General features: G+C 33.4%; 82 protein-coding genes and 1 tRNA gene (1 of these 83 only partly in view). 46 read left to right on the forward strand and 37 right to left on the reverse strand.

Annotated elements, in window-relative coordinates; all coding sequences use genetic code 11:
* Both JI750_RS20685 and JI750_RS20690 read right to left on the reverse strand, forming a co-directional pair.
* Positions 1–905, reverse strand: the 5' portion of a protein-coding gene (locus tag JI750_RS20685) for a beta-galactosidase (RefSeq protein WP_202006315.1). Its footprint begins 76 nt before the window's first position; only the first 905 of its 981 coding nucleotides appear in the window; the start codon lies at positions 903–905; its stop codon lies beyond the left edge, outside the window.
* A gap of 6 nt (positions 906–911) precedes the next feature.
* Positions 912–1,337, reverse strand: coding sequence for an adenylyltransferase/cytidyltransferase family protein (locus JI750_RS20690; protein ID WP_202006316.1), 426 nt, complete (start codon positions 1,335–1,337; stop codon positions 912–914).
* Positions 1,338–1,660: 323 nt separating this feature from the next.
* On the opposite strand from JI750_RS20690, the gene JI750_RS20695 reads away from it, so the two are divergent.
* The 4 genes from JI750_RS20695 to JI750_RS20710 all read left to right on the forward strand — a co-directional run bounded on the left by JI750_RS20695 (position 1,661) and on the right by JI750_RS20710 (position 5,961).
* On the forward strand, positions 1,661–2,626 hold the full coding sequence (locus JI750_RS20695; protein ID WP_202006317.1) for a T9SS C-terminal target domain-containing protein: 966 nt from the start codon (positions 1,661–1,663) through the stop codon (positions 2,624–2,626).
* 89 nt (positions 2,627–2,715) lie between these two features.
* Complete coding sequence (locus tag JI750_RS20700; RefSeq protein WP_202006318.1) at positions 2,716–4,578, forward strand: ABC-F family ATP-binding cassette domain-containing protein; 1,863 nt, start codon at positions 2,716–2,718, stop codon at positions 4,576–4,578.
* 101 nt (positions 4,579–4,679) lie between these two features.
* On the forward strand, positions 4,680–5,150 hold the full coding sequence (locus tag JI750_RS20705; protein ID WP_202006319.1) for an FKBP-type peptidyl-prolyl cis-trans isomerase: 471 nt from the start codon (positions 4,680–4,682) through the stop codon (positions 5,148–5,150).
* A gap of 31 nt (positions 5,151–5,181) precedes the next feature.
* Positions 5,182–5,961, forward strand: coding sequence for an O-methyltransferase (locus JI750_RS20710; protein WP_202006320.1), 780 nt, complete (start codon positions 5,182–5,184; stop codon positions 5,959–5,961).
* A 57-nt stretch (positions 5,962–6,018) separates the two neighbouring features.
* Here the strand turns inward: JI750_RS20710 and JI750_RS20715 are convergent, their stop codons facing one another.
* On the reverse strand, positions 6,019–6,678 hold the full coding sequence (locus JI750_RS20715; RefSeq protein WP_202006321.1) for a DUF6565 domain-containing protein: 660 nt from the start codon (positions 6,676–6,678) through the stop codon (positions 6,019–6,021).
* A gap of 293 nt (positions 6,679–6,971) precedes the next feature.
* Between JI750_RS20715 and JI750_RS20720 the strand changes: the two genes are divergently transcribed.
* From JI750_RS20720 to JI750_RS20750, 7 genes are all read left to right on the forward strand, one after another.
* A complete protein-coding gene (locus JI750_RS20720; RefSeq protein WP_202006322.1) occupies positions 6,972–7,664 on the forward strand; it encodes an ABC transporter ATP-binding protein in 693 nt (230 codons plus the stop codon).
* A gap of 82 nt (positions 7,665–7,746) precedes the next feature.
* Positions 7,747–8,316 (forward strand): cob(I)yrinic acid a,c-diamide adenosyltransferase, encoded by a 570-nt coding sequence (locus tag JI750_RS20725; protein WP_095931074.1) that lies wholly within the window; start codon positions 7,747–7,749, stop codon positions 8,314–8,316.
* Between the two features lie 217 nt (positions 8,317–8,533).
* The gene (locus tag JI750_RS20730) at positions 8,534–8,755 is read left to right on the forward strand and encodes a DUF2795 domain-containing protein (RefSeq protein ID WP_007138072.1); all 222 of its coding nucleotides are present in this window, start codon (positions 8,534–8,536) and stop codon (positions 8,753–8,755) included.
* Between the two features lie 87 nt (positions 8,756–8,842).
* Positions 8,843–12,184 carry a preprotein translocase subunit SecA gene (gene secA / locus JI750_RS20735; protein WP_202006323.1) on the forward strand — a complete coding sequence of 1,114 codons (3,342 nt, stop codon included), beginning with the start codon at positions 8,843–8,845 and terminating at the stop codon, positions 12,182–12,184.
* Between the two features lie 206 nt (positions 12,185–12,390).
* Positions 12,391–12,735 (forward strand): hypothetical protein, encoded by a 345-nt coding sequence (locus JI750_RS20740; protein ID WP_202006324.1) that lies wholly within the window; start codon positions 12,391–12,393, stop codon positions 12,733–12,735.
* Between the two features lie 85 nt (positions 12,736–12,820).
* Positions 12,821–14,977 carry a TonB-dependent receptor gene (locus JI750_RS20745; protein ID WP_202006325.1) on the forward strand — a complete coding sequence of 719 codons (2,157 nt, stop codon included), beginning with the start codon at positions 12,821–12,823 and terminating at the stop codon, positions 14,975–14,977.
* 83 nt (positions 14,978–15,060) lie between these two features.
* Complete coding sequence (locus JI750_RS20750; RefSeq protein WP_202006326.1) at positions 15,061–16,656, forward strand: PepSY-associated TM helix domain-containing protein; 1,596 nt, start codon at positions 15,061–15,063, stop codon at positions 16,654–16,656.
* An 88-nt stretch (positions 16,657–16,744) separates the two neighbouring features.
* Here the strand turns inward: JI750_RS20750 and JI750_RS20755 are convergent, their stop codons facing one another.
* From JI750_RS20755 to cysC, 4 genes are all read right to left on the reverse strand, one after another.
* On the reverse strand, positions 16,745–17,407 hold the full coding sequence (locus JI750_RS20755) for a TrmH family RNA methyltransferase (protein ID WP_202006327.1): 663 nt from the start codon (positions 17,405–17,407) through the stop codon (positions 16,745–16,747).
* A 61-nt stretch (positions 17,408–17,468) separates the two neighbouring features.
* Positions 17,469–18,437: a sulfotransferase family protein gene (locus JI750_RS20760; protein WP_202006328.1), complete on the reverse strand. Its 969-nt coding sequence runs from the start codon at positions 18,435–18,437 to the stop codon at positions 17,469–17,471.
* Positions 18,438–18,439: 2 nt separating this feature from the next.
* Complete coding sequence (locus JI750_RS20765; RefSeq protein ID WP_202006329.1) at positions 18,440–19,129, reverse strand: aspartyl/asparaginyl beta-hydroxylase domain-containing protein; 690 nt, start codon at positions 19,127–19,129, stop codon at positions 18,440–18,442.
* A 5-nt stretch (positions 19,130–19,134) separates the two neighbouring features.
* Complete coding sequence (cysC, locus tag JI750_RS20770) at positions 19,135–19,662, reverse strand: adenylyl-sulfate kinase (RefSeq protein WP_202006330.1); 528 nt, start codon at positions 19,660–19,662, stop codon at positions 19,135–19,137.
* A gap of 166 nt (positions 19,663–19,828) precedes the next feature.
* Between cysC and JI750_RS20775 the strand changes: the two genes are divergently transcribed.
* The 4 genes from JI750_RS20775 (at position 19,829) to JI750_RS20790 (ending at position 25,078) form a co-directional block, all read left to right on the forward strand.
* Entirely contained in the window at positions 19,829–20,530 is a 702-nt protein-coding gene (locus tag JI750_RS20775; RefSeq protein ID WP_202006331.1) for an SIR2 family NAD-dependent protein deacylase, read from the forward strand.
* Entirely contained in the window at positions 20,527–21,219 is a 693-nt protein-coding gene (locus JI750_RS20780) for a sterol desaturase family protein (protein ID WP_202006332.1), read from the forward strand. The genes JI750_RS20775 and JI750_RS20780 overlap by 4 nt, the downstream gene beginning before the upstream one ends.
* Before the next feature lie 69 nt (positions 21,220–21,288).
* Positions 21,289–22,635 (forward strand): adenylosuccinate lyase, encoded by a 1,347-nt coding sequence (gene purB, locus JI750_RS20785; RefSeq protein WP_066033777.1) that lies wholly within the window; start codon positions 21,289–21,291, stop codon positions 22,633–22,635.
* Positions 22,636–22,804: 169 nt separating this feature from the next.
* Positions 22,805–25,078 carry a cation:proton antiporter domain-containing protein gene (locus JI750_RS20790; RefSeq protein WP_202006333.1) on the forward strand — a complete coding sequence of 758 codons (2,274 nt, stop codon included), beginning with the start codon at positions 22,805–22,807 and terminating at the stop codon, positions 25,076–25,078.
* Between the two features lie 115 nt (positions 25,079–25,193).
* On the opposite strand, the gene JI750_RS20795 is transcribed toward JI750_RS20790, so the two are convergent.
* Both JI750_RS20795 and JI750_RS20800 read right to left on the reverse strand, forming a co-directional pair.
* Positions 25,194–25,832, reverse strand: a complete 639-nt coding sequence (locus JI750_RS20795) for a peroxiredoxin (protein WP_111363956.1) — start codon at positions 25,830–25,832, stop codon at positions 25,194–25,196.
* Positions 25,833–25,944: 112 nt separating this feature from the next.
* Entirely contained in the window at positions 25,945–26,856 is a 912-nt protein-coding gene (locus tag JI750_RS20800) for an AEC family transporter (protein ID WP_202006334.1), read from the reverse strand.
* Between the two features lie 106 nt (positions 26,857–26,962).
* Between JI750_RS20800 and JI750_RS20805 the strand changes: the two genes are divergently transcribed.
* The 5 genes from JI750_RS20805 to meaB all read left to right on the forward strand — a co-directional run bounded on the left by JI750_RS20805 (position 26,963) and on the right by meaB (position 30,676).
* Positions 26,963–27,529, forward strand: a complete 567-nt coding sequence (locus JI750_RS20805) for a Crp/Fnr family transcriptional regulator (protein ID WP_202006335.1) — start codon at positions 26,963–26,965, stop codon at positions 27,527–27,529.
* Between the two features lie 58 nt (positions 27,530–27,587).
* Positions 27,588–28,052, forward strand: a complete 465-nt coding sequence (locus tag JI750_RS20810; protein ID WP_202006336.1) for a DoxX family protein — start codon at positions 27,588–27,590, stop codon at positions 28,050–28,052.
* A 148-nt stretch (positions 28,053–28,200) separates the two neighbouring features.
* Positions 28,201–28,608 (forward strand): RrF2 family transcriptional regulator, encoded by a 408-nt coding sequence (locus JI750_RS20815; protein WP_202006337.1) that lies wholly within the window; start codon positions 28,201–28,203, stop codon positions 28,606–28,608.
* A gap of 57 nt (positions 28,609–28,665) precedes the next feature.
* Complete coding sequence (locus JI750_RS20820) at positions 28,666–29,307, forward strand: NAD(P)-dependent oxidoreductase (RefSeq protein ID WP_202006338.1); 642 nt, start codon at positions 28,666–28,668, stop codon at positions 29,305–29,307.
* Positions 29,308–29,554: 247 nt separating this feature from the next.
* Positions 29,555–30,676: a methylmalonyl Co-A mutase-associated GTPase MeaB gene (gene meaB, locus JI750_RS20825; RefSeq protein ID WP_202006339.1), complete on the forward strand. Its 1,122-nt coding sequence runs from the start codon at positions 29,555–29,557 to the stop codon at positions 30,674–30,676.
* 159 nt (positions 30,677–30,835) lie between these two features.
* Here the strand turns inward: meaB and JI750_RS20830 are convergent, their stop codons facing one another.
* The 3 genes from JI750_RS20830 to JI750_RS20840 form a co-directional block, all read right to left on the reverse strand.
* Positions 30,836–32,773, reverse strand: coding sequence for an LTA synthase family protein (locus JI750_RS20830; protein WP_202006340.1), 1,938 nt, complete (start codon positions 32,771–32,773; stop codon positions 30,836–30,838).
* 37 nt (positions 32,774–32,810) lie between these two features.
* The gene (locus JI750_RS20835; RefSeq protein WP_072973177.1) at positions 32,811–33,038 is read right to left on the reverse strand and encodes a DUF8828 family protein; all 228 of its coding nucleotides are present in this window, start codon (positions 33,036–33,038) and stop codon (positions 32,811–32,813) included.
* Positions 33,039–33,104: 66 nt separating this feature from the next.
* Positions 33,105–34,490 carry an MATE family efflux transporter gene (locus JI750_RS20840; RefSeq protein WP_202006341.1) on the reverse strand — a complete coding sequence of 462 codons (1,386 nt, stop codon included), beginning with the start codon at positions 34,488–34,490 and terminating at the stop codon, positions 33,105–33,107.
* Positions 34,491–34,679: 189 nt separating this feature from the next.
* On the opposite strand from JI750_RS20840, the gene JI750_RS20845 reads away from it, so the two are divergent.
* Positions 34,680–35,201, forward strand: coding sequence for a hypothetical protein (locus JI750_RS20845; RefSeq protein WP_202006342.1), 522 nt, complete (start codon positions 34,680–34,682; stop codon positions 35,199–35,201).
* 165 nt (positions 35,202–35,366) lie between these two features.
* Positions 35,367–36,302, forward strand: a complete 936-nt coding sequence (locus JI750_RS20850) for a DUF6268 family outer membrane beta-barrel protein (protein ID WP_202006343.1) — start codon at positions 35,367–35,369, stop codon at positions 36,300–36,302.
* 2 nt (positions 36,303–36,304) lie between these two features.
* Here the strand turns inward: JI750_RS20850 and JI750_RS20855 are convergent, their stop codons facing one another.
* From JI750_RS20855 to JI750_RS20865, 3 genes are all read right to left on the reverse strand, one after another.
* Complete coding sequence (locus tag JI750_RS20855; protein WP_202006344.1) at positions 36,305–37,018, reverse strand: LytR/AlgR family response regulator transcription factor; 714 nt, start codon at positions 37,016–37,018, stop codon at positions 36,305–36,307.
* A 218-nt stretch (positions 37,019–37,236) separates the two neighbouring features.
* A complete protein-coding gene (locus JI750_RS20860) occupies positions 37,237–38,286 on the reverse strand; it encodes a sensor histidine kinase (protein WP_202006345.1) in 1,050 nt (349 codons plus the stop codon).
* A 248-nt stretch (positions 38,287–38,534) separates the two neighbouring features.
* Positions 38,535–39,413 carry a PPK2 family polyphosphate kinase gene (locus JI750_RS20865; RefSeq protein ID WP_202006346.1) on the reverse strand — a complete coding sequence of 293 codons (879 nt, stop codon included), beginning with the start codon at positions 39,411–39,413 and terminating at the stop codon, positions 38,535–38,537.
* 209 nt (positions 39,414–39,622) lie between these two features.
* Between JI750_RS20865 and JI750_RS20870 the strand changes: the two genes are divergently transcribed.
* The 7 genes from JI750_RS20870 to JI750_RS20900 all read left to right on the forward strand — a co-directional run bounded on the left by JI750_RS20870 (position 39,623) and on the right by JI750_RS20900 (position 46,445).
* Positions 39,623–40,459, forward strand: coding sequence for a DUF6929 family protein (locus tag JI750_RS20870; protein ID WP_202006347.1), 837 nt, complete (start codon positions 39,623–39,625; stop codon positions 40,457–40,459).
* Positions 40,460–40,718: 259 nt separating this feature from the next.
* Positions 40,719–41,219 (forward strand): RNA polymerase sigma factor, encoded by a 501-nt coding sequence (locus JI750_RS20875; protein WP_008468024.1) that lies wholly within the window; start codon positions 40,719–40,721, stop codon positions 41,217–41,219.
* A 2-nt stretch (positions 41,220–41,221) separates the two neighbouring features.
* Positions 41,222–42,184, forward strand: a complete 963-nt coding sequence (locus JI750_RS20880; protein ID WP_202006348.1) for a hypothetical protein — start codon at positions 41,222–41,224, stop codon at positions 42,182–42,184.
* A 70-nt stretch (positions 42,185–42,254) separates the two neighbouring features.
* Positions 42,255–44,375: a vWA domain-containing protein gene (locus JI750_RS20885; RefSeq protein ID WP_202006349.1), complete on the forward strand. Its 2,121-nt coding sequence runs from the start codon at positions 42,255–42,257 to the stop codon at positions 44,373–44,375.
* A gap of 53 nt (positions 44,376–44,428) precedes the next feature.
* Positions 44,429–45,016, forward strand: a complete 588-nt coding sequence (locus JI750_RS20890) for an LURP-one-related family protein (protein ID WP_202006350.1) — start codon at positions 44,429–44,431, stop codon at positions 45,014–45,016.
* Between the two features lie 114 nt (positions 45,017–45,130).
* Complete coding sequence (locus tag JI750_RS20895; protein ID WP_202006351.1) at positions 45,131–45,847, forward strand: 3-ketoacyl-ACP reductase; 717 nt, start codon at positions 45,131–45,133, stop codon at positions 45,845–45,847.
* A 91-nt stretch (positions 45,848–45,938) separates the two neighbouring features.
* Entirely contained in the window at positions 45,939–46,445 is a 507-nt protein-coding gene (locus tag JI750_RS20900; protein ID WP_202006387.1) for a hypothetical protein, read from the forward strand.
* A gap of 147 nt (positions 46,446–46,592) precedes the next feature.
* Here the strand turns inward: JI750_RS20900 and mtaB are convergent, their stop codons facing one another.
* Positions 46,593–47,927 (reverse strand): tRNA (N(6)-L-threonylcarbamoyladenosine(37)-C(2))-methylthiotransferase MtaB, encoded by a 1,335-nt coding sequence (gene mtaB / locus JI750_RS20905; RefSeq protein ID WP_202006352.1) that lies wholly within the window; start codon positions 47,925–47,927, stop codon positions 46,593–46,595.
* A gap of 486 nt (positions 47,928–48,413) precedes the next feature.
* Here mtaB and JI750_RS20910 point away from each other — a divergent pair, with 486 nt between their 5' ends.
* Positions 48,414–48,938 (forward strand): hypothetical protein, encoded by a 525-nt coding sequence (locus JI750_RS20910; RefSeq protein WP_202006353.1) that lies wholly within the window; start codon positions 48,414–48,416, stop codon positions 48,936–48,938.
* Between the two features lie 77 nt (positions 48,939–49,015).
* On the opposite strand, the gene JI750_RS20915 is transcribed toward JI750_RS20910, so the two are convergent.
* From JI750_RS20915 to hisS, 11 genes are all read right to left on the reverse strand, one after another.
* Positions 49,016–49,546: a GNAT family N-acetyltransferase gene (locus JI750_RS20915; RefSeq protein WP_202006354.1), complete on the reverse strand. Its 531-nt coding sequence runs from the start codon at positions 49,544–49,546 to the stop codon at positions 49,016–49,018.
* 6 nt (positions 49,547–49,552) lie between these two features.
* Positions 49,553–50,356 (reverse strand): Cof-type HAD-IIB family hydrolase, encoded by an 804-nt coding sequence (locus JI750_RS20920; protein WP_202006355.1) that lies wholly within the window; start codon positions 50,354–50,356, stop codon positions 49,553–49,555.
* 75 nt (positions 50,357–50,431) lie between these two features.
* Positions 50,432–50,650 carry a putative signal transducing protein gene (locus JI750_RS20925; protein ID WP_111363916.1) on the reverse strand — a complete coding sequence of 73 codons (219 nt, stop codon included), beginning with the start codon at positions 50,648–50,650 and terminating at the stop codon, positions 50,432–50,434.
* Between the two features lie 98 nt (positions 50,651–50,748).
* Entirely contained in the window at positions 50,749–51,408 is a 660-nt protein-coding gene (locus tag JI750_RS20930) for a DEAD/DEAH box helicase (protein ID WP_202006356.1), read from the reverse strand.
* 99 nt (positions 51,409–51,507) lie between these two features.
* On the reverse strand, positions 51,508–52,671 hold the full coding sequence (locus JI750_RS20935; protein WP_202006357.1) for a sigma-54-dependent transcriptional regulator: 1,164 nt from the start codon (positions 52,669–52,671) through the stop codon (positions 51,508–51,510).
* 97 nt (positions 52,672–52,768) lie between these two features.
* Positions 52,769–54,085, reverse strand: a complete 1,317-nt coding sequence (locus tag JI750_RS20940) for an ABC transporter permease (protein ID WP_202006358.1) — start codon at positions 54,083–54,085, stop codon at positions 52,769–52,771.
* A gap of 77 nt (positions 54,086–54,162) precedes the next feature.
* Entirely contained in the window at positions 54,163–55,092 is a 930-nt protein-coding gene (locus tag JI750_RS20945; RefSeq protein WP_202006359.1) for an ABC transporter ATP-binding protein, read from the reverse strand.
* 161 nt (positions 55,093–55,253) lie between these two features.
* Positions 55,254–56,363 (reverse strand): molecular chaperone DnaJ, encoded by a 1,110-nt coding sequence (dnaJ, locus tag JI750_RS20950; protein ID WP_202006360.1) that lies wholly within the window; start codon positions 56,361–56,363, stop codon positions 55,254–55,256.
* Positions 56,364–56,438: 75 nt separating this feature from the next.
* Positions 56,439–57,017 (reverse strand): nucleotide exchange factor GrpE, encoded by a 579-nt coding sequence (locus JI750_RS20955; protein ID WP_129745002.1) that lies wholly within the window; start codon positions 57,015–57,017, stop codon positions 56,439–56,441.
* A gap of 326 nt (positions 57,018–57,343) precedes the next feature.
* Positions 57,344–57,414: transfer RNA gene (locus JI750_RS20960), tRNA-Trp, on the reverse strand.
* A 117-nt stretch (positions 57,415–57,531) separates the two neighbouring features.
* The gene (hisS, locus tag JI750_RS20965; RefSeq protein WP_202006361.1) at positions 57,532–58,959 is read right to left on the reverse strand and encodes a histidine--tRNA ligase; all 1,428 of its coding nucleotides are present in this window, start codon (positions 58,957–58,959) and stop codon (positions 57,532–57,534) included.
* A gap of 242 nt (positions 58,960–59,201) precedes the next feature.
* Between hisS and JI750_RS20970 the strand changes: the two genes are divergently transcribed.
* Positions 59,202–60,446, forward strand: coding sequence for an ABC transporter permease (locus JI750_RS20970; protein ID WP_202006362.1), 1,245 nt, complete (start codon positions 59,202–59,204; stop codon positions 60,444–60,446).
* 41 nt (positions 60,447–60,487) lie between these two features.
* Here JI750_RS20970 and JI750_RS20975 read toward each other — a convergent pair whose 3' ends face one another.
* The 3 genes from JI750_RS20975 to JI750_RS20985 all read right to left on the reverse strand — a co-directional run bounded on the left by JI750_RS20975 (position 60,488) and on the right by JI750_RS20985 (position 62,446).
* The gene (locus JI750_RS20975) at positions 60,488–60,985 is read right to left on the reverse strand and encodes a hypothetical protein (protein WP_202006363.1); all 498 of its coding nucleotides are present in this window, start codon (positions 60,983–60,985) and stop codon (positions 60,488–60,490) included.
* A 23-nt stretch (positions 60,986–61,008) separates the two neighbouring features.
* Positions 61,009–61,875 carry a peptide chain release factor N(5)-glutamine methyltransferase gene (prmC, locus tag JI750_RS20980; RefSeq protein ID WP_202006364.1) on the reverse strand — a complete coding sequence of 289 codons (867 nt, stop codon included), beginning with the start codon at positions 61,873–61,875 and terminating at the stop codon, positions 61,009–61,011.
* An 85-nt stretch (positions 61,876–61,960) separates the two neighbouring features.
* The gene (locus tag JI750_RS20985; RefSeq protein WP_202006365.1) at positions 61,961–62,446 is read right to left on the reverse strand and encodes a GNAT family N-acetyltransferase; all 486 of its coding nucleotides are present in this window, start codon (positions 62,444–62,446) and stop codon (positions 61,961–61,963) included.
* Between the two features lie 96 nt (positions 62,447–62,542).
* Between JI750_RS20985 and ribD the strand changes: the two genes are divergently transcribed.
* The 3 genes from ribD (at position 62,543) to JI750_RS21000 (ending at position 64,951) form a co-directional block, all read left to right on the forward strand.
* The gene (gene ribD / locus JI750_RS20990) at positions 62,543–63,592 is read left to right on the forward strand and encodes a bifunctional diaminohydroxyphosphoribosylaminopyrimidine deaminase/5-amino-6-(5-phosphoribosylamino)uracil reductase RibD (protein ID WP_202006366.1); all 1,050 of its coding nucleotides are present in this window, start codon (positions 62,543–62,545) and stop codon (positions 63,590–63,592) included.
* Entirely contained in the window at positions 63,585–64,187 is a 603-nt protein-coding gene (locus JI750_RS20995) for an HAD family hydrolase (RefSeq protein WP_202006367.1), read from the forward strand. Before ribD ends, JI750_RS20995 begins: the two co-directional genes overlap by 8 nt.
* 131 nt (positions 64,188–64,318) lie before the next feature.
* Positions 64,319–64,951 (forward strand): IMPACT family protein, encoded by a 633-nt coding sequence (locus JI750_RS21000; protein WP_202006368.1) that lies wholly within the window; start codon positions 64,319–64,321, stop codon positions 64,949–64,951.
* Positions 64,952–64,975: 24 nt separating this feature from the next.
* On the opposite strand, the gene JI750_RS21005 is transcribed toward JI750_RS21000, so the two are convergent.
* On the reverse strand, positions 64,976–65,389 hold the full coding sequence (locus JI750_RS21005) for an acyl-CoA thioesterase (protein WP_202006369.1): 414 nt from the start codon (positions 65,387–65,389) through the stop codon (positions 64,976–64,978).
* Between the two features lie 187 nt (positions 65,390–65,576).
* Between JI750_RS21005 and dnaA the strand changes: the two genes are divergently transcribed.
* The 9 genes from dnaA to scpA all read left to right on the forward strand — a co-directional run bounded on the left by dnaA (position 65,577) and on the right by scpA (position 75,241).
* A complete protein-coding gene (dnaA, locus tag JI750_RS21010; RefSeq protein ID WP_095931847.1) occupies positions 65,577–67,004 on the forward strand; it encodes a chromosomal replication initiator protein DnaA in 1,428 nt (475 codons plus the stop codon).
* Between the two features lie 8 nt (positions 67,005–67,012).
* Entirely contained in the window at positions 67,013–67,480 is a 468-nt protein-coding gene (locus JI750_RS21015) for a low molecular weight protein-tyrosine-phosphatase (RefSeq protein WP_202006370.1), read from the forward strand.
* Positions 67,481–67,540: 60 nt separating this feature from the next.
* A complete protein-coding gene (locus JI750_RS21020; protein ID WP_202006371.1) occupies positions 67,541–68,254 on the forward strand; it encodes an SAM-dependent methyltransferase in 714 nt (237 codons plus the stop codon).
* 52 nt (positions 68,255–68,306) lie between these two features.
* Positions 68,307–69,434, forward strand: a complete 1,128-nt coding sequence (locus JI750_RS21025) for a methionine aminotransferase (protein WP_202006372.1) — start codon at positions 68,307–68,309, stop codon at positions 69,432–69,434.
* 80 nt (positions 69,435–69,514) lie between these two features.
* Positions 69,515–70,396: an SDR family oxidoreductase gene (locus JI750_RS21030; RefSeq protein WP_198858279.1), complete on the forward strand. Its 882-nt coding sequence runs from the start codon at positions 69,515–69,517 to the stop codon at positions 70,394–70,396.
* A 250-nt stretch (positions 70,397–70,646) separates the two neighbouring features.
* On the forward strand, positions 70,647–71,255 hold the full coding sequence (udk, locus tag JI750_RS21035) for a uridine kinase (RefSeq protein WP_008467967.1): 609 nt from the start codon (positions 70,647–70,649) through the stop codon (positions 71,253–71,255).
* A gap of 103 nt (positions 71,256–71,358) precedes the next feature.
* The gene (locus tag JI750_RS21040) at positions 71,359–71,691 is read left to right on the forward strand and encodes an FtsB family cell division protein (protein WP_202006373.1); all 333 of its coding nucleotides are present in this window, start codon (positions 71,359–71,361) and stop codon (positions 71,689–71,691) included.
* A gap of 14 nt (positions 71,692–71,705) precedes the next feature.
* Positions 71,706–73,070, forward strand: coding sequence for a methylmalonyl-CoA mutase subunit beta (locus JI750_RS21045; protein ID WP_202006374.1), 1,365 nt, complete (start codon positions 71,706–71,708; stop codon positions 73,068–73,070).
* A gap of 44 nt (positions 73,071–73,114) precedes the next feature.
* Positions 73,115–75,241, forward strand: coding sequence for a methylmalonyl-CoA mutase (gene scpA, locus JI750_RS21050; protein WP_202006375.1), 2,127 nt, complete (start codon positions 73,115–73,117; stop codon positions 75,239–75,241).
* Positions 75,242–75,377: 136 nt separating this feature from the next.
* Here scpA and JI750_RS21055 read toward each other — a convergent pair whose 3' ends face one another.
* From JI750_RS21055 to dapF, 4 genes are all read right to left on the reverse strand, one after another.
* Positions 75,378–76,016 carry a peptidoglycan-binding protein LysM gene (locus JI750_RS21055; protein WP_202006376.1) on the reverse strand — a complete coding sequence of 213 codons (639 nt, stop codon included), beginning with the start codon at positions 76,014–76,016 and terminating at the stop codon, positions 75,378–75,380.
* A gap of 483 nt (positions 76,017–76,499) precedes the next feature.
* Positions 76,500–77,540, reverse strand: coding sequence for an endolytic transglycosylase MltG (mltG, locus tag JI750_RS21060; protein ID WP_202006377.1), 1,041 nt, complete (start codon positions 77,538–77,540; stop codon positions 76,500–76,502).
* Positions 77,541–77,550: 10 nt separating this feature from the next.
* A complete protein-coding gene (locus JI750_RS21065) occupies positions 77,551–78,084 on the reverse strand; it encodes a GNAT family N-acetyltransferase (RefSeq protein WP_202006378.1) in 534 nt (177 codons plus the stop codon).
* 85 nt (positions 78,085–78,169) lie between these two features.
* Positions 78,170–78,952 carry a diaminopimelate epimerase gene (dapF, locus tag JI750_RS21070; RefSeq protein WP_202006379.1) on the reverse strand — a complete coding sequence of 261 codons (783 nt, stop codon included), beginning with the start codon at positions 78,950–78,952 and terminating at the stop codon, positions 78,170–78,172.
* Between the two features lie 161 nt (positions 78,953–79,113).
* On the opposite strand from dapF, the gene JI750_RS21075 reads away from it, so the two are divergent.
* Together JI750_RS21075 and JI750_RS21080 are read left to right on the forward strand one after the other, a co-directional pair.
* The gene (locus JI750_RS21075) at positions 79,114–80,514 is read left to right on the forward strand and encodes a trypsin-like peptidase domain-containing protein (RefSeq protein ID WP_095931875.1); all 1,401 of its coding nucleotides are present in this window, start codon (positions 79,114–79,116) and stop codon (positions 80,512–80,514) included.
* A gap of 201 nt (positions 80,515–80,715) precedes the next feature.
* On the forward strand, positions 80,716–82,164 hold the full coding sequence (locus JI750_RS21080; RefSeq protein WP_202006380.1) for a glyceraldehyde-3-phosphate dehydrogenase: 1,449 nt from the start codon (positions 80,716–80,718) through the stop codon (positions 82,162–82,164).
* 64 nt (positions 82,165–82,228) lie between these two features.
* On the opposite strand, the gene JI750_RS21085 is transcribed toward JI750_RS21080, so the two are convergent.
* Positions 82,229–82,687 carry an Lrp/AsnC family transcriptional regulator gene (locus JI750_RS21085; protein ID WP_073416996.1) on the reverse strand — a complete coding sequence of 153 codons (459 nt, stop codon included), beginning with the start codon at positions 82,685–82,687 and terminating at the stop codon, positions 82,229–82,231.
* Between the two features lie 201 nt (positions 82,688–82,888).
* Between JI750_RS21085 and ald the strand changes: the two genes are divergently transcribed.
* Positions 82,889–84,007, forward strand: coding sequence for an alanine dehydrogenase (gene ald, locus JI750_RS21090; RefSeq protein WP_202006381.1), 1,119 nt, complete (start codon positions 82,889–82,891; stop codon positions 84,005–84,007).
* A gap of 126 nt (positions 84,008–84,133) precedes the next feature.
* Here the strand turns inward: ald and pafA are convergent, their stop codons facing one another.
* The gene (gene pafA / locus JI750_RS21095) at positions 84,134–85,753 is read right to left on the reverse strand and encodes an alkaline phosphatase PafA (protein WP_202006382.1); all 1,620 of its coding nucleotides are present in this window, start codon (positions 85,751–85,753) and stop codon (positions 84,134–84,136) included.
* Positions 85,754–86,131 lie beyond the last annotated feature (378 nt).

Raw genomic sequence — 86,131 nt, forward strand, 5'->3', positions numbered from 1 at the left:
TTTAATAACATTTGATTAAAGCTATCATTTGTAGTATTTACATTCGAATATATTCGTATGGATTGTAACATTATATCGTTCGGGTGAAGTTGCAAAACCAAATCTGCATATTGATTTCCTTTACTAAACCATTGTTCTTCACTAAAAGCAAAAGCCGCAATTTTTATTCTTTCACTGTATTTTAAATCACAGTAGGCTATAAGCTCTTTTGAGACTAAATCAGTTCGTCTAACCCCATAAACATCATGAATTGCTAATGTTAAAACTGTATTTGGGAAAAGTTTCACAAAAGTATCAATGATTTGCTCCCAATTCTTGATGTATTTTGAATATCTAAATCCAACTCTTTTAAACTCCTTATCTGAACAAATAAAATTAGTTTCAATACCATTGGTATTACTTCCTCCAGTTATTTCAATTGCATTAAGGACATCTTCATTTTGGTCTACAATTATTTTTAATTTTAATAGAAAAACTTCAAAAAAATGATTAAACCTTTTGTCCCAAGGAACAGGAGCCTCCGCTAGGGAAACATTTCCTGCTTCAACATAATCATCAAAATGTTCCCAATATAAATACTTTATTTTTTTATCTTTCAGCCAATTTGGTGACCAGCGACCTGTCAAAACTCCGAAATTTACTTTTTTATTATGTTTTTTAGCCAAATTCAAAATTTTCTTCAAAGATGAGAAATCATAAATATGTTCATCTGGATTAAGTTTAGACCAACCTACATAATATGTTATACCCTCAATGTGGGGATGTTCTAATACTTTAATTAAATCAGAATCAGAAATATTGCTTCTTACAATTGCATAAAGAGGTGTTTTAAATTCACTATTTATGTCTTTTTTTTCATTAGTGAATAAAAAAGAGACTAAAATAATATAGTAGATATTTAGCATAGAGGGCTACTTTACCTTTTTTAACTCCCTAACAGCCACTTCCTTCCTAAGTCCGCTACTTGAAAAACGATGGTCACGAGTATTAAAATAAAATTCAATTCCTTTTTCCTCACAATAATACCTGCCCGTAAATTGTTTATTTCGATATTCATCTCCTAGAATACGAACATCAATTTTAAAGGAGCGCAAAATATCTTCCAGATCTTGCTCTGTCGAATATGGTACAATTTCATCAACATGCTTACATCCTTTAAGCTGAATGTATCTTTCGACGACTGTTTGAGCTGGCTTATTTTTCTCAGGTCTATCTATTGTGGGATCTGTTTGTAGCCCTACTATCAAATAATCACACTTTTGTTTAGCTTCTTCCAACATTTTAACATGCCCTGCATGCAATAAATCAAATGCACTAAAAGTTATTCCTATTTTCATGATTATATAACTCTTTAAATGATTAATTTGTTCCTTCTAAGCACAGCTTCGCTTCTCCCACTCACATAGAATGGGGTCAAATCTGGTTTTGATTATATAATAAACTCGCACATTCATGGTCTGAGTTTACTTTTTTTTATAATTTTTTGCAAAAGTAGCTTATCAAATAAGTGAAGACAAGGCAAAAAGAAAGAAATGTCTTATTTTGATACAAATAAGTCTTATAGTAATCCTACACAAAAAACTAAAAAATGAAAGTCGCTATCGCATTCTATTTAGAGATTAAAAGTTATTTTCACATTAGTAAAAAAAATCTCATACAAATGAGCCAAATAGTATTCTTTTGTGTCCTATTTATTACTTCAACTTATAGCCAAACCCAAGGATGCAGGGACACAAAAGCTAAAAATTACAGTTCTATAGCTGTGGAAAATAACGGAAGCTGTAACTATAAAAAGCTGAAACTAGAGCCCAAATATTCATTTCAATTAAGCGATTCATTAAAAGAAACTTCTGGACTAATTGCCTTCGAAAATCTGCTTTGGACACACAATGATGATCATGACAAAACGATTTACGGATTAGACTCTTTAGGAAAAATTAAAAAGAAAATTGTTTTAGAACGGGCAATGAATCATGACTGGGAAGAAATCTCGCAAGATGATACTCATATTTATATTGGAGATTTCGGAAATAATTATTCTGGAAACCGATCGGATTTGAAAATTCTCAAAATCGAGAAAAAATCTTTTCTGGAAGGTAGCCCAAATATTGAAATCATTTCATTTACTTATTCAGATCAAACTGACTTTTCTTCCACAAAACCGAACAAAACCAATTTTGACTGCGAAGCTTTTATTGTTTCAAAAGACAGCATTTATTTGTTTACCAAACAATGGAAATTGTCTAAAACCAACATTTATGCTTTATCTAAACAAGAAGGGATACAGATAGCACGATTTAAAGCCACGCTTGATACCAAAGGTTTGGTTACTGGTGCAACTTATTTAGAAGATAAAAAACTTATTACTTTGTGTGGTTATACCAAAGTTGGAAAACCATTTTTATATTTGCTTTACGATTTTAAAAATCAAGACTTTTTGTCTGGGAATAAAAGACGAATCGATATAAAACTTCCTTTTCATCAAATGGAAGGAATTGCTACAAAAGATGGACTTCATTATTTTTTAACGAATGAATCTTTAGTTCGAAAACCAATTTTAAATCATCCACAACAAATTCATTATTTTGATTTGAGCAATGCTCTGGATTTGTATCTCCATAAATAATTCGCAAATGCAAGATAATAGTTTACTTTTGCAGAAAGTTATGTTTTAGAAACATCCATAACTCATAATTTATAACTTATACTTACAAAGTGAATTACTTATCTGTAGAAAATATATCGAAGTCATTTGGCGAAAGAGTCCTTTTTGACAACATTTCTTTTGGGATTAACAAAGATCAAAAAATTGCTTTTATTGCTAAAAATGGTTCTGGAAAAACCACTATGATGAACATCATTAATGGAATTGAAGAACCAGATACAGGACAAGTTGTTTTAAGAAAAGGAATTAGAATGGCGTTTCTTTCGCAAGACAATAATCTTCAGGACGAACTTACAATTGAAGAAAGCATTTTCGCTTCAGACAATGAAACGCTTAAAGTTATTGAAGCTTATGAAAAAGCTTTAGAGAATCCTTCTGATGAAGAAGCTTACCAAAAAGCTTTCGACGCAATGGATCAGCACAATGCTTGGGATTTTGAAACACAATACAAACAGATTTTATTCAAATTAAAATTGGAAGATTTTAAACTTAAAGTAAAAAATCTTTCTGGAGGGCAGAAAAAACGTCTTTCATTGGCTATAATTTTAATCAACCGCCCAGATTTATTGATTTTGGACGAGCCAACCAATCACTTAGATCTTGAAATGATCGAATGGCTTGAAAGTTATTTTGCCAAAGAAAATATTACGCTGTTTATGGTAACGCATGATCGTTTCTTTTTGGAGCGTGTCTGCAACGAAATTATAGAATTAGACAACGGAAAATTGTACCAATACAAAGGAAACTATTCTTATTATCTGCAGAAAAAAGAAGAAAGAATCACTTCTGAAAACGCTAGTGTTGATAAAGCTAAAAACCTATTCGTAAAAGAATTAGAATGGATGCGCCGCCAGCCAAAAGCGAGAACAACAAAGTCTAAATCGCGTCAAGACGATTTTTACGTTATTAAAGAAAAAGCACAAAGCCGACGCAAAGAAAATAAAGTTGAACTTGAAATTAACATGGAAAGAATGGGAAGCAAAATTATTGAGCTTCACAAACTTTCTAAAAAATTCAAAGACCGTGTTATTCTGGACAATTTCAGTTTTGATTTTCAGCGTGGCGAAAGAATTGGAATTATTGGTAAAAACGGAACTGGAAAGTCTACTTTCTTAAATCTGCTTACAGGAACAATTCCGCCAGACAGCGGGCGTGTAGTTAAAGGAGATACAATAAAAATTGGATACTATACGCAATCTGGAATTAATCCAAAACCAGGTCAGCGTGTTATTGATATTATAAAAGAATACGGAGAATATATTCCGCTAGCAAAAGGAAAGATTATTTCTGCTTCGCAATTATTAGAACGTTTCCTTTTTGATGCTAAAAAACAATACGATTATGTAGAGAAATTAAGCGGTGGTGAATTAAAACGTTTGTATTTGTGTACCGTTTTAATTCAGAATCCAAACTTCTTGATTCTTGATGAGCCAACAAACGATTTGGATATCGTGACTTTAAATGTTTTAGAAAGTTTCCTATTAGATTATCCTGGATGTTTACTGGTAGTTTCGCACGACCGTTATTTTATGGATAAAATTGTCGACCATTTATTTGTCTTTAGAGGACAAGGAGAAATCGAGAATTTCCCAGGAAACTACTCTGATTTTAGAGCTTATGAAGACAGCGCTGACGTTGCTCAAAAAGAAGAAAACAAAGCAGAAAAGAAAGACTGGAAACAAAATAATCCAACTGGAAATTTAAGTTTCAACGAACAAAAAGAATATCAAAAAATCGAAAGAGAAATAAAAGATCTTGAAGCTGAAAAAGCTAAAATCGAACAGTTATTCTCTGATGGAAAAGTTGCAGATGCAGATATTGAAAAGAAAGCAAACGAACTTCAAAATATAATCAATAAAATTGATGCTAAAGAAGAACGCTGGTTTGAACTTTCTGCGAAGCTTGAAGGATAGTTTTATTTCAGGTCCCCAGTTATGAATGTTAATGTCTAAAAACCATGACTGTAACTAAAAAACTAATTTATATATTTACGCCTTTTTAAAATAAATACCACATGAAGAAATTATTAGTAGCATTTTCTATTCTTACATTTTTCATTTCTTGCTCAAGCGATTCAGGGTTAGAAAGAATTCCAGATAAAATAGACTATAGTGTTGAAAACGAAAAAGAAATTACAGATTATTTGACCAAAAATAATCTAACAGCACAGAAAACAAGTACTGGTTTACATTATATTATTACAGAAGAAGGAGCAGGAAAACAACCTACCCTGCAATCAAATGTTACTATTACTTACAAAGGCACCCTTACCAACGGAACTGTTTTTGACCAGAATGCTTCTGGAGCAACTTTTCCATTAAGCAAATTAATTTTAGGATGGCAACAAGGACTACCATTTTTTAAAGAAGGCGGAAGCGGTATTTTGTTTGTTCCAGCACATTTGGGATACGGAAGTAGCAAGGTTGAAAACATCCCAGGCGGCTCTGTTTTAATTTTTGAAATCAAACTAATTTCGGTTAATTAATCCTCCTGAAAAACCTGACCATAAATTAAGAATGTTTTTTCAAATACAATCTTATCTTAAATTCCTTTGGTATTCTAAAAACGAACACGCGGTTCATTCGCCGTTCGTTTTTAGTCTGCTTACAAAATGCTTCTACGATAAAAAATTCAAACCAGAATATACTATTCTTAAAAAGTACAGAAAAACACTTTTAGAAAATAAAAACTTTATAGAAGTAACTGATTTTGGAGCGGGTTCGAGAATTTTCAAATCAAATAGAAGACAAATTTCCAAAATAGCACAAACAGCGGGAATTTCTCCAAAAAGAGCTGAATTATTATTTCGTGTTACCAATTACTTTCAACCTTCAACTATTTTAGAAATAGGAACTTCTCTGGGATTGGCAACTTCTGCCCTCGCTTTAGGAAATCCAAAAGCTAAAGTGGTTACTATTGAAGGATGTCCAAATACAGCAAATGTCGCCCAAAATCAATTGGCTGATTTTGATTGTAAGAATGTTGAAAATGTAATTTCTGAGTTTGAATCTTTTTTAATTTCCGAAAATATTCAAGCAACAAATTATAATCTAATTTATTTCGATGGAAATCATTCCAAAAAAGCAACTTTAACTTATTTTGACCTTTTACTACCAACGATCGACAACGATTCTGTTTGGATTTTTGATGATATTCATTGGTCAGAAGACATGGAAGAAGCTTGGGAAATCATTAAAAATCATCCTCAAGTAAAAGTTACGATTGATACTTTTCAATGGGGATTTGTATTCTTTAGACGAGAACAACCGAAAGAGCATTTTATTATTCGAGTATAAAAAAAGACGATCATTTCTGATCGTCTTTTTCATTTTCTAATTCAAAATTCTAAAATCTTATTTTTTTGCTTCTTTGTTTTCTTCAGATTTAGCTCCCATCCTATTTATCTTATACATTGGTGCAAATTTTACTTTCAAACCAGCAATTTTACGATTATCTTCAGCTGTTAAACCTTCTTTTTCAACTGTATTTTTACGGCTGTCAAGAGCTTCATACATTAATTTGATTTCATCCCAGTCTTCTCTAGAATATTTATCTTTATTATTTTCTACAGTATGAACAAACTGCTGATAAACGCTATGAATATTTTGGGCATTCACCCAATTAAAACTCATATCGTCACCAATTTTTCCTGTACCAAATAAAGCATCTCTTAATTGCTGTTTTGGACTAGGAGCTGGAGGGGCAAATTGGGCGGTCATTTCATCTCTAAATTCTTCGTACTTAATTTTACTTGTATTTATTTTTTCTGTCGCAGCAGCATTGTCTTTAATATCGGCCAAAGCAGCTTGAGCTTCTTGAGATCTTCTGTCATATTCGGCTTCTACACTTTTCCAATTGTCTTTCAAATCTGCGGCAGCAACATTTTTAACAGAGTCAACATAGATAACATAGTTTTCTACTGTCTTTTGAGCTTTTTCTTGTTTCTCATCTTTACATGATACAAGTCCTAATACTAATAATGCAATTCCTGTGGCTATTTTTATGTTTCTCATAATCTTAGTTATTAATTAATTATACCCAAATTTACTTAATCCCTTCCTTAATAAATTACATTATTCTCACATTTTAAAAATCAAAAACATATTAAATCTGTAAAAAACACAAAACAATGAGAATTATGCAAAACACTTCAAAAATGATATAACCTAATTTCAGATTAAAAAACGTATTCTTTTTGCTTTCTTTATACATTTAAGAACGAAAAACGGATTTTGTAACAAAAACCAATTATCAACTACTTATTCAAAAGTGTTTTGTACTTTTAAATCCAAAATTGTAAAATAAAATGGCTGAACCATTAATTAAAATAACCGACATTAAACGAAATTTTACTTTAGGAAATGAAATCGTTTATGTTCTAAAAGGAATAGATCTCGAAATACAAAAAGGCGAATACGTTGCTTTAATGGGGCCTTCCGGATCAGGAAAATCTACATTAATGAATTTGCTCGGCTGTTTAGATACACCAACTTCGGGTCGTTATATTTTAAATGGAAAAGATGTCAGCAAAATGAAAGATGATGAATTGGCCGAAATTAGAAACAAAGAAATTGGTTTTGTTTTTCAGACCTTCAATCTTTTACCTAGAACAACTGCTTTAGATAATGTTGCCTTACCCATGATTTATGCCGGTTATGGAAAATCTGAAAGAATAGCACGAGCAACTGAAGTTTTAAAGCAAGTAAATTTAGCTGACAGAATGGATCACCAGCCGAATCAGCTTTCTGGAGGACAGCGCCAGCGTGTGGCTGTTGCAAGAGCGTTAGTCAACAAACCATCGATTATTTTGGCCGATGAACCAACAGGAAACTTAGATAGTAAAACTTCTATAGAAATTATGAAACTTTTTGGAGATATTCACGCACAAGGAAATACTGTAATTCTAGTAACTCACGAAGAAGATATTGCTGCTTATGCACACAGAATTATTCGTCTAAGAGATGGTTTAATTGAAAGTGACACAAGAAAATCTGTTTAACCGTTTATTTGGCTAATCGTTTAATCGCAAAAAGAGAAAACTTAGAATCTTAGTATCTCAGAACCTTAGCATCTTAAAAAAAATGAAAGTATATACCAAAACAGGCGACAAAGGCACAACGGCTCTTTTTGGAGGGACTCGCGTACCTAAAGACCATATCCGCATTGACAGTTATGGAACCGTTGACGAATTGAATTCTTATATCGGATTGATTCGTGATCAGGAAATGGATTCGCATTATAAAACTATTTTAATCGAAATTCAAGACCGTCTCTTTACCGTTGGTGCCATTTTGGCAACTCCACAAGAAAAAGAAGTTTTGAAAAACGGAAAACTTCGCTTAGAAAATCTTGGTATAATTGACTCAGATATCGAATTACTGGAAAACGAAATAGATAAAATGGATGAAAGCCTTCCGCCAATGACTCATTTTGTTTTACCAGGTGGTCACCCAACCGTGTCACATTGTCATATAGCGCGCTGTATTTGTCGTCGTGCAGAACGTTTAGCAGTACATTTAAGTCATAATGAACACGTTCCTGAAATAGCAATTACGTACTTAAACCGACTTTCTGACTACCTTTTTGTCTTGGCACGAAAGTTGTCCTCAGACTTAAAAGCGGAGGAAGTGAAATGGATACCGAGAAAATAATCAGTCGCAGTTTTCAGTTTTTTATACTGCAAACTCATACAAAAACTGAACACTAAAAAACACAGTAATTAGTAGCAAATTTCAGCTTTAAAACTGAAAACTGGCACTGAAAACTGAATACTAACAAGGACGTTCTTAAATTTTATTAAAATAAATCAAAATTTACTTGTCTTTTTCAGTAAAAAATTTATTTTTGCACAAACTAAACAGATAACAGATGTATTGGACATTAGAATTAGCATCTTATTTAAGTGATGCGCCATGGCCTGCTAACAAAGATGAACTTATAGACTACGCTATCAGAGCAGGTGCTCCATTAGAAGTAGTAGAAAACCTTCAATCAATCGAAGACGAAGGTGAGATATATGAATCAATGGAAGAAATTTGGCCTGATTATCCAACAGACGAAGATTATCTTTGGAATGAGGATGAATATTAAAAAATAAACCAAAGGAAAAAGTCTCTCATCATAGAGACTTTTTTTTTGGTTCAAATACATATATATAATAAAGAAATACAATAAATCATGAGTTTCATAAACAGTATTATTAAAGTCTTTGTCGGCGATAAGTCGCAGAAAGATGTCAAAGCTTTACAACCTTACTTAAACAAAATTAAAACATTCGAAGCTCCTTTAATGAGTCTATCAAACGACGAATTAAGAGGAAGAACCGTTTATTTTAAAGACAGAATAAAAGAAGCTAGAGCTGATAAAGATGCTAAAATTGCTTCGCTTAAAGCAGAAGTAGAAAACATCGAAGACATCGATAAAAGAGAAGACATTTATGATGCAATAGATGCTCTTGAAAAAGAGGCTTATGAAATCTCTGAAAAAACTTTATTGGAAATTCTTCCAGAAGCGTTTTCTGTAGTAAAAGAAACGGCTCGTCGTTTTAAGGAAAACTCTCATATTGAAGTTACTGCAACTCCAAAAGATCGCGAATTCTCAGCAACAAAATCATACATTACTATAGATGGCGAAAAAGCGATCTGGGCAAACAAATGGAATGCTGCTGGAAAAGACATCACTTGGGACATGATTCACTACGATGTTCAGTTAATTGGTGGTATGGTATTACACGAAGGTAAAGTTGCCGAAATGCAAACAGGGGAAGGTAAAACTTTGGTAGCTACTCTTCCACTTTACTTAAACGCTTTGACAGGAAACGGAGTTCACTTAGTAACAGTGAATGACTACTTAGCAAAACGTGATAGCACGTGGAAAGCTCCTTTATTCGAATTCCACGGTTTATCTGTTGACTGTATCGACAATCACCAGCCAAGTACAGAACAAAGAAAGAAAGCATACGACGCCGATATCACTTACGGAACTAACAATGAGTTTGGTTTTGACTACTTAAGAGATAACATGGCGCACTCTCCTAGCGATCTTGTTCAGAGAAAACACAATTTTGCAATTGTCGACGAGGTTGACTCTGTATTAATTGATGATGCTAGAACGCCGCTTATCATTTCGGGACCAGTTCCTCAAGGAGATCGTCATGAATTCAACGAATTGAAACCAAAAATCGAAAACTTAGTTGCACAACAACGTCAGTTAGCGAATGGTTTCTTAGCTGAAGCTAAAAAATTAATCAAAGAAGGTAATACTAAAGACGGAGGTTTCCAATTATTGAGAGCTTACAGATCTTTACCTAAAAATAAAGCATTAATTAAATTTTTAAGTGAAGAAGGAATTAAACAATTACTTCAAAAAACTGAAAATCAATACATGCAAGATAACAATCGCGAAATGCATAAAGTTGACGAAGCTTTGTATTTTGTGATTGAAGAGAAAAACAATCAAGTAGAATTAACAGATAATGGTATTAAATACCTTTCTGGAGATACAGATTCAGATTTCTTCGTTTTACCAGACATTGGAACAGAAATCGCTGCGATTGAAAAACAAAAATTAGACAAAGACGCAGAAGCTGAAGCCAAAGAAAGATTATTCCAAGATTTTGGCGTAAAAAGCGAGCGTATCCACACTCTTACTCAACTTTTAAAAGCTTACGCTTTATTCGAAAAAGACGTAGAGTATGTTATCATGGACAACAAAATTATGATTGTCGATGAGCAAACAGGTCGTATCATGGACGGACGTCGTTATTCTGACGGTCTTCACCAAGCGATTGAAGCAAAAGAAAACGTAAAAATTGAAGCTGCAACTCAAACTTTTGCAACTGTTACTTTACAGAACTATTTCAGAATGTACAACAAACTGGCTGGTATGACTGGTACAGCTGTTACAGAAGCAGGAGAGTTATGGCAAATCTATAAATTGGATGTTGTTGAAATTCCGACAAACCGTGGAATCGCGAGAATTGACAAAGAAGATTATATCTACAAAACAACACGTGAGAAATTCAACGCTGTAATCGAAGATGTAACAGAATTATCACAAGCTGGAAGACCAGTATTGATTGGAACAACTTCTGTAGAGATTTCAGAATTATTAAGCCGTATGCTTAAAATGAGAGGAATCACACACAACGTATTGAATGCTAAAATGCACAAGCAAGAAGCGCAAATCGTTGAAGAAGCTGGTAAAGCTGGAGTTGTAACCATTGCAACAAACATGGCAGGTCGTGGTACCGATATTAAATTATCGCCAGAAGTAAAAGCTGCTGGAGGTTTAGCAATCGTTGGTACAGAACGTCATGATTCTCGTCGTGTAGACAGACAGTTACGTGGTCGTTCTGGTCGTCAAGGAGATCCAGGAAGTTCTCAATTCTATGTTTCTCTTGAAGATAACTTAATGCGTTTATTCGGTTCTGAAAGAGTTGCGAAAGTAATGGACAGAATGGGATTGAAAGAAGGTGAAGTTATTCAGCATTCTATGATGACTAAATCTATCGAACGTGCTCAGAAAAAAGTAGAAGAAAACAACTTTGGTGTTCGTAAACGTTTATTAGAATATGATGACGTAATGAACTCGCAGCGTGAAGTAGTTTACAAACGTCGTCGCCACGCATTGTTCGGAGAGCGTTTGAAACTGGATATTGCTAATATGCTTTATGATACTTGCGAATTAATCGTAAGCAACAATAAAGTAACTAACGATTTCAAAGGATTTGAATTTGATTTAATTCGTTATTTCGGAATCACATCTCCAATTTCTGAAGCTGATTTCACAAAATTAAATGATATCGAAGTTACTGGAAAAGTATATAAAGAAGCTTTAGCATTCTACACAGAAAAAACTGAAAGAAGCGCAAGAGAAGCTTTCCCAATTATCAAAGGAGTTTACGAAGAGCCAAACAATCATTTCGAAAGAATTGTAGTTCCATTTACAGACGGAATCAAAACTTTGAATGTTGTAACTGACTTGAAAAAAGCTTACGAAAGCGAAGGTGCTCAATTAATCGCTGATTTTGAGAAAAACATCACGCTATCAATTGTTGATGAAGCTTGGAAAAAACACCTGCGTAAAATGGACGAATTGAAACAATCGGTTCAATTGGCTGTTCACGAACAAAAAGATCCATTGCTTATTTACAAATTAGAAGCTTTCAATTTGTTTAGAGGAATGTTAGACAACGTTAACAAAGAAGTTATTTCATTCTTATTCAAAGGTGATTTACCAGCTCAAAACGTTCCTGAAATTCACGAAGCAAGAGAAGTTCGTCAAAAAGAAAATTTACAATTAAGTAAAGACGAAATTCCAAACAGCGAAAGCATCAACCGTGAGGCTGGAGAAACTCAACAACGCCAAGTTACTGAAACTATCGTTAGAGATATGCCAAAAATCAACAGAAATGATACTGTTGTAGTTCAAGAAGTTGCTACTGGTAAAACAGAAACAATGAAGTACAAAAAAGCTGAAGCTTTAATTGCTGAAGGAACTTGGATTTTGATTAACTAATAATTTCTATTTCAAATAGCAAACATAAGTAGACCCGACAGATTTCAAAAATCTGTCGGGTTTTTCTTTTCTAATGCCTCCAGTTGCCCTTTTTTTTTGTATTAAATGACAAAAATCGTTCTTGTAAATAAATTTAAAATGTATTTTTGCTCTCGAAAACAACGAAACCTATTTTGAAACGACTTTTCGTCATATTTCTTTCTTGCATGCTATTAGTCCCTTCTTTTGGCAGTTTCTTTGTTTATACCTCATTCAAATTAAATCAGGAAGAAATTTCTAAAACAATCTGTGTACAACGCAAATTGGTTTTCAATAGCTGTAATGGTCGTTGTGAACTTCAAAAAAGCTTAAAAAAATACGCAGACAACGAAAAAAGAATGCAAAACAATCTGAAAGAAAAAGCAGAAGTGGTTTACATTCAGACTTCAATCTTAAACAATTTCAAATTAACGGCACTTATCGAATCAAAAGCAAAAATTTTTGCTTCATTTGATAAAAAGCCTATTGCAATCGCAAATTCAATTTTTCACCCTCCATCCTCTTTTATATAAATTTTAAAAAGTCAGAATTCTAAGACTTGCAGTTTGCTTATGGCCTAAAGCCTATAGCTTACAGCTTTAATTTATATAATTCAAAATGAAAAAAATATACTTTACCCTATTAATCATAGGGCAATGTGTCTTTGCACAAAACAAAACCGAGCAAGACACAACAAAGCAAGAACTTGAAAATGTTTTTGTAACGGCAAATCGTACAGCAACTTTGAGAAAAGAAACTCCAGTTGCGATCAGTAAATTGACAGCAAAAACTATCAATGAAACCAAGGCTACAGCAGTTTACGAAATCATAAATAAAACTCCCGGAGTCTTAATGGTAAATCTAGGAAACGAACAGCACATGATGTCTATTCGTCAGCCTATGACCACAAATGCCTATTATCTGTATTTAGAAGACGGATTGCCAATTCGTCCAATGGGAATTTTCAACCACAATGCGTTATTGGAAATAAATCAATACAATCTGCAAAGTATTGAAGTTGTAAAGGGTCCTGTTTCTTCTTTATACGGACCAGAAGCTGTCGGCGGAACTATCAATTTAATTTCGATTAAACCTCCTGTTGATCCTGAGTTTAAATTCGGAATTCAAGCTGACAATTATGGCTACAGAAGATTTCAGGCCGCAGGTGGCGCCAGAATTGGAAAAGTTGGCTTTCATATTGCAGGAATTTCAAGTTTACAAGAAAATGGCTGGATGACCTATTCTGATTACAATAAAGATAATCTGAATGCGAGAATTGATTACAACATTTCTCCTTCTACCCGACTGATCAGCAATACGATGTACGGAAAATATTATTCCGACATGAGCGGAACTGTCAATGAAGAAGCTTTCAACAACAGAACTTACAAGAGCACTTCTGATTTTACCTATAGAAAATCTGATGCTTTGCGAACTCGTTTAACATTAGAACACGACTGGAATAGCAATTCTAGCAGTTATATTACCGCTTATTTGCGTGACAATAAATTAGGGCAAAATCCGTCATACGGAATCAAATGGAGTCCAACTGTAAATCCTACAACGGCTAAAGGTGAAGTAAATTCAAACAACTTTAAAAGTTATGGTGCAATTGGACAACATACTCAAAAATTTGATTTTTTAAACACGAAACTTGTGGCTGGAGCTTTGTACGATTATTCTCCTGTGACTTATTGGTCGTATGTAATTGATTTAAAAGCCAATTTGAATCCAGGACAGCCAGGAAAACAAACGGTAGATTCGTATGAAATCATTGCAGAACATCCAGATTCTAAGCTTTCAGATTATACAGCCGATATTTTTAACACTGCTGGTTATGCACAAATTAGTTTTAATCCGATTGAGAAATTAATTGTTACTGTTGGCGGGCGTTATGACAATATGAAAGTGAATTATGATAATGCAATTGATCTTTCTACAGGAAGCAAAGTATATGACAAATTTACTTTTAAGGCTGGAGCTAATTACAATCCTGTAGAATTTGCCGGTTTTTATGGCAATTATTCTCAAGGTTTTGCGCCTCCGGGAATTACTTCAATTTTTAGAGCTAAGCCAGGAACTGGCGGCACATCAGGCGTTCCTGCCGAATTTTATTATAACCTGCAACCAGCAGATTTCGATAATTATGAAGTTGGCGGATGGCTTTCTTTCTTCGAAAATAAGCTAAACCTTGATTATGCTTTTTATTATATGGAAGGTAAAAATGAATTATTAAATATCAAGCTTCCAGATAATTCTACAGATTATCGTTCAGCTGGAGAAACACGTCATAAAGGAATCGAGTTTGGAGCTTCATATAAACCATCAAAACAATTCAATATTCGTCTTGGCGGAACTTATGCACAACATACTTATATTGATTTCAAGCTTTCAGACAAACCATCAGATCCTATTCAGGATTTAAACGGTAAAGAAATGCCGTCTGCTCCAAAATGGTCAGGAAATTCAGAAGTTACTTATTATCCTAATTGGCTTCCAAATCTAAGAACGTCTTTAGAATGGCAACTTGTAGGCAGTTATTATCAAGATCAAATCAATACGGTAAAATATGACGGCTACAATATTTTCAATGCCAGAATTGGTTATCAATGGAAAAAAATTGAGGTTTATGGAAATGTGCTAAATCTTACTGACAAATTGTACGCTTACAATGTTACCAGAACCAATGTTGCCAATGCACAACCAACCTATACTGCTGCTGCGCCAAGGACATTTGTATTCGGAATTCAATATAATTTTTCATTAAAAAAATAATATTTAGCCACTGATTAAAATGATTAACACAGATTAAATAATCTTTTCTAATCTTTTAAATCTGTGGCAAAAAAAATTTAACTATGAATAAAGAAACCAATAAAAAATCTTTGAAAAAAGATTCCAAATTCATCAAAAAAGTCAAACAAAACATGTACAAATGGCATCGTGTTATTGGATTGATTACAATTGTTCCGGTAATTTTCTGGACATTTTCTGGTTTGATGCATCCATTTATGGCGCACTTTTTCAAACCTGAAATTGCTCATGACAAAATCGAACAAGCCACTATCGATAAAAGCCAATTGCATTATTCTATTCAGGAAGTTTTGCTGAAAAATGAAATATCGCAATTCAAAAATTTTAGAATTGTCACTTTTAATAATTCAACATATTATCAGTTAAAAACTATTCTTGGCGAACTTTGGTATTACGATGTTTCGACTGCTAAAAAACTAGAAAACGGAGATCAAAAATACGCTGAATGGCTGTCTCGTTATTTCTTAGATGACCAAAAAAGTCCTGTAAAACACAGCGAAGTTGTAACCGAATTTACTTCGCAATACAAATATGTAAATCGTTATTTGCCTGTTTACAAATTAAGTTTTAATCGCCCAGATGGCATGCAGGTGTATGTAGAAACCTCATCTAGTAAATTGGCGACTTATAACCCAATTTCTCGACAAGCTTTTATCTGGTTTTTCGACACATTTCATAACTGGTCTTTTATAGATGCCATAAGCAATAATAGCATCCGAATCATTACAATGATTTTCTTACTGTCAATTATTGGGTTTTCTGCCTTGAGCGGTATTCTAATCTATGGTTTGCTTTGGAAACAATTCAAAAAAACAGATAGTTTAACGCCAAAAAAAGGATTGAGAAAATACCATCGTCAAATTGGAATCTGGGTTTCGCTTTTCACTTTGACTTTTGCTTTTAGCGGTGCGTATCATGCGACTACAAAATGGGCGCCTTACACGTTATCGCAAATGGTTTACGAACCAACTTTTGTGACCAAAGAAATTCCTAGTGCAAACAATAATCTTATTTTAGATTGGAATCGTTTTCAAAACATCAGTTTAATTACATTGAATGACACTATTTATTACAGATGTCACTTACTTGAAAAAGAAACAAAAAGGTTCAAAATACCAAAATCAGATTCGAAATGGAATAAAAAAGAAGATTCAAAATCTGAAGTGGTTTACATTAATGCAACAACAAATAAAGTTGCACCAAATCTCGATTTGGAATATGCTGAGTTTTTAGCTTATTATTTTACTGACGGAGCTCCAAAAGCTTCTTGTTGCGAAATGATCGACACTTCTGAAGATGATTCCCAACTTTCATTCGAAAATATAAAATTGCTTGAATCAAAAGTTTTAACCGATTTTGATAGCAGAGAATACGGTTTTGTCAACAAGAGACTTCCGGTTGTAAAATTGGCCTATGATACGCCAGAAAAAACAACTTATTTTATTGAAACCTCAACATCAAGATTGGCAGCAGTTGTCAATAATTCAGATCGGATTGAAGGCTATTCTTTTGCCATTCTTCATAAATTTTTATTTATGGATTGGGCTGGAAAAAATATTCGCGATCTGGCAACAGTTTTAGCTGCTTTGTCGATTCTAATTGTTAGTCTTTTAGGTTTTGTTCTTTTTCTGAAAAAGTAAAGAAAAGGTTCTGAGGGACTAAGATTCTAAGGTTCTAAGAAAAAAACTTAGCATCTCAGAATCTTAGTATCTTAGAACCTTAAAAAATTTATCTTGGATTATCTTGATAATAACGCTCTTCAATTCGTTTTATATCTTTTATCGAGTTTTTTGCCCATAATAAACGTTTAACTAAAATTTCTTCTTCAGATAATTTCCAATCAATATCTGATCTACGAAGCCTATTAGTCAAACTTTGAATAATAATTGCAGCAGAAACTGAAATATTCAAACTTTCTGTAAAACCTACCATTGGTATTTTTAAGAAACCATCGGCATTGTCCATAATTTCTTTTGATAAACCTTCTTTTTCTGTTCCAAAGAATAAAGCGCTTGGTTTTGTAATATCAAAATCTTCCAACATGCAATCTTTTTCGTGCGGTGTTGTCGCAATAATTTGATATCCTTTACTTTTCAGATCAGAAAGGCATCCTGAAACCGAATCAAATCGATTGATGTCAACCCATTTTTGAGCGCCTAAAGCGATTTCTTTATCGATTCTTTTTCCAAAACGCTGCTCAATTACATTTAATTCCTGAATTCCGAAAACTTCACAGCTTCGCATTACCGCACTTGTATTATGCATCTGATAAACATCTTCTACTGCAACTGTAAAATGTTTTGTTCTATTTTCTAGTACTTTTAAAAAATTAGCTTTTCTATTATCAGTTAATATGTTTTCTAAGAATGCGAGATAATCTAAATCAATCATTTTATTTATGTTTGGCGCAAAAATACATAAATTAAAGAGAAAGAAGAATCCATCCAAATTTTCAACGTGCTAAATCTTCAATGAAATTGGCATTAAGCTTTTCGTGAAGCAGATTAACTTCATCCAAATTAACAGACAAAATATCATCTTTATAAGAATCTCCGACGAAAGCAACATTTTCATTTTTAGAATGTTTTTTAAGACGTTCCAACATTAGATTTATTTCATTTTCAGAAAAATCGACATCAATAAAACATATAAATCGTTCTATTACATTTTTCATTCCGTCATTATAATTAAGCATAATTATATTGCTATCAGCTTCATAAAAATCTAAAAAACCTTGAAAATATTTTTCTAAAACTAAAGCTTGATATTGCTGGAAACTTATCTCTTGAATCTCTTTAGAAGTAATCCCAAAAACACTCGACGGAATTAAATTTGGCACCATATGCATTCCTGCCATCTTTTGGTGTGATCTTAAAACCTCTCCTGGATTTCGATACAATAAAGCAAAAGGAATTTCTGGAAAAACCGACCTAAGATAAGAAGCCTTAAAAATGCTCCACGCATCCAATTTCACAATAAGATTCTTTTGCTCTGGAAATCTCTTCTGTCCAAGCAATCTGATAACCGATTCGAGCAAAACCGTTTTGGTATGTAAATCAAAAAAGTTACTTCTTAAAATCTCATCTATAATAGGAGCTTCAGACACTATAATATTTTCAGACGACATTGCCAAAGACTGACTCAACATCGTAGATCCGCATCTTGACACATGAAAAACCAAGCCTTTTAATTCTACAAAATCGAGTTCTTTAGACCAATCAATTAGATTTTCTGCTGTGCTTATTAATTTAAACCGTTTTAAGTTATAGCTATGGCTACTGCATATCGCAATTGTTTCTTCAAAAAAAGGTTCTGCAAAAGGGATATCTGACAAATAAAGCCACTCAAAATAGACTTCATTCTCGCTTTCAATCAATTTAATTGGAAGCCAATTAGAAATAATATGTTGCATATTTTCCATTTTTATGAGTTCATTTGTGATTGAAGTTCAGCGATAATTTTAGCATTCGTTTCTGATGGATTTCTTGAAAGCTCTGCAATAATCTGTCGTTTTACCTCATCTGAATGCTGTGTTTTGGGTACAAAATTCACATCAAAACCCATTTTAGAAAACAATTCATCCGACCAATCATTTCTGATGCAATCCAAAGTCAAATGAATTCTAGGTTCTGAACTTTTATTCTCAACACTATGTGGCAATTGAAAATTGGCATACCAGCACTCCCCCATTTTCATTGGAACTAATTTCTTATCTACATAAAAATAAACTTCAGAATTGGTAACAATAGGAACGTGAATTCTAAAAAAACCATCTTCATATGAAGTATCATTATCAACGTGCTCTTTTATCTCGCTATCAGGATCGAGTCTTAACAATCTCACAGCTTCCTTTTCGCACTCAAACCAATCCATTATTTCTTTAAAATATGGACAACTGTCAAGCAAAGACGTATTTTTATATTCTTTATCAGGAAAAGATAAAATATCATTTTCTAAACCAGATTGTGATCTTAAAGAAACGCTCGTCCATTTTCCTTCATACCGATAAGTATTAAAATGCGGTGTCCATAAATTAGTCTCGCAAGTCTGTAAATCGTTTTGCAGTTTTTCTATCGAAAAAGAAATCGGAAGCTGACAGGAAGAAGGGTTCATAAGCCTTAAAATTTTAAATTGCTAATTATAAAATTGTATAGTTTATTGGCAGAAACCGAAACAGTTTCTGAATCTGTTTTTAATATTAAATCTGCTTTTTCTGGAATTTCAAAAACATCACTTATACCGGTAAAACTTCTAATTTTATTTTGATCATGGTCTGGTAACAAAGCTCTTTTGTATAATCCTTTCGGATCTCTTTCTATCAAATTATCAATGGAACAATCTAGAAATACAGTTTTTACAAATTCAAAAGCTCTCAATTCATTTCTAACATTTTCATAGGGATTTATAACCGACATCAGAACAATTTTATTTTCTTCAATCAAGCTTCGGCCAACGTTAAAAAGACGTCGTACATTTTCGCAGCGGTCTTCTTTAGAAAATCCCAAATCTTTAGAGATTGTCTGCCGATAAACATCGCCATCTACTATTTCTGCTTCGTAATTATTTTGAAGCAGCAGATGCCTGACATTTTGTGCCAAAGTCGTTTTTCCTGAACCAGAAAGCCCTGTAAATTGAATTAAAATCATTTTGAATCACTTTTACCAAACCTGACATTAAAATTAAATAATTCAGAAAGAGAGACAAAGCGTATAAACCCCCATTCTTTTATCTAAAAAAGTATAGCTTCTCCTTACCATTTACTAAACATTTGAATAAAGAAATCACTATTTTTATCTTTTAATAAAACTAAGAATGAAAAAGAAACTTGTTGTTTTAACAGGAGCAGGAATCAGTGCTGAAAGCGGCATAAAAACTTTTCGCGACAGCGATGGTTTATGGGAAGGATATGATGTAATGGAAGTTGCAACTCCAGAAGGCTGGCATAAAAATCAGGAATTGGTTCTAGATTTTTATAACAAAAGACGCCAACAGTTAAAAGAAGTAAATCCGAATCTTGGTCACACAATTTTGGCTGAATTAGAAAAAGACTTCGACGTGCAAATTATCACGCAAAATGTTGACGATCTTCATGAACGTGCAGGAAGCACAAACGTTTTGCATTTGCATGGCGAGTTGCTAAAAGTACGAAGCACTCAAAATAAAAACCTGATTTTAGACTGGACTGAAGATTTGTATACAGGAGATTTAGATGCAAACGGACATCAATTGCGTCCGCATATTGTTTGGTTTGGTGAAGAAGTTCCTGCACTCGAGGAAGCCATTGACATTACCGAAACCGCAGATTATTTTGCTGTAATTGGTACTTCTCTGCAAGTTTATCCTGCCGCTGGATTAATTTCTTATACTCCAAATACAACTCCAGTTTTCTATATTGATCCAAAACCTATTTCGATTCCGAATCTTAGAAATAAAGTCGAAACGATTGCCAAATTTGCTTCTGAAGGAGTTGCCGATTTAAGAGAAAAATTACTAAACTTAGAAAAAACAATATGATTTTCGAAAGTTGGTTACAGCAATTATTTCCGTTTAATCTATTCTGGCTCTTTGTTTTCTTTTTAATAGAAAACTCATTGTTAGTTATTTTATCTGTTTTAATTGGAAAAATATTGGAACCAGAAAACACTTTTTTAAAGCATAAAGATCGGAAATGGGTACTTTCTACGCTACTTTGCAACACATTCATCACTTTAATTGGTTTTGAATTGTATCGCTATGGAATTCTAAAAATAGATTTTTCAGCTTCTATTAAACTTATCATTTTTGATACGCTTTTATTGATTCTTTTAATGGATCTTTTCATGTTCGTTTTTCATTTTCTGGTTCATCATTTAAAATGGCTTTACCCAATTCATAAACTGCATCACACGCATGTAGAAACCAACGTTTACAGTTTGTATGTCCTTCATCCGATAGAAACTCTGGGTTTTGGATTTATTTGGCTGTTTTTAATTACGATTTTGAAGTTTAATTATCTGAGCATCATTATTTATCTCATTCTAAATCTGTCTTATGGAATATTCGGACATTTAAAAAAAGACATATTTTCGTCTTTCTGGTACAGCAATTACTTTACAAAATGGATTTCTACTACGAAATTTCATAATGATCATCATAAAAATGAATCTCACAATTACGGTTTTTACTTTACAATTTGGGATAAAATTTTCAAAACCATAATTTAAGCATCAATATAGCTTTCAGAAGTTTTAACAATAGCTTATATTTGCACCTTTCGAAAAAACAACATCACAATGACTACTCTAAACGAATTGAATGCTATATCGCCAATTGACGGAAGATATAGAAATAAAACTCAAAATTTAGCACCTTTCTTCTCTGAAGAAGCTTTAATAAAATACCGCGTTTTGGTTGAAGTGGAATACTTCATTGCTTTATGCCAAATTCCATTGCCACAATTGCAAGGTATTGATTCTAGTTTATTTGAAAGTTTGAGAAACATTTACAAAAACTTCTCAACTGAAGATGCTCTTTGGATTAAAGAAACAGAAAAAGTGACCAACCACGACGTAAAAGCGGTTGAATATTTTATTAAAGATGCTTTTGAGAAATTAGGTTTATCTCAATACAAAGAGTTCATTCACTTCGGATTAACGTCTCAAGATATTAATAACACTGCAATTCCGCTTTCTACAAAAGAAGCGTTTGAGCAAGTTTATATGCCAACTTTAATTGCTGTAATTGCAAAATTAAAAGAATTAAGCGTTGAGTGGAAAGATATTCCAATGCTGGCACGTACACACGGACAGCCTGCTTCTCCTACTCGTTTAGGAAAAGAGATTTTAGTTTTCGTAGAACGTTTAGAAGAGCAAATGCGTTTGTTATTCAATATTCCGTTTGCGGCTAAATTTGGAGGAGCAACAGGAAATTTCAATGCGCATCACGTAGCATACCCGCAAATTGACTGGAAACAATTCGGAAATAAATTTGTTGAGACGGATCTTGGTTTAAAACATTCTTTTCCAACAACTCAAATTGAGCATTACGATCATTTTGCAGCTTTCTTTGATGCTTTAAAAAGAATAAATACGATTATCATCGATTTAGATCGTGACATCTGGACGTACGTTTCAATGGATTATTTCAAACAAAAAATCAAAGCTGGAGAAATTGGTTCGTCTGCAATGCCGCACAAAGTAAACCCAATTGATTTTGAAAACTCTGAAGGAAACTTAGGAATTGCAAATGCTATTTTTGAGCATCTTTCTGCAAAATTACCAATCTCAAGATTACAGCGCGATTTAACTGACAGTACTGTTTTACGTAATGTTGGTGTTCCTTTTGGACATACAGTTATAGCTTTTGAAGCTACTTTAAAAGGTTTAAACAAATTACTTTTAAACGAAAGCAAATTTGCTGAAGATTTAGAGAAAAACTGGGCTGTGGTTGCTGAAGCAATCCAAACTATTTTACGTCGTGAAGCATATCCAAACCCTTACGAAGCTTTAAAAGGATTAACAAGAACTAATGAAGCAATTGACAAAAATGCAATTCATAATTTCATTGCAACTCTAGAAGTTTCTGATGCCGTTAGAGCAGAATTATTGGCTATAACTCCTAGTAATTACACAGGAATTTAAGAAAAACACCAAATATTTTACCAAAAAAAGCTATCTTTATCGAGATAGCTTTTTTTTATTAAATCCAAAGGCAAATCCAGAGTAGACTACTTTATTTTAATAAGAGTCAATGAATTTCATTTGAAATAAAAAGCTGGATCAGCCACTTAAAAAAATACGACATTTTTATATGATTGCATTAAGCGCCGCTGCTGAAAGTACACACCATTTACAACCTCTAATTAGTGATTTAGGATTAATCCTAATGACTGCCGGAATCGCCGTTCTATTATTTAGAAAAATGAAACAGCCTTTGGTTTTGGGCTACCTGATCGCAGGATTTTTAGCTGGAAACCATTTTGATTTTTTCCCATCTATAACCGACATGAAAAGTGTCGAAGTCTGGGCAGAAATTGGGGTTATATTTTTACTTTTTAGTTTAGGACTCGAATTCAGCTTTAAGAAACTAATGAAGGTTGGAGGAACTTCGTCTGTCACCGCCATAACCCAGATTTTGTTTATGACCGTAATTGGTTACGCAGTCGGACAATGGATGGGTTGGGGAAAAATGGATAGTATTTTCTTGGGAGCAACGCTTTCTATTTCGTCCACAACAATTATCATCAGAGCTTTTGATGAATTGGGAGTAAAAGGAAAAAAGTTCGTCGGAATTGTTTTCGGAGCTTTAATCGTTGAAGATATTGTTGCCATTTTGATGCTGGTTTTATTATCGACTATAGCAGTAAGCGATCAGGTTTCAGGCACCGCATTATTACAATCTGTTTTAAAACTTATTTTCTTTTTAATCATTTGGTTTTTAGGAGGAATTTTTATTATTCCAACTATTTTCAAAAAAGCGAAACATCTCTTAACAGATGAAATGCTATTGATTATCTCATTGGCATTATGTTTAATGATGGTAATTTTTGCTTCAAATGTTGGTTTTTCACCGGCTTTAGGTGCTTTCATCATGGGTTCTATTATTGCTGAAACTACGATGGCAGAAAAAATCGAACATTTAATACAGCCTGTAAAAGATTTTTTTGGCGCCGTCTTCTTTGTATCGGTTGGAATGCTAATTAACCCTGTAACACTGATAAATTATGCACTTCCTGTTGCTATAATTACTTTATTGACCATATTCGGAAAAGCATTTAGTTCTTCTATCGGAGCATTAATTTCTGGACAGCCGTTAAAACAATCTGTTCAAACCGGAATGAGTTTAGCACAAATTGGTGAGTTCTCGTTTATTATTGCCACTCTTGGAATGTCTCTAAAAGTTACGAGTGATTTCTTATATCCAATTATTGTGGCAGTATCTGCAATTACTACATTTACAACTCCATTTTTAATTAAATATTCAGAGCGTTTTGCTTTCTTTTTAGAATCAAAAATGCCTAAAAGATGGGTTAAAAATATTAACCGCTACAGTGTGAATGCACAAGCAATTAAATCTGTCAGTACTTGGCAGATTGTTCTTCGTTCTTCGATTACACAAATAATTCTTCACACCATCATTATTACGGCCATTATATTATTGTCATCAAAATTTGTAGCGCCATTAGTTGCCAACACAAGATTCGGAAACACGTTAGCAGCTTTACTGACTCTAGTTGTAATTGCACCTTTTTTATGGGCTCTTTCGCTTCGTCGTGTAAAAGTAGATGAAGTTGAAGCACTATGGGAAGAACGCAAATACCGTGGCGCACTTTTAATGCTTATCTTAATAAGAATGAGTCTTGGTTTATTCTTTGTCGGATTCTTATTGAATATTTTCTTCTCTCCTTTAGTGGCTTTCGTAGCCCTAATAATTGCAATTGGAGCTTATCAAATTTTTCCTAAAAAGCTAAATGAGCAATACCATAAAATTGAAAATCACTTTTTGAAAAACCTCAACGATCGTGAGAACAAAAAGATTGACAGAAGATATGCCAATTTGATGCCATGGGACGGACACATGTCTTTCTTCGAAATTAAAAAAGAATCTAATTTAGTTGGACAGACTTTACAGGAACTCAAAATTCGCGAACAATTAGGAATTAATATCGCCTACATTAAACGTGGTGAAGTCACAATTCCGATTCCTACCAAAACGGAACGTTTATTTCCTGGCGACGAAATTTGTGTAATTGGAACCGACGCGCAAATTGCAGAATTCACAAAATTCTTAACTCAAAACGAAACCGAACCACCTACAAAAGTAGAAGAAACCGATATTGTTTTACGCCAGCTTGAAGTTTCTCAAGATGAGTTTATTCAAAAAAGCATCGGACAATTTAGAGCCAAAACAGACGGAATGGTCGTAGGAATTGAACGAAACGGAAACCGTATCCTAAATCCAGAATCGAGCTTAATCTTAGAGAAAAATGATATTTTGTGGGTTGTTGGAGATAAGAAAAAAATGAATGCTTTGATGGCTTTTGAAGGTGCAAAGATTCAAAGGGACAGAGGTTCAAAGGAATAAAGGTTCAAAGGAGCATAGGCTCAAACGTCTCAAAAAAGAAAAGGCTGAGATTTTTCTATTTGGAAAAATCTCAGCCTTTTAAACTTTGTCCCTTTGAACCTCTGCACCTAAAAAATTACTTATTCGGCTGTGGTGTCAATCTCAAATAAGGTTTAATTGGTGTATGTCCTTTTGGGAATTTTGCTGGAATGTCGCTGTCTGGAATTGCAGGTGCAATTACCACATCTTCTCCATCTTTCCAATTTGCTGGAGTAGCAACACTATAATTTGCTGTCAATTGTAAACTATCAATTACACGAAGCAATTCGTCAAAATTTCTTCCTGTTGAAGCTGGATAAGTCAACGTTAATTTGATTTTTTTATCTGGTCCGATAACAAAAACAGAACGAACTGTAAATTTATCACTTGCATTTGGATGAAGCATATCATATAAATTAGCTACTTTTTTATCCTCATCTGCAATGATTGGAAAATTTACTTCTGTATTTTGAGTTTCGTTGATATCTTTAATCCACTCTTTGTGCGAATCTAAACCGTCTACACTCAGAGCAATAACTTTAGTATTTCTTTTTTTGAATTCTGGCACATAGTTCGCCACAGTTCCCAATTCAGTTGTACAAACAGGAGTAAAATCTGCTGGATGCGAAAACAAAACACCCCACGAATCACCTAGCCATTCGTGAAAATTAATTGGTCCTTGTGTGGTTTCTGCGTGAAAGTCCGGAGCTATATCGCCTAATCTTAATGTTGACATAATTTCATTTTTTTAGTTCATCTAAAATTAACCAAAAAAAGCATATAGAAAACATTGAATTTCTTAAAAAAAGTTAAAATTCTACTTTGTCGATATAATTAGTATTTTACTCCTAAATAAAGCTAAGAACAAAATACCAGAAAGCGAGTGTAATAAAGGAAATAGGAATTCCGAAACCGATCATCATACTGCTTAATTTTGGTTTTAATCCGTATGTTGAAGCTAAGATTGCTCCCGTTATCATGGGTGCCATGGCGGTTTCCATGATCGTAATTTTTATCACTTCAGAATGCTGGTTAAAAATAAAAACATACAACACAAAAATTACAAAAGGAATCAACAGCAGTTTAAAGAAAAGTCCAAGTCGTAAAAATTTCCAATGCTGGCTTTTTCTATCAAAAGTCAATTGCAAACCAACAGAAAGCAAAGCTAAAGGCGTTACCAGACTTCCTATTTTTAATAATACAGATTGAAAGTTTACATTTAAATTATAATCGAAAATATTCATTAGACACGCCAAAACAAACATCAGAAATGGCGGAAACGTGATGATTTTTTTTATAATCCCTAATGCATTCGGACTTCCTTTAGAATAAAAAGCGGCAGTAAAAACGCCAAGTGTTGAAACCACCACAAAAGTTCCGGGCTGATCTACCAATACGGCCGTTTCCAAGCCTTTCTTTCCAAACAAAGCTTCAATAATTGGATATCCAAGAAAAGAACTATTGCTTAATCCTGCTGTCAAAATCAGACATCCAATCAATTTATTAGACCAGCCATTTCTTCTTCCTAAAAAATGAAAAAAAATAAACGCCAAAATATAAGTAATCCACCCTGCTCCTATCGGAAATAGCAATTCACTGCTCCATTTTATTTTAGGAATATGATATAAAGTAATCGCAGGAAGGCAGAAATAAATAACAATTTTATTGAGCGTCTTATAAACATGAGTAGGAAATTGTTTTACGTGCTGCAAAACTAAACCCAGCGAAAGAAAGAGAAATATTAGTATAAAGTTGTTCATATCATGGCTTCAAGACAAAAATAGGAAATTATAAATTGATGCACTGAACAAATTATCTCCTCTCTTCGAGTTTTTTGTTACTTTTAATATGTAATTCTAAAAATCTATGCAGCAAATAAGGGATAATTTGGAACTAATGGCTAAACTTTCTGATGAAGATTGGAACATCTTTTCGTCAAAACTCATTCGACAGGAATTTTCAAAGAAAACAGCAGTACTTCAAACTGGTCATATAGAAAATTACCTTTCCTTTATAGAAAAAGGAATTCTTAGATATTATGTTCCTTCTGAAAATAAAGATCTAACTTTTACTTTTGTATTCGATGGCGAATTTACAAGCGGATATGATTCATTTATTACCAGATTACCTGTAAACTATACTATCGAAGCTCTTGCTGACACCATACTTTGGCGCATTTCTTATAATGACCTTCAGGACATTTATGCCGAAACTAAAATTGGTAATACCATTGGCCGACTAGCAAGCGAAGGATTATTTCTTAAAAAATCAAAGAGAGAACTGTCTTTGCTAAACGATTCTGCTGAGCAGCGATATCTCAATTTATTCACAGAACAGCCACATCTAATACAAAAAATTCCACAAAAATATCTTGCCTCTTACATTGGCATTACTCCGCAAGCTTTAAGCCGAATCAGAAAACGTATTTATTAACCCAGGTTCATTGTTTTAGGTTTCTTTACTGTGCAACTTTGTACAATAAAAAAAAGATATGGAAACCTTAATCGTGCTTTTTGGAGTTTTTATCGCCATACTACTTATTATTTGGCTTACAACTAAACGATTTGAATTAGCATTTGCTGGCAGAGTCGCTATGGCAGTTATGCTAGTATTTACTGCTATTGGACATTTTGTTTTTGCTAAAGGAATGGCAATGATGATCTCTTTTTTGCCTTGGGCAAATGCCATTGTGTTTATCACAGGAGTCATAGAATTAATTGCCGCAATTGGATTGCTACTTCCGAAAACCAAAGTCCTTACAGGAAAACTGCTAATTTTATTTTTTATTTTACTGCTTCCAGCTAACATCTATGCCGCAATCCACAATGTCAATTTACAAACAGCCGATTATACTGGCAAAGGTTTATCGTATTTATGGATCAGAATACCAATGCAACTTCTTTTTATAGCATGGGTATATTTTTCTTCACTAAGAATCAATCAAAAATCAAAATAGTCAATACGAAAAAAGCACATCTTTAATATGAATGATGTGCTTTTTCCATTAGTTTATTTTGTAAATTTAATTGCTTTAATTAATTTTTAGTTAAAATTGTTTTTTGAGTTACAAAAAGATGTAAATTTGTAACATATTTTATTACAGTATGATTTCAGGTAAATTTGCCATAACGATTCACATTCTTACTTTGCTCCATAAATTCCCAAATGATTATATGTCATCGGAATATATTGCGGGAAGTATTAATCTAAATCCGGTTTTGGTTCGAAAAGAAATTGCCAACCTAAAAGCACATCATATTGTAGAAAGTAAAGAAGGAAAAAATGGCGGTACAAAATTGGCAGTAAACGCTGCTGAACTGACTTTAAAACAAATATTCGAAATGACCTTTGAAACTATTGGTTTAGGTTTCGCAAAGAATCAGCCAAATCCTGATTGCCCTGTTGGCAAAAACATCAATCAGCATTTGGAGAATTTATATAGTGAAATGAATCAGAAAGTCAGCGCACAGCTTGAAGGGATTTCATTGGAAGATTTTTCGAATCAATTTTAAAACTATTTTTTTATCCAAAACTGTAACATTTTTTATTACTAAATAAAATTATATATTATGAAAATCGCACTTATCGGAGCTACAGGATTTGTTGGCTCAGCAATTTTAAACGAATTAGCAGACAGAAAACACGAAATTACTGCAATTGCAAGAACTCCAAAAGATACAGCAAATGCTAAATGGGTTGCTGCAGATATTTTTAATGTTGACGCTTTAGCAGAAATTTTAAGAGGTCACGATGCTGTTGTCAATGCTTATAATCCGGGTTGGACTAACCCTAATATTTATGATGACTTTTTAGCAGGTTCAAAAGCTATTCAAGAAGCGGTTAAAAAATCAGGCGTTAAACGTTTCATTACAATCGGTGGAGCTGGAAGTTTATATGTTGCTCCAGATTTACAAGCAGTTGACACTCCAGATTTTCCAAAAGAGATTTTCCCTGGTGCCAATGCTGCGAGACATTATTTAAATATCATTAAAGAAGAAAAAGATTTAGATTGGGCATTCTTCAGTCCTGCTTTCGAAATGCATGCTGGAACTAAAACTGGAAGAACTGGAAAATATCGTTTAGGATTAGAAAATCCTGTTTTCAATGACGAACAAAGAAGTATTTTATCTGTAGAAGATTTGGCAGTTGTTATTGCTGATGAAGTAGAAACTCCAAAACATCACCAAGTTAGATTTACTGCTGGCTACTAAAAATATTTTAAGTTTTTTTGCCACGAATTCACGAATTTTCTTTTTAAAATCTTTATCTAATATTATTCGAATTAATTCGAAAAAATAATCTCAAAGATTTTAAAAAGAAAATTCGTGAATTCGTGGCAAACTTTTTTTTACTCCTTTTGAGAATAACAAATTAGCGGAAATTCGTGTAATTGGTGGCAAACTAACTTTTTGAAACTGTTTTTGTTTTCTGTACTTTTACATTTCTAAAAAGTGCGTTTTGTCAAATTCTAATAAACAAACTAGCAGCATATCTGAAAAAGCTGGAATTTCACCTCCCGAAATCACCAATATTTCGGCTATCAATCAAATTAAAAGTAAACGCAAGCAGCAGCCCACTTCTCAAGAATTAATTGATGGCATTTTAGACGGAAATCGAACTTCCCTTAGTCGCGCCATTACTTTAATTGAAAGCACCAATCCAGACCATTTTGATAAAGCTGGCGAAGTTATTCAAGGTTGTTTATCTCATGCCAACAAATCAATTCGAATTGGAATTACAGGAGTTCCTGGCGTTGGGAAAAGTACTTTTATTGAGGCTTTTGGAAAACATTTAACACAATTAGGAAAAAAAGTAGCGGTTTTGGCAGTTGACCCAAGCAGTTCACTTTCTCATGGAAGTATTTTGGGTGATAAAACCCGAATGGAAGAATTGGTGAAAGATGAAAATGCTTTTATTCGTCCAAGTGCTTCTGGAGAAACTTTGGGTGGTGTAGCTCGAAAAACCCGAGAAACAATTATTTTGTGTGAAGCTGCAGGTTTTGATACCATTATTATCGAAACAGTCGGTGTTGGCCAAAGCGAAACTGCCGTTCACAGCATGGTCGATTTCTTTTTACTTTTAAAGATTTCTGGCGCAGGCGATGAACTTCAAGGGATTAAACGTGGCATTATGGAAATGGCAGATGCAATTGTCATTAACAAAGCTGACGGTGATAACGTGAAAAAGGCAAATCAGGCGAAAGTAGAATTTAATCGCGCTTTGCATTTATTTCCTCCAAAAAAGTCAAACTGGCAACCCAAAGTGACTACTTGTAGTTCAATAACAAAAGATGGTATTTCTGAAGTTTGGAATACAATTTCAGATTATTTTGAAATGACTAAAGAAACGGGATTTTTCCAAGAAAAAAGAAATGAACAAAACCATTTCTGGATGATGGAAACCATCAACGAACAGCTAAAACAAAACTTCTATAACCAACCAGAAATCATTTCGCTTTTAGAAGAAAACAAAAAAGCAGTACAAAACAATGAGATTTCATCTTTTGCAGCTGCTTCTGAGTTATTAAAATTGTATTTTAATAAAGGAGCAAAGGTTCAAAGTGACAAAGGTTCAAAGTAGAAAAAAGTCGCTTTGCTCCTTTTAATTCCTCAATAATCTCGATACACAATCTTGTCAGTTCGAGCGGAGTCGAGAACCCGCAAAGCATTTCAATTTCACTAAAAAAGAAAAAGGTCCAAAGTAAAACCTTTGAACCTTTGTCGCTTTGTGCCTTTGAACCTATTTTTTAGGCCTAAGTTTATACTTACTTTCTTTATACAAATTTCCTGCCGTAATCACGTGTGCTAAAGCATCTTTTGCTAAATCTTCGTTCAGTTTCACAGGAACTAAAGTTGTATCGTTTTTAATTTCAAATTGAAGCGGTTTCAAGTTTGGTTGCATAATCACAACCTGATTTTCAACTCTAAACGCATTGATATCATTAAATTGCATAATAGATCTTCCTTGCACTTTTGGATCAAGTTTACTTAGATTTCTACCTACCATTGGAGTTTCGAATGGAAGTCCTAAATAACTTAGTAATGTCGGCGGAATATCAATTTGACTTGCCAATCTATCATAAACTGCTCCTTTTGGAACTCCTGGTCCCATGATAAATGCTGGAATATGGAATTTATTAATTGGCACTAAATTTTTACCATATGTTCTAGTATTGTGATCAGCAATTACAATGAAAATCGTGTTTTTAAAGTAATCTTCTTTTTTAGCCAATTCAAAGAATTTCCCTATAGAGAAATCCGCATATTTCATGGCGTTATTTACCGTTGCAGGTTTTTTATCATAAGGTTTAATTCTTCCCGCTGGATATTCAAAAGGCTCATGATTAGAAGTCGAAAACATTAAAGAGAAAAACGGTTTGTTACCTTTTGACTTAAAATATTGATTGGCTTTAGTTACCAAATCTTCATCAGAATAGCCCCAAGTTCCTTTAAAAGCATATTTATTTCCATCAGAATCAAAATCAGTTTGGTCTACGATGTCTGTAAAACCATTTCCGTTGAAAAATGAAGCCATGTTATCAAAATTGGCCATTCCGCCATAAATGAAACTCGTGTCGTAGCCTTTTTGTTTTAATGCGTCTGCCAATGTAAAAAATCCTTGCTGAGAGTTTCCAAGCTTTACAACACTTTCTGATGGCGAAGGTAAAAATCCCGTTACAACTGCTTCAATTCCGCGGACACTTCTAGTTCCTGTGCAATACAAATTCGTAAACAGTAATCCTTCTTTAGATAATTTATCAAATTCAGGAGTTAATGGTTTTCCTCCTAAAATCCCAACATATTCTGCACCTAAACTTTCTTGTAGAAAAATCACCAAATTGTATGGCTTTTTCATGACAGAATCTGGTTGCTGAACATGCAAAAACGGAATATCTTTATCTGTAAAATCGTTTGGACCAGCAATCATGTATTTTTTTACACGAGCAATAGCTTCAGCTTCATCCATTTTACCATACATTTTAGTATTTCCTTCATTTTTGATTGAATACGCTGCAAAAGCAACAGTGTAAAATGAATTTAATCCCAACGTATTGGTTAACTGATCTGTAGAAAAAACAGCATTACTGGCATTAATAGGACGTTTTGAAGTCAGACTTGAACGTGCTCCGAAAAACAATAAAAAAGCCACTAATGGAAATACCATTAATTTGAATTTATAATCTGTACTTGTGGTATAGAATAATTGTTTCCCTTTTTTGAAAGCAAAATAAATTACAACTCCAAGAATTAAAAAAGTCACAATAATTGAAGTCAGATAGCTTTTTAAAAGCATTCCAACTACTTCTTTGGGATAAATAAGATAATCTAAGAAAATCTTATTTGGGCGCGTATCATATTGTTTTACAAAATCTGGTGAAGCTAATTCTACAAAAAGAATTAAAAACAGAAACAGAAAACTGTAAATTACCAGAAATTTATTGGTAAACTTTATCGCTTTATTCGGCAGAAAAGTAATTAACAATGCTGGAAGAAACGACAAATAACAAAGCAATATCAAATCCATTCGAAGACCGATTGGAAAAATATACCAGAAATCTGGCGTCTGCACTACTCTTTCTTTAAAAAGAAAAAATAAAAAGATTCGGCTTAAAGTGGTTATCAATAATCCGATTAATATAAAACTGAAAATAGGTTTTAAGAAACGTAAATTTTTCATTAAATATAGTATAAGAACGTAAGATTAGAAAAACAAATTACTCTTCGTAGCGGTTGATTTCTCTGTCATAGAACTCGTTAGCTTTTTCAATTAAACCTTCCATTTCGGCGTTTAATTCAGCTTCGTCTAGATCTTCTGCTTCTTCTAAAAATTCAACCTCATCATCTTTCAAATTGATAATGAATCTTGGATAATCTAGGTGAATGATAAAAATATCATCTGGAAAATCAGTATTATCTCCAAGTAAAAATTTAGGTAATTCCATGTTTATTTATTTTTTAATGGTTATTATTTTCAGCCACAGATCTGTGGCTTATTTTTCTATTCAAATTTAGTCATTTGAAACTGAATCGATAATCAATCTCTTTGTCAAGTAATGAAAACGAATGTACAGACAAATCGCTGCCGCGGTTAATCCTGCCAAAAGTCCAACCCAAACACCTTGAGCCTTCAATTCGGTGTGTTCTCCTAAGTAATACGAAATCGGAAAACCAATAACCCAATAAGCTACAAAGGTAATATACATTGGAACTTTTACATCTTGTAATCCGCGTAATGCTCCTAAAACCACAACTTGAATTCCGTCAGAAATCTGGAAAATTGCCGCAATTAAAAGCAGTTTTGAAGCAATGGCAATTACTTCTTCATTATCTAAAATCTGTCCTGTATTTTCCATATTCAAGAAAATATACGGCAGATAATCATGAAAAGCAATAAAGAAAATTGCAAAAACAGTTTCTAAAATTATAGCAAGGAGGAAAATAGAACGCGCTACAACAATCAGCTTTTTATAATCCATCAGCCCTCTTTGATTACTTACACGCACCATAGAAGTCACGCTTAATCCCATTGCAAACATAAAAGTCATCGATGCCAAACTCAAAGCTATTTGATTTGCTGCCTGACTTGTTTTCCCGATATTTCCGCAAAGCCATATTGAAGCCGTAAATAAAACTACTTCAAAAAGCATCTGCATCGCAGAAGGAAATCCGATACTGATAATCTTGTTTATGGTTGCCTTTTTTATTTCATTAAAACTAAAACCTTTAAAAAAACGCTTTAAGTCGTCTCTTCTTGAAAGCATAATATGCATGAACATTACCAAAAATATTCTTGAAATCACAGTTCCTAAAGCGGCACCGATAATTCCCATTTTTGGAAAAATCCAAATACCATAAATCAAAACATAGTTTATACCAACGTGAAGAACGTTTGCCATTACCATGGCATACATTGAGTATTTGGTCAATGACATTCCGTCTGCAAATTGTTTATAGCCCTGGTACATTACCAACGGAATCAAAGAAAAAGCTACCCAGCCTAAATAGGGTTTTGCCAACACAATTACATCCGCTGGTTGTTTTAGCAATTCCATAATTGGTTTGGCAAACATAATTACAGTAAAAAGCAGCAATCCTAGAATTGTACATAGAAATAATCCATGATGAAAAGCAGAGCGAATTTTAGTATCATTTTTCTCTGCATCACCTTCGGCAACAATTGGCGTAATTGCTGTAGAAAAACCAATTCCTAAAGACATGGCAATAAAAATCATACTATTTCCAAGCGAAACCGCCGCCAGTTCTGTACTTCCGATTTTACCAACCATTATATTATCGACAATACCAATTAAAGTATGCCCGACCATTCCTAAAATAACAGGATATGCCAGTCTTAAATTATACGAAAACTCTTTGGTGTACTGCTTTAAATTCACTTCTATTCTATTTTGTGCGCAAAGATAGTCAGAAGCTTCGAATTCTATCCTATCTATAAAAATATATCCCAATTTTAAGACAAAAATAAGACGAACTCAATATTATGTAACGATTTTTAAAAATTGTATAACAAACTCCAAACGCCTCCAATATAATTTTACATTATAGAAATTTCAAAAATATAAGCCATGAAAAAATTACAGATGTTATGCCTAGCTGCTTTCACATTTTTATTTGCCAACACCACATTTGCTCAAGAAACAGAAGCAACAAATTACGATCAAGGTTTTAGATTAGGTTTTGGCTTAAATGGGGGATTGCCAACCGACAATGATTACGACTGGTCTCTTGGGGGAGACGTTCGTTTACAGTATGATCTTTCCAAAAAAACATCTTTGACCTTAACTACAGGATTTACGAATTTATTTAACGGTAAAAAAGATGCTGCCGGAAATGACATTAAAGATCTTGGTTTTATTCCAGCCAAAGCAGGTTTTAAGGCTTTTGTCTTAAAAGATCAATTTTATGTTTTAGGAGAACTGGGTGCCGGTTTTGCAGTAACAAATGGTTACAATCAAACCACATTTTTATGGGCTCCAGGAATTGGCTATGCCAATAAGTACATTGATTTAAGTGTTCGTTACGAAGATTATCATGACTTTAGAACCAATCAAGTAGCATTGCGTGTTGCTTATGGTTTTAAACTATAAAAAATAGGTTTAATTTATTATTTTGTTTTTGGTAAAAACCCGACAGCTTATACAGTTGTCGGGTTTTTTATTTTATGCCATTGGTCAAAAGAAAAGTGCTAGTAGTCAAATGATTTTTTGGGATTGATTTAGAACGCGGTAATTCGCAGAAAAATTAATCAAATCATGAACAAAACAATCTTTTATCTATCGCAACTTTTTCTTTTTTTACTGGCTACTCTTGCTGCACGTTCACAATCGGGAATTTCAGGTGAATTTAAAGTCGATTATGTGCCTTTTTCTAAATATGTAAGGCCAATCGACAGTACTAAGACAAATGCCGAAAGTAATTTTAAAAGAGTGCAACTAGCTTTTGAAGTACCACTATCTTTAAAAATGGATAAATACGATCACCCCAAACTATGGTCGGTATTTTTTAATAGCAGTTATGCCAAAATGGAAAACAGAAACTACAATATTCAAGATCTTCCAGTAACATTTCAAGGCGGATTTCCAGATGAATTGCTCAATACACAAATTGGAGTCAAGCATTTGCGTTCCATTTCTTCTTCTTGGTCGTTGTTAATAATGGCTTCTGTAGGCGTTTATACAGACATGGTCGAAATTAATAAAGATGATGTCCTGCTCCAAGGAGGAATTCTTTTTATCAAACAATTTAATCCTAAACTGGCTTTGGGTGCAGGTCCGGTATTGACTAATAGTTTTGGTGTGCCGATGGTTCTTCCGGGAATTTATTTTAACTGGGAATCTACTGGAGCTCTACATTTTAAAGTTGCTTTTCCAGAAGGTTTAGAAATAGGCTATCGAATGTCTGATAGTTTTGACTTAAAAGCAGTAGCCGAAATAAGCGGAATGACAGCTGAAACCAAAATTGGAAATAAATCTACATTACTAGGTTATCAGCAAATAATTGCAGGTTTAAGACCTCAGATAAAATTTGGAAAACACTGGATTTTAGAACCAACTGGTGGAACTACTCTTGTTCGAAGCTTTTCGACAACAAACCGAAAAATTAAAGAAATCTTTAAAGAAAAAGATATTGCAGATCCAAGATTCACCACTACTTTTTATGGCGCAATAGCTCTAAAATGGAAATTCTAGAGCTATCTGCTAAGTAAGTTTTTATAGACTACCTCTTTCAATAATTCCTCACGGCGTGTTCTTGAAATAGGTAGTTCTTGTCCTTTTATAAATAAGCGTCCGCCAGAAATAGAATCTATATGCGTAACATTTACCAAAAATGATTTATGGATTCGAAAGAAAATTTCTTTAGGAAGTGTTTCTTCTAATGAAATCATCGTCTGATGAATAATCAGCACTTTATCTTTAAAATGAAGTTTGGCGTAATTTTGCATTCCTTCAATATACAAAATATCGATCCAAGAAATTTTCTGAAATCCATCTTCCTGACGGACATATAAAAAAGGATCTAATTGACTTTGCTTTGGCGAATTCAACATTTGATACCATTGCTTTGCTTTTAATGAAGCCTGATAAAAACGCTGAAAAGTAATCGGCTTTAATAAATAATCTACAACCTGAAGGCGATATCCGTCTAAAGCATGTTCCGAATACGCGGTTGTAAAAATCACCAATGGTGGATTCTCTAAAGATTCTAAAAATTCCAATCCAGACAAATACGGCATGTTTATATCCAGAAATAATAAATCTATCGCTTTTTCTTGAAGAAATGAAGTTGCTTCAAGAGCCGAAGCGCAAGTTCCAACAGTTTCGAGGAAATCAATTTTAGAAACAAAATCTGCTATTCCGTTTCTTGCTATAGGTTCGTCATCTATTATGAGGCATTTCATGTTCATAGTTTTTTTATTTCTGGTTTGATGATTTTTGTAAATCCTTTTAATCCTTTAATCTGTGGCTAAAAATTTAACCGCAAAGAGCGCAATCCCGATAGCTATCGGGATACGCAAAGTTCGCAAAGTTTTAAGTCTTAAAAGGATGCAAAGATCACAAAGCAGTATGTTAAGATTCTACAGATAAAAAATTCGTGCTAATTCGTGCAATTAGTGGCAAAAAATCATTTCAAATCTAGAGTCACTTCAACGGTAAAATCAGAATCGGTTTTGTGGATAACTAATTTGTGTTTTTCAGGATATTGTATTTCTAGCCTTTTCTTTACATTCTCTAAACCTAATCCTTGATTTTTTGACGGTATTTTATATTGCTCCGTATACGAATTTTCAATTTTAAAATTTAGCTGATGATTTACTTGCTCGCAAGACAAATGCACAAATCCTTTTTGATTTGGAAGTCGGGAAACGTGTTTAAAAGCATTTTCTATCAAAGGAACTAGAAGCAATGGCGCGATTTGAAGTTGTCCGTCTTCAATATTCCATTTACTTTTTACTTCCAATTCATTTCCCCAACGGGTTTCTTCAACAGCAATTAAATCTTTTAAATATTTAATTTCAAGATGCAAGGACACATATTCCTTATTACATTCGTACAATTGATAACGCAAAATATCCGAAAACTGAACCAATAAATCTGAAGCTAACTTTACATCGCTTTGCATCAGAATATGAATATGGTTCAAAACATTAAACATTAAATGCGGATTGATCTGATCTTGCAAAATCTTGATTTGAGCTTCTAAATGAACCTGCTGCAATTGCGCGTGATTTTTTTCGATAACGCTGTGTTCCTGATAAAATCGAAGTCCGCAAGCAGTGCCACAAATTAAAATCGCTGATGGAATATTACCATAAAATCGCGCCCATAAAAAATGAAGAGAGTCAACATCTGCTGCTTCAGGATATGCCCTTCTTCTCATAGCCGAATCTGAAAAAACAATATAAATCAATGACAGACAAAATGCTAAAAGAAGCACAACAACAACGCTTTGTACTGCAAACCAACTCATCTTATTTTGTTTTAGCGCTTTAGGAAGTATAACATCACTTAAAATATGAGCTAAAACGGCAGAAGAAAACAAAACTAAAATAGCCTGAATCGTAGCCGTCAAAAAATCGTAATCTTCGATCATCTGCGCCCAAATCGTGATGCCTAATAAGCTCCAAAAAAAGACTAAAAATATCCAATGCCTATTTTTACTGATTGCAATCATTTAATAATAATTTATTGAGAAAATTTAACTCCAAAAGTAGTCCTATATTTTTTAAACAAACAGCAAAGAAGCACAAACCATAAGTATTATTGAAATCAATTTGACGAACTACATTTTTCTGTTGACCAATGGAATTTATAAAAGCAGTTTAAAAATTTTCGGATATAAAATAAACCCGACAGGTTTTAAAAAACCTGTCGGGTTTACAAAAAAAATTATATCATTGACTAATTATCTCAATTATCAAATTATTTCTCTCCTAATTCTTTCTTATACAACTCAATATTAATTGCTGTTTTTTCGTCTAGTTCTGGCTCTTTAATATCAGTGTGTTTCTTCATTTCTTCCCAGATAATTTTTGCTACAATATAGCGCGACATTTCTTTGTCATCGGCTGGAATAATGTACCATGGCGCATGAGCTGTAGAAGTTTTATTAATGGCTTCTTCATAATATTTCATGTATTCATCCCAATAGCCACGTTCTTTCAAGTCTCCAGGCGAAAATTTCCAGTTGTGTTTTTCTTCTTCCAAGCGACGCAACAAACGCTGGCGCTGTTCTTCTTTGCTCAAATGCAGATAAAACTTCATTACGATTGTTCCGTTTTGGCAAATGTGCTTTTCAAAATTATTAATCTGTTCAATTCTATTTTTCCAAAAATCGGGCGTAATGTCATCGACAGAATTAATTTCTGGCAAGTTTTCAGACAGCACATATTCTGGATGAACACGTGTTACAAGAACATTTTCATAATGTGTTCTATTGAAAATGGCAAACTTTCCTTTTTCTGGAAGTGCAATATAATGGCGCCATAAATAATCATGTTCCAGTTCTGTAGAAGTTGGAGTTTTAAAACTATGCACTACTACTCCACGCGGATTAAATTCTTTAAAAACTTCTCGAATCAAACTATCTTTTCCCGAAGTATCCATTCCCTGCAGACAAATCAAAACGCTGTATTTGTTGTGCGCATACATTACATCTTGCAAATCGCTTAATTTAGCTTGAACTTTATCCAGTTTCTCTTCTTTTTCATCGTCATCTGCTTCAATATTTAAAACAGTTGGAATTTCTTTGAGCTTTATTTTATCTACAACTTTAAAATCTTTCGGATCTATTGATTTCATATCTTTTCCTTTTTTGTCTTATAAATATAGTATTTTTACGAAGCATATTCCTGCTATTCATTGCAATACTTTTCAATAAATTGCTTTTTTCCAAAGCCATAACAAGAGCTTCCTTCGGTCGCTTTGTTCTGTCAGGAAAAAAAATCAATTTCTTTTCAAAGTATTTCCATTACTATCAGGGCTAGACACTTATTTTCAAAACAAAATTCATGGAAAAATTTACATTAGAAATATTATTTCAAATCATCGGAATCGGTTCGGCATCGGGATTATTTTACAATAACGATGCTCTTTACGTAATTGGCGACAACAGCGGATTTCTTTACGAATACAATATGCAAAATCAGCAACTGAATCAGCATGCTTTAATTGATAATCCGACACAAAATATTCCAAAAAACTTAAAACCCGATTTTGAATCACTTACACATCATAACGATACACTTTATGTTTTTGGTTCTGGTTCAACCGAAAACCGAAACAAAATGATTGAATTTGACACAAAATCGAAAACTGTTTTACAGAAAAATAATTTAGTCGATTTGTATGCGGTTATGCAGAATTTTGGAGAAATAAAACCAGAAGATTTCAATCTAGAAGGCGCTATTTTTGATGGCGAAAACTGGTATTTATTCAACCGCGGAAATGGCGTTTCTAACAAAAACACGATTTTTACCATTCACGCCAAAAATCTAGGAGAAGAATTTGCTCTGATTTCGGTTAATTACAAACTACCAAAAATAAAAGGTGTTCGCTCTAGTTTTACCGATGCTATTTTGGTCGACGATAAAATCTATTTTCTCTCAACTGCCGAAGACACGAAATCAACTTATGATGACGGAGAAATCTTAGGAAGTTTCATCGGCAGAATCGACGTTAAAACCATGAAAATCGATTTCACTCAAAAAATCACTTCAACCAATAAATTTGAAGGTTTGACTTTCTATAAAAAAGAAAATAATAAAATTGAGTTTTTGCTTTGCGAAGATAATGACACAGAAGTTTTGGAAACTAAGATTTATAAATTGACCTTACCAATTAAATAAACATTGTGAATCTCCGTGCAGCTTTGTGAATCTTTGCGAAAGAATTATTACACAGAGATTCGCAAAGGTTTTTCGCAGAGAAACACAAAGTATTTTGATTACGTTTCTACCATAAAACCTTTGCAACTTTGAATCTTTGCAACTCTGAACCTTAAAAAAAAAATTTCACCCCCGTCCCAACCTTTTTATCTTTTTCACTCTCTATACAAGAAAGACAACAATTGTGATAAACGAGACTCAAATAGCAAACTGTAAAAAAATGCACCGCGATGCCCAGCGTCAAGTGTACGAATACATGGCGCCAAAGTTGTACCGCCTTTGCAAAAGATATTTAAAAAAGGAAGAGGAAATCGAAGAAGCTTTGGCAGATTCTTTCTTTACTATTTTCACCAAATTAGAACAGTTAAAAGAAGCTTATGCTTTTGAAGCTTGGGCAAGACGCATAACTGTAAATCATTGTTTGGCGACGATTAGAAAAGAAACCAACTTTAATATGTATTTAGACGATGTGAAACTGCTTTCGCAACCTTCTGTTGACGAACTAAATACATTGGAAGAAGAAGATTTACTTAATTTATTAAACCATATTCCTGATGGCTGTAAAACTGTGTTTAACCTTTTTGTAATTGAAGGTTTCTCACATAAAGAAATAGCCGAAATGCTGAAGATCTCTGAAGGCACCTCAAAATCACAATTGAATGCCGCTAAGACCAAACTGAAAGAACTGGTTAATAAACTGTATTATCAAAAAGCAAAATAGTCATGGACAATCAAGATAAATTATTCGATAAAATAAAAGAAGCTTCGCAAAAAGCCGAGTTTCAAGACTTTCCAGGAATGGAAAAAGTCTGGGCGCGCGTAGAAGAAAAACTGGATAAAAAAGAAGACAAAAAAACAATTGCATTATGGAAAAAAATAGCTGTTGCGGCTTCTCTGCTATTATTGCTTTCTTTAGGATTTCAGTTTTTACATTCTAATAAAGAACCTGTAACAGAAACTCCGAAAGTAGTTTTTGAAGAAAAAGAAACAAAACAGTCCCAAATTGAAGCACCAGTTGTAAAACAAAATGATGCAGCTTCTTCAGAAATAGTTTCAAACGAAGAAGCAGTTAAAATTTTAGAGAATCATACTAAAAACAAAGAACGAGTTGCTGTTCAAGAAGTAGCAACTCCTCAAACAAGGCCAATTTTGTCTGCGCCATCCCCAAATATTGCGGCAGAGGCTATTGTTTCTGCAAATGCGCCTCTTAAAAGTGAATCTTATGAAGAAGATAACATCGTTTCAAAAAAAGAAATGACTCCAGAAATGGGTTATTCAAGCTATCCTCAAAGAGAATCTGCAAAAGTTGCTTACGCTGCTGCACCAACACAGCGAGCTAAAAAAAGCAGTCCTTTAGTAGTTCTTAACGGAAATGCATTAGCGCACAGCGACGACGCAAAAAAAGATAAAATGATGCAAGATGAGCTTCCAAACCTAAATCCTGAAAATGTAGATTCGCTGGTAGTTTTGGATGAACCATTATATATCATCGATGGGATTTATTATTCAGAAAATGATTTATTTGGTAAAAATCCAACAAGCCCTTATGCGCCTCTTGACAAACAAGACATTAAAACCATAACAATTCTACAAGACCTTGAAGCGACCGAAAAATATGGCGAAAGAGGTAAAAAAGGAGTCGTTATAATCACTACAAAAAACGGAAAACCGGCTCCGAAAAAATAACATAATGCTTTGTCAAAGTCTGCAGCTTTGACAAAGCAAAACCCAAACATTAATTCTAAAACTTATTATCATGAAAAGTCTAAAACTTATTTCATCAGCCATTGCTATGCTTATATGTTTCGTAACCATGGCGCAAGAAAAAACAATTTCTGGAACTGTTACAGATAAATCTAATTTACCGCTTCCTGGAGTTCAGATAACGATTAAAGGAACTAAAAAATATAGTCAAACTGATTATAATGGAAACTACTCTATTCAAGCTAAAAAAGGAGACGCTCTTGTTTTTAGTTACGTAGGAATGGATTCTCAAACTATTTACGTTAAAGATTCTAATATAATTAATGTAGTCCTAAAAGAAAATAGTGCTCAACTCCAAGAAGTTGTAGTTGTTGGATATGGTGTCCAAAAAAAATCAATGCTAACCGGTTCAGTCTCGGAACGCAAAGGAAAAAGAGCAAAAGTTCAAGCTGAAAGTAATTCGCTTTACGCTCCAAGCCCAACTGTTTCTATTCGCGTAAATGAATCAGTTTCTCCAAAAAATGAACCGATGTATATTATTGACGGAGTACCAGCAAAAGCCAATCAAATGGCAAAAATAAATCCGAACGATATTGATAATGTTTCGGTTCTAAAAGATAAAGATGCGACTTCAATTTATGGAAGCAAAGCATCAAACGGTGTTGTAGTAATTTCAACCAAAAATGAAATCTATAAAAACCTTTCTGAAAAAGAATTGGACAAAAAATTAAATATTATGCCAATTTCAGCTGAACCACCCCAGGAAGATTATGATGCTTTTGTGGAAAATGCTTTCGAAAGTCCAAAAACAGCTCCGCTTTCAACTTTTTCTATAGATGTCGACAATGCTTCTTATACCAATATCAGACGTTTTTTAAACAATGGGCAGGAAGTTCCGAAAGATGCGGTTCGTGTAGAAGAAATGGTTAATTTCTTTAAATACACTTATCCGCAGCCGAAAAATGAACATCCGTTTTCTATCAATACAGAAGTGAGTGATTCGCCTTGGAATAAGAATAATAAAATCTTGAAAATTGGTTTACAAGGAAAAAACATTCCAACCAATGATTTACCTGCTTCTAATCTTGTTTTCTTAATTGATGTTTCTGGATCAATGGGCGATATGAATAAATTGCCTTTATTAAAACAATCTTTAAAAATATTGGTAAACGAATTACGCGCAAAAGACAAAGTTGCAATTGTAGTTTACGCGGGTGCTGCGGGAATGGTTTTGCCTCCAACTTCTGGAGATGAGAAAAAAACAATTATCGATGCTTTGGATAAATTAGAATCTGGCGGAAGCACAGCAGGTGGCGCAGGAATTGAGTTGGCTTATAAAACAGCGACAGAAAATTTCATTAAAGGCGGAAATAATCGTGTAATCCTGGCAACCGACGGAGATTTTAACGTTGGAAGTTCTTCTAATTCTGATATGGAAAAACTAATTGAAGAAAAAAGAAAAACAGGCGTTTTCTTAACTTGTCTGGGTTACGGAATGGGCAATTACAAAGACAGTAAAATGGAAATCCTTGCCGATAAAGGAAACGGAAATTATGCTTACATCGACAACATTCAGGAAGCAAATCGTTTTTTAGGAAAAGAATTCAAAGGTTCGATGTTTGCTATCGCGAAAGATGTAAAAATCCAGATTGAATTTAATCCAAAACAAGTTCAAGCATATCGTTTGATTGGCTATGAAAACAGAAAATTGCGTCCAGAAGATTTTAAAAATGATGCGATTGATGCTGGCGAATTGGGAAGCAATCATACTGTGACGGCTTTGTATGAAATTATTCCAGCTGGAGTAAAAAGTAATTATTTAACTGAACAGCCAGATCCTTTAAAATACACTAAAACCGAAACCAGTTCAAACAATTACAGCAACGAATTGGCAACGATAAAATTCCGTTACAAAAAACCAGATGGCGATAAAAGCATCGAAATGGTTCAGGTAATCGATAATAAATCTATTGCCTTGGATAAAGCCAGCGATGATATGAAATTTAGTTCTGCCGTAGCTTGGTTTGGTTTGAAATTGAGAGATTCAAAATTAATTGCCAACAAGTCTTCTGAAGAAATTGTAAAACTGGCGAAGCAAGGAAATTCAAACGATGGCGAAGGTTATAAAGCTGAATTTATTCGTCTAGTTGAAACTTCCAAACAGTATAATTAATAAATATTGTATTACATTTGCGGCTTTATTTTTAATACTTATTTTACACACGCATGAATCCCATTTTAAGCCAAAATCTATTTTTAGTAAAAGAACATGTTGGAATGTTCAAAGCCGCAAACAATTACGATATATATCATCCAGAAACCAATCAAATCATTATGAACTGCCGAGAAAACAATCTTGGTTTTTTCACAAAAGTATTTCGTTTTACAGATTATAAAAGAGCAACTCCGTTTAATGTTGAAATTACAACTGCCTCTGGAGAAAAGTTAATTACAGTAAGAAGAGGTGTTGCCATCTTTAGATCTACTGTTGAAGTATTGGATGAAAAAGATCGTTTGATTGGAACTTTCAAACAAAAATTCTTTTCGATTGGAGGAAAATTTAACATTTTGGACAAAAATGAAAAACCTGTGGCTACTCTGCAAGGAAAATGGACAGGCTGGGATTTTAAATTCTCACACGAGAATAAGCAATTGGCTCAAGTAAACAAAAAATGGGCGGGATTAGGAAAAGAGTTTTTTACAAGTGCCGATAATTATGTTCTTCAAATTGAAGATACAGTTGCAACAGACAGTCCGTTGAGACAATTGATTTTAGGAGCTGTCATGTGTATTGACATGGTTCTAAAAGAATAACAAAAAGTTGTTAAACTTAGATTAAGAATACCTTTTAAAGCATCATTTTAGTTTTCAAAACCTTATTTTTGTAAGACTTAAAATGATGCTTTCTGCATTTCTAAAAACACAATCATGACCGACTTAAAAAATAAAAACGCCTTTATTACGGGCGCAGGAAAAGGAATAGGAAAAGCTGTAGCAATTGCTTTGGCAAAAGAGGGTGTAAACCTAATTTTGGTTTCTAGAACCAAAAGTGATATTGACCAATTGGCAGAAGAAACTTCAAAATTGGGTGTAAAAACTTTGGCTCTGTCTGCAGACGTCTCTGATATTAATTCTATAAACGCTGCTGCTGAAAAGGCAATCGCTGAATTTAAAAGTATCGACATTTTAATCAATAGTGCTGGAATTGCTTCTTTTGGAAAATTCTTAGAATTAGAACCAGAAGCTTGGGAAAGAATTATTCAGGTGAATTTAATGGGAACTTATTTCACAACTCGTGCGATCATCCCAAACATGATCGAAAGACAAACTGGAGACATCATCAATATTTCTTCGACTGCCGGATTAAACGGAAATGCTTTGACAAGTGCGTACAGTGCTTCTAAATTTGCTGTTTTGGGTTTAACCGATTCTTTAATGCAAGAAATGAGAAAACACAATATCCGTGTTACAGCACTAACGCCAAGTACGGTTGCAACCGACATGGCAAAAGACTTAAACCTAACTGACGGAAACCCAGAAAAAGTAATGCAATCTGAAGATATGGCAGATTTGATTATCGCTCAGTTAAAACTAAACCGAAGAGTCTTTATTAAGAATAGCAGTATTTGGTCTACTAATCCTTAAAAAATAAATTCCAATAATTAAATTCCAAATTCCAATCTCAAAGCAATTGGAATTTGGGATTTTAAAAAATTGGAATTTTAAAAAAAATATGATGGAACAATATTTAAGACAATTGGTCGAAATAGAATTTCAGGATAAAAAGGAAATCTTCAGCGGATTTTTAATTGATTATTCTGATGAATGGATTTTGCTTCGAAATAATCCTGTAGATTTTGTTTTGGATGGTTTTGTTATTTTGAGAAATAAAAATATTGAAGCTGTAAATCGAGATCATGATCTGGCGTTTACAGAAAAAGTAATCCGTTTGAAAGGGTTAAAAATTAATTCTGATGATATTATCCCAATCAAAGATTTAGCATCAATTATTAATTATGTTTCAAAGAAATATGGTATTTTTCAAATTGCAAAAAAATCTTCTAAATCTGCTTATTTAGGAAAATTAATAGAATTGAATAACGAAGAATTGACCATTAACTTCTTAGATACAAAAGGAGAATTTGGCGGAGAGTTAGGTTTTAATCCTGAAAAAATTCGTGTTATTGAATTTGATACTGATTATATTAATTCTTTGAAATTAGTTGTTCAGGATAATGAGTAATAAAAACAGAAAAAGCCTCTCATAAGAGGCTTTTTTTGTCATTCCGAGGAACGAGGAATCACACTAGCAATTCCATATGCTATAATTGCCAATCTTTGTCGAGTTTCGAGTGTGATTGCTCATTCCTCGGAATGACAAACTTTATTTTTAAGCTTCCGCCAGTTTATTTAAAAACTCAATGCGAACACTTCCGTCTTCGTCAATTTTTGTTAAATTGATTTCTTGTAAAGTATTTACCAATTCTGGATTCCATGGCGTTTTTACTTTTACATAGTTTTCAGTAAATCCGTGAATGTATCCTTCTTTGTTTTCACTTTCAAAAAGAACCGTTCTGTTGGTTCCTAATTGGCTTTCGTAGAATGCACGGCGTTTTTTAACCGATAAGCCACGAAGCATTTTACTGCGTTTAGCTCGAACATTTGAAGGAACTACGCCTTCCATATCTGCCGCTTCTGTATTATCTCTTTCTGAATATGTAAAAACGTGCAAATATGAAATATCTAGCTCATTTAAGAAATGATACGTTTCTAAGAAATGCTCATCTGTTTCTCCAGGAAAACCAACAATAACATCAACACCAATACAAGCATGAGGCATTACTTCGCGAATTTTAGCAACTCGATCAATATAAACTTCACGTAAATAACGGCGTTTCATTAATTTCAAAATATCATTGCTTCCCGATTGCAACGGAATATGAAAATGCGGTACAAAAGTTCGGCTTTTCGATACAAATTCAATTGTTTCGTTTTTCAATAAATTTGGTTCGATAGACGAAATTCTCAAACGCTCAATTCCTTCTACTTTATCCAAAGCCTGAACTAAATCTAGAAAAGTATGTTCATGTTTTTTATTTCCGAACTCCCCTTTTCCATAATCACCGATATTTACACCCGTTAAAACAATTTCACGAATATTCTGCGCAGAAATTTCTTTGGCATTTTTAAGTACATTTTCTAAAGCATCACTTCTAGAAATTCCACGAGCCAATGGAATTGTACAATATGTACATTTATAATCGCAGCCGTCTTGGACTTTTAAGAATGCTCTTGTACGATCTCCGATAGAATAGCTTCCTACATAGAAATCGGCTTCAGCAATTTCGCACGAGTGAACTTCACCCATATCATTTTTGCTCAAATCATGAATATAGTCCGTGATTTTGAATTTTTCTGTTGCGCCCAAAACCAAATCAACCCCATCAACCGCAGCCAATTCTTCTGGTTTTAATTGCGCGTAACAGCCAACAGCCGCAACAAAAGCTTTTTCGTTAAGCTTCATTGCTTTCTTGACAACCTGTTTAAATTGTTTATCGGCATTTTCTGTTACAGAGCAGGTATTAATAACATAAATATCTGCAACATCTTCAAAATCGACGCGGTCAAAACCTTCGTCATTAAAATTTCTGGCAATTGTAGAAGTCTCTGAAAAATTCAGTTTACAACCCAGCGTATAAAAGGCAACTTTTTTTCTGTTTTCCATAATTTGTCTTAAATTAATGAAATCGTTGTCAAAAAATTTAAGGCTGCAAATTTACAAACAATATTCATCAAAAGAAAGCAATTAATGGACTTCCAATCAATAATTTGCATTAATGTAAATTTAGAAATATTCAAAAGTTAAACTTTTACTTTTTATTTTAAAAAAAATTATGAACCCTTTTTTTTATTTTTTAACATTCCGATAAGAATAAAATGACAAAATAATCGACTAAATGCAAATTTTATCGATTAAATACGTTTTTTTCGGTTTTAAATTGAAAATTTCTTACATTTACAAATGATACGAATCTAGTTCACAATAAATTCATATTAAAGAATTTTAGTAAGCTTTAATTAATTTAATAATAATTCGGGCATAACAATTTTGAATTCTACTCGTTATGTTGTTGTTTTGTGTTACAAAATGAAATGGGAAAGCCGAAAACCAAAGAGAGTAGGCAAAATTAAAATACAAATACCACGCTTTATGAAAGCATTTTTACCCACAATCTGCTTGATGTTCTTAACCGTATTTAGTTCGCAAGCGCAAACTAGTGCTCCAGCCGCAAATGCAAATCCATTTCCTACTATTAGCACATTGACGACTTGGGCAAGCTTTAACTCACAACAGCAATTTGATGTTGCTATTCGTGCAGTTGGGTTTAAGTTTGAAGTTAAAGAACCAGGTGAAGGATCTACAGCTTATACCTACATTCGTAAAGTAACTGTAAACGAAGTAAACTATACGGATAGAATTGTATACAGAATTACAAATAACAATTCTGCAAGTATTATTTCTTTAGTAACTGCTTCTACTGATTTGGTTAGTTTATACACACCACAATTAGCAAGCTTTAAAAACAACAACTGCAAAACAGAAATGTCTAAAGACAAAAACACAACTTGCAGCTGTTACGAAAGTGCAAATTTTGCAATCGATCTTTGCGACGAGCGTGTAAAATTAACTATGGGTGACGGAAATAAATATTTTGTTTCTGTAGCTAAAAAATAATATTTTCAAATATTACTTCTTTAATTAATTCCAAATCTTTACTGACTTTTAAGTATGTAAAGATTTGGAATTCGTTTTTATATTGAGTTCGGATTTTTGAGTTCGTACCAAACTTCTAATTCTTCTTGATATTCGAAAGAATTCACAAAATGGAAACCTAATTTTTCTAAAATCTTTCTAGAATTTTCGTTTCCAGCATCTGCATAAGCATATAGCATCTCTACTTTCATTTCGTTAAAGGCATAATCAATAAAAGCTTTTCCTGCTTCTGTTGCATAACCTTTTCCCCAATGTTTTTCGATAAAACGATATCCTAACTCGTAAAAGTTTTTGTGATTATTGATTTCGTCTGTAATAAACTTTATTCCAGACCAACCAATAAATTCATTTGTTTCTTTGAGAACAACTGCCCATCGGCCTGTTCCAAGATCTTTATATTGTTTTTGAACAAACTTGATGTATTCAACACTTTCGTCAATATGCTTTACGGGTCTATTTCCAACAAACAAATGTACATTCGGATTAGAATCTAATTCGAACATTCCTTCGGCGTCTGAAAGCTCAAGCGGCCGTAAAATAAGACGCTCCGTTTCTATTTGATTTTTCATTTTAGCTTAGTTTAAAATAAAACGATTTACAACCTCAGCAACACCATCATCGTTATTTGAAGCTACAATTAAATCGGCTTTGTCACGCAATTCTGGTGTTACATTATCAACCCAAACTCCTAAACCGGAATATTCGATCATCGTTAAGTCATTTCCTGCGTTTCCAACCGCGATAATTTCACTTTGGTGAATTCCTAATTTATCAGCCAAATACTTCAAGCTAGCCGCTTTATCAATTCCTTGCTGTGCAGCTTCTAAGAAAAATGGTTTTGACATAGAAACACTTAAATGCGGCATAGCTTCTTTTAAATCATTTTCTAACGTTTTTAAATACGCTGGATCTTGAAGCAAGATACATTTAACCGCTGGTCTGTCTACATAATCTTTAAAGCTTGAAACTTTATGATGTGCCATTCCAGTAATTTCTTTTTCGACTTCTATAAACTCAGAATCAGTTTCGCTGATAATCTCGTCATCCAAATACGTGATAATATGTGCATTTTTTTTCACACTATAATCGTACAGTGCATGAATTTGTTCTACAGTTAATTTCTGTTCAAACAAAATCAAATCGTCTTTAACACGGCTGATTATTGCTCCATTAAACGAGATCATATAAGAATCGTTTAAATCGAGTTCCAACTCTTTAGCATAAGCCGTCATTGCAGTAGTCGGTCTTCCTGAAGCCAAAACTACATAAACGCCTTTTGCCTGAGCTTCTAATATTACTTTTTTATTTAAATCTGAAATTTTGTGGTCGTCTGTCAACAAGGTGTCATCCATGTCGAGCACTAACATTTTGTATTGCATATTTTTTTAGTTTTCAGTCGCAGTAACAGTTTTCAGCATTCTAACTGTAAACTATGACTGCAAACTACGACTTTTTTAAAGACTCATTCTGAAATTTTCAATAACGGGATTTGCTTTTGCAAAATCGGTTTCCTGAATAAAAACCTCAACTGCCAAATCCGTCTGTCCAAAACCTCCTAAACGAGCCGATTGAATATTATCTTTTTTAACGGTTTCTACTCCCGCTTCTTCTAATCTTTCTTGCAAAGCAATTGCCAATACTTCGCTTCCCGAAAATACTTTCATTAATCCCATAATATTCTTTGTTTTTTTATTCTATTAATTTCAAAATCAAAAAATCCCGCTTTCCATCTACTGAGATTAAAAACCGGGACTGTAAACTTTATAATAAATTATTCTTCTTCAATATCGTCTTCATCTTCATCAAGTTCCTCGCCTTCTTCATCCATATCAAATAAATAAGGTTCGATCATGATTTTGTCTGCCAAAATTTCGATGCGTTCTGTCAAAGTTTCAGCAAAAATGATTCGTTGTACTTTAGCGATACTGTTTGAAATACGCGTGATTTTAGCATCATGACGCAATTTCAAAATCGGATCTGCATCGTCTATAATAAACATTTTAAGACGATTTACGTTGTAACCCGCTGTACTAAACATGTCGTTTAATTTGGTTGGCGTTCCAATTAAAACATCAATTCCTGTAGAAACATAATTTTTATCGTAATCCATGTCGCCTTTTTCGTTTACGCCATATATTTCCAAATTAGTGTATTTCCCGTATTTCTCAAAAAGCTCAACCATTTCTAAAACCTTTGCTTTATCTTCAACAATGATTAAAGCGCGAGGAGATTCCTCCGTTTTACCAGCCAATTGCTGGATTACATTTAAAACGATCGTAGTTGTTTTTCCGCTTCCTTTTGGAGAAATAATCACGCAATCAGCACCACTTTTTATGGTCGAAAATGTTTCCATCTGCAGAGCATTGGCTTCTGTTAAACCATTTTCAATTAGACCGTCCTGTAATTTCTCGTTTATCTTTTTTAGTTTCATTTTTTTTGAGCTTTAGGCTTTAAGCTATAAGCTTTAGGCCAAAATTATTGTGTGTTTTTAGCTTAAAGCATAAAGCTTATTGCTTATTGCGCGAAGCACCTACTTGCTTGCGAACATTTTTACATCTGTTTCAGAAATTTCGTTTCCTCCCAAAATGATCAATCTTTCGACTACATTTCGAAGTTCGCGAATGTTTCCTGTCCAATCGTATTCCTGCAACAATTTTATCGCTTGTCCTGAAAATGACTTTACCGCATTTCCTTGTTCTGAAGCAATTTTCTCTGTAAAATGAGAAATCAAAGCTGGAATATCATCACGTCTTTCATTCAAAGGCGGAACTTTTATCAAAATTACAGCCAGACGATGGTATAAATCTTCACGGAAACGGCCTTCTGCAATTTCTGTTTTTAAATCTTTATTTGTTGCGGCAACGACGCGAACATCTACTTTTATGTCTTTATCAGCACCAACTCTGGTAATCATATTTTCCTGAAGGGCACGTAAAACTTTCGCTTGCGCAGAAAGACTCATATCTCCAATTTCATCTAAGAAAATAGTTCCTTTGTCTGCAGCTTCAAACTTTCCTGCGCGATCTTTTACTGCCGATGTAAAAGCCCCTTTTACGTGTCCGAATAATTCACTTTCAATTAATTCACTCGGAATCGCAGCACAATTTACTTCGATTAAAGGAAAACTAGAACGCTCGCTTTTTTCATGCAATTGATGCGCTACTAATTCTTTTCCGGTTCCGTTCGGACCTGTAATTAAAACTCTGGCCTCTGTTGGAGCAACTTTATCAATCATCACTTTAATATGATTAATCGATTCGCTCTCACCAATCATTTCGTAATTTTTGCTAACTTTTTTCTTTAGAATTTTATTCTCAACTACTAATTGTTTTTTGTCTAAAGCATTACGAACAGTATTTAATAAACGATTCAAATCTGGTGGTTTCGAAATATAATCAAAAGCTCCTAAACGCATAGTTTGAATCGCAGTTTCCATATCACCGTGACCCGAAATCATCACCATCGGAATTTCTGGTTTTATCTTTTTCACTTCTTCTAAAACCTCAACACCGTCCATTTTTGGCATTTTGATATCACATAATACCAAATCGTAATCGTTGTTTTTTATTTTTTCAAGTCCCACAACTCCATCTTCTGCTTCATCAACCTGATACGAATCATTTTCTTCTGATAAAATTTTTACCAAAACTCTTCTGATTGCCGCTTCGTCTTCTACAATTAGTATTTTACTCATTCTTTTTAAAGATGCTAAGATACTAAGATGCTAAGTTTCTGAGTTTTTCCGCTAAAAATCTTAGCATCTCAGAAACTTAGAATCTTAGTATCTCAAGTTAATATTTTAGCCACTTATACAATTCCTTCCAAGTCGGTTTTTTGCCGTACATTAAAATACCTATTCGGTAGATTTTGGCAGCGAACCAGACCACAAGGAAAAATGTTGCAAACAATAATGATACCGAAATTGCAATTTGCCACCACGGAACGCCAAACGGAATACGCATTAGCATTACAATTGGTGAAGTTAACGGAATCATTGAAAAGATTACCGCAACACTTCCGTGAGGATCATTTACTACAGTAAAAAATCCGATATAAACGCTCAAAATCAAAGGCATTAAAATTGGAAGCAAAAACTGCTGAGAATCGGTTTGATTGTCAACTGCCGCTCCAATTGCTGCATAGAATGAGCTATATAGAAAATATCCTCCAATAAAATAAATCACAAATCCAATTAAAATACTGGCAATTGGCAAATTCCATAATTCAGTAATATACATTTGCGCTGAACCTGAAAATTCATGCTGAGCGGCCTGCATCATTTCTGGTGAAATTCTTGCTGTTGGACCAACATTAACGCCAAAAAATGCAGATGCGGCAAACATTAATCCTAAACCAATAATGGCCCAAATTACAAATTGCAGAATTCCAGCTAATGAAGTTCCGACAATTTTTCCGATCATTAATTGAAATGGCTTTACTGATGAAATAATGATTTCGATAATTCTATTTGTTTTTTCTTCAATTACGCTTCGCATTACCATATTTCCGTAAATGATAATAAACATCATAATTAAGTAGCCGAATGCACCACCAATTGCAATTTTAATTTCGTTGAGACCTTTTAGACTTTCTTCTCCAGAGGCTTTAACTAAATGAATATTTACATCTGACTGCGCTTTCTGAATAGCCAGAGTATCCAATTTTGCCTCTTCCAGATTTAGTTTTGTGATTTTATTTCCGATGATATCCTGAGTATTCTCAATAAAAGAAATGCTCGGACTGTTATTTGAAATAAATTCAATTTTACTTTCTAAATCTTTTTTGTTTTCTGTTTTTGGAATAACAATTAATCCGCTGAAATTTTCTTTCGTAATACTGTCCTTTAGAGCATTTACATCAATTTCAGAAAGATTTAAATATTTAAATTCAGCTCCTTTTTTGTTTTCTTTTAAAAAATCTGAAACAAAAATTCCAGTTTCGTCATGAATCGCAATTCTTTTAGTTTCTGCTTTCATCGAACTTAAATAGCCAATAAAAACAGCAATAGCCACAAATAAAAGCGGACTCAAAAATGTCATGACAACAAAAGATTTATTGCGAACTTTAGCAATAAATTCTCTTTTTATAATCAACGAGATGATACTCATAAATAATTAATTTTCAAATTTTAAATCCCAAATCCCAATTTATAAGCTTGAAATTTGGAATTTCTATATTGGAATTTTTAAACTTTGTTTTCAGTAACTGTTTGGATAAAAATATCGTTTATGCTCGGAATTTTTTCAACGAAGTGTGTTACTTGTCCACATTGTGTTAAAACATTCAATAATTCGTTTGGAGAAGCATTTCCGATCTGAATATTTAATTTTAAATCATCATTTAAAGATTTAAAACTTGCTGGAGACACTGTAAACTTCTGAGTAATATCGTACATTAATCCTTCGACATTATTTGTCAAAATTCCAACTTCGAAACTGTTGGTTCTAAACTGACGCTTAACATCGACCACTTTTCCTTCTATCAGTTTATTAGATTTATGAATTAAAGCGATATTTTCACAAAGCTCTTCTACGCTTTCCATTCTGTGAGTCGAAAAGATAATCGTAGAACCTTGTTCTTTTAAAGCCAAAATTTCGTCTTTAATAATATTTGCATTTACGGGATCAAAACCCGAAAATGGCTCATCTAAAATCAGCAATTTTGGTTTATGCAACACACAAACGACAAACTGAATTTTTTGCGCCATTCCTTTAGAAAGCTCTTGGATTTTTTTATTCCACCATCCTTGAATTCCCAAACGGTCAAACCAATAATCTAGTTGTTTTTTAGCTTCGGCTTTAGAAAGACCTTTCATTTGCGCCAAATACAAACATTGCTCGCCTACTTTCATCGAACTGTACAAACCTCTTTCTTCTGGAAGGTAGCCAATTGTCTGCACATGTTTTGGCTGTAATCTTTCTCCATCCAAAATTACATCACCGCTATCAGGCATTGTAATCTGGTTTATGATTCTGATAAGGGAAGTTTTTCCTGCTCCATTCGGACCTAATAGTCCATATATACTGCCTTTTGGCACATTTAATGAAACTTCGTTAAGTGCTACATAGTCGCCATATTTTTTTATGACTTTATGTACTTCAAGTAAGTTACTCATGTTATTTTTAAGGATTTACTGCGTTGCTTTTCCTATTACGGTTCAGCGACTGTAAAAGTAAATAATTACTAGCGAATCTGTGTCATATTACGAAAAAAACCCATTCTATTTTATGCTAGAATGGGTTTTTGATTATTTATGGTATTTTAAAAAAGTTCAGATTATGAGAACATATCTTTTACTTTCTCAAAAAATGATTTCTCTGATTTCTCTGGACTTGGAGCAAAGTGCTCGTCTGTTAAAGCATTTTCAAAGAATTGTTTTTGCTCTTTATTTAAAGTTTTTGGAGTCCAAACATTTACGTGAACCAATAAATCTCCGCTTCCGTAACCATTTAAACTAGGAATTCCTTTTCCTTTTAATCTTAAGATTTTTCCAGATTGAATTCCTTCTTCTAGTTTAATACGAACTTTTCCATTGATTGCTTCAATATCTTTAGAAGCTCCCAAAACTGCTTCTGGGAAACTGATATACAAATCGAAGTGAACGTTTTCACCTTCACGCTTCAAGAATTCGTGCTCAATTTCTTCAATAGCAACAATTAAATCACCTGGAATGCTGTTTCCTGGAGCATCATTACCTTTGTTGGCAACTTTCAACTGCATTCCGTCAACAACTCCCGCAGGAATTTTGATTGATACTGTTTCGTCTTCTTGAACCATTCCTTGAGCATCTGCTTCAGATGGTTTTTTATCTAAAATTTGACCAGAACCACCACAAGTAGGACAAGTTGACGCAGATTGCATTCTTCCTAAAATGGTATTGGTTACACGCATTACTTGTCCTTGACCGTTACAAGTCGTACAAGTTTTATACGTTACACCTTTTGCCTGAACTTTACGTTTTACTTTTACTTTTTTCTCAACTCCATTTGCAATTTCTTCCAAAGTCAGTTTTACTTTAATTCGAAGATTGCTTCCTTTCGCACGACGAGGACCTCCGCCTCCGCCTCCGAAACCGCCAAATCCGCCACCAAAAATATCACCAAACTGGCTGAAAATGTCGTCCATATTCATACCTCCATGACCGCCGCCAAATCCGCCAGAACCATCAAATGCTTGATGTCCGTACTGATCGTATTTCGCTTTTTTCTGTGGATCACTTAAAACTTCATAAGCTTCTGCCGCCAATTTGAAGTTTTCTTCTGCCTCTTTGTCGCCTGGATTTTTATCAGGATGGTATTTTAAAGCACTTTTTCTGTATGCTTTTTTTATTTCGGCAGCATCAGCATTTTTTGAAATGCCTAGTATTTCGTAAAAATCTTTTTTCATAATTTAGGTTAAATTCTAAATCTAAAATTCCAAATTCCAATTTTTAAAAAACGAATTTCAGAATCTTAATTGCTTTTAGTTTCCTACAACAACTTTAGGGTAACGAATAATTTTGTCTCCTAATTTGTATCCTTTTTCAATAACATCAACAATTTTCCCTTTTAATTTGTCAGACGGAGCTGGAATTTGGGTAATTGCTTCAGCGATATCAGCATTGAAAGCATCTCCTGCTTGAATTTCAACTTGCTCTAAACCTTTAGAAACTAAAGTGCTTTTCAATTTTTCGTGGATCAACTCAACACCTTTTTTCAAATTTTCATCCTCTGACTTGTTGATCTCTACTGTCGCTCTGTCAAAATCATCTAAAACTGGAAGCATAGCCAATAAAACTTCTTGGTTTGCTGTTTTAAATAATTCAAGACGCTCTTTTGAAGTTCTTTTTTTGTAATTTTCAAATTCAGCAAATAATCTCAAAAACTTATCTTTTTCGTGAGCCAAGTCTTTAGCTAATTGCTCCTCAACACTTAATTCTTCAACAATTAACTGCTCTCCGTTGGCATTGTTCTCTAACGTTACATCGTCTAATTCCTGATCGAATTCTGTATTTTCCGTAGTCATATTACTTTTATTTTTAAAAATATTTTTAAACTTCATTTTTATTTCTTTCTGTTGGATTGCAAAAGTACTGCCAAATCTTATAAAATGTCAAATTGTCACTTTATTAATTATGAGACGTTTAAAAAACATAATTGTGGAGAAAAAATTTATTATAATTTTAAGACTATTACGTTTTAGTTTATCTTATCTTTGAGACCAATAAACATAAATTATTACCACTAAAAATTGAATTTAAGGGTTGGCTTCGGTCTCTAAATAATTATTAATTCAAGTTTACCTTATATTAAAAAAAAGCTTCGCCTATAGAGACGAAGCTTTTTTTATGCTTTTCAATGACGGGTTGTCATCTCATATTTTTTTTGCACGGGCGGAGGGATTCGAACCCCCATCAACGGTTTTGGAGACCGCTATTCTACCCTTGAACTACGCCCGTAATGAGGTCGCAAATTAAAAGTATTTTTTCTTCTCTGACAACTATTTCGAGCAGAGATTTTAAAAGAAATTCCTTTAATTCTGCACAATCCAAAGCAAAAACCTTTACTACAGACAGTTACCCTAATAAAGTATTTTTCAATCCTTCAAAATCTACAGATACCTGCTCTCCTGTCACTAAATTTTTAAGTGCATACGAATTTGAAGTTATTTCCTGATCGCCAACAATTACTGCAAACGGAATCAAACGCTTATCTGCGTATTGAAATTGTTTCCCCACTTTTACATTGTCAGGATACAATTCTACTTTTATATTTTCTTTTCTTAATTTCTGAATCGCTTTTGACGCATACAAAGCTTCTTTATCTCCAAAATTTAAGAATATCGCTTTAGAAGTCGCAGCAACTGTTTCTGGAAATAATTGCAATTCTTCTAAAACTAGATAGATTCTATCCAAACCAAAAGAAATTCCGACACCGCTCATATTTTTCAATCCAAAAATACCAGTCAAATCGTCGTATCTTCCGCCACCACCGATAGAACCCATCGAAACTATTTTTGGAGCCGCAACTTCAAAAATAGCTCCTGTGTAATAATTTAAACCACGCGCTAATGTCACATCTAAATCTAAAATTGCAGTTGATAAACCTAAGTCTGCAACATTGTCACAAATAAATTTTAATTCTTCAACACCTTTCATTCCTTCTTCAGAAGAAGACAATAAGTCTGAAAGTTGTGCAATTTTGTCTGCAAAAGTTCCTGAAAAACTAAAAAGCGGTTGCACTTTTACTAAAGCTTCTTCAGAAATTCCTTTTTCGATCATTTCTTTTTTAACGCCGTCTTCTCCAATTTTATCCAATTTATCAAGCGCGACTGTAAAATCAATTAATTTATCAGAAGCACCTATAACCTCAGCAATTCCAGATAAAATTTTTCTATTGTTGATTTTAATTGTAACGCCTTCTAAACCTAAAGAAGTAAAAACAGTATCGTACAATTGAACCAATTCTACTTCCTGCCAAAGCGATTTTGAACCGACAACATCGGCATCACATTGAAAAAATTCTCTAAAACGTCCTTTTTGCGGATTATCTGCTCTCCAAACTGGCTGAATCTGGTATCTTTTAAATGGAAATTCGATTTCACTTTGGTGTTGCACCACGTATCTTGCAAACGGAACAGTCAAATCATAACGTAAGGCTTTCTCAGAAATTTTCCCTGTGAATTTATTCAGTTCGATTCTTTGTTCTAAAGTTATTTTTTCAGCAGAATTTAATTGCAATTCTTCGATTGATTCTGGCAATTCAATTTTACTTTTATTGTAGAAAAAATTACCCGAGTTTAAAATTTTAAAAATCAGACGATCTCCTTCTTCTCCATATTTTCCCATTAAGGTATCTGAATTTTCAAACGAAGGAGTTTCGATTGGCTGAAAACCAAATTTCTCGAAATTAGCTTTTATAGTCTGAATAATATATTGACGTTTTGACACCTCTGCTGGTGAAAAATCTCTTGTCCCTTTTGGTATACTTGGTTTTGAAGCCATCTCTTTTTATTTTAGATTTCTGATTTTCGATTTTAGATTTCTTTGAAACCTAAAAATCTAAACTTTTAAAATTAATTTATTTCTAGATTTTCTTTTAGATTGTTGGATCTTCAGACTTTCGACTTTATGACTTTCCAACTTTCGACTTAAATAAGTCTGCAAATATCTTACTTTTTAAAATAAATAATAACACTTCGAAAACAAACTTGTAACAAAAACCGTATTTTCGTGACAAATTGGTCATGATGCTAAAATTATTTAAAGAAAATATCCGAATTGCTTTTGGTTCTATCAAAACACAAATTCTGCGTACTATTCTTACCGTTTTAATTATTGCTATCGGTATTACGGCTTTGGTTGGCATCCTGACTGTGGTGTCTGCTTTAGAAAATACTATTTCTACCGATTTTGCTTCTATGGGAGCGAATACTTTTAACATCAATCAATACGAAAATAAAGTTCGAAACCGCGGCGGAAGAGAAAGAGAAGTCATCAATCCGATTATTTCGTATCCAGAAGCAGTTGCTTTCAAAAACAAATACAAATATCCGTTTACCGAAACCTCTTTATCTTTTACTGCGACTTCAACTGCCGAAGTAAAATATTTGGGCGAAAAAACAGATCCAGAAATTACCATTGTTGGCGTTGACGAGCATTTTATTACCAATTCTGGATTGGAAACGAGTTTAGGAAGAAGTTTTAATCAGTTTGATATTGACAACAATACGTATTCTTGCATTGTAGGTTCTGATTTTGAAAAGGGACTTTTGAAAGATATAAATCCTATAGATAAAGTAATTTCGATTCGAGGCGCTCGATTTAAAGTTATAGGTGTTCTGAAAGAAAAAGGATCAACATTTGGAAACAGCCAGGATCTAAGAGTTTTAATTCCTATTCAAGTTGCCAGATCATTATTTACGGCACCTAATATCAATTATACTATTAGTGTCATGGTTTCTAAAAAAGAAGTTCTAGACGAAGCCATAGATAACGCAACCAGCACTATGCGAAGAGTCCGCAAACTAAGCCCTGTTCGTGACAATAATTTTGGTGTGGTTCGAAGCGATGACTTAATTAACCGAATTCTAAGCATAACTCAGTACCTAGGAATAGCAGCGTGGACTATTTCTGTCATCACTATTTTAGGGTCTTCAATTGCTTTGATGAATATTATGATTGTTTCGGTTACAGAGCGTACTCGCGAAATAGGCGTCCGAAAAGCTTTAGGAGCAAAAAGATCAACAGTAGCGTTTCAGTTTTTTATTGAAACTTTATTGATTGGACAAATTGGAGGTTTAGTCGGGATTGTTTTAGGAATTCTGCTTGGCTTTGCCATTGCAACCGCTATGAGTTTTGTTTTCGTGATTCCGTGGATGGCGATTTTTGCCGCTTTTGCAACAAGTTTCTGTGTTGCTTTGGTTTCTGGTTTATATCCAGCCATTAAAGCATCAAAATTAGATCCTATTGAAGCGTTACGTTACGAATAATTTTAATCGTAGTTTTCAATCTAAAAATCACTTTTATTTTTTTAACGACTCTTTTTAATATTCTCTAAGACAATAGGAAAATCATTTTTAAAACACAATCCCAACTGAAGAGAACCACTTGGCGCTTTGGGATGGTATTCTTTTTCTTCATAAAGCCTGTAAAGTATTTCAGGTATCTGATGCTCAAACTTTATAGCAAGAATATGATTATTCCCTATCGAAGTGCTTTCTGCAGGTATCCACCCATTCACCAAAGAATGAACAAGTTTAAATTCCTGATAGACAAATTCCTCTGGATTACGAAAATTAAAAATGCATCCTAAATCTGAAAGTAAAGGCCAAGCTGCAGATGCTCGAAAGGTTCCTAATAGAATTTCATTTTCGGCTTTAGACCAATTTATAAAATCATAATAGAAATTTGTTTTTAACCGATTTTCAAAACGTTTTTCTACAACATCTTTAACAGATTTAATTCCGTTTTCTGAAAAATAACCATCAATTAAAATAAACTCTTCTTTGTACTGAATTTGATATTCCATAAGATTTTAGCTGAATCATCAAATTATACGCTTTTTAAAACCTTGCCAGAAATCATACGATCGTTATCATAAATATCTTTTCGAAGCTCAACGTTTTGGAAACTCATATTCTCAAGCAAATCAATCATTTCTTTTCCAAGATATTGGTTTATTTCAAAATACAGCTTTCCATTTTTCTGAAGTCCATTTTGTGCTAGAGAAGCAATTTTTCTATAAAAAATAAGCGGGTCATTATCTTCGACAAAAAGTGCCAAATGCGGTTCGTAATCCAGAACATTCTTTTTTATTTCTACTTTTTCTAGATTTCGTACATAAGGCGGATTAGAAACAATAATATCAAACTGACAAGTAAATTCTTCCGTTTCTAAAATATTCAGGAATATAAAAGTAACATCGACATTATTTGTAACAGCATTTCTTTTGGCAGTTTCGATAGCTTTTTTAGAAACGTCAATCCCAAAAACTTCTGCATTCGGAAGATTCTTTGCCAACGAAATTGCAATACAGCCAGTTCCTGTTCCAATATCAAGAATTCTTATTTTTTTATTCTTTTCTGGGCTTGCATTTTCATTAATAATCCATTCAACTAATTCTTCTGTTTCAGGCCTCGGAATTAAAACATTTTCATTTACTTCAAAATCCAAACCGTAAAAGTTAGCTTTTCCAAGCAAATACTGTATCGGAACTTCTTTTTTAAGCTGTTTTAGCAATTCGTCCCATATCACAAAATCATTCTCTCCAAAAGCTAATTCATGGTTTAAAGCCAAATCAATTTGACGAAGCTGGTGTTTATCTTCCAGAATTAAATAAAAAAAACTCTCCGCTTCGTACGCATCGTAAAAAGGAGCTAATTCTTTAATAAACTGAGTACGATATTGTTTAATTTTCATTTTTGTTTTTTGAGCATTTACATCAGCCAAAAACTGACATTTTATCTTTCAATAAGTCTTGACGCTTTAAAATTGTTACATTAAATTACAAAACTTTCAACATCCAAACAGGACAAGAATTGTGACCAGTACAACCCATTGGAGCATCTAAATATTCAAAACCAGATTTTTTATACAGTTTTTGTGCTGCATGCATAAATGGCATTGTTTCGATGTAACATTTTTTAAAACCAAAAATTCTGGCTTGTTCCAAACATTTTTCCATCATTTCAGTCCCAATTCCCAAACCTCTTGTTTTCGGAAGGAAATACATTTTCTGTAATTCACAAATTTCCGGATCTCCATTTTCTAAAGGAGCTATTCCGGCGCAACCTACAATTTCTCCATCATTTTCAACAACGAAGTATGCCGATTTGGGCTTACTATATTCTTCAAACATTAAATCGAGATAAGGATCTTCGTATGCGGTTCCTACTTTCGGAATCTCCATTTCATCAAAAACAGATCGTATCAAACTCGCAACTGCTTGATTATCTTCTTTTTTAATTGCGCGTATTTGCCAATTTACCATTTTTTTATTCTAAATCATTATATATGCAAAAGTAAATATACTTTTTCTATAGTTTCTTAACTTAATGATAAACTCAAAAATAACTACTTTTGCACTGTGAATATACATGAAAAATATATAAAACGCTGCATTGAACTGGCACAAAATGGACTTGGAACAACATATCCGAACCCAATGGTTGGAAGCGTTATTGTTTATGAAGGTCAGATTATCGGCGAAGGCTGGCATAAGAAGGCTGGTGAGCCACATGCAGAGGTAAATGCCGTAAATTCTGTAAAAGATAAAACGCTGTTGAAAAAGGCTACAATTTATGTAAGCTTGGAGCCTTGCAGTCATTTTGGAAAAACTCCTCCTTGCTGCGATTTAATAATTGCAAATGAAATTCCGAATGTGGTTGTGGGCACGGTTGACCCTAACGAAAAAGTAGCTGGAAAAGGAATTTTAAAATTAATTGAAGCAGGCGCAAATGTTACGGTTGGAGTTTTAGAAGATGAATGCAACGAACTGAATAAGCGCTTTTTTACTTTTCATCAGAAAAAGAGACCTTACGTAATTTTAAAATGGGCAGAAAGTCAGGATGGTTTTCTGGCTCCAGAAAAAGTCAGTAATCAAGATCGAAAACCAGTTTGGATTACAAACCAATATTCGAGGCAATTAGTGCACAAATGGCGAACTGAAGAACAGGCTATTTTGGTTGGAACACAAACCGTAGTTGATGACAATCCGAAATTAAATGCCAGAGATTGGGATGGAAATAATCCGACAAGAATTGTTATAGATCGAAATAACAGAATTGACCCAAATAGTTTTGTTTTTGATGACACTGTGAAAACTATTATTATTTCTAGTGAAAGTGAAAAATCATCAAAAGAAAACACACAATTTGAGGCAATTGATTTCAACAGAAATATTGTGGCTCAGGCTCTAGATGTGCTATACCAAAATCAAATTCAATCTGTAATTATTGAAGGTGGAAGACAAACGCTTCAATCTTTTATTAATGAAAATCTTTGGGACGAAGCCCGAATCTTTATTGGAAAAATAAGTTTTGAAAAAGGAACGAAAGCTCCAGAGATTTCAAGAAAAAACAGCATCAAAACCAACATTTTAAGTGACGAACTAATACAGATTAAAAATCATGATTAATGCGATAATTTTTGACTTCGGAGACATTTTTATCAATTTAGACAAACCTGCCACAATTTCTGGTTTACAAAAACTAGGAATGAAAGAATGGAACAACGAATTTGATCAATTAAATCTTTCTTTTGAAGTAGGGGCTATTTCTCCAGAAGATTTCGTTGGCGGCTTTCAAAAACAATTGCCCAATCCTTCAAAAGAAGAAATCTTAAAAGCGTGGAATGCAGTTTTGGCAGATTTTCCTTTTTATCGCCTGGAATTTCTTCAAAAATTGTCAAAAAAATATCGATTGTTTCTCTTGAGCAATACCGACTCTATTCACATTAATACATTTGAAGAAAAAAGCGGTGTTTCTTTCTACAATGATTTTTATGCTTGTTTTGAGAAAGTTTATTTTTCTTTTGATATCGGAATGAGAAAACCAGATCCAAAAATTTATCAATTTGTTCTTGAACAAAATAATCTAGCAGCCGAAAACACCTTATTTGTTGATGATAAAACTGAAAACACCGACAGTGCTGCGGCTTTAGGAATTAAAGTTTGGAATCTTCAAGTTGGAAAAGAAGACGTTGTTGATCTATTTACCAAAGGATTATTATAACACACTTTCTAGAAAAAAAATATTTTGCCACAGATTAAAAGGATTTTCACAGATTTTCTTTTAAAAAACAAAAAAAAGAAATCTTATTAATCCTTTTAATCTGTGGCAAAAAAAACTATAAAGCTTAGCATTTGGAAATTAACGACACTTATCAAACTATTGCAACTGCATCTGAAGAAATACTGTTTAAAGAAAAAGGCAGTAAATTCTTTGGCTATGCATTTCCAATAGATCATGAAGATGAAGTAAAACCCATAATTGAAGAACTTAAAAAAAAGCATCCGCATGCGGTGCATTATTGTTATGCTTATCAATTAGGAGTTGGAAACAAAATCTCTTATCGTACCAATGATGACGGCGAACCAAGCAACACGGCAGGAGCACCAATCTACGGACAGATACAATCTTTTGGCGTAACGAACGTTCTAATTGTAGTGGTTCGTATTTTTGGAGGGGTAAAATTAGGCGTTGGCGGTTTAATTGCTGCTTACAGAACAACTGCTCAACAAACTTTAGAAATTTGCGAAATCGTTGAAAAGACAATTGATGTCGAATTTTTAATTTCGTTTGATTACAAAAACATGAATAAAGTCATGCGAGTGATCAAAGAAAAAAAATTAGAAATAGTGTCTCAGGAAATGGAAATGGATGAAGCTTCTGGACTGCCAATTGGTAAAATTGTAACAAAAACGAGAAAAAAAAATGCTGAAACAGTATTCAGCATTTTTGATTTAATGTTCGAAATTGATATTAAAATTATATAATTTAACATCAAAAAGAGGGTTGTTTTAACAATTTTCATCAAGTGATTTGAATATGTCTAAAATGTATTCTGGAGGAGCTGTTGGACGACCCGTTTTTAACGCAACAAATACTAAAATAAACGTCGCAGTTGTTAATAACTCATTTGTTTCATTATAGATTGCGCAGTCAAATTCGATCTTCACAGAAGAGTGACTTTTGAATGTCGTATGAATTGTCAAAAGTTCGTCATAGCGCGCCGATTTTTTGTAGTTAATATTCATGTTGACAATTGGAAGACCAATACCGCTTTCTTCCATGCTTTTATACGAAACCCCTTTATTTCTAAGCCATTCCACGCGTCCAATCTCAAAATAAGGAACATAATTTCCGTGATAAACAACTCCCATTTGGTCAGTTTCTGAGTAACGAACTCGTACTTGAGTCTGGTGATTTTTCATTTATAAAATATTAAAAAAATTCGAATTTAAAAAGCCACATTACAACTTTTTTTTATAAAATTAGATACCAAAATATTTTTTTTTACAGAAATTTGTTCACATATTTGTTATCCCGAAATACGGAATAAAATTGCTCCTCTTTTATTAGGAGAATCTTTATAACAATAATAAAAATTTATCTGAATCTATGACTAAAACTGCTCAATCGGTATGGGAAAACTGTTTGTCCTTTATAAAGGATAATATTCAAGACCAAGCATATAAAACTTGGTTCGAACCAATCAAATCAGTTGAGCTAACCGATAACGCATTATACATTCAGGTTCCGAGTAAATTTTTCTACGAATGGCTCGAAGAGCATTACGTAAAATTATTGAAAGTTGCGCTTACCAAAGAACTGGGAAAAAACGCAAAGTTACTCTATAAAATTAAAATGGAGAACACTTATGGCAATAAACAGCCGTTTACCGAGCAGTTGCCAAGTGCCAACAGAGTGCCAATGAAACCGCAAGAGGTTGACGCTCCGTTTAAAAACTTAAATCCTGAACTAAAAAATCCGTTTGTAATTCCTGGAATCAGAAATTTAAAAATTGAGTCTCAGTTAAATCCGAACTACAGTTTTGACAATTTCTTGGAGGGAGATTCAAATAGATTGGCTCGTTCTGCAGGTATGGCTGTTGCCAACAAACCAGGAGGAACTTCATTTAATCCCTTATTGATTTTTGGAGGAGTTGGTTTAGGAAAAACACACTTAGCACATGCTATAGGTGTAGAAGTAAAAGATAAATATCCAGAAAAGACCGTTTTATATATTTCTGCTGAGATTTTCACGCAACAATACATTGATTCTGTTAAAAAGAATAATCGTAATGACTTTATTCACTTTTATCAGTTAATCGATGTTTTGATTATTGATGACGTTCAGTTCTTATCTGGAAAATCAGGAACGCAAGACGTATTCTTCCATATTTTCAATTATTTACACCAAAACGGAAAACAAGTAATCTTAACTTCTGATAAAGCTCCTGTTGATATGCAGGATATCGAACAAAGATTATTGTCTCGTTTCAAATGGGGATTATCTGCAGAATTGCATCAGCCTGACTACGAAACTCGTATCTCAATCTTAAAAAACATTTTATACCGTGATGGTGTAGAAATGCCAGAAGATATTTTAGAATATGTTGCTCGAAACATTAAATCTAACGTTAGAGAACTTGAAGGCGCCATTATTTCGCTAATTGCTCAATCTTCTTTCAACAAAAAAGAAGTTACGATTGAGTTAGCTAAAAGCGTTGTAGAGAAATTTGTTAAAAACGTAAAGAGAGAAATCTCTATCGATTATATCCAAAAAATTGTTTCAGACTATTTCCAATTAGATATTGAAACACTTCAATCTAAAACCAGAAAGAGGCACGTTGTGCAAGCAAGACAATTAGCTATGTTCTTTGCTAAAAAATTCACTAAAGCTTCTTTGGCTAATATTGGTTCGCAAATTGGAGATCGTGATCACGCAACTGTTCTTCACGCTTGTAAAACAGTCGATAATTTAGTTTCTACAGACAAACAATTTAAAAAGTTTGTTGAAGACATCAATAAAAAACTAACGCTTTAATACGCGCCATGCCTATAAAAATCTTAATGGTTTGCTTAGGGAATATTTGCAGATCTCCTTTAGCAGAAGGAATTTTAGCCTCTAAGCTTCCTGAAGACAAATTCTTGGTAGATTCTGCAGGAACAGGTTCTTGGCATGTTGGTCATTGCCCTGACAAACGATCAATTGAAGTTGCTAAAAAATACGGAATCAACATCGGCGCACAAAAAGGCAGACAAATAAAAGTCTCTGATTTTGATGAATTCGATTATATTTATGTAATGGATAATTCAAATTTTCGTGATGTTGTTCATTTAGCCAAAACTCCAGAACATAAAAGTAAAGTCCGTTTAATTTTAAACGATTTATTCCCAGACGAAAACGTAGACGTTCCTGACCCTTATTATGGTTCTGCCAACGGTTTTGAAAATGTTTACCAAATGTTGGACGAAGTGACTGATTTAATTGCAGATCAGCTTCTTAAAAAACACTCCTAATTCGATTCAATTGTTTCTAAAAAAGAGATGATTGAATTTTTTAATTTTAAACAAAAACACATGAAATCTTTCGGAAAATTATATCTAATTCCAACAACAATGGGCGAAAGCGATCCGATGGATGTTTTACCTCAAACCGTTAGAAGAACGATAGAAGTTATCGACCATTATATTGTTGAAAATGACAAAACTGCCAGAAAATCTATAAAAGCAGTTTATCCAGAAAAAAAACAATCAGAATTGGTTCTTTTCACTTTAAACAAAAGAACCGAAACCAGCGAACACAATGATTTCATTAAACCTTTATTAGAAGGAAAAAATATGGGATTAATGAGTGAAGCTGGTTGCCCGGGCGTTGCAGATCCAGGTGCCGCGATTGTAAAATTAGCGCATGAGAAAGGAATCCAGGTTGTGCCTTTAGTTGGCCCTTCTTCTATCCTACTAGCTATGATGGCTTCTGGAATGAATGGTCAGAGCTTTACTTTCAACGGATATTTGCCAATTGATAAAGACGAGAAAAAATCGGCAATTCGTCATTTTGAGAAATTATCTTATGATAAAAATCAATCGCAACTATTCATTGAAACTCCGTACAGAAATAATAAACTGATTGAAGATCTTCTACAGATTTTAAGTCCTGCAACACATCTTTGCATTGCAGCAGATATTACTTTGCCAACAGAATTCATCAAAACTATGAAAGTTGCGGATTGGAAAAAACTGAAAATCGACATTGATAAACGTCCTGCGATTTTTATTATTCATAAAATGTAGATCTTAAAGCTTTTGCTTTCATTCATAAGTTTTTCCCTAACCAAACTTTATCATGAGTAAACTCCCAAACGTAACCACAAGCATTTTTACGGTAATGTCAAAAATGGCAGTCGAATACAATGCGATAAATCTTTCTCAGGGATTTCCAAATTTTCCCGTTGACGAAAGATTAACTGATATTGTTTCAAGATTAGCGAAAGAAAATGTGCATCAATATACACCAATGGCAGGCTATCCGCCGTTGATGAATAAAATTGCTCAACTCACTAAAAGCTCTTATAACAGAACTATCAATCCTGAATCAGAACTTTTGGTTACGGCTGGAGCCACTCAAGGAATTTTTACCACTATTTTGGCTTTAGTAAAAGAAAATGACGAAGTAATCATTCTGGATCCGAGTTATGATTCTTATGAATCTCCAGTTTTACTCTGTAAAGCGAAACCTGTTCGAGTAGCGCTGAATGACGATTACACACCAAATTGGGAAAGAATTGAAAAAGAATGTTCTGCAAAAACCAGAATGATGATTATCAATAATCCGCACAATCCGACGGGGAAAATTCTAACTGAAAATGATTTTGTTCAGGTAAAAAGCCTTCTTGAAAAATATCCAGACATTATCATTTTATCTGATGAAGTCTACGAATACATTACTTTCGAAGAAAAACATATTTCTGCACATACAAAAGATTTCCTTTTAGATCGTTGTGTGATGGTTTCTTCTTTCGGGAAATCATTTCATATAACAGGATGGAAACTTGGTTATACCATTGCGCCAGAACATTTAATGAAAGAAATCAAAAAAGTGCATCAGTTTTTGGTCTTCAGTGTAAACAGCATTTCTCAGTTTGCAATTAGCGAATATCTTGATGTTGTTGACGTTAATCTTCTTGGAAAATTCTATCAAGAAAAACGAGATTATTTTCAGAAACTGCTTCAAAATAGCCGTTTTGAATTAAAACCTTGCGAAGGAACTTATTTTCAAGTCGCTTCTTATGCTAATATTTCAAATGAAGATGATGTTACTTTTTGCAAAAATCTAATTATTGACCATGGTGTTGCAGCAATACCTATTTCAACTTTTTACTCCGATCATAAAGATCAGAAATTAATTCGCTTTTGTTTCGCCAAAGACGACTTCACACTTGAATCTGCAGCAAAAAAATTATGTGATATATAAAATTTATTGAAATTTTATAACATTATTATGCGTGCATCCTATTTTATTTAACTATTATTGTAAAAAAAAAAAAGAAAAGTATGAGCTACACAGATAAAATGTTACGTGATGATGCTTTACAAGGCAAAGTCATTGTCGTTACAGGCGGCGGAAGCGGTTTAGGCAAAGCTATGACCAAATATTTTCTCGAATTAGGAGCTCAAGTAGCGATAACTTCTAGAGATTTAGAAAAGTTAAAAACTACAGCTGCCGAACTGGAAAGCCAAACTGGAGGTAAATGTCTTCCTCTTCAATGTGACGTTCGCCATTACGAAGAAGTCGAAAATATGCTTCAAGAAACTTTAAAAGTTTTTGGTAAAGTGGATGTTCTTTTAAATAATGCGGCAGGAAATTTTATTTCGCCAACAGAAAGATTATCTGCAAATGCATTTGATACTGTGATAGATATCGTACTTAAAGGTTCTAAAAACTGTACGTTAGCTTTTGGAAAACACTGGATCGATACAAAACAAACTTCGGCAACGATTTTAAATATAGTAACAACTTACGCTTGGACAGGATCGGCTTACGTTGTTCCTAGCGCTACAGCAAAAGCTGGAGTTCTGGCCATGACAAGAAGTCTTGCTGTAGAATGGGCAAAATACGGAATTCGTTCTAATGCAATTGCTCCTGGACCATTCCCTACAAAAGGTGCTTGGGATAGATTATTACCTGGAGATCTTTCTGAAAAATTTGATATGGCTAAAAAAGTGCCATTAAAGAGAGTTGGAGATCACCAAGAACTAGCAAATCTTGCTGCCTATTTAGTTTCTGATTTTTCATCTTATATCAACGGAGATGTAATCACAATTGATGGTGGCGAATGGCTAAAAGGTGCTGGACAGTTCAATTTATTAGAAGCAATTCCAGAAGAACTTTGGGATCAGCTTGAAATGATGATTAAGGCAAAAAAGAATAAATAATTACAAGTGCTTACTAAATTCAGAATATTTTTTAAAACTATACTGATTGCACGAAATCCCGAAGGTTTACTTTCGGGATTTTTTTATGCTTTTTAACCATATAAGTGATATAAGTTCAATGAAGTAAAAAAATGTTTAAAAATCTGATTGCTTAAATTTACTTACATTACTTATATGGTTAAATTATTTTAAATGTTTAGCAATTCAGTTAAATTATTATTTTTGCGTAACAAATTATAACATTAAATTTATGCTCATTATCGGACTTGCAGGAGGAACAGGAAGTGGAAAAACTACAGTAGTACACCAAATTATGAATGAATTACCAGACACAGAAGTTGGCGTAATTTCTCAGGATTCATACTACAAACAAACCGATAATTTATCTTTTGACGAAAGAGCATTAATTAATTTTGACCACCCACGTGCGATCGATTTTGAATTATTGGTAAAACATTTAAAGGCTTTAAAAGCGGGAGAAACAATCGATCAGCCGGTTTATTCTTTTATCCAACACAATAGAACAGACGATACTGTTTCGACTCATCCAAGAAAAGTGATGATTGTTGAAGGAATTTTAATTTTGACAAATCCTGAATTACGTGACATGTTCGACATTAAAATCTTTGTTCACGCAGATTCTGACGAAAGATTAATTCGTCGTTTAAAAAGAGATATTTCAGAACGCGGACGAGATATTGATGAAGTTTTAAACCGTTATCAAACGACTTTAAAGCCTATGCATGAGCAATTTATTGAACCTTCTAAGGCTTTTGCAGACATTATCATCCCAAATGACAAATACAATACGGTAGCAATTGATGTCGTTCGTGCTGTAATTAATCAGAGAATTTCATAATTTTTATCGTAAATTTAAACCATAAAATTATATGCAGCCCGGCCAAGGTCGGGTTTGTTCTCTAACAGGTCTAAAAAAAACAATTCAAAAGAAATTATCTTATATGAAATTCAAGAATCCATATAAAGACAAAAAGTGGTTTAAATATCTAGGCAATAAATATGTCTGGGTTTTACTGTTTTTTATTGTTTGGATGTTATTTTTAGACAATTACTCCTATTTTGATCATCGCTTTTTAGATGAGCAAATACATGAACTTGAGGATAATAAAAAATATTATCAGGACGAGATCAAAAAAGATCAGGAGCAGATTAAGCTGCTCAAAAATCCAGAGCAAATTGAGAAGTACGCCCGCGAAAAATATTTTATGAAAAAAGATAGTGAGGATATTTACATCATACAATTTGAAGGAGACACGATTCAAGAAAAAGAATAATCAAACAAAATACAATGGCCACTAACCTATTCGACGATTTTAATCCGATTTCATCCAAACAATGGAAACAAAAAATTCAGTTTGAATTAGATGGAGCCGATTACAATCAAACTGTTATTTGGAATTCGCCAGAAGATATTCAGGTAAAACCTTTTTATCATATCGATGAGTTTACAAAAGCAGCAAATGTAAATACTCAAGCCTCAGATTTTAAAATCTGCCAAAATATCTTTGTTTTCGATATAGAAAAATCTATCGAACGCGCTTTAAACACCTTAGAAAGAGGTGCAGAAAGTCTTCGTTTTACAATTGAAAATGATAAAATTGACGTTCAAAAACTATTGGAAAATCTTCCTTTAGAAAACAAAACTGTTTACTTTAATTTCAATTTCATCTCAATCGATTTCGTTAAAAAATTAGACACTATTTCGATTCAGAAAAAAGCTAATTTTTACTGCAATTTTGACCCAATCGGACAATTGGCAAGAGAAGGAAATTGGTTTACCACTTCGGAGAAAAATAATTTCGAAACCTTACATATACTTTTTAAGGACACAACTAATTTAAATCTGCTGAGTGTAGATTTGGGTTTGTATCAAAATTCAGGCGCCAATATTACGCAACAGATTGCCTATAGTTTAGCACATGCGAATGAATATTTAAATCGTTTCTCTGGTACAGCAAAATCTATCGTTTTTCAAGTTTCTGTTGGAACTAATTATTTTTTCGAAATTGCTAAACTTCGCGCACTTCGAATGCTTTTTGATTTAATTGCTACAGAATACGATTCAAAAATCGAATGTCATATATTGGCAACGCCAACAAAACGTAATAAAACTATATACGATTATAATGTCAATATGCTTCGTACCACAACTGAATGTATGTCGGCAATTTTGGGTGGTGCAGATGCAATTGCCAATTTGCCTTACGATGCATTATACCACAAAGACAATGAATTTGGAGATCGAATTTCGAGAAACCAGCTTTTAATTTTAAAGCACGAAAGTTATTTTGACAAAGTCGATAATCCAGCAGACGGAAGTTATTATATCGAAAGCTTAACGATGCAATTGGCAGAAAAAAGTTTGAATTTATTTAAAGAAATTGAAGCCAACGGAGGTTTTCTAAAACTTCTAAATGAAGGCTCAATCAAAAAGAAAATTCAGGAAAGCGCTAATAAAGAACAGGAATTATTCGATTCTAAAAAAGAAATTCTTTTGGGCACAAATAAATATCCTAATAAAGAGGATAGAATGAAACATGATTTAGAGCTGTTTCCCTTTGTAAAAATTAAACCTAGAAAAACATTAATTACGCCAATTATCGAAAAGAGATTAGCTGAGAAAATGGAGCAGGAAAGACTGGAATTAGAATAATCTCAGAAAAAGTAATTAATTACAAATTCAAACAAAGCGTCTCAATGACAAGAAAAGACCTTAAACATATAAAGTTAGAAGTTAAAAGTCAGGAACCAGAAATTAATTCTAGTTCTAACAGCTTTACTACTGCCGAAGGAATTGAAATTAAAAAAAGCTATTCTGAAAAAGATATCGAAGATTTAGATTTTCTTGATTTCGGAGCTGGTTTTGCACCCAATTTACGCGGTCCATATGCAACGATGTATGTGAGACGTCCGTGGACCATACGTCAATATGCAGGATTTTCTACAGCGGAAGAAAGCAATGCTTTTTACAGAAAAAATTTAGCTGCGGGCCAAAAGGGACTTTCAATCGCTTTTGATTTACCAACGCATCGCGGTTATGATTCTGATCACGAAAGAGTGGTTGGTGATGTTGGAAAAGCAGGAGTTGCAATTGATTCTGTCGAAGACATGAAAGTGCTTTTCGATCAGATTCCGTTAGATGAAATGTCAGTTTCCATGACTATGAATGGAGCCGTTTTACCTATTATGGCTTTTTACATTGTTGCTGCCGAAGAACAAGGCGTTAGTCCAGAAAAATTAGCAGGAACAATCCAAAATGATATTTTAAAGGAGTTTATGGTTAGAAATACTTATATCTACCCTCCAACTCCTTCGATGAAGATTATCGCTGATATATTTGAATTTACGAGCAAAAAAATGCCAAAATTCAATTCGATATCTATTTCTGGATATCATATGCAAGAAGCTGGAGCAACAGCTGATATCGAATTAGCATACACATTGGCAGATGGCTTAGAGTACATCAGAACCGGATTATCAACTGGAATGACGATTGATGAATTTGCTCCAAGATTATCTTTCTTTTGGGCAATCGGAATGAATCATTTTATGGAAATTGCCAAAATGAGAGCTGGCCGCATGATCTGGGCTAAATTATTAAAACAGTTCAATCCAAAAAGCGATAAATCTTTAGCCTTAAGAACACACTGCCAAACTAGTGGATGGAGCTTAACAGAACAAGATCCGTTTAATAATGTGGCGAGAACTTGTATAGAAGCTTCTGCAGCGGTTTTTGGAGGAACACAATCTTTGCATACCAATGCTTTAGATGAAGCTATCGCGCTTCCAACAGATTTTTCTGCGAGAATTGCTAGAAATACTCAAATATTTCTTCAAGAAGAAACCAAAATTACTAAAACAGTAGATCCTTGGGCTGGAAGTTATTATGTTGAAAGTCTGACAAACGATATTGTTGAAAAAACGTGGAAGCTAATTGAAGAAGTTGAAGAACTTGGCGGAATGACCAAAGCGATCGAAGCTGGAATTCCGAAACTTCGAATTGAAGAAGCCGCAGCAAGAAAACAAGCAAGAATTGACAGCGGACAAGATATTATTGTTGGCGTAAATAAATATCGTTTAGAAAAAGAAGATCCATTAGATATCCTAGATGTAGACAATCAATTGGTTCGTAAACAGCAAATTGAACGTCTGGAAGAAATAAAAAGAACCAGAGATACTGAAAAAGTAAATCAATCACTAGAAAAATTAATCCTTTGTGCACAAAATGGACAAGGCAACTTACTTGAAATTGCTGTTGAAGCTGCGAGAAACAGAGCAACATTAGGCGAAATTAGTAATGCATTGGAAACTATTTTTGGCCGTTTTAAAGCACAAATCAAATCTTTTAGCGGAGTGTATAGTGCAGCGATAAAAAATGACGAAAATTTTGAGCGAGCAAAACAATTAGCAGATGTTTTTGCTAAACAAGAAGGTAGACGTCCTAGAATTATGATTGCCAAAATGGGACAAGACGGTCACGACCGAGGAGCAAAAGTAGTTGCAACAGGTTATGCCGATGTAGGTTTTGATGTTGATATAGGTCCGTTATTTCAAACTCCTTCAGAAGCAGCAAAACAGGCGGTAGAAAATGATGTTCATATTTTGGGCGTTTCATCTCTTGCTGCTGGTCATAAAACATTAGTTCCGCAAGTTATAGAAGAACTAAAAAAACATGGACGCGAAGATATAATGGTAATTGTAGGCGGTGTAATTCCGTCTCAGGACTATCAATTCTTGTTCGATGCTGGGGCATCAGCCGTTTTTGGGCCGGGAACTAAAATAAGCGAAGCAGCTATAAAAATCTTAGAAGCCTTAATAGATTAAAGTTAGCAGTAGGAGTTTTCAGTTATTAGCGATACGGAAAATAAATAAAGTTCTTGAGATAGCGTTTTAGCTCATGAAAGAACATAAAAAATAGAAAAAGAGGTTGTTTCACAAATGTGAAACAACCTCTTTTAATTTAGTCGTTTACTGTTGCGTTACTATCTGCCTCTATAAAAGAAAGATCGTAACCTGCAAAATTTCTCATATAGCTTTTCAAAGAAGTTCCAAAAGCATCTCTAAAATGTCTGCTTCCTTTGTTCTTAAAAAAATTCTTTACAGAACCTGCACCACCTAAATGCGCTGCCGCTAAAATTCCAGATTCGGTAATTTCAATACCACTGATGATTTTACCTTGATACTTTTCGATTTCGTAACGTAAAATCCATTTGTTTTTGGCTAACAAAGCTATAAAAGCTTTTTCTTGTAGAGCAGGATCTTTTAAAAAGGCTTTATTATCATTAATTCCGATTGCTCTTAAAGCTTTAGAACCAAATTGATATTTACCCATATAACCAAGAGAATTTACTAGTCTGTATTGCCCTTGTGATTCTTTAAAAGCTACTGCCTCTTTAAATCCTATTAGATGATTTCCTGTGTATGGGACATTGGTGTTCGGATAATCATCCTTTTCTTTTGATGGAAAAATGTATTCTGATCCATCTGTTTTTTCAATTAAAAACCAAGGTTTGGTTTCTTTTTCTGAGGGAATAAATCCCAAACTTAAAAATGTAATAATAACGACTAAACTCGCATAAAAATACCATTTCTTTATCATAAATTGTTTTTCTTCAAGACGCTGTCACCCTCTTGAAATTTCTACGCTGCAAAGATAAGTCTTTTCAAAATATACTATAAATCAACGATTTAACATTTACCATTTAAAAACTCGATTCGCTTTCATCCCAGATATACTAATGGATTCCGAAAGATTTGAAGTCTCTTTTTTCTCTTCTAAAAATCGAAATTTTAGGTCAAAAAAAATCGCATTTTATAGAAATTTTAAGCAATTTTTACAAAAAAGAAAGAATTAACTTACATTTGAGTTATAGTTTTTATGCAAATTTTGAAAAAGTGGTTTTCGAATTTTATAAAATTCATCATTAAAAAATGGTTATTTTTTTATTATGACAAATCGAAAAATACACAAAATAGCAATTTCATAATTTTTCAATTTCAAAGACTTTTTTACATCAGAAAAAAACAAAAAAACCGAAGTCAAATTGGCTTCGGTTTTCTAATATTATTTACATAAATCAGATTATCTTGTTACTCCCTGACTTGCGATCCAATCTGAATATTTTTTTGCATTTACGTTATGTTCTGCTAGTGTTGCAGCAAATTCGTGATATCCGAAACGATCTACACTTGCACAGAAATAGATATAATCGTTCTTTTCTGGATTTAAAACTGCTTCTAAAGCCGTAATATCTGGCATTGCGATCGGTCCTGGAGGAAGTCCTTTGTTTACGTAAGTATTATATGGAGATCTCATAACTAAATCATTATAAAAAACTCTTTTTATTACTTGGTCAAAATCATTATCTCTTAATTTTAAAGCATAAATAACTGTTGGATCTGCTTGTAATGGCATTTCTAAACGCAAACGGTTTAAATAAACACCAGCAATACGAGGTCTTTCGTCTTTTTTAACCGACTCTTTATGTACAATTGATGCTAAAATTGTGGCTTGAACTGGAGTTAATCCTTGTGCTTTTGCTTTAGCAATTCTATCAGCTGTCCAGAAATTATGATATTCTTTAATCATCTTATCACGGAACTTTTCTGCCGATGTATTCCAATAAATCTCATAAGTATTTGGAATAAACATTGCAAAGACGTTTTCTTCATTAAATCCGTTTGCGGCTAAAAATGTAGAATCTTTTATCGCTTTCATTAATGATAAACTGTCAGCTTCAATTTCTTTTCCAATTCTTCCTGCAAAATTTTCTAAACGTTCCTGATTATTAAAAACTAACTTAACTGGAATATTAGAACGAATTGCACGAACTAGATCGATGTTGTTCATGTCTTTCTTTAAAAGAAAACGACCCGATTTTACATTTTGCGGATAATCTCTTTTTTCGGCAACCATTTCAAAGTTGTCAAAATTCTTTATATAAGGTTCCAAAATTTTCTTTACATCGGCATAACTAGCGTCTGTAGGCACGTAAACATATACTTCTTTCTCTTCAAATTTAGTATTAGAACTAAAAATTTTACTTACTAGAATAAAACCATATATCAATAAAACTGAAATAATGGCTACGGCACTTATTGTGATTATTTTCTTTAGACTCAAAGCTTAAAATTTAAATTTGTTTATTAATTAACTGATAAATTGCTTCATCATGATAGTGGTTATGATACAAAATCCAGTCTTTTTTTATTCCGATTTTCTTAAAACCAAATTTAGTAAAAAGTGCAAGACTGGCTACATTTTGTACACCAATATTTGCATACAATTGATGGAGATTTAAATTATAGAAAGAATACTTTATTAAAAGCTCTAAAGCCTCAGAACCAATGTTTTTCCCTTGATTTTCGTCTTTCTGAATAACAATACCTATTCCTGCCCTATTATTTCTAGGATCAAAATCAAACAAATCAATCAATCCTATAGCAGGAAAATCTTCGTCCTGACAGATTGCCAAACGAAGCTGTTTTGCCTCATAAATATCTTGATGGGCATTTTCTAAATATTGTTTGATCAAAAAACGGCTGTAAGGAGTCTGCGTATTGCTAACTTCCCAGATATTCTCATCATTTTCTATAGAATAAATGAACTCTAAATCTTGAGGTTCAAGTGCACGTAAATAAATCGAATCGCCTTTTAATGTTATCATTTTACAATTTTAGATTTTTGATTGTAGATTTTAGATTTTAAAATCTCAATTGGAATTTGGGATTTTAAAAATTGGTATTTATAAATTAAATCTCAATTGTACCTTTGAATACAAATTTTGCAGGTCCTGTTAAGAAAACATTTGTATAACCATCATTATCTTTATCAAAAGAAACGACAAGTTTTCCGCCTTCCACATTTAAGTTTATTGAAGTTTTATCTGTTTCTCCAATTGCATTCATAGCAATTGCAACGGCTGTAGCGCCAGTTCCACAGGCAAGAGTTTCATCTTCAACGCCTCTTTCGTATGTTCTTAAAGAAAAAGTATCGTTATCTACTTTTTTTACAAAATTGATATTACTGCCTTTTTCTCCGTACAATTCACCATAACGAATTGCGGCTCCGTTCTCCTTTACATTATAATGTTCCAAATCATCCACAATCTGAACATGATGCGGAGAACCTGTATTTAGGAACGTATAAGAATCTTTTTTCTGGATTTCATTAACATCTATCATTTGTAAGGAAACAATCGAGTCATTCTTTACTGAAGCATGATGCAAACCATCTGTTGCAATAAAAGTCGTTTTATCATCAATTACTCCCAATTGATTAGCGAAAGCAACAAGACAACGACCTCCATTTCCGCACATCGAACTTTGGTTTCCATCCGAGTTGTAATAGACCATTCTAAAATCGGTTTCGGTATCATTTTCTAAAAGGATTAATCCGTCAGCTCCAATTCCAAAACGTCTGTCGCACAGACGTTCAATAAGTTTAACATCGTCTTTTGGAAAGAAATTAGAACGGTTATCAATCATTACAAAATCATTTCCTGTGCCTTGATATTTATAAAATTCTACTTGCATTTTTTAGTTGTTAGAAATACAAAAGTACGAACTATTAATTAATGAAATGTTAATCATTGTTAAAGAGCGTTAAACCGTTTTTACAAATAATTTTTTGAAGTAATTTTACGTTAAATAAAACATGAAACTTAAATTCTAATAACTTAATTACAAATTCTAATATGAAAAGATTTTCAGCCTTATTTTTAGTATCATTATTAAGTGGTGCTATTACTCTTGGTGCTTACAAGTTATTATTTGAAAGCAACAATTCTTTTTTTGGAAAAGGAAATTCTGTTGTAACTCTTGCCCCTAACTCTTATGGAAAAAATGTTGGTTTAGGTGCTGAAATACTAGATTTTACCGAAGCCGCAGACAAAACTGTCCACACTGTTGTTCACGTAAAAAATGTTTCGAGAAGAACCGTAAGCAATCCGATGCTTGAGTTTTTCTACGGATACGGCGGACAGCAACAACAAGAACAAGTAGGAACTGGTTCTGGTGTAATTATTTCTGAAGACGGATACATTGTGACTAATAATCACGTAATTAAAGACGCTACAGAAATTGAAATTACTTTAAACAATAAAAAATCATACAAAGCGAAGTTAATTGGTACCGACTCTAAAATGGACATTGCTCTTTTAAAAATCAATGCCGATGAGAAACTTCCTTATACTGCTTTTGCAAATTCTGACAATGTAAAAGTTGGAGAATGGGTATTGGCAGTTGGAAATCCTTATAATTTGACTTCAACAGTAACTGCTGGAATTGTTTCGGCGAAAGCCAGAAATTTAGACCAAAGCGGCATCCAATCTTTCATACAAACAGACGCTGCTGTAAACCCAGGTAATAGTGGTGGAGCGTTAGTAAATGCGAGAGGAGAATTAATCGGAATCAATACCATGATTTCTTCTATGACAGGTTCTTATGTTGGATATTCTTTTGCTGTTCCTTCTAATATTGCTCGCAAAATTATTGAGGACATCATGGAATATGGAAATGTTCAAAGAGGTATTCTTGGAGTTGAAGGAGGCGAATTGAATGCCACAGCTTCTAAAGAATTGGGTGTAACAGAAACGCAAGGATTCTATATTAATAGAGTTTCTAAAAACTCTGGCGCAGAAAAAGCTGGTTTAACAAAAGGAGATATTATTGTAAAATTGGATGATCAAAATATTGCAACATATGCAGATTTATCAGGTTATATCAATACAAAACGTCCAAACGATGTTGTAAAAGTAACTTATATTAAAGAAGGAAAAACCAAAACGGTTCCTGTAACTTTAAGCAAAAACGAGTTTTACAGCGCCGAATTTAAAGGAATTGAATTAGAAAACATTGATGCTGCTGACAAGAAAAAATTCAGAATTGATTATGGTGTTAAAATTAAAAACATTAGCAATGAAAATTTAATGCAATATCAAAACGAACTACTAGGAAATATTATTCTAAGTATTGATAATGTAAAAGCAACCAACGTTGAAACTGTTTCTAAACTTTTGAGCAAAAAAGACGAAGGACAAAGCGTAAGAATTGAAATGATCAACAGAAACGGAGAGATTTTCAGAATTATAATTTAAATCTCCCTTTTCGTCCACAGTTTTCGGATACTAAAAACTGCAAACTGTGACTGCGACTGAAAACTTCAAAAAAGTCATCTTAAGAAAATTAAGGTGACTTTTTTATTTTCAAAAATAAATGCTAAAATAGTTTACGAAATCGATTGAAATGGATACTTTTGCGCCAAATTTTAAAATAGTGAGCATTTTATTTTTTCAATTATGAGTAACAAATCATTGTACCAAAAAGAGGTATCCTTACAAGTCGACCGAAGAAAAGCAGGTGTCGAATTAATTAAAGTCATAAGCGATTTATGGTATGACAAATCAATCGAGATGGTTTTATTCAAAAATCAATTATTGGATAAAAACGTTAGCGATATTATCAATCTTCATCAATACGCTGGTGAATTTGTTGGAAAACCAATTACAATATTCGATTCTGTCGAGATTGCAAAAGTGGTTTTATCATTAGATCTTCCGCCAGCAAAAATAGATCTAGGAAAACTAACTTACGAGTATCGTTTAGAAGATGAAAAATATCCCGATGCAAGATATTTTGTTATTGATAAGCTGAAAAAAGCAAAATCTTCAAAAGAAATCAAACCAAAAGATGTTGTTTTATATGGCTTTGGAAGAATTGGACGTTTATTGGCAAGAGAGCTAATGTCGAAAACAGGAAAAGGAAATCAGTTGCGATTAAGAGCAATTGTTACCCGTGATAAAAATGACGCATCAAGTTTAGAGAAACGAGCTTCTCTATTGCGATACGACTCCATTCACGGAGATTTCCAAGGATCAGTAATAGCCGACGCTAAAAATAATGCCTTAATTATAAACGGAACAACCGTTCATATCATTACTGCCAATTCACCTGAAGAAATTGATTATACCACATACGGAATTAATGACGCTTTAGTTATTGATAATACTGGCGCATTTACAACAGAAGAAGCATTAAAAAGACATTTAACCTCAAACGGAGCAAATAAAGTTTTGTTAACTGCTCCAGGAAAAGGTGTTCCAAATATTGTACATGGTGTGAATCATAACGATTTTAATCCTGATGAAGTAAATATTTTTTCTGCCGCTTCTTGTACAACAAACGCCATAACTCCAATTTTAAAAGTAGTTGAAGAAACTCTTGGAGTTATAAAAGGACACTTAGAAACCATTCATGCCTACACCAACGACCAGAATCTGGTTGATAATATGCACAAAAAATACCGTCGTGGAAGAGCTGCAGCTTTAAATATGGTAATTACTGAAACTGGCGCAGGAAGCGCAGTAGCAAAAGCTTTACCGTCGTTAGAAGGCAAATTAACTTCGAATGCGATTCGTGTTCCTGTTCCTAATGGATCACTTGTTGTTTTAAATTTAGAAGTTAAGAAAGCGACATCAATTGCTGCAATCAATAAAATTATGAAGAAGTATGCTCTTGAAGGAGAACTGGTAGAGCAGATAAAATATTCTTTAAATAACGAACTAGTTTCATCTGATATTGTCGGCACTTCTGCTCCGTCTATTTATGACAGCAATGCAACGATTGTTTCAAAGGATGGAAAAAATATTGTACTTTATATATGGTACGATAACGAGTATGGATATAGCCATCAAGTAATTCGCTTAGCAAAATATATTGCCAAAGTAAGACGTTATACTTATTATTAATTCAACCAAACTAACTTTTTTTCTTAAAACCATCAGGATTTTCTTGATGGTTTTTTGTTTTGGTTTAAATAGGAAGAACAGTAGTACTCTTTACTTCTGAAATTACAAAAACGGTATTTATTAGTGAAACCTCAGGCAATATTGATAATTTTTTCTGGTGAAAATGATGGTAACTTTCCATGTCTGGAATTATGATTTTCAGCATATAATCGAAGTTTCCTGAAACATAATTGCATTCTACAACCTCGGGCAAATTCAAAATCGACTGATTAAATCCTTCCGAAGTATCATAAGTCTGTTTTGTCAGCGTAACTTGACAATAAACGGTCAAATTATTTCCAAGTTTTTTCTTATCTAAAAGCGTCACATATTTTTCTATAATTCCATCTTTTTCAAGACGTTTCACCCGATCATGAACAGGCGTTAAAGACAAATTTATTTTGTTTGCGATGTCTTTTAAAGTGTAGTGCGCATCTTCCTGTAACAGACGTAGGATTTTTTTGTCAATTTCATCTAAAGCCATAACGAAAACGTTTTATTAAAATTAGTCCGAATTAGTCATTTTTTCTTTTTGAAGAATAAATTTTGCCTCAAAACAGAATATTTTTCTGTAAAAATAAAAAATAAAATAATATTTTCTTATTTATTCAGCGTTAAACCATAATTTATTCTCTATCTGTAGATTTGTAAAACAAATTCAATAAAAACAAAAAAATATAACAAAATGATAATAGGTGTTCCTAAAGAAATAAAAAATAACGAAAACAGAGTTGCATTAACTCCTGCAGGTGTTTCGGAAATGAAAAAACACGGACATACAGTTTATGTTCAATCAACTGCTGGTTTAGGAAGCGGTTTCGCTGACGCAGAATATGCTGAAGCGGGTGCGATTGTTTTACCAACTATTGAAGAAGTTTATGCTATTGCAGAAATGATCATTAAAGTAAAAGAGCCAATTGCTTCTGAATACCCATTGATCAAAAAAGATCAATTATTATTCACGTACTTCCACTTTGCTTCTTCTGAAGAATTAACGCATGCAATGTTAGAAAAAGGAGCTGTTTGTTTAGCTTACGAAACTGTAGAAAAAACAGACAGAAGCTTACCATTATTGGTTCCAATGTCTGAAGTTGCTGGTCGTATGGCAATTCAACAAGGAGCAAAATATCTTGAAAAACCATTAAAAGGAAGAGGAATTCTTTTAGGTGGTGTTCCAGGTGTGCCACCAGCAAAAGTATTAGTTTTAGGTGGAGGAATCGTAGGAACTCAAGCTGCTAAAATGGCTGCTGGATTAGGTGCTCAAGTTACTATTATGGACTTAAGCTTACCTCGTTTACGTCAATTAGATGACATCATGCCAGCAAACGTAAACACAGAAATGTCTAACCACTACAACATTACAAGAGCAATAAAAAATGCTGACTTAATTGTTGGAGCGGTTTTAATTCCAGGAGCAAAAGCACCTCACTTAATTACTCGTGATATGCTTAAATTAATGCGTCCAGGAACTGTTGTTGTTGACGTTGCAGTAGACCAAGGAGGTTGTATTGAAACTTGTACTCCAACAACTCACGAAAACCCAACATTCATTATTGACGATATCGTTCACTACTGTGTAGCTAATATGCCAGGAGCTGTTCCTTACACTTCTACTTTAGCATTAACAAACGCAACTTTACCATATGCTGTACAATTAGCAAACAAAGGATGGGAAAAAGCTTGTGCAGAAAATGAAGAATTGAAAAAAGGATTAAACGTAGCTAATGGAAAAATCCTTTACAAAGGAGTTGCAGAAGCTTGGAATTTACCTTTTAACGAAGAAATAGTATTAGCAAACGCATAGTGTTAATACTTATATAAGTGCTTACTAAATCACTATTACAAGAAGGCTTTTCTTAATTGAAAAGCCTTTTTTATGCCATAAAAAAACCTGTCATGAAGACAGGTTTTTTCTAAATAATAATCTTTCTTATTTTTTATTGTCAAGAACTTCAGTCATAACTTTTGCCTCGGTTCCATTTGGAAAAGTAACTTTAATTTTTTGAGCAATTGTTGGAGCGATCTCTGTTATAGCTTTCTTATCGTAAGATTCTCCTTTTTTAATATGCCAACCGTAGAAAATAGCAGGAACATGCGTATCGTAGCTATAAATTGTTCCGTGTGATGTTCCTGTAGGTGTATATTCTATCATTCCAGGCTTATCCACAATAACTAAATCACCATTTTGTGTAACATCATAACCTTTTGCCACAAAATTAAGAGCGTAATCATTTCCAGCATTAGCCAAAACTTCTTCCTCTGTATAAACTTTTTTGACTTGCGGTTGAGTAATTAAAAACTTTTTAAAAGCATCTTTAACTTTATCAAGGTCTAATTTCTTGTCTTTAATAATTTGTTTATTAAAGAAGACATTAAAGTTTGAGTAATTTTGAATTAAATCTACACCAAAGGTTTTAACTGAAAAATCTTGTAGACTTTTCTTAACCTCTTTAGAAGGATAATTATCTACATTATATTTACGGTCTTTTAAGTAAATCACATTCTCAGCACCAGCATGGTCAGCCGTTAAGAAAAGTAAATAATTTCCTTTACCAACCGTTTTATCCAGATATGCTAAAAAATCAGCAATGGTTTGATCCAATCTCAAGTAAGTATCCTGAAGTTCCATAGATCTTGGGCCTAATAAGTGCCCAACATAGTCTGTAGAAGAAAAACTTACAGTCAAAAAGTCTGTAACATTGTCTTTACCCAATTCTTCTTTCTCAATAGCTCTTTTTGCAAATTCAGCTAACAAATCATTTCCGAAAGGCGTAGCTCTAATAACACCAGCGTCATTTTTCTCATACATTGATTTTAAATCGTATGGAAAAACAGGAGCTGCACTTCCATATAGCTTTCCTTCGTATGGATTGTTATCTGGAAGACTCTCATTATAAACTGAAGCAGGTTTATACAAATCCCAACCTTTATTAATATATTTTAAATAGTTTTTTTCATTATTGAATTCTGTAACCCATTCAGGTAATTTTTCACCATAAAAAGTACTAGAAATAAAAGAACCGGTTTTACTGTACCAAAATGCCCAGTTCGCAAAATGACCAGCTGGCAATATAGCACCTCTATCCTTTAAACTCATCCCAATAACTTTCCCAGTAAAATTGGTGGCCATTCTAACTTCGTCAGTAATGGTAGTACTTTGAAGATTTTTTGGAGACATAGCACCTTCTTCGGGCGTACCGTCACCTACTGTTTTAACTCCAGCATCGTCAGTACAATACATTTCTTTGCCAAGCGTTCTACTAAACCATTCGTTACCTACAATTCCGTGAGTAGCTGGAGTTGTACCTGTGTAGATTGAAGCGTGTCCAGGAGCTGTATAGGTAGGCATATAGTTATAATGCATATTTTGGAAAGTAAATCCATCATTCATTAATCTCTTAAAGCCATTTGGAGAAAAATCATCTGAGAAACGATATAAATATTCCATTTTCATTTGATCTACAACTATACCCACCACTAACTTTGGACGTTGTTGTGCACTTAACCCTGTAACAGCAAGAAGTGCTAACAATAAAATATTTTTCTTCATGTTTAAATAAAATAATTGAAACACAAAAATACTCATTCAAATCCAAAAACTCTAAGGTATCAATATTTAACCGTCAACAATTGACTATAATTTAACACTTATAAGCTCAAGACTGCAGATACTTATGGCGTTTCCCTCTGGGCCGTGCTGTCCACTGTATCTTTTGCGAGAGAAGACATAGGGGAGAAAGCTCTGCATGCCCCGCAAAAGGATGCCGCTTCCATCACTAACGCGGCTGGCTGAGACAGCTTTTTCCAAAATCATATAAAAACAGAAAACCCCATCCGAATTGGATAGGGTTTTCAAAAGAAAGGCGACGACATACTCTCCCACAATGATGCAGTACCATCTGCGCAGGCGGGCTTAACTTCTCTGTTC

Source organism: Flavobacterium tagetis, assembly GCF_016735615.1.
Taxonomy (GTDB): Bacteria; Bacteroidota; Bacteroidia; order Flavobacteriales; family Flavobacteriaceae; genus Flavobacterium; species Flavobacterium tagetis.

Coding starts and splice junctions, on each gene's coding strand:
- JI750_RS20690 (WP_202006316.1), bottom strand. CDS start 1,337: ATGAAAATAGGAATAACTTTTAGTGCATTTGATTTATTGCATGCAGGG.
- JI750_RS20695 (WP_202006317.1), top strand. CDS start 1,661: ATGAGCCAAATAGTATTCTTTTGTGTCCTATTTATTACTTCAACTTAT.
- JI750_RS20705 (WP_202006319.1), top strand. CDS start 4,680: ATGAAGAAATTATTAGTAGCATTTTCTATTCTTACATTTTTCATTTCT.
- JI750_RS20710 (WP_202006320.1), top strand. CDS start 5,182: ATGTTTTTTCAAATACAATCTTATCTTAAATTCCTTTGGTATTCTAAA.
- JI750_RS20715 (WP_202006321.1), bottom strand. CDS start 6,678: ATGAGAAACATAAAAATAGCCACAGGAATTGCATTATTAGTATTAGGA.
- JI750_RS20720 (WP_202006322.1), top strand. CDS start 6,972: ATGGCTGAACCATTAATTAAAATAACCGACATTAAACGAAATTTTACT.
- JI750_RS20725 (WP_095931074.1), top strand. CDS start 7,747: ATGAAAGTATATACCAAAACAGGCGACAAAGGCACAACGGCTCTTTTT.
- JI750_RS20730 (WP_007138072.1), top strand. CDS start 8,534: ATGTATTGGACATTAGAATTAGCATCTTATTTAAGTGATGCGCCATGG.
- secA (WP_202006323.1), top strand. CDS start 8,843: ATGAGTTTCATAAACAGTATTATTAAAGTCTTTGTCGGCGATAAGTCG.
- JI750_RS20740 (WP_202006324.1), top strand. CDS start 12,391: ATGCTATTAGTCCCTTCTTTTGGCAGTTTCTTTGTTTATACCTCATTC.
- JI750_RS20745 (WP_202006325.1), top strand. CDS start 12,821: ATGAAAAAAATATACTTTACCCTATTAATCATAGGGCAATGTGTCTTT.
- JI750_RS20750 (WP_202006326.1), top strand. CDS start 15,061: ATGAATAAAGAAACCAATAAAAAATCTTTGAAAAAAGATTCCAAATTC.
- JI750_RS20755 (WP_202006327.1), bottom strand. CDS start 17,407: ATGATTGATTTAGATTATCTCGCATTCTTAGAAAACATATTAACTGAT.
- JI750_RS20760 (WP_202006328.1), bottom strand. CDS start 18,437: ATGGAAAATATGCAACATATTATTTCTAATTGGCTTCCAATTAAATTG.
- JI750_RS20765 (WP_202006329.1), bottom strand. CDS start 19,129: ATGAACCCTTCTTCCTGTCAGCTTCCGATTTCTTTTTCGATAGAAAAA.
- cysC (WP_202006330.1), bottom strand. CDS start 19,662: ATGATTTTAATTCAATTTACAGGGCTTTCTGGTTCAGGAAAAACGACT.
- JI750_RS20775 (WP_202006331.1), top strand. CDS start 19,829: ATGAAAAAGAAACTTGTTGTTTTAACAGGAGCAGGAATCAGTGCTGAA.
- JI750_RS20780 (WP_202006332.1), top strand. CDS start 20,527: ATGATTTTCGAAAGTTGGTTACAGCAATTATTTCCGTTTAATCTATTC.
- purB (WP_066033777.1), top strand. CDS start 21,289: ATGACTACTCTAAACGAATTGAATGCTATATCGCCAATTGACGGAAGA.
- JI750_RS20790 (WP_202006333.1), top strand. CDS start 22,805: ATGATTGCATTAAGCGCCGCTGCTGAAAGTACACACCATTTACAACCT.
- JI750_RS20795 (WP_111363956.1), bottom strand. CDS start 25,832: ATGTCAACATTAAGATTAGGCGATATAGCTCCGGACTTTCACGCAGAA.
- JI750_RS20800 (WP_202006334.1), bottom strand. CDS start 26,856: ATGAACAACTTTATACTAATATTTCTCTTTCTTTCGCTGGGTTTAGTT.
- JI750_RS20805 (WP_202006335.1), top strand. CDS start 26,963: ATGCAGCAAATAAGGGATAATTTGGAACTAATGGCTAAACTTTCTGAT.
- JI750_RS20810 (WP_202006336.1), top strand. CDS start 27,588: ATGGAAACCTTAATCGTGCTTTTTGGAGTTTTTATCGCCATACTACTT.
- JI750_RS20815 (WP_202006337.1), top strand. CDS start 28,201: ATGATTTCAGGTAAATTTGCCATAACGATTCACATTCTTACTTTGCTC.
- JI750_RS20820 (WP_202006338.1), top strand. CDS start 28,666: ATGAAAATCGCACTTATCGGAGCTACAGGATTTGTTGGCTCAGCAATT.
- JI750_RS20830 (WP_202006340.1), bottom strand. CDS start 32,773: ATGAAAAATTTACGTTTCTTAAAACCTATTTTCAGTTTTATATTAATC.
- JI750_RS20835 (WP_072973177.1), bottom strand. CDS start 33,038: ATGGAATTACCTAAATTTTTACTTGGAGATAATACTGATTTTCCAGAT.
- JI750_RS20845 (WP_202006342.1), top strand. CDS start 34,680: ATGAAAAAATTACAGATGTTATGCCTAGCTGCTTTCACATTTTTATTT.
- JI750_RS20850 (WP_202006343.1), top strand. CDS start 35,367: ATGAACAAAACAATCTTTTATCTATCGCAACTTTTTCTTTTTTTACTG.
- JI750_RS20855 (WP_202006344.1), bottom strand. CDS start 37,018: ATGAACATGAAATGCCTCATAATAGATGACGAACCTATAGCAAGAAAC.
- JI750_RS20860 (WP_202006345.1), bottom strand. CDS start 38,286: ATGATTGCAATCAGTAAAAATAGGCATTGGATATTTTTAGTCTTTTTT.
- JI750_RS20865 (WP_202006346.1), bottom strand. CDS start 39,413: ATGAAATCAATAGATCCGAAAGATTTTAAAGTTGTAGATAAAATAAAG.
- JI750_RS20870 (WP_202006347.1), top strand. CDS start 39,623: ATGGAAAAATTTACATTAGAAATATTATTTCAAATCATCGGAATCGGT.
- JI750_RS20875 (WP_008468024.1), top strand. CDS start 40,719: ATGCACCGCGATGCCCAGCGTCAAGTGTACGAATACATGGCGCCAAAG.
- JI750_RS20880 (WP_202006348.1), top strand. CDS start 41,222: ATGGACAATCAAGATAAATTATTCGATAAAATAAAAGAAGCTTCGCAA.
- JI750_RS20885 (WP_202006349.1), top strand. CDS start 42,255: ATGAAAAGTCTAAAACTTATTTCATCAGCCATTGCTATGCTTATATGT.
- JI750_RS20890 (WP_202006350.1), top strand. CDS start 44,429: ATGAATCCCATTTTAAGCCAAAATCTATTTTTAGTAAAAGAACATGTT.
- JI750_RS20895 (WP_202006351.1), top strand. CDS start 45,131: ATGACCGACTTAAAAAATAAAAACGCCTTTATTACGGGCGCAGGAAAA.
- JI750_RS20900 (WP_202006387.1), top strand. CDS start 45,939: ATGGAACAATATTTAAGACAATTGGTCGAAATAGAATTTCAGGATAAA.
- mtaB (WP_202006352.1), bottom strand. CDS start 47,927: ATGGAAAACAGAAAAAAAGTTGCCTTTTATACGCTGGGTTGTAAACTG.
- JI750_RS20910 (WP_202006353.1), top strand. CDS start 48,414: ATGAAAGCATTTTTACCCACAATCTGCTTGATGTTCTTAACCGTATTT.
- JI750_RS20915 (WP_202006354.1), bottom strand. CDS start 49,546: ATGAAAAATCAAATAGAAACGGAGCGTCTTATTTTACGGCCGCTTGAG.
- JI750_RS20920 (WP_202006355.1), bottom strand. CDS start 50,356: ATGCAATACAAAATGTTAGTGCTCGACATGGATGACACCTTGTTGACA.
- JI750_RS20925 (WP_111363916.1), bottom strand. CDS start 50,650: ATGGGATTAATGAAAGTATTTTCGGGAAGCGAAGTATTGGCAATTGCT.
- JI750_RS20930 (WP_202006356.1), bottom strand. CDS start 51,408: ATGAAACTAAAAAAGATAAACGAGAAATTACAGGACGGTCTAATTGAA.
- JI750_RS20935 (WP_202006357.1), bottom strand. CDS start 52,671: ATGAGTAAAATACTAATTGTAGAAGACGAAGCGGCAATCAGAAGAGTT.
- JI750_RS20940 (WP_202006358.1), bottom strand. CDS start 54,085: ATGAGTATCATCTCGTTGATTATAAAAAGAGAATTTATTGCTAAAGTT.
- JI750_RS20945 (WP_202006359.1), bottom strand. CDS start 55,092: ATGAGTAACTTACTTGAAGTACATAAAGTCATAAAAAAATATGGCGAC.
- dnaJ (WP_202006360.1), bottom strand. CDS start 56,363: ATGAAAAAAGATTTTTACGAAATACTAGGCATTTCAAAAAATGCTGAT.
- JI750_RS20955 (WP_129745002.1), bottom strand. CDS start 57,017: ATGAAGTTTAAAAATATTTTTAAAAATAAAAGTAATATGACTACGGAA.
- hisS (WP_202006361.1), bottom strand. CDS start 58,959: ATGGCTTCAAAACCAAGTATACCAAAAGGGACAAGAGATTTTTCACCA.
- JI750_RS20970 (WP_202006362.1), top strand. CDS start 59,202: ATGATGCTAAAATTATTTAAAGAAAATATCCGAATTGCTTTTGGTTCT.
- JI750_RS20975 (WP_202006363.1), bottom strand. CDS start 60,985: ATGGAATATCAAATTCAGTACAAAGAAGAGTTTATTTTAATTGATGGT.
- prmC (WP_202006364.1), bottom strand. CDS start 61,875: ATGAAAATTAAACAATATCGTACTCAGTTTATTAAAGAATTAGCTCCT.
- JI750_RS20985 (WP_202006365.1), bottom strand. CDS start 62,446: ATGGTAAATTGGCAAATACGCGCAATTAAAAAAGAAGATAATCAAGCA.
- JI750_RS20995 (WP_202006367.1), top strand. CDS start 63,585: ATGATTAATGCGATAATTTTTGACTTCGGAGACATTTTTATCAATTTA.
- JI750_RS21005 (WP_202006369.1), bottom strand. CDS start 65,389: ATGAAAAATCACCAGACTCAAGTACGAGTTCGTTACTCAGAAACTGAC.
- dnaA (WP_095931847.1), top strand. CDS start 65,577: ATGACTAAAACTGCTCAATCGGTATGGGAAAACTGTTTGTCCTTTATA.
- JI750_RS21015 (WP_202006370.1), top strand. CDS start 67,013: ATGCCTATAAAAATCTTAATGGTTTGCTTAGGGAATATTTGCAGATCT.
- JI750_RS21020 (WP_202006371.1), top strand. CDS start 67,541: ATGAAATCTTTCGGAAAATTATATCTAATTCCAACAACAATGGGCGAA.
- JI750_RS21025 (WP_202006372.1), top strand. CDS start 68,307: ATGAGTAAACTCCCAAACGTAACCACAAGCATTTTTACGGTAATGTCA.
- JI750_RS21030 (WP_198858279.1), top strand. CDS start 69,515: ATGAGCTACACAGATAAAATGTTACGTGATGATGCTTTACAAGGCAAA.
- udk (WP_008467967.1), top strand. CDS start 70,647: ATGCTCATTATCGGACTTGCAGGAGGAACAGGAAGTGGAAAAACTACA.
- JI750_RS21040 (WP_202006373.1), top strand. CDS start 71,359: ATGAAATTCAAGAATCCATATAAAGACAAAAAGTGGTTTAAATATCTA.
- JI750_RS21045 (WP_202006374.1), top strand. CDS start 71,706: ATGGCCACTAACCTATTCGACGATTTTAATCCGATTTCATCCAAACAA.
- scpA (WP_202006375.1), top strand. CDS start 73,115: ATGACAAGAAAAGACCTTAAACATATAAAGTTAGAAGTTAAAAGTCAG.
- JI750_RS21055 (WP_202006376.1), bottom strand. CDS start 76,016: ATGATAAAGAAATGGTATTTTTATGCGAGTTTAGTCGTTATTATTACA.
- JI750_RS21065 (WP_202006378.1), bottom strand. CDS start 78,084: ATGATAACATTAAAAGGCGATTCGATTTATTTACGTGCACTTGAACCT.
- dapF (WP_202006379.1), bottom strand. CDS start 78,952: ATGCAAGTAGAATTTTATAAATATCAAGGCACAGGAAATGATTTTGTA.
- JI750_RS21075 (WP_095931875.1), top strand. CDS start 79,114: ATGAAAAGATTTTCAGCCTTATTTTTAGTATCATTATTAAGTGGTGCT.
- JI750_RS21080 (WP_202006380.1), top strand. CDS start 80,716: ATGAGTAACAAATCATTGTACCAAAAAGAGGTATCCTTACAAGTCGAC.
- JI750_RS21085 (WP_073416996.1), bottom strand. CDS start 82,687: ATGGCTTTAGATGAAATTGACAAAAAAATCCTACGTCTGTTACAGGAA.
- ald (WP_202006381.1), top strand. CDS start 82,889: ATGATAATAGGTGTTCCTAAAGAAATAAAAAATAACGAAAACAGAGTT.
- pafA (WP_202006382.1), bottom strand. CDS start 85,753: ATGAAGAAAAATATTTTATTGTTAGCACTTCTTGCTGTTACAGGGTTA.